Here is a 113,898-nt window from a genome sequence, read left to right as displayed (position 1 = left end):
GGGACACTCCGTGGTATCGGTACCACCAACAAAGGGAGAATGATGAAGGCTGTCGGAGCGGTTCTGGGCGTGATGATTGCCGCATGCGCGCTGCCCATTGGCGCGCAAACAATGGGACAGGTTGCCGCGCCAAGCGTGGACTACTACGGCGATGCGCGGCCGGATGCGCCCGAGCTGGCGGCACGCGGCAACTTCCAGGTGGGCGTGCGCACCCAGGTCATGGAGCATCCCGACCAGCTGGACATCCTGAATGCCACGCCAACCAATCCGAATCCCCGCTACACCCGCAAGCTGACGCTGGAAGTCTGGTACCCTGCCAGCCTCGCCGCCGGGGAAAGGGAACATACCGTTTATACCGATGTCCTGGGATCGGGACCCGGCAATGCGGCACGGCCGAACACCCCGTTCCAGTTCCCCGGCCGCGCCGCCCGCGACGCCGCGCCCCGGCCCGCCGGTACGGCATCGGCCCGTTACCCGCTCGTCATCGTGTCACACGGCTATCCCGGTTCGCGCCTGCAAATGAGCTACCTCACCGAGAACCTGGCATCGAAAGGCTATGTCGTGGTGGCCATCGACCATCCCGAGTCGACGCGCGCCGACAAGGCCGGTTTCCCCAGCACGCTGCTGAACCGCCCGCTGGACGACCTGTTCGTGCTCGCGACCGTGGCGGCGTGGGCGCAACCGGGCAGCGGCCATTTCCTGGCCGGGCAGGTCGACGCGGACCGCACCGCGCTGCTCGGCTACTCGATGGGCGGCTACGGCGCGTTGAACACGATCGGCGCCGGCATCAGCGCCGCGGCCGTGGCCTTCGTGCCCGGCGGCAGCCTGGCCGTGCACCAGCACGGCAATCCCGCATTCGAAGCGCGGCGCGACCGGCGCATCAAGGCGGCCGTCGCCTTCGCGCCATGGGGCGGCGCCAACAAGATGTGGGATGATGCCGGCCTGGCCGGCGTGCGCGCGCCGGTACTGTTCATCGCCGGCGACCAGGACGATATCTCCGGCTACGAGGAAGGCGTGCGGCGCCTGTTCCGGGGCGTCGTCCATGCCGACCGCTACCTGCTCACCTACCGCGGCGCGCGCCACAACGTCGCGCCGAATCCGCCACCCCGGGCGGCGGCGGCGGCGGGGCTGGAAGACTTCATGGCCTATGCGGAACCGGCGTGGGACAGCCGGCGCATCAACAACATCAACCAGCACTTCGTCACCGCCTTCCTCGGCGTCACGCTGAAGGGGCAGCCGCTGCAAGCCTACCTGGACTTGCCGCCCTTGCCCTCCGGCGGCGCGGCGGGAGCCGATGCGGCGCCGTGGAAAGGGTTTCCTAAGCGGTCCGCGGTGGGACTCGATCTCGAGCACCTGCCGGCAAGGTAGGCGCACGCCCGGCCGACCATATGCCCTGCCGGTGCCGGCCCCCTGCATCGCCACGGGTCGAGGTGCGACAGCGTAAGCGTGGCGCTCGGACCGCCATGCGGCCGGCTGCGCGCCGCCGTGCCCCGGCTTACAGGCTGAAACGCAAGCCCACCCGATACATGCGGCCGAGGACGTCGAACAGCGAGGGATTCAGGCCGTAGCCCACGTTCGGGCCAGGCGCCGTCGGCGAATTGCGGTCGGTCAGGTTGTCGATCTTCGCATAGGCCATCACGTTTTCGGACACCTTGTACGTCGCGCCCAGGTCGAAATACAGCGCGCCCTTCATCTGGTTGTTGTCGATGGTCGGATGGATCGTCGTCGCAACCGGACAGTTGGTCTGGCACTCGATGTACTCGTTGCTGTAGACCCCATTGCTGATCCAGCGCTCGGTCAGCGTCACGCTGGCGCGGTCGGTCGACCAGGCTTGCGTGGCCAGCAGTTTCCAGCGTGGCGTGGAGCCCAGGTTGACGCCCGCCGCCTCCGTCGGGATCGTTCCGGGCACGCCCGAGTCGGTGATGTTGTCGATCGTATGCGTGGCCAGCGCACGCAGCGTGAACATGCCGGGCAAGCCCAGATTCGCCATGCTGCCCCGGTACGAGGTTTCGATATCGAAGCCCCGCAGCTTCAGCGACGCCAGGTTGAATTGCTGCAGGCGGACATAATTATTCGACGGCACCGGGCTGTCGAGCAGCATGGCGGCGCACAGTTCCTGGTTGCCGGCAACGCACAGGTCCACTTCCTGCTGCAGGCCCAGCGTCGAGATGACGCCGTCAACCTTGATCGTATAGTAGTCGATCGAGGCGCTGAAGCCCGGCAACCAGCGCGGCTGCGTCAGGACCACGCCGACCTCGGTGCTGCGCGCGGTCTCCGGACGGAGCGCCGTGTTGCCGGTCACCTGCTGCTGCACGGTCAGCGTGGTGCCGCGGTAGTTCACCACGTTATTGGTGGTCACGATCGGCGCAAACAGTTCGCTCAGGTTGGGAGCGCGTACGTCGCGCGAGGTGACGGCGCGCAGGCGCAGTCCGTCGACGGCCGTTTTCCAGGTACTGCCGATCTTCCACGTCTTGGCGTTGCCGGCGGTGCTGTAGACGGTGCCGCGTCCCGCCACGTTCAGGTTGGCCTCGCCCAGCCAATCGGACTTGAACATCGGCAGGTTCAGTTCGAGATATGCCTCGCGCACCGAATACTCGCCCTGGCCGTTGCGGTAGTTGCCCGCAAACCAGTTACCGCCCGTCGTCGCGTTCAGCACCGGATCGGCCGGATACTCGACCGAGTTCGGGCTATCGGGCGTGACGCCGTTCCCGTAGGGGTCGGCGCGCACGACGTACCCTTCCTTGCGGTACTCGAGGCCGGCGGCGACGGCCAGCGGGCCGGCCCATAGCGTCCATGGCTCGCCGCTCACGTTCAGGCTGGCCACGTCCTGCGTCTGGCGGGTGTGCTGCTGCGGGCCGAAGCCGGGCATCACATAGGCCAGCGCGCCGGTGCTCTGCGGCACGTTGCCGATGATGTTGAGCGGCTGGCAGCCCGCGTTGCGCGCCACCACGCTGCGGCAGACGATGCTGCCGTCGGGCAGCCTGACGGCGTCGATGGCGGCGTTATAGCGCGGCGTGAGCGTGATGTTCCTCACATACAGGTCGGTGTGGTTGATGCCGCGCTGGTAGTAGGCGTTGTACGACCAGTTGGTCCCACCCGCGTCGAAGCGGCCATCGGCACCGATCACGTAGCGATTCTGGCGGCGCAGCGGCTCGACACTGATGTTTTTCGGGAAGTTGGCGTTGCCGGTACCGTACTGGAAACTGGTGATGTTGTTGGCCGCGCAGGCCGCCACGATCGACGCGGGCAGGAACGGGTTGTCGCACTGGATCGTCAGGTTGGCGTTTTTCGGTGCGCCGGCATTCGGCGTGTTCGAGGAGTCGACCTGGGCCACGTTGGTCGTGATGAAGATTTCATGGTCCGCGTTGATCGCGTAGCTGAGGCGGGTGTACAGGTTCTCGCGCGTGAGCGCGGAGGCCAGGCTGGTGCTGTTGCCCGAAGTCCCGGACAGGTCGCCGCCCACGCAGTACGGGCTGATGCAACCGCTGACGCCGCCTTTTCCGTCGGGCACGCCGTTGCCGCCGTAGTTGAATTTGTAGGGGACGCCGCCATCGCCGAAGGCGGTTCCTTGCAGCGGTCCGGAGGTGATCAGGCCATAGCGGTTGTACTGGTAGGGCTGGGCGTTGCGGATGTCGTACATCTGCGGCCGGCCATCGGTGGTCTGGGCCAGCGGGCGTGTCTGGAAAGCCGGGGCATTGAAGGCCGTGCGGCCGTTCGGACCGGGCCCGATGCCGAAGCCGTGCGGCGGCACGCCGTCTTCCTTGCTGCGCTCCCCGCTGACCACGAAGTGCAGCTTGTCGTCCAGGAAGCCACGGCCCCAGGCCGCCTGCAGCGTGACGTTCCGGTCGTCGTGATACTTCGTCTGGCCGCCCTGGATGTTGGCCTTGAAGCCGGTGAACTTCTTGTCCGTGATGAAATTGACGACGCCGCCGATCGCGTCCGAGCCATATGAGGCGGAAGCGCCCCCGGTGACGACATCGACACGCTTGACCAGCAGCTGCGGGAACTGGCTGATGTCCGTCACGCCGGTGACGTTGGCCGGCACCACGCGCTGGCCGTCGAGCAGGGTCAGCGTACGGTTCGCCCCCAGGCCGCGCAGGCTGAACGCGCTCAGGCCCTGCAGGCCGCTCGACGTACTGTAAGTGAGCACCGAATTGCCGGTGCTGCCCTGCAGGGCGGGCAACTGGGCGATGGTGGTGAAGACGTTGGGCTGGGCCGATTTTTCGATATCGTCGGAGGTCAGCGTGGTGGTCGGTGTCGGCTGATTGTAGCCGCGCGCCGAGATGCGCGAACCGGTCACTGTCACCACATGATCGCTGGCCTGGGACGTGGCCGCCGGGCTCGGCGCGGCCCCGGCCGCGGGAACTGGCAGGGTCTCCTGCGCGCGCAAGGACGCGGAGCCGATCAGGCCCGCGCCAAGCAACACCGCCGTGGAGAATTTCAGGGGAAATGGTCGTGCGGGCTCGGCCGCGATGCGGCAACCGGTATGCAAGTTCATGTTGTCTCCGTTGTGGTTTTAACAGGCTTCCTGATACTGAAATTCATCTTAGAGATAGCGCTATCACCGATCCAATGACTTTTTTCTCGAATGTGATAACGTTTCCAATATCACGATGCGATCCACGTACCGGCAGGCCTGGCGGCGGGAATCGCCTGCGCGTGGACGAACTGTGCGGAAGGGAATGCCCCAACGACGCCTGGGATGCCGCGGCTGCGGCGAGGCTGCGGCGTGGCTGAGGGATGCAACGGGTAGCCGGCGCGCTATGGAGCTCGGCGGGAAGCCAGCTCGACGGCACGGCAGCGGCCGGGGTCAGCCGACCATTTGGTCCCGGTTGGTGGACTGCGGGCTGCCTGCGTACTTCCTCTCGAATTCCAGTATCGGCATCGGCCTGCCCAGCAGATACCCTTGCAGTGTGTTGCAGCCGCTGTCGATCAGGAAGGCGCGCTGCCCTTCGTGTTCCACGCCCTCGGCCACGATATGGAGCTTGAGCTTCTGGGCCAGCGCGATGATGGCTTCGACGAATGGCGTGGCACCCTCGTCCAGGTGCACGTCGTGGACGAAGGAACGGTCGATCTTCAGGGCCGTCAGCGGAAAGCGCTTCAGGTAGGCGAGCGAGGAATAGCCTGTGCCGAAGTCGTCCAGCGAGAAATGCACGCCAAGGTCGCACAGCGCGTGCATGCGTTCGACGATCGCGGCCACGTTCCCCGCGAACACGCTTTCCGTCAACTCCAGGCACAGCTTGCCCGCGGGTGCGCCCGTCTGCCGCAGGATCGCCGCCACGCTCGCCGGCAGGTCGTCGTCGCGGAACTGGTGCGCGCTGACGTTGACAGCCAGCTCGACGTGCCGGAGGATGCAGTCCCCGCTCCAGCGTGCGAGTGCGCGGCAGCTTTCTTCCAGCACATGGCGGCCGAGCGGCACGATCAGGCCCGAAGCCTCCGCGACGCCGATGAATTCGTTCGGTGAAACGAGCTCGCCATTGCCGCGCTGCCAGCGCAACAGGATTTCGGCACCGACCAGTCGCCCGTTCACGCAGAATTGAGGCTGGCAAAACAGGACGAACTGTTTCGCCGAAATACCTTCGTGCAGCGCGCGCTCGAGCGCGGCCTGACGCTCGGCGGTGGCCTGCATGTGGGCGTCGAAGAAACGTGCGGTATTGCGCCCGTCCGACTTGGCCCGGTACATCGCCAGGTCCGCCTGCTTGAGCAGGGTTTCGATATCGGTCTCGGTGCCATGGAACAGCGTGATGCCCATGCTCGGCGTGCTGAGGAATTGGCGGCCCGCCAGGCAGTACGGCTGCCCCAGCGCGAGCAGCAGTTTTTCCAGCACGTGATGGGCTTCATTGACCGCCGCGGCCGCCTCGTCGCCGAGGTCTTCCAGCACGATGACGAACTCGTCGCCCCCCAGGCGGGCCAGCTGGTCGCAATGGCGCACCGTATGGCGCAGCCGATCGGCAACTTCGCGCAGCAGCTGGTCGCCCAGGTCATGGCCCATCGTGTCGTTGAGCAGCTTGAAATTGTCCAGGTCGAGGAAGATGACGGCGCCGAGGCGCCCGTTGCGCTGGCTGCGGGCCAGCGCGTTCCCCAGTTCCTCGATCAGCAACCGGCGGTTCGGCAAGCCGGTCAGGTGATCGAAGTACGCCAGTTCATGGATACGTTGTTCCGCCGCCTTGCGCTCGGTCAGGTCGGTATTCGTGCCCGAAAGGCGCAAGGCCTTGCCGTCGGCGCCGCGCAGCACGTAACCGCGTGACAGGGTCGGCACATAGTGTCCGTCCCGGTGCCGCAGCCGGAATTCGAAGCTGTAGCCTTCGCGCTGTCCCTGGATCACGTCGGCCAGGAAGCTCGCCACGCGCTGCCGGTCGTCGGGGTGGGCCAGCTCCAGCCACAGGCTCGTCGTGGTTTCCAGTTCGCCCGGCCGGTAGCCAAGCATGCTCCACCAGCGATCGGAATAATAGATCTCGCCCGCCACCAGATCATAGTCCCACGGTGCGTCCGTCGAGCCCTGCAGCACGAGGCGCAGCCGTTCCTCCGATTTCTGCAGGTTCTGTTCCGCCTGTTTCAGCCGGGTGCAGTCGGTGAAGCACACGACTACCCGGCACAGCTTGCCGTCGCTGTCGAATTCCGGATAGGCATTGCAGATGACCCAGCGCACCGATCCCGCTGCATCGGTGGGGATGCCGACAAGGACCTGGGATTGCTGGCGCCCCGTGCGCCGCACCACATTGACGGGGAATTGCTCCTCGTCCATGCGCTTGCCATCAGCGTCCAGCAGATGCCAGGCGCCGTCGCTCGCGGCCGTACCGCGCAACTGCTCGACAGTACGGCCGATCAGGTCGCACGCCAGCGTGTTAACGTTGAGAATCCGGCCGTCGGCATCGTGCACGACGACGCCGGCAGGCATGTGTTCGAGAAGGTCGTCAAGCCGGCGCTGGACCTCCGCGGCGGTGCTGGAAGTCATGGGTTCATGGTCATCGAATTGGCCGAGGTGCGTTCGATGGTATCACGCTGCAAGCGGGTGTCGCGCCCGACGGCAATCGTGTCGGCGCCCGCCACGGTTCGGCTGGCGACCAGATCAGGCGGCCGGACTGAATCCGATGCATCGCCAACGCTGCTTGCTGGGCTGCGGTTTTTACCGCTGCAGCCTTTACAGCCGGTTGCTGAGCCGCCATGTAGATCGCGCGCGCATCAGCCGCATCGCTCTTGTTCCCACCAGCGCAGCCGAACAGCGATTGCCAGCCGATCTCAGCCATAAGGGAAAACCCGCTTCTGCGCACTCCACCGAAGCGCGCCATTGCGCCGAGTGGACAAAGGCTTCCGCTACGTGAGTATCAGGGTCGCTTCAACTGCCCGATAACGCTCGCAACCTTGGTGGTAATGACATCGACCGCCCGTTCGTTCGCGCCGTGCGGCAGGATGACGTCGGCGTGCCGCTTGGTGGGCTCGATGAATTGCTTGTGCATGGGGCGCACGGTGCCCATGTACTGGCTGACGATGCTGTCCATCGACCGGCCGCGCTCGGCGATATCCCGTTGCAGGCGGCGGATGAAGCGCACGTCGGCCGCGGTGTCGACGAAGATCTTCAGCGACATCATGTCGCACAGGTTCGCGTCATACAGGGCGAACAAGCCCTCGATCACGATGACCGGTGCTGGTTTGACGGGAATGGTCTTGCCGGTGCGGGTGCTGACCGTGAAGTCATACTCCGGCATCTGGACGGTTTCGCCGTTGCGCAGGCCCTGGACGTGCTCGACCAGCAGCGGCCAGTCGAACGCATCCGGATGGTCGTAGTTCTGCTTGCGGCGCATTTCCGGTGTCAGGTGGGTCTGGTCGCGGTAGTAATCGTCCTGCATCACCACCGAAACCAGTTCCGTGCCGAACGAAGCCAGGACTTGCTGGGTCACCGTTGACTTGCCACTGCCGCTACCGCCGGCGACCCCGATGACAAACGGTACATAGGAACTCTCATTCATCCCCGAATGATACCGGAGTGGCGGGCGAACCGACAGGTTCGGCAGAAAGTCTGGTCCCCATGAGCGCGCGCCTTCAGGCGCCCATCAATGCCCTCAGGCGCGGCATCACATCGTATGCGCTGGTGGTGGTCGCATCGCGCAAGTCATCATTGGACATACCACGCAACTGCGCCAGCACCGCGCCGATCCCCGGTACCTGATCGGGCGTATTCACGCCGGGATGCACCCACTGCGGCGCGATATCCGGCGCATCCGTCTCCATCACGATGGCCGACAGCGGCAACTGCTCGGCCAGGCGGCGTATCTGCAAGGCCCGCGTAAATGTGAGGTTGCCGCCGAAACCGAGCTTGAACCCCACGTCGATGAACCCCTGTGCCTGCTGGAAGCTGCCATTGAAGGCGTGAGCAATGCCGCCCGCGGGTGGAATCTGCCGCACATGTTTCAGCACCTGGTCCTGCGATTTCCGAACGTGCGTCAGGATCGGCAGCGCGAATTCGCGGGCGATCTTCAATTGCTCGCGGAAGAAGTGCACCTGCTTGTCGCGCATGGCCGGCTCGCGCAGCGCGGGAATGAAGAAATCCAGCCCCACTTCGCCGATCGCAACGAAGTTCGGATCATCGAGCGCCGCGCGTACCGCCTCGCGCATGGCGACCAGGTCGTCATCGGTGGCGCGCGGCACGCAGATCGGATGGATGCCGATGGCGTATGCAGCATTGGCAGCGGCGGCCCCCAACGCGCGCACGGCATCCCAGTTCCCTCGCTCGATCGCCGGAATGACGATCATGCCGACGCCCTTCTCCAGCGCGCGGGCCGCCACGCCCAGCGAATCGCCGCCGAATTCGCGGGCGTCCAGGTGGCAGTGCGTGTCGATCCACATGGCTTACTCCGGTCTCAAGCCTTCTTCCGTCAGCCGCAGCACGCGGTCGCAGCGGCGCGCCAGTTCAGGGTCGTGCGTGACGATCACGAAGGCCGTGCCGAGGGTGCGCGACAGTTCCAGCATCAGGTCGAAAATGTGCTCGGCGGTCGTGTGATCGAGGTTGCCGGTCGGCTCGTCGGCCAGCACGCAGGCCGGTTGCGTGACGAGGGCGCGCGCCAGCGCCACGCGCTGCCGCTCGCCGCCCGACAGTTCGCCCGGCACGTGCGTGACGCGCTTGGCCAGGTTCACGCGCGCGAGCATCTGCAGCGCCGCTTCCTCGGCCTGCGCGCGCTTCACGCGCCGGATCATCAGCGGCATCGCCACGTTGTCCAGCGCGGAGAATTCCGGCAGCAGGTGGTGGAACTGGTAGACGAAGCCCAGCGCCTGGTTGCGCAGATCGCCCCGCGCCGCTTCGGACAGCGTGGCGAAATCCTTGCCCTGCAAGGTCACGCTGCCGGTCGACGGCGTGTCGAGGCCGCCCAGCAGGTGCAGCAGCGTCGACTTGCCGGAACCGGAGGCGCCCACGATGGCCACGCGTTCGCCCCGATGCACGGCGAAGTCGATATTGGCCAGGACCTGCACGGCCTGGCTGCCTTCCTTGAAGGTCTTGCCCAGGTTGCGGCAGGAGAGCACGGCGGTGTCGTTCATTTGCTCATTCATAGCGCAATGCCTCGGCTGGTTTCACACGCGATGCCCAGCGGCTCGGGTAGATGGTGGCCACGAAGGCCAGCAGCACCGAGATCAGGCCGATCGTCGTCACGTCCGGCCAGCGCATGTCGGACGGCACGGTGGTGATGTAATAGATATCCTTCGACAAGAACTGCACTCCCAACAGGTTTTCGATAAACGGCACGATCACGTCGATGTTCTGCGCCACCAGCACGCCGCCGCCCACGCCGATGGCGGTGCCGAGCAGGCCCACCAGCGCGCCCTGGATGACGAAGATCTTCATGATCGAATTCGGCGAGGCGCCCAGCGTGCGCAGGATGGCGATGTCCGGCTGCTTGTCGGTCACCGTCATCACCAGCGTGGACACCAGGTTGAACGCCGCCACGGCCACGATCAGCGTGAGGATGATGAACATCATGCGCTTTTCCACCTGCACGGCGGCGAACCAGTTGGCATTGAGCTTCGACCAGTCGCGCACTTCCAGGTTGGCCGGCATGAGCTGCTTCAGTTCCTCGGCCACCTGTGGCGCGCGGTGCATGTCCGCCAGGCGCAGGCGCAGGCCGGACGGCGCCTCCATGCGCAGCATGCGCTGCGCGTCTTCGAGGTGGATGAAGGCCATGCCGGCATCGAATTCCTGGTGCCCTGCCGCGAAGATGCCCACCACCGTGAACGAGCGCATGCGCGGCACGACACCCGCTGGTGTCACCGTCCCCTGCGGCAGCACCATCGTGATCTTCTCGCCGATGCCGGCGTTCAGGGCCCTGGCCAGGTCGATGCCCAGCACGACATTGAATTCGCCGGGTCGCAGGGCGTCGAAACTGCCGAACTTGACGTGGCCGGCCACGTCGGACACCGCCGGCTCCTGCGCGGGCAGCACGCCGCGCACCATGGCCGGGCGCAGCGCGTCGCTGCCGTGCATCAGGCCCGCCTGCATTTCCGAGAACGGCGCGGCGCCCTTCACTTCCGGGTGGCGCAGCGCGTTCTTCGCCTGCTGCTGCCAGTCGGGCATGCCGCCGGCCTTGTCGAACACTTCCACGTGGGCCAGCACGGAGAGCATGCGGTTCGTCACGTCCTTCTGGAACCCGTTCATTACCGACAGGATGATGATCAGGGCGCCCACGCCGAGCGCGATGCCGGCAGTGGAAATGAGGGAGATGAAGGAAATGAAGCGGTTGCGGCCGCCGCGCTTGCCGGCCCGCGTGTAGCGCAGGCCCACCTGCCATTCGTAAGGGAGATTCTTCAGGAAGCTCATCGCTCGTCATTCCAAGAGGGAGCCGGAGTTTGCCACATTTTCGCCTTACTCATACCGCAATGCCTCCGCGGGCTTCACCCGTGCCGCATACCAGCTGGGGTAAAGCGTGGCCACGAAGGCCAGGCCGACGGCGGTGCCGCCGATGGCCGCCACGTCCGACCAGCGCAGGTCGGAAGGCACGGCGCTGATGAAATAGATGTCCTTCGACAGGAACTTCATGCCCAGCGCCGATTCGATGGCGGGCACGATCACGTCCACGTTCATGGCCAGCAGTACGCCACCGGCCACGCCGAGCGCCGTGCCGATCACGCCCACCAGGGCGCCCTGCACCATGAACACCTTCATGATCGAGCGGGGTGACGCGCCCAGGGTGCGCAGGATGGCGATGTCGGCCTGCTTGTCCGTCACCGTCATCACCAGCGTGGCGACGAGGTTGAAGGCGGCCACCGCGATGATCAGCGTGAGGATGATGAACATCATGCGTTTCTGGGTCTGCACGGCCGCGAACCAGTTGGCGTTGACCTTGGACCAGTCGCGCACCAGCAGGTCGCCGGGCATCGTCTGCTTCAGCTGGAACGCCACTTCGGGCGCCTGCTCCACGTCGGCGATCTTCAGGCGCAGGCCGTAGGGGCCCGGCAGATCGAGCAACTGCTGGCCGTCCGCCAGGTGCACATAGGCCAGCGAGGAATCGAATTCGTTGTGGCCCGCCTCGAAGATGCCGACCACGGTGAACGTGCGCATGGCGGGCGCGCCGCCGGAGATGCCCCCTTCGGACAGCGCCATCGCCACCTTGCCGCCCACCTTTGCTTCCAGCGCCTTGGCCAGCTCCACGCCAAGCACGATGTTCATGGCGCCGGGGCGCAGGGCGGCCAGGCTGCCTTCCTTTACCTGGCGCGGCACGTCGGATACCTTGCCCTCTTCCTCCGGCAGGATGCCGCGCACGATGGCGGGACGCATCACGTCGCCGCCATGGGCCAGCAGCGCCTGGAGCTCCACGAAGGGCGCGGCGGCCTTCACCTCCGGGTTGGCGAAGGCATTGCTGGCGGTCGCGCGCCAGTCGGCCATCGGGCCGCCCAGCTGGTAGACCTCGATATGGCCCAGCACCGACAGCATGCGCGTTGTCACCTCCTTCTGGAAGCCGTTGTAGACGGAGAGGACGATGATCAGCGCGGCCACGCCCAGGCCGATGCCCGCCATCGAGATGGCGGAAATGAAGGAAATGAAGCTGTTGCGGCCGCTGCGGCGCCCGGCGCGCGTGTAGCGCAGGCCGACCTGCCATTCGAACGGCATCTTGTGCGTGAAACTCATGGAGAAGGATGGCTCCTGGTGCAAAGTGCGCAGTTTGCCATATAAACAGCATTGCCGGGCTTACAGCTGAGTAGATTGCGGAGGCGCGACCATTGCCGAAGGCAATGGTCAACCCTCACCATTGCCGAAGGCAATGTTCATCCCTATATAATGTCGCATGGCTTCCACGACCCTCGTAATACCATTCGGCCTGCCGCCGGCCGAAATGGCGCCGGACCTCGTCCGCGCCCTGCAAGCCCCGGCGCTCGCGACCCTGCTCTCCCGCCATTCCGCGCACACGGTGCACGCCTTCGAACCGGCGCGGCTGCTGCCGCACGAAGCCTGGCTGGCGCATGCGCTCGGCGTGGCCGGCGAACCGGGCACCCAGCCGGCCGCGCCGTTCGCGCCGGCCGTGATGCGCGGCCTGGGCCTGGCGCCGGACGCGGGCCACTGGTACCTGTTCCACCCCGTGCACCTGGTGGTGGGCACGCACCTGATGATGCCGGACCTGCGCGGCCTGCGCATCGCGGCCGAGGAGTCGCGCGCCCTGTTCGAGGCCGCGCGCCCGCTGTTCGAGGAACTGGGCAAGACGCTGGTCTATGGCGACGCCCATACCTGGTTCCTGCGCGCCGACGACTGGGCCGGGCTGGCGACGGCCTCGCCGGACGCGGCCAGCGGCGACAACCTGCACCCGTGGCTGCCCGAGGGTGCGGCGGCGCGCGACTTTCGCCGCCTGCTGAACGAAGTGCAGATGCTGTGGCATGCCCACCCGGTCAACGAGGCGCGCAAGCAGCCCGTGAACTCGTTCTGGATCTGGGCGGGCGGGCCGGCGGCGCAGCCGCGGCCCGATACCCCGCTGGCGACCAGCGCCGCGTCCGCCTGGCTGAACGCACTGGCCGCGCCGGAACTGCGCGACACCACGTCGGTCCAATGGCTGGCGACGAAGGATGCGCACCGCACCGCCGTGCTCGGCCACCTCGCCGCGAGCGCCATGGCCGAGGATTGGCCCACCTGGCTACAGGCGATGCGCCAGCTGGAGGACCAGTGGTTCGCCCCGCTGCGCGGCGCGCTGCGCTCGGGCGGCATCGGCGCCCTGCGGCTGGTGCTGACGAACCGGCACGCGTGGACCGAGACGACCGCGACGAAAATGGCGCTGAACAAGTTCTGGCGCCCGGAAAACCTGAATTACCTGATCACCAAGCTGAACTCATGACCCGTATCACCACCCGACCCTGCCCGTTCCGCGAATCGGAAATGCTGCGCCAGGGAGGGATCCACCCCGTGCTGGCGCGCCTGTTCGCGGCGCGCGGGCTGACCGATCCGAAAGACCTGTCGTCCGAGCTGTCGGCGCTGATCCTGCCCTCGGGGCTCCTGCACATCGACGCGGCCGCCGTGTTCCTGGCCGACGCGATCGCCGCGGGCAAGCGCATGGTGATCGTGGCCGACTACGACTGCGACGGCGCCACCGCCTGCGCCACCGCGCTGCGCGGCCTGCGGGCAATGGGGGCCGACGTGGACTTCATCGTGCCGAACCGTTTCGAGTACGGCTACGGCCTCACGCCCGAGATCGTGGCGCTGACGGCCCGGGAAAAGTCGCCGGACATCATCCTCACCGTCGACAACGGCATCGCCAGCATCGACGGCGTGGAGGAAGCGAAGCGGCGCGGCATCGAAGTGGTGGTGACCGACCACCACCTGCCGGGCGACCGGCTGCCCGATGCGCGCGTGATCGTCAACCCAAACCAGCCGGCCTGCGGCTTCCCGTCGAAGAACCTGGCCGGCGTGGGCGTGGTGTTCTACGTGCTGCTGGCGCTGCGCGCCGAACTGCGCCGGCGCGGCGTGTTCGACGCGCAAACGCAGCCCAAGCTCGATTCCCTGCTCGACCTGGTGGCGCTGGGCACGGTGGCGGACGTGGTCAAGCTCGATTCGAACAACCGCATCCTCGTGGCCCAGGGCCTGAAGCGCATGCGGGCCGGGCGCATGCATGCCGGCGTGGCGGCCCTGTTCCGCGTGGCGGGCCGCCAGGCGCGCTGCGCCACGCCGTTTGACCTGGGCTTCGCGCTCGGCCCGCGCCTGAACGCCGCCGGCCGGCTGGAAGACATGTCGCTGGGGATCGAATGCCTGATCACGGACGACGAAGGCCGCGCCTGGGCGCTGGCCCAGCAACTGAACGAGATCAACCTGAAACGCCGCGAGATCGAGGCCGAGATGCAGGATACGGCCCTGTTGCACCTGGACGATTTCCAGCCCTCGCAGAGTTCCACGATCAGCGTGTTCGACGAATCGTGGCACCAGGGCGTGATCGGCATCGTTGCCTCGCGCCTGAAGGAAAAGTTCTACCGGCCCACGATCACGTTCGCCCCGGCAGGCGACGGCTGGATCAAGGGTTCCGGCCGCTCGATCGCCGGCTTCCACATGCGCGACGCGCTGGACCTCGTGTCCAAGCGCGCGCCCAGCCTGATCGACAAGTTCGGCGGCCACGCCATGGCGGCCGGCCTGTCGATCCGCGCCGAAGCCTTCGATGCGTTCGCCCAGGCCTTCGAGACCGTCGGCCAGGCCTGGCTCACGGAACAGCAGCTCGAACGCGTGATCGAAACGGATGGCCCGCTGGAAGATGCCTATTTCACCACGCAATTCATCGAGCTGATGGATGGCATCGTGTGGGGCCAGGGCTTCGCGCCACCCGTGTTCTGCGACGAATTCCGCGTGATCAGCCAGCGCATCCTGAAGGACAAGCACCTCAAGCTGCTGCTGGAACGCAATGGCGCCCGCTACGACGCCATCTGGTTCGGCCGCACGGACGCGCTGGGCGACCGCGCCCGCGTGGCATTCCGGCTCGACGCGAACGAATACAACGGCACCACGCGCGTGCAATTGATGGTGGAGCACGCCGAGCCGGCGTGACGCCCGGCGCTACGGGCGGTTCGCGCCCTCGTCGTTGCACACCGGCTCGCCCGAATCGAACACGATCTTCCACTGCCCGGGCGCTGACAGGCGCCACACCGAATTGAATCGGCCGATGAGCTTGCCTTCTGGGTCGTGCACCGGGCCGCTAGAGTGGGCCAAGGTGCCCGATTGCAGTACGTCCACCCGGTCCGGCGTCCAGGAGAACGGGGCCTTCGCGCCCTGGTAATAGCGTTGCCAGAAGGCGGCCACGGCGGCCTTGCCACGCAGCGGCGCCGGCCCAGTGTAGAACACCGTTTCATCGTCCAGGAAGCGCCCGAAGGCGGCGAAATCGCGGCGCGCCATCGTGTCGGCGAACGCTTTTTCTGTGTCCGTCACCTGTCGCACCAGGGTGGCGTTATCCACTGGCGGCACGGTGGCGCAACCGGACAGCAGCGCGGCGGCAAGCGCCAGGGAAGCGGCGGTGGCATTCATCGGCTCTCCTTTGTCGAAACTGCAAAACCCCATGGTAGTGCCGGGCCTCGCGTTGCGCACGGGTTGCGCCATTGCGCCGTGACAAACGCGCCACGCTTGCAGTAAATCCGGAAACGGAGTATAAGAACTCCAGATACGGAGGCTTTATGCATGCACCCCACGCACAACCGGCGATATTTCCCTACAGTTACCCGAAATCGCGCTATGAACCGGCCCAGCCGGTCGACCTGAATGCCCGCCCGGAACGGGAACGCCTGTCGCAGACGGCGCTGAAAGGCTTCTTCAAGCTGGCCGCCGCGTGGAAGCTGCGCGACGAAGATGCGCGCGAGCTGCTGGGCGGCCCGTCGAGCAGCGCCTTCTACGAGTGGAAGCGCAACCCGGTCCGCGTGCTCGAGGTCGATCGCATCACGCGCATTTCCTACCTCATCGGCATCTATAAATCCCTGCACATCATCTACGGCGACCAGCTCGCCGACGAGTGGATCCACCTACCAAACAAGAACATCATCTTCGGCGGCCGTTCGCCGCTGGCCTACATGCTGGCCGGCGGCCTGCTGGCCATGCAGACGGTGCGCAAGCTCGTCGATGCCCGGCGCGGGGGCCTGTAATTGGCCGGGCCCGACGCGGCACTGCCCGTTCCGCCCCTGCGCCTGCTCCGGCAATTCGACACCTGCCGGCTGATTCCATCACGCTTCGCCGACGTGGAGGATTCCGTGCTGGCGCCGCTGGCCGACAGCGACGCGGAACTGGCGGACCTGTTCGAGCTCGACAATGCCACGAATGCCCGCCTGCTGGCCGAACACGGCGGCGCGCCGGGCATCGGCATCGACGAGCTGCTGTCGCACGTGCCGAACTTCCGCATCATTAATGCCGCGTTTACCTATCCGCGCCCGGAAGGCAGCCGCTTCAACGACGGCGACCGGGGCGCGTGGTACTGCGCCTTCGACAGCGACACGGCGCTGGCCGAGGTGATCTTCCACAAGACGGTCGAGTACGCGGAAATCGGCCGCTTCGACGACAGCGTCAGCTACCAGGCCATGCTGGCCGATTTCACGGCCCAGTTCCACGATATCCGCGGCCTGCCCGAGTTCGACGCCTGCCTGGCGCCGGACAGCTATGTAAGCTCGCAACTGCTGGCCGAACGGCTGCTGGCGGGCGGCTCGACGGGCATCATCTACCCGAGCGTGCGCCGGCCGGGCGGCACCAACCTGGCCTGCTTCCGCCCCGCCCTGGTCGGCAACGTTCGCAAAGGGCAGGCCTATCGGTTAACATGGCGGGGCAACCCGGCGCCCGTCGTCGAACCGAGACATCCTTGAAGAAACTGTCATGCAACTGAATCCCGAAAAAGACACCGAACTGAGCCAGAAAGTCAACCGCGAGACCGCGCGCCTGCCCTGGAGCGAACTGATGCGCCATTTTGCCTCCGGCAACGTGGTGTGGATCGCGGACGAGCTCGATCTCGTCGACGTGGCCGTGCGCATCGCCCACGACGACAAGGCCAGCGTGGGCCAGTGGATGGCAGCCGGCCAGATCGCCAAGGTCTCGGACGCGCAGGCGCGCGACTGGCTGGAGACAGACACGTCGCTGTGGGCCTGCGTGGTGAGCCCGTTCATCCTCGTGCAGCAGCAGAAGATACGCCACTGACCGGCATGCCCCGATGCTGGCCGCGCTCGACGCCCACCTGACGGATCCCCGCCCCCGCACCCTGCGGCCGGCCCACCGGCCAATGATCGAATTCCTCTATTTCGGCATCAAGGAGGCGCGCGCCTGCCTGTTCGCGGGCCTGTTCTTCCTGGCGATCTTCCTGGTCCCGCGCGGCGGCCTGCTCGGCATTCCCCGCTACGACGTGCTGCTGGCCGTGGCGCTGGGCATCCAGGCCTGGATGCTGCTTGCGAAGCTGGAAACGTGGGACGAGGTGAAGGCCATCGGCCTGTTCCACGTGGTCGGCTTTGCGCTGGAAGTGTTCAAGACGCAGATCGGCTCGTGGAGCTACCCGGACTTCGGCTACACGAAAGTGCTCGGCGTGCCGCTGTTTTCCGGCTTCATGTACGCGGCCATCGGCAGCTACATCATCCAGGCCTGGCGCCTGCTGGACCTGCGCGTGCGCCACCATCCGCCGCACCCGCTGGCGGCCGGCATCGCGATCCTGATCTACGTGAATTTCTGGACCCACCATTACATCGGCGATTACCGCTGGTACCTGGCTGCCTGTGCCCTGGGCCTCTATGCCCGCACGACCGTGATCTTCCGACCGCTCGACCGGGAGCGCCGCATGCCGCTGCTGCTGGGCTTCGTGCTGACGGGCTTTTTCATCTGGCTGGCCGAGAACCTGGGCACGCTGATGGGCGTGTGGCGCTATCCGAACCAGCTGGGGGCGTGGTCTGTTGTTCATGTGAGCAAGTGGAGTGCGTGGTCGCTGCTGGTGATCATGACGTTTACCATCGTGGCGAACCTCAAGCATGTGAAGGCGCGGGTGCATGTGCCGGAGTGACATTCCGAGTTGCAATAGATAAATGTTGCTTTAAAAATGGGGACAGACCCCATTTTCAGAGCAACTTCCGGCTGTCATGGCATCGTTACCTTGTGCTTCAGCGCGTGCGCCGATTCCTTCAGCAACGCATTGGCGCGCTGATCGGCACCTTCGTCGTACGACATTTGCGCCAGCTGCTGCAATGCGCCCGGATGCCCCAGTCCGGCGGCATGTTCCAGCCATGCACGCGCGGCTGCCGGATCGGCGTCACCGCCCTCCCCCGCCAGCCTCATGTTCGCCAACACGAACATCGCTTCCGGCACGCCGCCACGCGCGGCCTGCTCCAGCCAGCCGATGGCGGCGGCGCTGTCCGGTGCCGCGCCCTTGCCATTACGGACCATCACGCCAGCCCAGTAGGCGGCGGCCGCGTCGCCATTCCGCGCCGCCGTGGTGAAATCGGCGAGCGCCTGTGGCCAGCCGGCCGGCGGCCCGGCCATGGCCTGCCGCGCCGCCGACAGGTCAGCCGCACTGGACGACACGGCGCCCGCCAGCAGCAGCGCTGTCAACAAAAAGCGGGTCATTGCGCCAGATCGACCGCGTACAGCGCGAACCCCTTGCCGCCGCCATCGTCGCCGCGCAATTCGCGCACGTTCGACAGACCCGCCTCGCGCGCCAAGGCTTCCCTGCCAGGCGCCGAATGGAAGACCACCGGGCCCTTCGTGGCTACTTTCGCGAAGCGCCAGCTGCGGCTCGCACCATGGCTGGCACGCGTGAGTTGCTTCGTTGCGCGGATGTACTCGATCAGCACGTCGCGGTTATTGTCCGGCGCCGCCACCACCGTGCTGCTGCCATCCAGGCCGGGGAACGCCCCGCCGCCGCTGGCACGGTAGTTATTGGTCGCGACGAGGAATTCACCGCTGGCGTCGACCGGCTCGCCGCGGAAGCGCAGGTTTTTCACGCGCTTGCCCGGCGGCTGCGTGATGTCGATCTCGTAGCGCAGCTCATCGCTGGACGGCATGTCGAAGTTATAGCCCGGAAACTGGGTGTTCACCAGTTCCTGCGGTTCCGTGCGGCGCGGGTCGATCGTGTTGAAGCGTTCCGCCGCCTTTTCCAGCCACGCGCGCAGGCCGGCGCCACTCACCTTCACGCCGTACAGCGCATTCGGATACAGGTACAGGTCCGCCGCGTTGTTCAGCGCGATGCAGCCCGCCTCCACGTCCGTGTAGTCGCGCACGCCGGCCGTTCCGGACTTGAACGGAGAGGAGACGGACAGCACGGGCAACTGCGCGTACTGCGGCAGGTTCGCCTTCACATAGTCGCGCAGGTACGCGGCCTGCGCCTGGTTGACGACCTGGATCGCGCTGACGTCGCCCACGTCGGCGAAATACGTCGACATGCGGAAGTCGGTCTTGCCGATCGGCGTCTGCACATAGCGGATTGTGGCCTCGTGTTCTGCCGCGATGAGCGGCGCGATGGCCGGGTCGCCGGCAACGACCTCGCGGCCCGCCGCGATGGGCCGCGCCTCCACAGTTGTGCGCGCCTTGTCGACCACCCAGGCCTTGCCGTTCCAGGCCAGCGACAGGCCGATCACGCCCAGGTGCTTGCCCCACATGCCTGCCATCACGGTCGGCACGCCGTGAACTGTGCCCTTGGCCTTGTCGACGCCCGGCAGGTCGAATTGCGGCACCGTGCTGGCCGCGTTCGGGAACACCTGGTGCGAATGGCCGATCAGCATAGCGTCGATGCCCGTCACCTGGGCCAGGTGCCAGTTGCCGTTCTCCATGGTGGGCGAATACGGCGCGTCATCGAGCCCGCCGTGCGAGATCGCCACCACGATGTCCGCCCCCTTGGCGCGCATTTCCGGCACGTAGCGCTGCGCGGTCTCACGCACGCCTTCCGTGTACACCTTGCCCTCCAGCCAGCGCTTGTCCCACGTGAGGATCGTCGGCGGCGTGAAGCCGATGATGCCCACCCGCAGCGTGGCCGGCACCTTGCTGCCGTCCGGCGCGGTGGCGGTGATGCGCCTGTCGATGATCGCGTACGGCGCGAACAGCGTCTGGCGCGACTTCACGCTGTACACATTGGCCAGCACCTGCGGGAATTTCGGCCCGGCGCAGCGTTCGGTGGCAGTCACCCCTTCGACGTCGAAGCGGCTGCCCGATACCTGGTTCAGGTACGCCAGCCCATAGTTGAATTCGTGGTTGCCGACGCCCGCGCCGTCGTAGCGGAGGGTGTTGAATGCCTTGTAGATGGCCAGGGTCTCGCTGCAATCGAGCGGCTTCACGATCGCCTGGTAATCGGCCAGCGCCGTGCCCTGGATGGTGTCGCCGTTATCGAGCAACAGGTTGTCCGGATACTGCGCGCGCGCCTGCGCGATCAGCGTGGCCGTACGTTCCAGGCCGATCGTCGGCTCCGGCGCCAGCTTGTAGTAATCGTAGCTGACGACATTGGCATGCAGGTCGGTCGTTTCCAGCAGGGCCACGGTGGCGTGGCTGCCGGCGGGCAGTCCGGCCGTGACGGCGGCGGGGATGGTAGTGCATCCCGCCAACAGCAGCGGCAGGCAGAACAGGACGGGACGTTTCATTGTCGAGAGATGGGGTGCAAAGCGGGCATCATACGCATGCGGCCGCCCTGCCGACAATAGCCGCACGCCGCGATGCGCGCGCCGATTGGACACTGTCGGCATTCTTTACATTTTGATCCGCATCAAACATTACTAAAATTTCAAGTCCTTGTTTCTGATAAATATTAATGTTTTGGCATGCATCTTGCTGCTGAGCTTGCGGGTACGCCCGCTCTCACAACGATATTTCCAGACTAGGACCATGACCATGCCATCCACGCTCCGCCGCTGCCTGCAGGCAGTGGCGCTCTCCGCGCTATGCGCGGCCCCCTTGCACGCGGCGACGATCAACCTGTTCACCGCCTCCGGCAGCTACAACGTCGGGCAGAGCTTCAATGTCGACTTTCGCATCGGCGGTTTGTCCGGCGCCCCCGGCCAATCGCTGTCCGGCTTCGACCTGAACGTGCTGTTCGACAGTTCGCTCCTGCAGCTCACCGGCTACGGCTTCACGGATCCGGCGTCGAACCGCAACGAGCTCGATTTGCCCGAACCGGGCTCGTTCGGGTTCTTCGGCGAGGCCAGCGCCAACGCAGGCGTGATCGACGCGTTCGGCATTTCCGGCAACAGCGCGGCTGTCCTCGATGCCGGACAGGCCGACGAGTTCCGCTTCCTCACGCTGACCTTCCAGGCACTGGCCGCCAGCGCCACCACGGCGATCCAGGTGGACCTGAACGATCCGAACCTGCTGTTCCTGAACAGCGACGCGGGCGACCTTGCCACTGGTTTCGGGGCGGCCCGTGTGGCGTTCGCCATCGCGCCGGGCAGCACGCAGGTGCCGGAACCGGGCAGCCTGGCCCTTCTGCTGGCCGGTGCCGCCGGCATGCTGTTGATCGGACGGCGCCGTTCCCACGCCAGCACGGCCGCGCTCGCGATGGCGCTGGCCGCCACCGCGGGCTCCGCGTCGGCGCAGCAACCCGTGGTGAGCAACGAACCGCCGGCTGCGACCGCGCAGGCACCGAAAGCAGTCGATGCCGTGATCGTCGCCGTCAAGGGCCGGCGTGCGCAGATCAAGCTGTCCAACGGCACAGTGCAGTGGGTATCGGTGGCCGGCCCGATCGCGCAAGACCAGGTGGGCAAGCGCATCAGCGGGAAGATCGCCCCGCGCGGCGACGCCATCATGCTGTTCGACCCCGTGATCGCCAACTGAGCCGGAGACCTCCATGCACATTCTCAAGCAAGCGCCGCTGGCCGCGCTGATCGCCGCCGCATGCGCGGCGCCCGCGTCGGCGCAAACCACCTCCCCGTTCGAGCCGCCCGAGGAAAAGCTGGGCGTGTACGTCGTCAACGCCGGTTCCGGCCTCGACACCGGCTGCACCTTCCGCAGCGAGGGGCCATTGCGCATTCGCATCCCCCTGCCGAAGGTCGTCAACGATGCCCAGCTGAACGGCGATGGCACCCTGAAGGACCCGGGCAAGCTGGTGTCGAACGGCGTGCTGTCCGCGCAGGCCACGATCCGCTTCCCCGTCTACGACATCGACGACAAGAACACCACGGCCGGCGTGGCGCCGGAGATGGACCGCGTGACCTTCAACGGCAAGTTCAAGAAGACGCTGGAAGGCTTCAACAATACCTGGACCGACGATTCGATCATCGTGCCGATCGAGGAACTGAAGTTCGGCCAGGACAACGAGCTACTGATCGACATCGACACGGCCAACACCGATGACAGCTGGTGCATGGCGGTGGACTGGGTGGCGGTGGAATTCGAGGCCACGCCGCCATACGTACTGCAGCACGGGATCTCGGCCAACCAGTCGACCTGGGACGAGGACGCGGCCACGGGCGTGCTGCGCGCGCTGGAAGAACGCGGCGTGCTGTTCACCCGCTTCTCGCTGGGCCAGGGTGCGGGCGGCAATGGCGCCGTCGCCACCAACGCGCAGGAGCTGAACACCCTGATCGCCGATTACCTGCGCCCGCTGAAGGCGGACAAGGTGCACGTGATCGCCCACAGCAAGGGCGGACTCGATACCCAGGGCCTGCAAGCCCTCGGGCCGGAGTTCGAGATCGTGTCGCTCTCCACTCTTTCCACGCCGCACCTGGGCAGCGTGGCGGCCGACATGTCGATCATCGCCAAGACCGAGGCGGACGACAAGATCGCCAACGGCCAGGACCCGAACGGTTTCGCCAGCGCCTACATCAATACCTGGACGTTCGGCCAGGGCCCGCAATTGCCCGGCCTGCGCGACCTGACCACGTATGCGGCCACCACGGCACTGACGACGGGATTGCGCGGCAATATCTCCGGCACCTACACGTTCGGCGCCAACGCCGACCTGAATGGCGACAACGACCTGACGACGGACGAGTCGACACCGCTGTTCCCGTTCATCGCGCACTACGGCGCCGAACGCGCCTGGCGCGTGCTGCGCGACTTCCACTCCGCGCCGATGACGCTGGCGACGGTGCCGGGCAGGTTCTGGGGCACGCGCACCGTGCTGACCTACACGCTGAACCAGGCGCCTACTCCGCAGGCCAACGATATCGTAGTGACGGAAAGCTCGGCCAATCCCGGCTACGGCACGCCGCTCGGCAACAGCCCGGCCAACCACAGCACCGTCAAGAACGGAAACAACGTCAACACGATCCTCGACACGACGATCCCCCTCAAATAATGCAGAGAGCCGAGATGAAAACTACGAAACCAATGAAGTGGTCCGCCCGCGCGGCCGCCGGCCGCATGATGGTGGCGGCGGCACTCGGGGCGATCGTACCGCTGGCGGGCATGGCACCGGCCGGCGCGCAAACCGTGCCGGTAGCAGTGAATATGCCGGCCACCGTGTCCGGCGCGGTCGTGCCGGGCGCAACGTCGCTCGACATTCCCTTCTCCGTCGCCGGCGCCGACGGCCTGCGCCTCGAACTGATCGCACCCGTCGACGGTGTGTCGCTGACCTTGCTCGACCCGGCCGGCAACGTCGTCATCGCGCCGGGCGACCCGCGCGCGACGTTCCGGCCGGGCAGCCTCGCCAGCCCGGCCCTGCCCGGCGGGATCTTCGAGATCGCCGAACTGCCCGAACCGCTGGACGGTACCTGGACGATCCGCCTGGCCTTCCCCGCCGCCCCCGGCAAGACCGTGGCACTGGGCACCGTCTTCGCCCGATCCCGCTACCAGGTAGGCGTGGCCGTCGAGCGCGACACGCTGCTCGTCGGCGAGGATGTCTCGCTCGGCCTGTTGGTACTCGAGGACGGACAGCCGATCACGGGCCTGGCGCCGACGATCGCCCTGAACGGCGGTGCGCCGCTGGGCGCGGCCGACGATGGCCAGGGGGCCGATGGAAAGGCGGACGATGGCGTGTACAGCGTCGACCATACGTTCACCGCCGCCGGCGACTACACGATCACCGGCAACGTCGCCATCCCGACCCCGAAGGGCACGATCAACCGCACCGCCACGGCGCGCGTAAAGGCCGTGTCTCCGCAGCTGAACAATGCGACCGTGGGCCTGACCACGCTGCGCGGCGCCAACAACTGCGTCTCGTCGCTCAGGGTCGATTTCGGCTTCAATGTGCTGAAGGCAGCGCGTTATTCGACGCTGGTGCGGCTCACCGCGCCAAACGGCCGATCGATCGACGTGCGCAAGGCCGCCGGCTACGGCACCGGCGCAAGTTCCGTCACGGCCGAATACAAGGCAGCCGATATCCGCACCAGGCTGGGTGCCGACGGGCCCTACGCCGTGGCGCTGATCGACGCGCTCGAACTGGGTAACGAGCAGTTCACGCTGGCTTACCGCCAGCGCGACGCAGGGACGTTCACGACGAGCCTGGCCCAGTTGTGCTCGGGCGCGATCGAGGTGCAGCCGCAGCTGACCGCGACCCCGATCCTGCGCGACGGCCATATCGACCGCTTCCGCCTGGCCTTCCCGATCACGGTGACGAACGGCGGCTTCTACCAGATCTCGTACAAGGTGGTGGGGCCGAACGGCGAGGACATCGAACTGGTGAACGCCTCGCGCTCACTGGTGGCGGGGGCCAACAATGTGGAAGTGGAACTGGCTTCGGACAGGTTCCAGGTGGTCGACGGCCCATACCGGGCGATCTCGCTCGTCGTCCTGCAGGGCAGCAACAGCGCGCGCGTGGCGACGATCGGCAGCACGGCGGCGTACTCGCGCTGGCAGTTCTACCCGAAGAAGGCGGGCGACCTCGATGGCGATGGCCTGGTGGGCGCGAACGACGCAGCGCTGCTGTCGCAGCAACGCGGTGCTCCGGTGTACACTCCGGGTGACCGCCGCGACATCAACCGCGACGGCACGATCGACATCCGCGACGTCCGCGCTCTGCAGCAGTTGCGCTGAGCCGCCTTTCCAGGAGCAGCAGCACGGTGAAGCCGTCAGTGACCGCACGCCGCCACATCCCGGCACTGGCCGCCGCCATCACGGCGGCCTATTTCCTGCTCGCCATCGGCGCGGTCAGGGCGTTCGCGCTCGGCCTGCCGGGGTGGCTGGAACAGTCGCTGTCGGTGCTGGCCGCGCCCGGCATCATCGCGCTGCTGGCGTGGAACCCCGTGTTCGCGCCGCTGGGCATGACGGCGGGTGAGGCTGTCGTAGTGCCGAAGCTGCTGCCTTGCCTGCTGATCATTGCACTGTATGCGGGGTTGGCGTATCTGGTGGCGCGCCTGCTCACCAGGCGCCGATAAACCGGCCGGCCCGTCGCACGGTTCCTTCTATCGCGTCGGAGGCGCGAAGGTCCCCGCCTCGACATCAAGACCATATCGCGGCCTCCGCGGTTCGGGGCCGATCGTTAACATCCGATTCGCCCCAGGCAGACGTCCGGCCGACCGGTATGACTACTGCAATCCAATATAGGCACTTGGCGGGACTCCTGCGTGGCGACTGAACGCAGTACTGAAACTGCTTGCCGATCCATACCCTATTCTTTCAGCAATTTCGGCTAAAGCGAGTTTGTTTTGACGCAGCAGATTCTTCGCGAGCGCCATGCGCCAGGCGAGCAGGTATCCCATTGGCGTCAGGCCCACTCCGCGCGAGAAACGTCCGAAGAACGCCGATCTCGACAGCGCTGCCTTCGCGGCCAGTTCACTGACTGTCCAGGGATGGGCAGGCTCCGCATGCATGTGCCTGATTGCCGTGGACAAGCGAGGGTCCGCAAGTCCGCGGAGCAGACCGGGCGTTGCATCGTGTCCAGACGTCGTGCGTAATGCTTCAACGAGCAGAATTTCGATGAGCCTTCCGAGCACCAGCTCCCGCCCCGATCTCTGTTCGAGCGACTCCTCTCTGACCATCTGGACCCACCGCTTGAGCCGCTCGGCGCCCCGGATATGCAGCAGCGCCGGCAGCAGCGAAACGAGCAGGGCCGCATCTGGTGAATCGAAAGCGAAGTATCCGCCGAGCATACGCATTTCGGCGGCGCCGTCCTGTCGGCCGTGACGGATCTCGCCCTCGCTTGCCTTGGCGGAGGCCGGATCCATGAGGGTCGGTGCAGCCGTGTCCGAGCTCGACAGGGTGAAGCCTGGCGTCGCGGGAAGCAGAACGAAGTCGCCAGCTTGTAATCGGACGGGCTGTTGACCATCGACCGCAAGCATGCATTCGCCGTCCAGCATTGTGCAAAAGCTCGGTTCGCCAAACTTCTCGTACCGCACCGCCCACGAGCCGGCACCGCCGATGAGCTTCGAGAAGACCGCACGGGGTTTCATCAGGCCGATAATTTCGGACAGCGGATCGGCCATGACAGGACTCTCGCAAATGATATCGGGACCCTGGATTATAGCGAATCCACTCGCCGCCTTGTAAAGTCATGCCACACCAATACATGAAAGGCAGGCAATGAAAACGATTCTGATTACCGGTTGTTCTTCCGGCTACGGTCTGGAAACTGCACGTCACTTTCACGCGAAAGGATGGAATGTAGTGGCGGCCATGCGCACCCCGAAACCGGAAATCCTGATGCCGCGCGATCGGCTGCGTGTCCTGCCCTTGGACATCACGCGGAGCGCAAGCATCGAGCAGGCCGTCGCGCTGGCCGGGCCGATCGATGTTCTGGTCAATAACGCGGGGATCGGATTGTTCGGCGCGTTCGAGGCAACCCCGATCGACACTGTCCGCGAGGTCTTCGAAACCAACACGTTCGGCACGATGGCAATGACCCAGGCGGTCTTGCCCCAGTTCAGGGAGCGCAGGTCCGGGCTCGTGATTAATGTTACCTCGACCGCGGCCATGGCGCCCTTTCCCCTTGTCGCGGCTTACACCGCAAGCAAGACCGCAATCGAAGGGTTCACTGAATCGCTGGCGCTCGAGCTCGCGAACTTCGACGTACGGGTCAAGCTGGTCGAGCCCGGCTATGGCCCCAGCACGCGCTTCGCTGCAAATGGCGCGGAGCGCATGCAGGGATTGATATCCGAGCCTTACATGGCCTATGCGCGCTCGATCTTTGCTGCCTTCGGCGCGGCAGCCACCGTGACCACCGAGGCAGCGGTAGCGGCCGCAGTCTGGCACGCGGCGAACGATCCAGCCGCTACCCTGCGCTATCCGGCGGGCGACGACGCCATTGCGCTTGCCCAGGCACGGTGAGGTGACGCGCGAAGAAGAGCGGCGCTTGAATCCTCGGGACGCCGCCTTCACGGTGGCGCTGATCGGGTGCGCTCATCGCGCCAGGACGACGCCGCGCGAACTCGCGGCTCACCGCCTGGATGAAGCGCGCCCCGCCAGGCCAGCCGGGGCACTTGACGGCCCGTGTCCAGTGATCGCATTGCTCGTCGGCGGTGGCGTGCCAGGTGTCGGCTCCGGCTCCGGCGCCGGGCTGGAATGGGCAGCGATCCAGTCGCTCAACTCGCGGCCGAAGACACGCAGGCGGGCCGTCTCGACCTGGCGGCGCTTATAGGCCGCGTGGCTGGAGGGACCGGACATACTGCGCTGATGGCTTTCCTTGTCCATCAACTGCAACTCATAGTCGAAGAAGAAGCCGACGTCATAATCCTGGCCCGCAGTTTCCGGATAGCCTTGTTCTGCTTGCAAATGAATCATCTTGCGCACCGTGACCTGGATGCTGCTGAAATCAGCGCCGCTGTGGGGATTGTCGGCGCGCGTCTGGCGCTTGGCGACGGCCAGGAGCTCTGCGTCCATCCGTTGCAGCAGCTCGGCCGGATAATCGTGACTGCGCTCCAGCATGAGGCGGTACTTCACGAAAATCTCCTTGGCCGCTTCCAGGTCGAGCAAGGTATTGCGGGTGCGGTTAGGCTCGATGTTCGTGATCGAAAGGATGTGCGCGCGCTGCAGGGTCTCCAATGCCAGCAAGCATTCGAAGCGGGTGCCGAAGACGAGGCGCACGCCCAGGTGATCGTAAATATCCTGGGCCAGGTAGGCCGCCTTTTGCAGAAGCTTGAGGAGGATGCTGTTGCGGCCCTTGTTGCGCTTGCGTTCGAGATGGTGCAGCGGGAGGCACAGCTCGCCGTCGGACAGGAAGTAATGACCGTGGTCGTCTTCGTGGATTACCTCGTCCAGCGTCGCGAACACCTGGTCGCGGATCGTATTGAAGTGGCGCAGTTCCAGATTGTTGTCGATGTAAAAAATCGCATGCATCACCTTGAGAACGGCACAGGACCACATGCGCAGTTCGCTATTATGCTGGGCGTGATGGGATGCGTAGACCAGCAGCTGGACCGGATCGTCGGGCGCGTACACGTCGCGTGGAATGAGCCTTCCCTGGGCCGGCTGCAAGAACGTGCCGATGACGAAATCGACTGCCTCGCGGTGGCACTTGCGGATGATGTCGCGGGCGACAGGCTGGTCGAGGTCGTAGCCATATTCGCGCACGAATTCGCGCGCATCATGCAGGTTACGCAGGGCGAGCGCGCCCAGGTCGATTGCCGAGCGGCCACTGGCCATGGCTCCCAGGTAGCCCCAGTTCAACGAGAACTTGCGCTTGCTCTCGAGCGTCGGCCGAAATTCGCTCATGTCTGTTGCCTCGATCTGCTCTCTTCGACCAAGTATCCGACTGTTCGGTATTGAGGTCAATTAATATCCGATGCGTATGTGCATCAGGCCTGCAAGCGGCCCGGCTATCTGCACCGGATTGGCCCGCAGAGGGCACGCCAGCTGCCATTTCAAGTGGTACACGCTCCCCCTGCTCCCGCCAGCCTGCCGCCGGCGCCACGTAAGGTATAATCCAAGGTTTGATCGCCCTCTACAGAGACAAGAAAACCATGGAAGCAGAACGCATCAATTCCCTCGCCGCCCAGCTCGCAGACCTGACGTCCCGCGAAGCCGAACTTCGGAGGTATCTTTGACTTCGATAAGAAGTCGGAGAAACTGGAACAACTGAACGCCGAGCTCGAAGACCCGGCGGTCTGGAACGACCCGAAAAAAGCCCAGGACATGGGCCGCGAAAAGAAGGCTCTCGAAGCCATCGTCGACACGCTCGTCAAGGCGAAGAGCGACCTGGCCGACATGGCCGAGCTCTTCGAGATGGGCAAGGAAGAGAACGACGACGACACGCTGGAATCGGTGATCGCCGACACGGCCGAAATCGCCAAGGTCATCGAAGGCCTGGAGTTCCGCCGGATGTTCAACAACCCGATGGACCCGAACAACTGCTTCATCGACATCCAGGCCGGCGCCGGCGGTACCGAGGCGCAGGATTGGGCGTCGATGCTGCTGCGCCAGTACCTGCGCTATTGCGAACGCAAGGGCTTCAAGGTCGAGGTGATGGAACAGTCCGAGGGCGAGGTTGCCGGCATCAAGACGGCCACCATCAAGGTCGAGGGCGATTACGCCTACGGCCACCTGCGCACGGAAACCGGCGTGCACCGCCTGGTGCGCAAGTCGCCGTTCGACAGCGCCAACGGCCGCCACACCTCGTTCACGTCGCTGTTCGTCTACCCGGAGGTGGATGACTCGATCGAGATCGAGATCAACCCGGCGGACCTGCGCATCGACACCTACCGCGCATCAGGCGCCGGCGGCCAGCACATCAACAAGACCGACTCCGCGGTGCGCCTGACGCACGCGCCGTCCGGCATTGTCGTGCAGTGCCAGAACGACCGCTCGCAGCACCGCAACAAGGCCGAGGCGATGGAAATGCTGAAGGCCAAGCTGTACGAGCAGGAACTGCGCAAGCGCATGAGCGAGCAGCAGAAGCTGGAAGATTCGAAGACCGACGTGGGCTGGGGCCACCAGATCCGTTCCTACGTGCTGGACCAGTCCCGCATCAAGGACCTGCGTACCGGCTTCGAGACCGGCAACACGAAGAACGTGCTGGACGGCGACCTGGACGATTTCATCGCCGCCTCGCTGAAGCAGGGTGTGTAAGCGATGACGACCCACCCTCCCCGCGCGTTCATCTTCGACATGGACGGCACGATCGTCGACAACATGGCGTTCCACACGAAGTCGTGGGTGGCGTTCTTCGAACGGCGCGGCCACGACATCGACCCGGACGACTTCTTCCGCGCCACGGCCGGCCGCCAGGGCCATGAAATCATGCGCACCTACCTGGGCGCCGACCTGACGAAGGAGGCCGCGGCCCTGCTGGACGCCGAGAAGGAAGAGCTGTACCGCGAGCTGTACGCGCCGCACCTGGAAACCGTGGCCGGCTTCGAGCAGTTCATCGCGACGGCGCAGGAGCAGGACGTGCGCCTGGCCGTGGCCACGGCCGCGCCGCCCGCCAACATCGTGTTCACGCTCGACGGGCTGGACCTGCGCCGCCACTTCGACGCCGTGGTCGGCGCCGCCGACGTGGCGCGGGGCAAGCCGAACCCGGACGTGTTCCTGCTGGCGGCCGAGCGCTGCGGCGCCGCGCCCGAGCACTGCATCGTGTTCGAGGATGCGCCGCTGGGCGTGGAAGCGGCCCGCCGCGCCGGCATGCGCGCCGTGGTGCTGACCACCACGCTGCCGGCCGAGGCGTTCGCCGAATTCGACAACGTGATCTGCGTGGCACGCGACTTCACGGAACTCGATATCGCGACCCTGTTCGATACCAACAACATTCAACAAACGACGTAACCATGAACACCGAAACCCAAGCGGAAAACCAAGAGCAGCAGGCGCCAGGCCAGGACGACAACAAGATCATCGCCGAGCGCCGCGCCAAGCTGGCCGCCATCCGCGAAAAGGGCGTGGCCTTCCCGAACGACTTCCGCCCCGAGCACAAGGCGGCCGACCTGCAGGAGCAGTACGCCGGCAAGTCGCGCGAAGACCTGGAAGCGAACCCGGTGCCGGTGGTGCTGGCCGGCCGCATGATGTTGAAGCGCGAAGCGGGCAAGAAGGCCGCCTTCGCGACGCTGCAGGATTCGTCCGGCAAGGCCTGCGACGGCCGCATCCAGATCTACGTGACGCTGGACGTGACGGGCGAAGCGGCGATGGAAGCGTTCCGCGGCTACGACCTGGGCGACATCCTGGGCGTGAAGGGCACGCTGTTCAAGACCAAGACCGACGAGCTGACCGTGAAGGTGACGGAACTGCGCCTGGTGACCAAGTCACTGCGCCCGCTGCCCGATAAATTCCACGGTCTCGCGGACCAGGAAACCAAGTACCGCCAGCGCTACGTGGACCTGATCATGAACGAGGAAACGCGTCGCACGTTCAAGGCGCGCACGGCCGCGATCGCGTCGATCCGCCGCTTCATGCAGGACCATGAGTTCATGGAAGTCGAGACGCCGATGCTGCACCCGATCCCGGGCGGCGCGGCGGCGAAACCGTTCATCACGCACCACAATGCGCTGGACATGCAGATGTACCTGCGCATCGCGCCGGAACTGTACCTGAAGCGCCTGGTCGTGGGCGGCTTCGACCGCGTGTTCGAGATCAACCGCAACTTCCGCAACGAGGGCGTGTCGATCCGTCATAACCCCGAGTTCACGATGATGGAATTCTACGCGGCGTACACGGACTACCAGTGGATCATGAACTTCACGGAAGCCGTGATCCGCCAGGCCGCGGTCGACGCGCACGGTTCCGCGGTGCTCACCTACGGCGGCCGCGAGCTGGACCTGTCCAAGCCCTTCCACCGCCTGACGATCGTGGGCGCGATCAACAAGTTCGCGCCGCACTACACGAACGAGCAGCTGGAAGATGCGGAATTCATCAAGGCCGAACTGAAGAAGTTCGGCGTGAAGCCGCACGCGCACTCGGGCCTGGGCGCGCTGCAACTGGCATTGTTCGAGGAAACCGCCGAGGCGCAGCTGTGGGAACCGACGTTCATCATCGACTACCCGGAAGAAGTGTCGCCGCTGGCGCGCGCGTCCGACACCCGCAAGGGCATCACCGAGCGCTTCGAGCTGTTCATGGTGGGCCGCGAGATCGCGAACGGCTTCTCGGAGCTGAACGACGCGGAAGACCAGTCCGCGCGCTTCCTGTCCCAGGTGGCCGCCAAGGAAGCCGGCGACGACGAGGCGATGTACTACGACGCCGACTACATCCGCGCGCTGGAATACGGCATGCCGCCGGCCGGCGGCTGCGGCATCGGCATCGACCGCCTGATCATGCTGCTGACCGACTCGCCGAACATCCGCGACGTGCTGCTGTTCCCGCATCTGCGCAAGGAAGACTGATTTTCGACGGTGCCCATGAAAACGCGCGGCTTTCGCCGCGCGTTTTTTTTAGGGCCGTAGCCATCTGTGCCTGGTGTCGCACACCATTTCCAGGGGAAATGGTGTGCGACACTGGTTTTCTTCCCCGTCAGTCGCGGCCATCAGGGAACCCGGGTTTTCCCGGATCCGTGGGTGCCTCTGGAGAAAACCGGTGTCGCACACTTTTTCCGGAAAAAGCGCCGGAAAAAGTGTTCGACACCATACGGCGTTCCACACCATACGGCGGATCTACATCACCACCCGGTAGCATGGCACATACGCCTTGCCCGGCAGCTTCATCCGGCTGTGCGCCACGAACGAGGCCAGCAGCCGGTCCATCGGCTCCATGATCGCCACGTCGCCGTGGATCTCGAAGTGGCCATGTTCCTCGATGGCGCGGATGCCGTCGGCCTTCACGTTGCCGGCCACCACGCCGGAGAAGGCGCGCCGCAGGTTGGCGGCCAGCACGTGCACAGGCTGGTTCTTGTGCAGCTTCAGGTTGCGCATGTTTTCATGCGTGGGCGAGAACGGGCGCTGGAATTCCTCGTCGATGCGCAGCGCCCAGTTGAAGTAATAGGCATCGCTGCGGCTCTTGCGGAATTCGCGCACCTGCTTGATCCCCTCGAGCATTTCGCGCGCCACGCTTTCCGGATCGTCCACGATGATCTTGTAGCGCTTCTGCGCCTCTTCGCCCAGGGTCAGGCCGATGAACTCGTTGATCTGCGCGAAGTATTCGCGCGACGATTCCGGGCCAGTGAAGATCAGCGGGAAAGGAATCTCCGCATTGTCCGGATGGAGCAGGATGCCGAGGATGTACAGGATCTCTTCGGCGGTGCCGGCGCCGCCAGGGAACACGATGATGCCGTGGCCGGTGCGCACGAAGGCTTCCAGGCGCTTCTCGATGTCCGGCATGATTACCAGGTCGTTGACGATCGGGTTCGGCGACTCGGCGGCGATGATGCCCGGTTCCGTGATGCCCAGGTAGCGGCCATTCGTGAAACGCTGCTTCGCGTGGCCGATCGTGGCGCCCTTCATCGGGCCCTTCATCGCGCCCGGGCCGCAGCCGGTGCAGATATCGAGGGCGCGCAGGCCCAGCTGGTAGCCCACTTCCTTCGAGTAATTGTATTCGGCGCGGTTGATCGAGTGGCCGCCCCAGCACACGACCAGGTTCGGATTCGTTTGCGGACGCAGCACGTTGGCGTTGCGCAGGATGTGGAAGACGGCGTCCGTGATGCCTTCGGTGCGGCTCAGGTCGAACTTGGGATTGTCGGTGACCTCGTTGCTCACGAAGACGATATCGCGCAGCACGGCGAACAGGTGCTCGTGGATACCCTTGATCATCTTGCCGTCGACGAAAGCGATCGCCGGCGCGCCCTTGATTTCCAGCTTGATGCCGCGCTCGCGCTGCATGATGTTGATGTCGAACGACTGGTAGCGGTCCAGCAGTTCCTTGCCGTCGTCGATGGTGCTGCCGCAATTGAGAACGGCCAGCGCGCATTGGCGGAACGTCTTGTACAGTCCCCCCTTGCCGGTATCGAGCAACTTGACGACTTCCGCTTTCGACAGTACTTCGAGTTTGCCTTCTGGTGAAATCAGTGTATCGACAAAGCCTTGTTCCATGGTGCGTAATTCCTTTATTAAGTAACAGCGGCAAACCTCTTATTCCCTGCCAATATACGACATCGGCAACGTAAAAGGATGGCAATCTTTTCAAACGAACCACGTTGTTGCAACGCACCACATGATTCCGTCGACATCGCAGCAAGGTACATTACAATGGCGACTTTTTTTCCAGGAGATGCCGCATGAGCGGTTCAAGCAAGGCAGTAGACACGGCCATCCCCGAATTCAAACAGATTTTGGGGCATCCCGCTCCACTGTGGATGTTGTTCATGACGGAGTTCTGGGAACGCTTCGCGTTCTACGGCATCCGTTGGGCGCTCGTGCTGTATATCGTCGCCCAATTCCACGGTGGCGCGGCTTCCGGTGAGGCCGACGCAAACCTCACCTATGGCTCGTATCTCGCGCTCGTCTACGCGGCGGCGCTTTTCGGCGGCTATGTAGCCGACCGGGTCCTTGGCTACCAGCGTTCCATCCTGGTCGGCGCAGCCTTCATGGCGGCCGGCCTGTTCATGATCGCCGTGCCCGATCCCACCATCTTCAAGGTCGGCCTGGCCACGATCATCACCGGTAACGGCCTGTTCAAGCCAAACATTTCGACGATGGTCGGCAAGCTGTACGCAACCGCCGATTCCCGCCGCGATTCGGGCTTCACGATCTTCTACATGGGGATCAACGCGGGCGCGTTCATCGCGCCGATCCTGACCCAGCACCTGGCCCAGTATGTCTTCAACACGGGCGACATGCCCGAGTACAAGGTGGTGTTCATCGCTTCCGGTATCGGCATGCTGATCTCGCTGGTCTGGTTCTTCATCGGTCGCGCCGGCCTGAAAGGCATCGGCATGCCCGAGCCGCAGGCGGCCAGCACCGCCCGCATCCTGTACGTGGTGCTGGGTGCCCTGGCCGTGATTCCGGTCGTGTTCGCACTGCTGGCCGTCGGCGCCCAGCAGCTGCAAGGCGTACTGACCGTGCTGTTCATCCTGCTGGCCATCATGCTGCTGGTCGAAGGCTACCGCAACGGCCCCGTGGCGCGCGACAAGGTCTGGGCGATGATGATCATCTTCGCCTTCAACATCCTGTTCTGGATGTTCTTCGAACAGGCCGGCAGCTCGTTCACCTTCCTGGCCGAGAACATCGTCAACCGCGCGTTCGGCGACTGGACCTTCCCGACCGCCTGGTTCCAGAGCGTGAACTCGATCGCCATCATCACCTGCGCGCCGATCATCGCCGCGATCTGGATCTACACCGCCAAGCGCGACGTGGAACCGTCGATCCCCCGCAAGTTCGGCCTGGGCCTGATCTTCAACGGCCTGGCCTTCCTGCTGCTGGTGTTCGCGCTGAAGACGATGGTCGTGGACGGCAAGATCCCCTTCTGGACGCTGTTCATGGTCTACGTGATCCAGTCGATCGGCGAGCTGTGCCTGTCGCCGATCGGCCTGTCGATGGTGACCAAGCTGGCACCGACCCGCCTGGTGGGCCTGGGCATGGGCGGCTGGTTCCTGTCGACCGGCATCGGCAACAACCTGTCCGGCATCTTCGCCTCGCATGTCTCCGGCGAATCGGGCATGTCGGTGCAATCGGCGCTGTCCGGCTACAACTTCGGCTTCTGGTCGCTGGTGATCGGCGGCGCGATCCTGTTCCTGCTGGCACCGCTGATTCAAAAGCTGATGCATGGCGTGAAGTAAGCGTATCTCGCTCCAGTAAAGAACGGCGGCCCGCGGGCCGCCGTTTTTCGTTCTCGCAGAGGTGAAGAGCGGTCTCTTGCAAAGCACCCCAAGTCCTGCATCCGGGGTGAAACGCGCGAATCGGCCATTTGAAGAAGAGCCAGGCCTACCCCTGCACCAAAGGATGCGCACTTAACCAGGCATCCAATATCTCCGCCGCCCCCGCCGGCAAATGCAACCCCAGCTTCGTGCGCCGCCACAGGATATCCTCGGCCGTCGACGCCCACTCGTGCCGCCGCAGGTAGTCCAGCTCCGCCTCGAACAGCCCGGGCAACACCTCCTCCCCCATGTCCGCCATCGAGGCCCGCCCCTGCAGCAGCGCGTGGATGCGCGTGCCGTAGGCGCGGGCGTAACGGGCAATGAGCGGGCAGGCCAGCCAGCCGTAGTGCACCTGCAGGCCCGAGCGCCACCCGTCGAACTCCAGCACCGAGCGGGCTAGCGGCTGGGCGCCGAACAGGTCGCCGCCCGGCAGGCAGGCGCCGGCCGTCCAGGCGCCGGCGCGGTGGCCGAGCGCCTTGCAGACGAGGTCCGCGCCCTCCTCGGCCAGCTTGCGGTAGGTCGTCAGCTTGCCGCCGAAGACCGTCAGCAGCGGTGGCGAAGAGGACTGCGTATCGGCATCCAGTTGCAGCCGGTAGTCGCGCGTGACGGCGCTGGCCTTGGCCGCCGCGTCGTCCAGCAGGGGGCGCACGCCGGCGTAGCTCCACACCACATCGGCCGGCGTGACCGGGGCGCGAAAATACTGGCTGGCCACGCCGCACAGGTAGCGCACCTCGTCGTCGTCGATTGCCACGGCCGACGGGTCGCCGCGGTATTCCACGTCCGTCGTGCCGATCAGGGTGAAGTCCCGTTCGTAGGGAATGGCGAAGATGATGCGGCCATCGTCGTGCTGGAACAGATAGGCGTCCTCGTGTTCGAACATCCGCCGCACGACGATATGGCTGCCCTTCACGAGCCGCAGGTGGGTCGACGAAGGGCGGTGCAGCGCCCCGTCCAGGAACGCCGCCGCCCACGGCCCGGCCGCGTTGACGATACAGCGCACGGTGATGTGCTTGTGCGTACCGTCCGGCTTGCGCAGGGTGACGCGCCACAGGCCATTCTCGCGCCGCGCCTCCGTGCACGCGGTGCGCGGCAGGATGCACGCGCCCTTCTGCTTGGCGTCCAGCGCGTTCAGCACCACCAGGCGGGCATCGTCGACCCACGCGTCCGAATAGATGAACGCCTGCGCGAAGGCCGGCCGCAACGCCCGCCCGGCCGGATGGGTTGCCAGCTGAACGCTCTCCGAACCCGGCAGCAGCTCGCGCCGGGCCAGCCGGTCATACAGGAACAGCCCGGCGCGGATCAGGGCCGCGGGGCGCTGGCCCGTGTGCGGCATCACGAAGCGCAGGGGCCGCACCACGTGGGGCGCCGCGCGCAGCAGCACTTCGCGCTCGGCCAGCGCCTTGCGCACCAGGCCGAATTCATAATGCTCGAGGTAACGCAGCCCGCCGTGGATCAGCTTCGTGGAGGCGGACGAGGTATGTGCCGCCAGGTCGTCACGCTCGCACAGCACCACGCACAGGCCGCGTCCCGCCACGTCGCGGGCGATGCCCGCGCCATTGATGCCGCCTCCTACCACCAACACGTCGCAATCGACGTCCTGCCTTGCCGCAGCCATGTGATCCCCGGACCTCGTAGTTACCAACAGTAGTCACCAACAATCGTCACCAACAATAATTACCATCAAGATACGTCTTTACGCGGCGCCGGGCAAGCCTGCACACTTCGTTCCCTGTTTCGCGGCTACCCATCCTCGCCCTTCCTGTTCCGCTTCCTGATCGTGTCCGACTGCTCCTGCGCGGGCTTGGTCGCGGGCGGCGGCGCGACCGGCAGCGGAAAGCCGAGGAACACCATCACCAGAAATATCGGCAACAGCAGATAGAAGACCGGACGGCGCCAGTTGAGCTTGGACTTGAGCATGCGGCCTAACTCGGCGCTGTGGTCATGATTTCAAGGGAGGCCGAACAAATATGGCTGGCCGGCGTGGCGCACCCGCGACGGAGCGTGGCCGATCAGCCCTGGTCTATAATGATTGGCGTTTTTGTAACCCCGCCAACCGGATAACCACCTCTTGAGCAAGCTCCCTTCCTGGCTGAACCGCCGCACCCTCACGCTGGGCCTGATCGCCGCCACCGTCGCAGGCCTCCTCGCCACCCTGGCCCTTCTCGGCTACCTGTTCCTGATCGTGCGACCCCGCCTGCCCGAGCTCGACGCCGTGATCGACTACAAGCCCAAGATTCCGCTGCGCGTGTACACGGCCGACAAGGTGCTGATCGGCGAATTCGGCGAGGAGCACCGCGACTTCGTGCCGGTCGCCAAGATCCCGGAGATGATGAAGAAGGCGGTGCTGGGCATCGAGGATACCCGCTTCTACGAGCACGGCGGCGTCGACTGGCTGCGCTTCCTGGGCGCCATGAAGGCCAACCTGTCCGGCAGCTTCCGCCAGGGTGCGTCGACGATCTCCATGCAGGTGGCGCGCAACTTCTACCTGACGCGGGAAAAAGTCATCTCGCGCAAGCTCAACGAGATCATGCTCACCTACAAGATCGAGGCAGCCCTGTCCAAGGACGAGATCCTGGAGCTGTACATGAACCAGATCTACCTGGGCCAGCGCTCCTTCGGCTTCGCGGCGGCGGCACAGACCTACTTCGGCAAGCCGCTCGACAAACTGTCGATCGCCGAGATGGCCATGCTGGCCGGCCTGCCGAAGAATCCGGCGCGCCACAATCCCGTCACCAACTTCAAGCGCGCCAAGGCGCGCCAGCAGGTGGTGCTGAACCGGCTGCACGAACTGAACTACATCACCGATGCGCAGTACGAGGCGGCGATGAACGAGACCCTGCAGGTCAACCGCCGCGGCCAGTCGTTCGACACCCATGCCGAGTACGTGGCCGAGCTGGCGCGCCAGGCCGCCTATGCCGAATACAAGGAAGACGCCTACACCCAGGGCATCGTGGTGCGCACCACGATCGTCTCGAGCGACCAGGATGCCGCGTACGAGGCGGTGCGCCGCAACGTGATCGCCTACGACCAGCGCCATGGCTACCGCGGCCCGGAGGCGTTCATCGCCCTGCCGTCGGACGAGGAAGAGCGCGAGGAGGCGATCGACCGTGCCCTGTCGCTGCGCCCCGGCAGCGAGGGGCTGGTCGCCGCGGTCGTGCTATCCGCCAGTACCCGCGAAGTGCGCGCCGAGACGGCCGACGGTCTCGATGTCACGATCACCGGCGATGGCCTGAAGCTGGCCGCCGCCGCGCTGTCCTCGAAAGCCAAGGATGCTTTCCGCATCCGGCCCGGTGCCGTCATCCGCGTGGCCCACGACAGCCGCAAGGGCTGGGCGATCACGCAGGTGCCCGCCGTGGCGGCCGCCTTCGCCGCCATCGATCCGGAAACCGGCGCCTACCGCGCGATGGTGGGCGGCTTCGACTACAACCTGCAGAAGTTCAACCACGTCACGCAGGCATGGCGCCAGCCCGGCTCCGCCATCAAGCCCTTCGTGTATTCGGCCGCGGTGGAAAAGGGTTATGGCCCGGCCACGCTCATCGACGATTCTCCGCTCGAGCTGCCCGGCGGCGCCAACGGCGAACCGTGGCGGCCGCAGAACGACGACTTCGTGTTCGACGGCCCGATCACGATGCGCGTGTCGCTCGCCAAGTCGAAGAACGTGCCCTCGGTGCGCATCCTGCGCGCCGTCGAGGTGCCGTATGCGCACGAATTCCTGGGGCGCTTCGGCCTGGACCTGTCGCGCCACCCGCAGAACCTGACGATGGCGCTGGGCACCGGCGCCGTGACGCCGGAGCAGCTCACCGGCGCCTACGCCGTGTTCGCGAACGGCGGCTACCGCGTGCAGCCCTACCTGATCGCGAGCATCGAGGACGCCAACGGCAAGGTGCTGAAGGCCACTAAACGCGCGCCGCAGCCGGACGAATCGGCCCGCGTGCTCGATCCGCGCAACGCGTTCATCATGGACAGCATGCTGCACGAGGTGGCGCGCACCGGCACGGGCGCGGCGGCGGTTCAGCGCATCGGCCGGCCGGACATCGCCGGCAAGACCGGCACAACCAGCGACGCCATCGACGGCTGGTTCGGCGGCTATGGCGGCGGCATCGTGGCCGTGGCATGGATGGGTTACGACGAACCGAAGTCGCTGGGCAGCCGCGAGTTCGGCTCGACGCTGGCGCTGCCGATCTGGATCGACTACATGCGCTCGGCGCTGAACGGGCGCCCGATCGTCGAGCGGCCGGTGCCCGAGGGCGTGGTGCAGGTGAACGACGACTGGATGCTGGAAGAATATGCGAACGATCCGGCCGTGCGCGCGATCGACCTCGATCCGGGCTTCATCGAGGGCGCCGAGCCCGCGCCGCCGCTCGAGGGGGCCGAGCCGGCGCAGCCCGCCCAGCCGGAGCCGGCGCCCTCTCCCTATATAAACTGAGAGAACCAGACCGCGGCGTTATCGCCTGATGACGGCATCACCCGCGATCGTGACCGCCGCCGGGGCGCCGCCGGCGATCTCGACTTCCACGTGCACGATGCCGTCGCGCCCGAGCGCGCGGCCCTGGTGGCCTTCGAAGACGAGCCGCCTGCCGTCATGGGCGATCAGGCCGTGCCGTACCAGGTAGGCACCGAGCGGACCGTTGGCGTTCCCGGTGACCGGGTCCTCGGCAACACCGATCGCAGGCGCGAACATCCGCCCTTCGGTACGCGCACCCGATCCTTCGATCGCGAACACGAACCAGCCCTTGCTGCCTACTTGCGCACCGAGCGCCGTGAGCGCCTGTGCGTCGGGTGCCAGCCGGTCCAGCAGGGCGCGATCGGCCAGCGGCACCAGCACCTTCGAATGCCCGGTCGACACCACCTGCACGGGTGAGGCAGTGCAGATATCCTCGGGTCGAATGCCGAGTGCCGCGGCGATCGGCGCGTGCAGCGCCCGCGCCACCGGCTCCCCGAACGTGGGCGCGCCCTGCCGGATCGCGATACGCCAGTCGCCGTCGCGGCGCGCCGACGTAATGCGCTGCGGGCCCGCGCCGGTCTGCTGCACGAAGCTCCCCTCGATGCCCTGCACCACGGCGCGCACATAATGCGCCGCCACCGTGGCGTGACCGCACACGGGCACCTCCACGGTCGGGGTGAAGAAGCGCACGCGCACGTCATGGCCGGGGCCATCGGGCGGCAGCACGAATGCCGTCTCCGAATAGCCCAGCCGCGCGGCAATGCGCAGCATGTCCGCGTCCATCAAGCCGGCTGCATCCAGCACCACGCCGGCCGGATTGCCCTTGCCCGGCGTGCGGGTGAATGCGTCAACGTGGTAGATCTTCCGTTCCATCGTCTCTCCTTTGCTGTTCGATGCCGCCAGCATAGACTCTGCCGCCGGTTGTAACAATCTCCGGCAGCGATGATAGACTCTTCCGCCAGATGAGAGAATCGGAGCCATGAACGAACTGGATGACTACCGCGTCTTCGTGACCATCGTCGATGCCGGCTCGCTGACCGCGGCGGCGCGGGCGCACGGGCGCTCGCTGCAGTCGGTCAGCCGGATGCTGGCGCGGCTGGAGGAAGACCTCGGCACGCAACTGATTCGCCGCACCACGCGCAGCCTGCAGTCGACGCCGGCGGGCAGCGCTTTCGCGGAACGGCTGCGCCCGGCCCTGGCCGATATCGATGGCGCACGCGCCGCCGCCCGCCAGGACGCCGAACACGTGGCCGGCAGCTTGCGCATCGCCGCCCCCGCGCTGCTGGCCGCCAGCCACCTGGCGCCCATGGTTGCCCGCTTCATGCACCGCTGGCCGGAATTGCGCGTGGAACTCGTCGCCGGCGACCGCCATGCCGACCTGGTGAAGGAAAAGTTCGATCTCGCGGTCAGAGTCGGCGTGCTGTCCGACTCCAGCTTGCGCGCCCGACCGCTGGCGCGGCTGCGGCGCGTGTTCTTCGCGGCGCCCGAGTGGCTGCAACGGCACGGCACGCCCGCGTCGCCGGAGCAGCTGGCTCACTTGCCGTGCGTGATACGCACGATCGGCCCCGAGCGCGCCCAATGGCCGTACCGGGCCGGCGGCGTGGCGCGGCGGGTCAGGGTCGCGGGCACGTTCCGCGCGAACGACGCGGCGACCTGCAACGAGGCGGTGGCGCAGGGCATCGGTGCCGGCATGGCGGCGCTGTGGCAGGTGCGCCGGCTGCTCGACGAAGGCCGTGTCCAGCTCATCCTGCAGGAGTTCGAACCGCCGCCCCAGCCCGTGCAGGCGGTCTGGCACGGCAACCTGCCGGCCGGTGCCCGGCTGCTGGTCGAGCACCTGGCGCTGCAATTCGGCACGCTCGGCTGGTAAATGCAGCCCTTGCCGCGGGCACCGTAGCTGGTATGCTGTAACCGAAACGATCCTGAGCGGGAGTCATCTTGGCCACCTGGAAGCAGCTATCGCCATCGCACTACCACACGCTGGGCAGCGCAATCGCCTTCGGCGTCACCGACGTGGGCGGGCGCGCCACGAACCAGGACAATTTCATCGTCGCACCGGAATTGAACCTGGTTGCCGTGGCCGACGGCATGGGCGGCCACGAGGGCGGCGAGATCGCCAGCGCCGGTGCGCTGGAACTGCTGTGCAGCCACCTCGGCGGCGGGCCGGGCGGCGCCCCGCATGACCCGGACGCGACGTGGGCGGGAGCGCCGGGCGGCTCGCCGGCACGGCTGCGCAACGCGATCGAGTACGCCAATGCCCAGCTGTACGCCGCCAACGCGGCACGCCACCATACCGATGGGATGGGCATGGGCACCACGCTGACGGGGCTGTGGCAACCGGTGCCCCATGGGCCGCTCCACGTATTCCACGTGGGCGACAGCCGCCTGTACTGCTGGCGCGGCGGCACCTTGCACCAGCTCACCCGCGACCAGACGCTGTACCAGCAGGCCGTCGACCTCGGCGCACCGCCGCCGCTGCCGCCGCGCAACCTGCTGCTGCAGGCGCTCGGGCCGTCGCCGGCGTTGCAGCCGGACGTCGCCACCTGGCTCCCGGCGGCCGGCGACGTCTACTTGCTGTGCAGCGACGGCCTGCATGGCGAATCGGCGCCCGAAGCCATCGGCGCCGTGCTTGCCCAGGCAAGGCCGGACAACCTGGACACCTGTTGCGCGGAACTGGTGGCCATGGCCAAGCGCGACGGCAGCCGGGACAACATCACGGCGGTGCTGCTGCACTATCGCGGCTGACGCAATCCCCGCCCTACCCGGGCGACGCGCCCCTGGCGCATCGACTATAATGTCGCCTTGCCGCGAACGCGGTCTCCGTTACAGTCCGTCAGCCTTCCTGCCGCATGCCTTTCGACTTTACACGAGCACTCCCCAAACCCGGCAACCGCTTCGCGCTTCCCGCGCTGTACGGTTCGGCCGATTCCTATGCGCTGGCACAGGCAGCGCTGCAACTGAAGAGTGAAGGCCGCATGCTGGCCATCTTCGTGGCCCAGGCCAGCGACGGCCAGCGCCTGCTCGACGAGATCCCGTGGTTCGCGCCAGGCCTGCGCTGCCACCTGCTGCCCGACTGGGAAACACTGCCGTACGACGCGTTCTCGCCACACCAGGACCTGGTGTCCGAGCGCCTGGCGACCCTGCACGAGATCCGCAGCGGCCAGTGCGACGTGGTACTGGTGCCGGCTACCACCGCGCTGGTGCGCATGGCGCCGCCATCGTTCCTGGCCGCCTACACGTTCTTCTTCAAGAAAGGCGAGTCGCTCGACGAGGCGGCCCTCAAGGCGCAATTGACGCTGGCCGGCTACACGCACGTGACGCAGGTGATGTCGCCCGGCGAATACTCGGTACGCGGCGGCCTGATCGACCTGTTCCCGATGGGCTCCGCCCTGCCCTACCGGCTCGACCTGTTCGGCGACACCATCGAGACGATCCGCACCTTCGACGCCGACACGCAGCGCTCACTGTACCCGGTGAACGAGGTGCGCCTGCTGCCGGGGCGCGAATTCCCGATGGACGAGGCGGCGCGCACCACGTTCCGCAACCGCTGGCGCGAGACGTTCGAGGGCGATCCCTCGCGCTCGGTGGTCTACAAGGACATCAAGAGCGGCATCGCCTCGGCCGGCATCGAATACTACCTGCCGCTGTTCTTCGACGAGACGGCCACGCTGTTCGACTACCTGCCCGGTGGTGCGGCGCTGGCGCTGGTGGGCGACATCGACGGGGCGATCCGCCGCTTCTGGGGCGACACCGAGAGCCGCTACAAGTTCCTGAAGGCCGACCGCGAGCGCCCGATCCTGCCTCCTGAAGCCATCTTCCTGCGCGACGAAACCTTTTTCACGCTGGCCAAGGCCCACGCGCGCCTCACGATCGGCAAGAGCGTCGACGGCGAACCGTCCGAGCTTTCCGCGCCTATACCGAACGTGGCCGTGAACCGGCACCTGGACGATCCGCTGACGAACCTGCGCGCGTATGCGCTGCGGCCCGACCTGCGCGTGATGATCTGCGCGGATTCGGCCGGCCGCCGCGAGACGCTACAGCAGTACTTCGCCGAGTTCGACCTGCATCCGGCACTGGTGGACGGCTACGCGGGCTTCCTCGCCGCGCACGACCGCCTCGTGCTCGGCGTGGCGCCGCTGCAGGCCGGCTTCGAGCTGCGCGCCGGCGACGACACGCTGGTCTTCATCACGGAAACCGAGCTGTATGCCGGCACCGGCCGCCGCGTGGGCAAGAAGAAGCAGGAAGCCGTCACCCAGGTCGAGTCGATGGTGCGCGACCTGTCGGAGCTGAAGATCGGCGACCCGGTGGTGCACATCAACCACGGCATCGGCCGCTACATGGGCCTGGTGTCCATGGATCTGGGCGAAGGCGAAACGGAATTCCTGCACCTGGAATACGCGAAGGACACGAAGCTCTATGTGCCCGTGTCGCAGCTGCATGTGATTTCGCGCTATTCCGGCGGCGCGCCGGAGGATGCGCCGCTGCACGCGCTGGGTTCCGGCCAGTGGGACAAGGCCAAGCGCAAGGCGGCCGAGCAGGTCCGCGATACCGCGGCCGAGCTCTTGAACCTGTACGCGCGCCGTGCCGCGCGCCAGGGCCATGCGTTCGAATATTCGTCGCACGACTACGAGCGCTTCGCCGAGAGCTTCGGCTTCGACGAAACGCCGGACCAGGCGGCCGCGATCCTGAACGTGATCCGCGACATGACCTCGGGCAAGCCGATGGACCGGCTGGTGTGCGGCGACGTGGGCTTCGGCAAGACCGAGGTGGCGCTGCGCGCCGCCTTCATCGCCGTGATGGGCGGCAAGCAGGTTGCCATCCTGGCCCCCACCACGCTGCTGGCCGAACAGCACGCGCAAACCTTCGCCGACCGCTTCGCCGACTGGCCCGTGAAGATCGCGGAAATGTCGCGCTTCCGCACCGGCAAGGAAATCGCCAACGCGATCAAGGGCATGGCCGACGGCACGCTCGATATCGTCATCGGCACGCACAAGCTGCTGTCGGACGACGTGAAGTTCTCCCGCCTGGGCCTTGTCATCATCGACGAGGAACACCGCTTCGGCGTGCGCCAGAAGGAGGCGCTGAAATCCCTGCGCGCCGAGGTCGACGTGCTGACGCTGACGGCCACGCCGATCCCCCGCACCCTGGGCATGGCGCTGGAAGGCTTGCGCGATTTTTCCGTGATCGCCACCGCGCCGCAGAAGCGCCTGGCCATCAAGACATTCGTGCGCAGCGAGGGGGAATCGATCATCCGCGAGGCCGTGCTGCGCGAGCTGAAGCGCGGCGGCCAGGTGTACTTTCTGCACAACGAGGTGGAGACGATCCAGAACCGCCTCGCCCAACTGACCGAACTGCTGCCCGAGGCGCGCATCGCCGTGGCCCACGGCCAGATGCACGAGCGCGACCTGGAGAAGGTGATGCGCGACTTCGTGGCGCAGCGCTACAACATCCTGCTGTGCACCACGATCATCGAAACGGGCATCGACGTGCCCACCGCGAACACGATCATCATGCACCGGGCCGACAAGTTCGGCCTGGCCCAGCTGCACCAGCTGCGCGGCCGCGTGGGCCGGTCGCACCACCAGGCCTATGCCTACCTGCTGGTGAGCGACGTGCAGTCGCTGTCGAAGCAGGCGCAGCGCCGCCTCGACGCGATCCAGCAGATGGAGGAACTGGGCAGCGGCTTCTACCTCGCCATGCACGACCTGGAAATCCGCGGTGCCGGCGAGGTGCTGGGCGAAAGCCAGTCCGGCGAGATGCTCGAGGTGGGCTTCCAGCTGTACACCGACATGCTGAACGAGGCCGTGCGCGCGCTGAAGGCCGGCAAGGAGCCGGACCTGGCGGCGCCGCTGTCGACGACCACCGAGATCAACCTGCACGTGCCCGCGCTGCTGCCGGCCGATTTCTGCGGCGATGTGCACGAGCGCCTGTCGCTCTACAAGCGCCTGGCGAACTGCGAATCGCAGGAAGCGATCGACGGCCTGCAGGAGGAATTGATCGACCGCTTCGGCAAATTGCCGGAGCCGGCCAAGGCCCTCATCGAAACGCACCGGCTGCGGATCGCCGCGAAGACCGTGGGCATTGTTAAAATCGATGCCCATGGAGAAGCAGCGAACCTGCAATTCATGCCGCAGCCGCCCATCGACCCGATGCGCATCATCACCCTGATCCAGAAGCACCGCCACATCAAGCTGAACGGGCAGGACAAACTGAAGATCACCGCGAGCATGCCCGACCTGGCGGCGCGTGTCGCACAGATCAAGACCGCGATCAAACAACTGACTTCTCCGTGAAGCCAGCTTCGAACTTAGCCCAATGACTCAAGTACAAGACGTAACGATGAACCTCGTCCTGCAAGGCCTGGACGATTGCAAGCCGCGCCTGGAGCGCATCGCCGCGCTGACCGCACCGCAGCGCATCGTGTCCATTTCCGCCAACGCGCTGCGCTGCGAAGGCATCGCCTTCTCGCCGGCGCTGCGCCAGACCATCGAAGTGGCCGCCCACGCGGCAGAGCTGGACGCCACCTACATGATGGGCGCGCAGAAGCTCACCGACTACAAGCTGGTGGCCATGGACATGGATTCCACGCTGATCACGATCGAGTGCATCGACGAAATCGCCGACATGCAGGGCCTGAAGCCGCAGGTGGCGGCCATCACGGAAGCGGCCATGCGCGGCGAGCTCGATTTCTCCGAAAGCCTGCGCCGCCGCGTGGCGCTGCTCGAAGGCCTCGACGCTTCCGCGCTGGAGCGCGTGTTCGAGGAGCGCCTGCGCCTGTCGCCGGGCGCCGACCGCATGCTGAAGGCCGTGCAGGCCGCCGGCCTGAAGACGCTGCTGGTCTCCGGCGGCTTCACGTATTTCACCGACCGCCTGAAGCCCCTGCTGGGCCTGGACTTCACGCGCGCCAACCAGCTTGAAATCGTCGGCGGCAAGCTGACCGGCAAGGTGCTGGGCGATATCGTCGACGCCGAAGCCAAGCGCGCCACCGTCGAACAGGTCTGCGCCCAGCTGGGTATCACGCCGGACCAGGCCATCGTGATGGGCGACGGCGCCAACGACCTGAAAATGATGGGCATCGCCGGCATGTCGGTGGCGTTTCGCGCCAAGCCGGTCGTGCGCGAGCAGGCCACCGTGGCGCTGAACTTCGTCGGGCTGGACGGGATTCTCAACCTGTTCGACTGAGCCGCCGACGCCTCTGGTGTCAGACATGTTTTCCGGGTGCCGTCTCCGGAAAACGTGTGTGACACCGGTTTGCGCTAGAGCTGGTGGCAAGCGCCCAGGAAAACCGGTCGGTCCGCCGCAGCGGTCGCACACTTTTTCGCTGCGCGAAAAAATGTGCGACACCAAACGCCGGACGCCAGGCGCAAGACACCGAGCCCAAGCCGGTGGCTGCCGCGACACGGCTTGCCATCTGCAAGCAGCCATTCCATGCACATGACGACGCCACCCGGCGTAAAATATCCTTTTCATCACCGAGGTCATCCCATGCGCACCTTGTCGATCGGCGGCAACCAGCTCGACGCGTACCATGTCTGCGCGTTCTTCGACAGCCGCCAGCAGGAATACGCCGTGCTCACTCCCTTCTACCAGGAAGCCGTGGCGCAGCGCGAGAAAAACCTGCACATCGTCGCCGACGAGCTGCGGGACGATCACATGGCCCGCCTGCGCGACGCGGGCGTGGACACCCACCACTGCGCGGCGTGCGGCCAGCTCGAGGTGCTGACCTGGCGCCAGGCATACCTGAACGAGGATGGCGCGTTCGACAAGGACCGCATGTTGGCCACCGTCGAGGCACTGACGCGCAACGCCGCCGCCGGCGAGTTCACGGGCCTGCGCATCATGGGCAATATGGCCTGGGTATTCGCCGGCCTTCCCGGCGCCGAGGACATCATCGAATACGAGGCGGAAGTCAACGAGGTGCTGGCACGCAATCGCCAGCCGGCGATCTGCGTCTACGACACGGCCCAGCTCACGGGTTCGATGATGATGGACCTGCTGCGCACCCATCCCCTCACGCTGATCAACGGCGTCATCCAGGAAAACCCCTACTTCACGCCGCCGCGCGAAATGCTCGACGAATTGCGCCGCCGCGGCGCCGCTTCGTCCGCCTCGGCGACCTGAGCGGATGCACGACGGAGCACAGGACCCGGACGTTCCCGCCGGCGCGCGCGCGCTGACGCGCGAGGCGCGCGACCTCATGGGACTTGTTGCGCTGCCCGCGCTGTGGGCCGGGCGCGACGAGGAATCGGTACTGCGCATCATGGCCGAAGCCGTCGAGCACCTGGTGCCGATGCGCTTCATGTACGCGAACGTGGGCATGCGGGACGGCCCGCGCCTGCGCGTCGACGGCCGCTACGTGGACCTCGCGGCCGCGCCGGCCTGGGAACCGTCCCTGGCCGACTGGCCGCAGGTGGCCACGCAACGCGTTCGCCTGTGCGACACGCCGCTCGGGCCCATGCGCGTGATGCTGCTCAGCCTGGGCCTGTCCGACGCTTCCGGCGGCATCTGGTTCGGGTCCGCCGACCCCGCCTTTCCCACGACCGCCCAGGTGGCGCTGCTGCGCGCGGCCACGTCGCTGGCCGCCAGCGGCCTGCAGACGGCGCGCCTGAACGCCGAGCGGGAAAAGGCCAGCCGCGCGATGGACGAATTCCTGGCCATGCTCGGCCACGAGCTGCGCAATCCGCTGGCGCCGATCGGCGCGGCGGCCGACCTGCTGCGCTATGGCCGGCTCGACGATGCGCAGATCCGCCGCACCAGCGAGATCGTGGCGCGCCAGGTCGTGCACATGACGGGGCTCGTGAACGACTTGCTGGACGTATCCCGCGTCAAGCGCGGCCTGGTGACCATCGAGCGCACGCGGCTCGACCTGGGCCGCGTGGTGGCCGACGCCGTCGAGCAGGTGCGGCCGCTGATCGTCAACCGCCGCCATCACCTGGCGCTGCGCCTGCCGGCGCGCCGCGTGACGGTATCGGGCGACCACAAGCGCCTGGTGCAGGTACTGGCCAACCTGCTGTCGAATGCGGCCAAGTACACGCCGCAGGCGGGACGCATCACGCTGGCCGCCGAACACACGGGTGCCGAGGTGACGGTGTCGGTGACGGACAACGGCATCGGCATGGAAGCGAGTCTGCTGCCGGCCGTTTTCGACCTGTTTACCCAGGCGCACCGCACGCCGGACCGTTCGCAGGGCGGCCTGGGGCTCGGGCTGGCGCTCGTCAAGGCGCTGGTGGAACAGCATGGCGGCACGGTGGCCGTGCACAGCGACGGCCCGGGCATGGGAGCGTGCTTCACCGTGCGCCTGCCGGCCCTGGACGAGGAGCACGCGGGGCCGGAGGGACCGCTCGCCGACGTGGTGACGCATGCAGGCAGCCTGCGCGCGCTCGTGGTGGATGACAACGTGGATGCGGCGCACATGCTGGCGCTGCTGCTCGAATCGCTGGGCCACGAGGTGGCGACCGCCCACGACGGACCCCAGGGCCTGGCGCTGGCCGAGCAGGCCCCCTTCGACGTGTGCCTGCTCGACATCGGCTTGCCGGGCATGGACGGCAATACATTGGCCCGGCGCCTGCGAGCGCTGCCCGCCATGGCCGGCGCGATGCTGATCGCCATCACGGGCTACGGCCAGGAAAACGACCGGCGCACCTCGCTCGAAGCGGGCTTCGACCATCACTTCGTGAAACCTGTCGATACCCATGCGCTGACCCGCCTGCTGAGCGAGTTGACGGCCGCTTCGGCGGCAGCGCCATTGCCGGGCCTCCCCCATCACTAGGGAAGCACTGATTTATTCATGGCGGCGATCTTGGCCCTGAAAAACGTGCCCAGCTGCGGCACAAAAGGCCCGCCATACCCCGGTATGACGAGCCTTTGCGTCTTGCTGGACTCGTTTTTCAGGACCAATCTCATCCACCAGCAATAAATCAGTGCTTCCCTAGGGTCCGTTGTTTTCTGCCAGCCGTGATGGAAAAACACGGGTTAGCCATGCAATTGCCGCGTAATATTCAGTTGGGTCAACGGCCAATTCGCGAAAATCCCCTTCTTAATTCCTCTCGGGAACTTTTCGTTCGTGCAGTGATATTTCTAAAGGGAAAAAATATCATGTATGACGCTCGGTATTTCAAGCGCCTCCTGATGCTTGCGGCATTCAAGGCGGCACTCGGTCTAGGCGCCGTTCAGGCAAGTCCGGTCAATGCGGCGGCGATACCGCCACAGGCAGCGCCGATACACGAACTCAGGGTGGAAACCACGGATATCCTGAATTACGACGAGCGTGGCTCGACGACGAATGTCATCCTGGATTTCTATATAGGAGCCGGGGCATCGGTCACGAGTTTCGCGTGGGACGTCAATGTGACGAGTTATGCCGGAAGTTATCTTTCCGAGATGCAGGTGACATTCAGCGATACCGTGGGGCGCGGAGTGACCTTCACGCCGGGCGACGGTGATGATTTCGACGGCACGGCCGACTACGCCGGCTACCAGGACCTGAGCGAGCTCGGGCTGGTTTTCCAGGTGGGCAGCGACGGCATCCTGCGCCTCGAATTCCATGACGGCTTCAAGGATCTCGGCTTCGACGAGCCGGAGGGCCAATGGAATACCGGTACGCTGACCTTCGGTATCAGCCCGGTACCCGAGCCATCGACAGCGGCCATGGTGCTGGGGGGCTTGCTGCTGATCTCCCGTGCCGCCGGCAGGCGCCGGCCCGGCAAACCCACCGGCCGTATGCCCGCCCAATGACTCGATCGTTACCGGAGCCCGAAAAATGTACACGCGATTCCCTTCCCCGTTGTTCGCCCGGCTGTTCCCGGCCCTCCGCGCAGGCATGCTCTCCTTCGCGGCGCTTCTTTGCTTCGGCCACGCAGCCGCGGCACCGAAATTCGAAGCCGCGCAGCCGATCCCGCTGTATTCCTATTTTGCGACCGGCGATGTCGATGCCGAGGTAACGGCGCCGTCGAGCCTGCCGACACCGTCGTACGTCCTGATGGGTGGCGGGCCCGACGTCGATTCCGCCTTTCGCTGGCTGATCCAGCGCGCCGGCATCAGGCCGGGAACCGGCGGCCGGTTCGTTGTCATCCGGGCCACTGGAACGGAGGCGTACAACCCCTATATCTATTACAGCGACGAGGCATTGACCACCTCCACCAACATCGCCGACATGTGGGTGGGCGGCGCCTCCCTTGGCCTGACGTCCGTGGAAACCCTGGTTATCCCCAGCATCAAGGCGGCCAATAACGCCGCCGTCAATGCGATCGTGGCCCGCGCCAACGTAGTATTCATCGCGGGCGGCGACCAGAGCGATTACATCCGTTTCTGGAAAGGCACCGCGCTCGAACAGACCCTGAAAACCTTGATGGCAAAGAACGTCCCCCTCGGCGGCACGAGCGCCGGGCTGGCAGTGCTCGGGCAATTCGATTACTCGGCCCTCTACAAATCCGCCACGTCGGAGCTGGCAATGCTCGACCCTTATTACAAGGACATTACCTTCGACCCGAATCCATTGAGCCTGCAAGGCGGCTTCATCGCCCCGCCGGCGCTCGCCTCGATGATTTTCGACTCGCATTTCGACAGCCGCGACCGGATGGGCCGCTTCATCACCTTCATCTCGCGGATCGTGGCGCCGTCGACAACGCCGGGTGGCAGCTTCGGCTGCGCGGGCGGCGTATTGCCGGCATCGGCCAGCGGCAATTCGACCGCGCGGGGGATCGGCATCAGCGTCGAGACCGCATTGCTGGTGCAGGGAAATGGCAGCGGCAAGCCTGTCACCGCAAAACGGGTCACCAACGATACGACCAGCACCGAAAGCGCGGTCTATTTCGTCCGCCCATCCGTGCCGCCCAGCGTATGCAGCCCGAAAACACCGCTGACAATCTCCAACGTCGAGGTGCGCAAGCTGGCCGATTCGAATACCGTCTTCAATCTCACCGACTGGACCGGTGTGCCTTTATACCAGCATATGGACGTCACCTCGGGCTTGTTATATCCCGCCGACTGGTACTGAAAGGCCGGCGGCGCGGCGATAGCGCGCCCCGTCCGCGGGGCGCCTGCTTATTGCGGGAGTGTGTTATTTTTTACACATTCCTGCTGCGAAGACAAAATATTCCCAAAACAATTGATTAATTGCCCCGGCCCGGCTAGTGTAAAAGCGAGACCAAGCTCATCGGCTGCGACGATGTGCTGGCGGGTTTAATTGGCAACTCCGCCGGGGAAGCGCTGGTTTATTGCTGGTTGATGAGATTGGCCCCAAGCCAGGATCGCCGCCATGAGTAAGAGCGCCTAACAAAACCCGCAGGGCAAGGCGCGGCGTCGAAGACAGTACACTTGTACGGCGAGACGCTGCAACGCAGCCATGGGGGTTTTGTTAGGCGCTCTAAATCAGCGCTCCCTGGATCCAGGGATTAATCAATTGGGGGAATGAATGTCATACCAGCACGGCAAACACCCGGTTCCAAAGCGTATCGTCATCGGCATATTGCAGGCGTTGAGCACCATGGGGGCTGCCGGCTGGCTGGCAACGCCTGCCACTGCGCAGGATACCCAGCCGATACAGCGGGTGGAAATCACCGGCTCGTCGATCAAGCGCCTGGCCGCCGAAACCGCCTTGCCGGTGCAAACGATCACCCGTGCCGACATCGAAAAGAGCAGCGTCACCACGGCGGCCGAATTGCTCTCGAAAGTATCCGCCAATACGGCCGCGCTGACCGATGGCGCGAGTTTCAGCGATATCGCCGGGCAGCGCGGTTTCAATGGCGCCAACCTGCGCGGCATCGGCGTGTCGTCGACGCTGGTGCTGCTCAATGGCCGGCGGCTGGCCAACTTTGCTTCCCCGGGCGGCAATGCCGGCGTCGACCTGAACGCGATCCCGTCGGCGGCCATCGACCGGGTCGAGGTGCTCAAGGACGGCGCCTCGGCCATCTACGGCACCGACGCGATCGGCGGCGTGATCAATTTCATCACGCGCCGCAACTACGAAGGCGGCGAAGCCAATGTCTACTATGCCGACACCGAGCATGGCGGCGCGCGCAAGGCGACGGCGACCCTGTCGGGCGGCATCGGCAACCTGGAGACCGACCGGTACAACGTCCTTGCCGTGTTCGATTACCAGGACACGACCAGCCTGCGCTCGTCGCAGCGCAAGTGGATCGGTTCGGCCTACCAGCCCGACATCAACCTCGATTCCGGCAGTTCGAACACCTTCCCCGCCAATGTGCGCCGTACGCGCGCCGACGGCACGACCGCCACCGGCCCGCGGCTGAACCCCAGCGCGCCGACGTGCAACCCGCCGGCGACCGTCTACGCGCCGGACAGCTTCGTCGGCCCCACCGCCTGCATGTACGACTACATGCAGGATACGGAACTGTTCCCGGAGTCGCGGCGCGTATCGCTGCTCACCCGCGGCCAGTTCGCGCTCGACAAGGACACCACGCTCTACGGGGAATTCCTCGTCAACGAAACGAAGACCACGTACCGCATCAGCGCGTTGACGGTCTCCGGCGAGATCTACCCGCTGAACGGCCAGTACTATCCGCACCAGCTCATCACGACCAATAAAACGCCGCTCGTCGTGAACATGCGCCTGACCGAAGGCGGTCCGCGCACCAACGAGATCGACGCCACGGCGACGCGCCTGGTGGTGGGCGCCAAGGGCATTGCGCTCGGCTGGGATTACGACGCGGCGCTCAATCACAGCGTGAACAAGGTCGACGACCACTATATCGACGGCTACGTCAGGACCTCGCTGTTCGATGCGGCGTTCGCAAGGGGCGTGATCAATCCATTCGGGCCATCGGGCCCCGAAGGCCAGGCCCTGCTGGCCGAAGCCAAGATCAACGACCCGTCGCGCCGCTCGCGCGGCACCACGGACTCGTTCGACATCAAGGCCACCCGCGACCTGTTCGCCATGGCCGGCGGCAATGCCGCCATCGCGCTGGGCGCCGAGTACCGGCGCGAGAAGATGCGGTTCACGCCATCCGCGCTGCTGGCGGCCGGGGAAATCCGCGGCGAGGGCGAGGCCACGCCGTTTTCGGGCGGCCGCAACGTGAAGGCCGTGTATGCGGAACTGAACCTGCCCTTGCTGGCCAGCGTGGAAGCGCAACTGGCGCTGCGCCACGACCGCTACAACGACGTGGGCTCGACGACCAACCCGAAGGTCGGCGTGCGCTGGAATCCGATGAAACAGGTGGTGGTGCGCGGCTCCTATGGCACGGGCTTCCGCGCGCCGTCGCTGGCCGACCTGTACGGGCCGGTGCGCCTGGGCCAGGCGAACGGCATCTACAACGATCCGCTCGGCTGCATCGTCGTCGGCGGCATCGACAATACCGAGAACCCGGATTATTGCGGCCTGCAACCGGACAAGCTGCGGGGCGGCTCGGCGTCGCTGCGGCCGGAAGAATCGAAGCAGTTCTCGCTGGGCGTCGTGCTCGAACCGCATCGCGACATCACGCTGTCGCTGGACTACTGGCGCATCAAGAAGACCGATGTGATCGTGTCGCCGGAAGGCTCCTACTTCACCGACCCGGTGTCGAACGCCGCCTACATCATCCGCGACGTTCCCGATCCGGCCCTGCCGGGCATCCCGGGCAAGATCCTCTCGATCGATTCGCGGCTGCGCAATATCGGCGCGCTGGAAACCTCGGGCGCCGACCTGGGCATCAGCTGGCGCCCGCGGCCGACGCCGTTCGGCAAGTTCGGCGTCTCGCTCAACGGCACCTACGTCAATGAATACAAGACGCGGGAGGCGGCGGACGGTCCCGAGGTCAGCGCGCTGGGCGTGTACACGAACGACCAGATCGTCCAGCGCTGGCGCCATACGCTGAGCCTGGACTACGACCGCGGTCCCGTCAGCGTCACGCTGCAGCAAACCTACCTGAGCGGCTACCGCGACCAGAACCTGCTGGCCGACGGCTCGGTGCATCGCGTGGATTCGTATTCGCTGCTCGACCTCTCCGGCGGATACCAGATCACCAGGGCCTTGAAGCTGCGGGCCGGCATCAAGAACCTGCTGGACAAGAATCCGCCGCGCTCGAACCAGTTGTTCAGTTTCGCGGTCGGCTTCGACCCGAGCTATACCGATCCGCGCGGACGCCAGTTCTACGGCTCGCTGGCCTACGCGTTCCGGTAGCGGGATCAGCCAGAAACATCGCGCGGCGCTACTGCACCGCGCCACTCTCGCGCAGGCGGGCGATCTCGGCCGCCGTCATGCCCAGCTGAGCCAGCACGGCATCGGTGTGTTCGCCCAGGGCCGGGCCCTGCCAGCGCACGGCACCCGGCGTGTCCGACAGCTTCGGCACGATGCCCGGCATCGCCACCTCCACGCCGTCCGGCAGGCGCTGGCGCAGGATCATGTCGCGCGCCTGGTAGTGCGGATCGGCCACGATGTCGGCCACCGAGTAGATGCGCCCGGCCGGCACGTCGGCCGCCTCGAGTTCGGCAAGCACGTGTTCGATCGGGTGGCGCGACGTCCAGCCGGCGATCGCCGCGTCGATCAGCGCCGCCTGCGCGGCGCGGCCATCGTTCTGCGCCAATTGCGGATCGTCCGCCAGGTCCTGCCGGCCGATCACGCCCATCAGCCGCTTGTAGATCGGATTGCTGTTGCCGGCGATGACGACGTAGGCGCCGTCGCGCGTCGGGTACGTGTTCGAGGGCGCGATGCCCGGCAGCGCGCCGCCGCTGCGCTCGCGCACGTGGCCCAGCAGGTCGTATTCCGGCACCAGGCTTTCCATCAGGTTGAACACGCTCTCGACGAGCGACACGTCGACCACCTGGCCATCGCCCTGCCCCGTCTTCACGCGCAGTACCGCCATCAGCGCGCCCATCACCGCGTGCAGCGAGGCCAGCGAATCGCCCAGGCTCACGCCCACGCGGGCCGGCACGCCGCCCGGCTCGCCGGTGGTGTAGCGGATGCCGCCCATCGCCTCGCCGATGGCGCCGAAGCCCGGGCGGTCCTTGTACGGGCCGGTCTGGCCGTAGCCGGAGATGCGCACCATCGTCAGCTTCGGGTTCAGCGCGTGCAGCACGTCCCAGCCCAGGCCCAGCTTTTCCAGGGCGCCCGGCTTCATGTTCTCGATGAGGATGTCGGCGTCCGCCGCCAGGCGCTTGACGATGTCGATGCCCTCAAGGCTCTTCAGGTTCAGCGCGATGGAGCGCTTGTTGCGGGACTGGAGGTGCCACCACAGCGAGGTCCCGTTGTGCAGCTTGCGCCATTTGCGGATCGGGTCGCCGTCGCCCGGCGCCTCGATCTTCACCACGTCGGCGCCGAACTCCGCCAGCAGCCGCGCCGCGAACGGCGCCGCGATCAGCGCGCCGATTTCAATCACCTTGATTCCAGCCAGGGGTCCGCTCATCATCTCCTCGTGCTTTGCATATGTGAAGCACGGGAGCATAGACAACGGCGGCGCATCCGTCCAGCGCCCCCGCCTCGGGTCTGACGTTACCCCAGCAGTTGCGGATTGCGCTGCCAGCAGGCGAACGTGAGGGCGCTGGCGAACGTCACCCAGGCCAGGTAAGGCAGCAGCATCACGCCGGCGACGCGGCGCACTTTCCAGAACGCGACCGTGGTAGCGAGGATCAGCGCCCACAGCACCAGCACCTCGGCAAATGCGGCGGCGCCCAGGTGCCAGCCGAAGAACAGCCAGCTCCACAGGGCGTTGGCGGCCAGCTGGACGAGGTAGAGGCCCAGCGTGCGCGGCGCCGTCGAGAACCCGCGCGTCCGCCACACCAGGAAGGCGGCAAGCGCCATCAGCAGGTAAATCACCGTCCACACGGGGCCGAACACGCCGGCGGGGGGCGCCCACTCCGGCTTGTCCAGCTGGGCATAGAACTGCGGCGCATCCTGCGATGCCCAGGCGCCCAGCGCGGCGGCGGCGAACGTGACCAGCAGCCAGCCGGCGAGGTGCTTGATGTTGTCGGCAAGGCGGTGCGTATCCATGATCCGGGCGCATTGTTGGAGGAATGCCAACTGTAGCAGCGCCGCCGCGGCCGTGGCGCACGGGCTGGTCGGCCGAGACTATAATCATCGCATGTTCCGATCCAGCCTTGCCCTCGCCGTGACACTTTTCGCCATGTTGCCGCCCCTGCAAGCCAATGCGGCCGATGCCGCGGACCCGAAGGCCGGTGCCGCCGCGTTCCGGGTTTGCGCCTCCTGTCACCAGGTGGGCCCAGGCGCCCGCAACGCCTTCGGGCCGCACCTGAACGGGCTGTGGGGCCGCCGCGCCGGCACCCTGCAATACGGCTACTCAGCGGCCATGAAGAAATCGGCCGTCGTCTGGAACGACAAGACGCTCGCCGCATTCCTGCGCGATCCGGACGAGGTTGTGCCGGGCACCAAGATGCGGCTGTGGGGCTTCTCGGACGAACGCAAGATCGCCAACCTGCTTGCCTACCTGCGCCAGTACCAGTAACCGGAGCCAATATCATGTCCACCACGATCACCCACCGCGGCACGCGCATCGTCACCCTCGACAGCGGCGAGGAACCCGGTACCCACTGCCGCCCGAACGACATCGCCATCCAGGAAGTCGAAGGCGGCTGGACGCTGTGGTTCGTGGCGGACGACGGCAGCATCGAGGGCTATGACGAACCTTACCCGTCGCAGAAGGAAGCGATGTGGTCCGCCAAGGCTGCCGCCGAATACGCCGGCAGCGACCAGCGTTAATGACAGGAGGAGCCATGCTGTACAAGGGGAGCTGCCACTGCGGCAACGTGGCATTCGAAGTGGAAGGCACGATCGAGGGCGCGCTGTCGTGCAACTGCTCGATCTGCCGGCGCAAGGGCGCGCTCATGTGGTTCGTGCCGCGCGCACAGCTGAAGGTGACCACGCCGGACGAGAACGCGGCCACCTACCTGTTCAACAAGCACGTGATCAGGCACCGCTTCTGCCCGACCTGCGGCATCCACCCGTATGGCGAGGGAACGGACCCGAAAGGCAATGCGATGGCGGCCATCAACCTGCGCTGTGTCGAAGGGATCGATCTCGAGGCGATTCCGGTGCAGCACTACGATGGACGCAGCCGCTGAAACGCGCCCGGCTTGGCAGATTTGCTATAGACTGTGCCTTCTTCCCAACAGATGGAGTGCAAGATGGCTCAGGACCTGGTTCTCGATTCCCGCACCGACTCGGCCAAGAGCTGGGCGCAGGGGCTGTATATCGCGCACGGCGTGTGCCTGCTGTTCACCCTTGGCGCCCTGTCGTTCATTCCGCTGATCTTCAACTACGTCAAGCGGCCGGAATCGGATGGCACCTTCGTGCACAGCCACCACGGCTGGCAGATCCGCTCGTTCTGGTGGTACGTGGTGTGGATGGTTGTCGGCTGGGTGCTGGTCGCCACCATCATCGGCATGCTGGTCGCCTGGATCGTGTTCCTCGGCGCGTGGGTGTGGAAGGCATACCGGATCATCCGGGGCTTCATCGCGTTGAACAACAACGAGGCGATCGGGTAAGACAACCCGCGGCAGCCGCCCGGTGTCGGACATGTTTTCCGAGCGCCTTTTCCGGAAAACGTGTGCGACACCGGTTTTCTCCGACCGGGGGCGAGCACGTGGGAAAACCGGTGTCGCACACTTTTCGCTGCGCGAAAAATGTCCGACACCAGGCGAGATCACAGCACCCGCAGGAACGCAACGAGGTCCGCCTTCTCCGTATCCGTCAGCTTCGTCTCCAGCACGAGGTTGAAGAACTCCACCGTATCCTCCAGCGTGATGAGCCGGCCGTCGTGCAGGTAGGGCGGCGATTCCTTGATGCCGCGCAGCGGGAAGGTCTTGATCTTGCCGTCGCCGACCGCCTTCATGCCGTTCACCATCTGCACCTTGTAGAAGCGTTCCGTCTTCAGGTCGTGCATCAGGTTGTCCGTGTAGTACGGCGCCGCGTGGCAGGTCACGCACTGGCCCTTGCCGTTGAAGATCGCTTCCCCGCGCAACTCCTGCTCGGTGGCCTTCTTCGGATCGAGCTTGCCGAGCACGTTCAGCTTCGGTGCCGGCGGGAAGTCCAGCATTGCCTGGAACTCGCCCATGAAGTGCACCTGGCTGCCTCGCTCCAGGATGTTGAGCCCTTTCTTCGTCGCCATCACCGGATCGCCATCGAAATACGCCGCGCGCTGTTCGAACTCGGTGAAGTCTTCTACCGTCTTCAGCGCCCTCTGCGAGCCGAACAGGCGCTGCACGTTCACGCCGCGCAGCGTGGGCGTATCGATGCGGTGGCGCAGTTCCTGCGGCCGGATGTCGCCCGCCAGGTGCGTGGCGCCATTCGTGTGGCCGTTCGCATGGCAGTCGAAGCACGTGGTGCCCCGGCTGGGCCGAACCGAACGGCGGTCCTCGGTCGCGTTGAATTGCTGCTGCGCGAACGGCGTGAGCAGCAGGCGCAGGCCTTCGAGCTGCTTGGGATTGACCAGGCCATTGAACATCTCGTGGAAATTGTCGATGGTCAGCAGCCGGCCTTTCGACACGTCGCCCAGCTCGGGGTGCGAGACCAGGAAGATCGGCGCGGGAAACTCTGGGAGGATATGGTCCGGCAAGTCGAACGACAGGTCGAAGCGGTTCAGGTCGCGCCCTTCCTGGCGCAGCACTTCATCGATGTGAAACTTGGGGAACAACATGCCACCCTCGGGGTGGTTCGGGTGCGACAGCGGCAGGAAGCCTGCCGGGAACAGCCCTTTCGCCTTGATATCCTCGGGACTCATGGCCGCCAGCTGTTGCCAGGTGACGCCTTTCGGCAGCTTGACCCGCACCCCCTCCTGCACCGGCTTGCCGCGGAACATCGTCACGCCGCTGGCTGGCCGGTTCGAGAGATCGTAGCGCTGTGCCAGCAATTCCTGCTGGCGCCTTTCGATGGCGGGCCGCGCCGCCTTCATGCGCTCCATCGTCACGTTGAACGGCTCGGTGATGTCGACCTTCATGTAGCTGGTCGGCGTTTGCGGCGGCTTGGGCTTGCTGTCCTGCGTCCACACCAGGGCCGGCACCAGGGCAACCGCGGCAGCCATCGCGGTCCTGGCTAGCACTCTCGAAGCTTTCATGACTCCTCCTTGTCGTTATTGATGAAGGGCGTGGCAGACTTCTTCCTTCATTAAAGCATTCGGAGGGGTGGTTTTGCGTGCTGAGCTCGATTGTATTGATTGATCGGCGGGATAGGCAGGAACTAATGGCGGGAACCAAATGGCCTTTACAGCAGCGCCAGCGCGGCTTCGATGTCGGCGATCAGGTCCTGCGGGTCTTCCAGGCCAATATTGAAGCGCACGAGAATGCCCTTGTCCGGCCAGTTACGGCGCATGGCCTGGATGCGGTACGGCACGCACAGGCTGTTCGGTCCGCCCCAGCTGTAGCCGATCTTGAACAGTTTCAGGGAATCGACGAAGCGGTCCGTCTGTTCTTCCGTATAGCGGGGATCGAAGATCACCGAGAACAGGCCGCCGGCGCCCGTGAAGTCGCGTTTCCATACCTCGTGGCCGGGACAATCCTCGAAGGCGGGGTGCAGCACCCTGGCGATTTCCGGCCGCGCCTTCAGCCAGGCGGCGACCTTGCGCGCGCCGGCGTCGTGCGCGTCGAAGCGCAGCTTCATCGTCGGCAGGCCGCGCATGACGAGGTACGCGTCGTCCGCGCCCACGCCATAGCCGAGCCGCATGTGCGACAGCGACAGCTTGTCGTGCAGCGCGCAGTCAGTCCCATTCCTGCGGGTGATGACGGCGCCCATCAGCACGTCCGCCCCGCCCGACTGGTATTTGGTAAGGGCCTGGACGACGATATCCACGCCGAGGTCGAAAGCGCGCAGCGCAATGCCGGCGGACCACGTGTTGTCCAGGGCGACGATCACGCCCTTTGCCCGGGCGGCCACGCAGATGGCCGGCAGATCGGGGACTTCCATCGACACGGAGCCGGGCGCCTCGGTCCAGATCAGGCGCGTGTTCGGGCGGATCAGTTCCGTAATGCCGGCGCCGATCAAGGGGTCGTAGTAGCGGGCCGTGATGCCGAACGTCTCGTGCAGCCAGTTGCCCAGCACGCGGTTCGGGTTGTAGATATTGTCGGGAAGGAGGATGTCATCGCCCGTCTTCAGCAGCGCGAAGTCGACCATCGAGATGGCGGCCAGGCCGGAAGGCGCCAGCAGGCAGTCGGTGCCGCCCTCGATCTCGGCCAGGCGGGCTTCCAGCGTGAACGTCGTGGGCGTGCCGTGCAAGCCGTAGGTGTAGGCGTTCTTTTCCTTCCAGTCGCCCGAGCGCAGCGCGGCCACGTTCGGGAACAGCACCGTCGATGCGTGGTGGATGGCCGGCGGGAAGGCGCCGAAGCCGGCGGGCGGCTGGTAGTCGGAGTGGATCAGCGAGGTCTGCGGGGATTTTTTCGTCGTCATGGTCGGTCGCGGCTGCGCGGGCATAAAAAAGGCGGACCTCGATGGTCCGCCTTGCATTGTAACTACTCCGGCCGGATCCCGTGCATCGCGGCCAGTCGGAAGCCTGAGCCCACTGGGCTCAGGCTTCCCCCCAGAGATCATGAGCATCCGCCCGCGTGATGTCGACATCGAAGAACTGCCCGACCGCCAGCTTCTTGTGCGGCTCGAACGGCTTCTTCACGTGCACCACGCCGTCGATCTCCGGCGCATCGGCGGCCGAGCGGCCGATCGCACCGGACGGCGTGAGCTCGTCGATCAGCACCTTGATCGTCTTGCCGACCTTGGCCTTCAGGCGGGCGCGCGAGATCTCTTCCTGCAGCAGCATCACGCGGCCGCGGCGCTCTTCGCGCACTTCTTCCGGCACCGGGTTGGCGATGTCGTTGGCGGTGGCGCCTTCCACCGGGGAGTAGGCGAAGCAGCCCAGGCGGTCGATCTGCGCTTCCTTCAGGAAGTCCAGCAGGTATTCGAACTCGGCTTCCGTCTCGCCGGGGAAGCCGGCAATGAAGGTGGAGCGGATCGTCAGGTCCGGGTTCATCTGGCGCCACTTCAGGATGCGTTCCAGGTTCTTCTCGCCGGACGCCGGTCGCTTCATGCGCTTCAACACTTCCGGGTGGGCGTGCTGCATCGGGATGTCGAGGTAAGGCAGCACGTGACCGCCGCTCATCATCGGGATGATCTCGTCGACGTGCGGGTACGGGTACACATAGTGCAGGCGCACCCAGGCGCCGTACTGCTTGGCCAGCTGGCCCAGCGCTTCCGTCAGCTGCGTCATGTGCGTCTTGACGGGGCGGCCGTTCCAGAAGCCGGAGCGGAATTTCACGTCGATGCCGTAGGCCGACGTGTCCTGCGAAATCACCAGCAATTCCTTCACGCCGGCCTTGAACAGGTTCTCCGCCTCGATCATCAGCTCGCCGATCGGGCGCGACACGAGGTCGCCGCGCATCGACGGGATGATGCAGAACGAGCAGCGGTGGTTGCAGCCTTCCGAGATCTTCAGGTAGGCGTAGTGCTTCGGGGTCAGCTTCACGCCCTGTGGCGGCACCAGGTCGATGAACGGCTCGTGCGGTTTCGGCAGGTGCGTGTGCACCTGCGACATCACCTCGCCGACCGCGTGCGGGCCGGTCACGGCCAGCACCTTCGGGTGCACCTTCTGGATCAGGTCGCTGCCATCGGCGTCCTTCTTGGCGCCCAGGCAGCCGGTCACGATGACCTTGCCGTTCTCGGCCAGCGCCTCGCCGATCGCGTCGAGCGACTCCTGCACGGCGGCATCGATGAAGCCGCACGTGTTGACGATGACGAGGTCGGCGCCGTCATACGACTTGGCGGTCTCGTACCCTTCCGCGCGCAGCTGCGTGAGGATCTGTTCGGAATCGACCAGCGCCTTCGGGCAGCCGAGCGAGACGAACCCCACCTTGGGCGCTGGCGTTCCATCGGCGGGCTTGGGAAGACGGGAAAGTGGCTGAGATTGCATGTTCAAGTGACAACGAATATTCGGACCAATCCGCTATTTTACCTGAACACCGAAGTCCGCGAAACAGGCGGCGCCGCACAGCCTGGTGTCGGACATTTTTTCGCGCAGCGAAAAAGTGTGCGACACCGGTTTTCCTGTGCGCTTGCCACGAGCTCAAGGGAAAACCGGTGTCACACACATTTTCCGGAAAGGCACCCGGAAAATATGTCCGACACCAGAGCGCCACGTCCGCGACCGTTGCGCCACACCGGTTTTCCTGGGCGCTTGCCACGAGCTCAAGGGAAAACCGGTGTCACACACATTTTCCGGAAAGGCGCCCGGAAAATATGTCTGACACCAGGGCGCTGGCGGTAGCTGCTACAACCGCTCGGTGGTGGCCTCGTCGAACAGCGAGATGTTGTCGGGGCGCAGGGCAAAGGCGCCGCCGGGGCGGGTGTCGGGGACGATGGCGGCCACGTCGCGGTCGTGGAAGCGGTGCCACAGCACGCGGTGGGCGCCCATGGCTTCGACCAGCGTGACGGGAGCGCGGCACGCGCCGTCGGCCCGCACGTCGACGTCTTCCGGCCGCACGCCCAGCACCACGGGCTGGCCGTGCACGGGTTGCTGGCGGAACGGGTAGCGCGACAGGTCCAGTGCGATGTGCGCGCTGCGGAAATGCACGCCGCCGACGGTGTCGATCCGGCCATGGAACAGGTTCATGCCGGGCGAGCCGAGGAAGCCGGCCACGAACAGGTTCGCCGGCGCGCGGTAGATCGCGTCCGGCGTGTCGAACTGCTGGATCGCGCCGCCTTTCATGACGGCCATGCGGTCCGCCAGGGTCATCGCCTCGACCTGGTCGTGCGTCACGTAGATCATCGTGGCGCCCAGCCGCGCGTGGAGTTGCTTGAGTTCGCGCCGCAGCTCGGTGCGCAGCTTGGCGTCCAGGTTCGACAGCGGTTCGTCGAACAGGAACACGCCCGCCTCGCGCACGATCGCGCGGCCGATCGCCACGCGCTGCCGCTGGCCGCCGGACAGTTCTCCCGGCTTGCGCTTGAGCAGCGGCCCCAGTTGCAGCATCTCGGCCGCGCGCGCCACGCGCCGCGCGATCTCCGCCTTCGGGGTGCCGTTGACGCGCAAGCCGAACGACATGTTCGCTTCCACGTTCATCGTCGGGTACAGCGCATACGACTGGAACACGAGTGCGATGCCGCGGTCCTTGGGATCGGCATGCGTCATGTCGCGGTTGCCGATGCGGATACTGCCGGCGGCCGCGTCGTTCAGCCCCGCGATGCTGTGCAGCAGCGTCGACTTGCCGCAGCCGGATGGCCCCAGCAGCACGATGAATTCGCCCGCCGCGACGTCGAGGTCGAGCGCGTCGATGACGGTATGGGCGCCCAGCACGATGCGCAGGTCGCGGATGGAGACATTGGCCATGCTTACCCTTTCACTGCGCCATTGGCGATGCCGCGCACGAACCAGCGGCCGGAGATGAAATACAGCGCCAGCGGCACGAGCGAGGTGAGCAGCGTGGCCGCCATGTTCACGTTGTATTGCCGCTCGCCCGTCGTGGTGTTGATGATGTTGTTCAGCTGGACCGTCATCGGCAGGTTGTCCGATCCCGCGAAGACGAGCCCCAGCAGGAAGTCGTTCCAGATGTTCGTCACCTGCATGATGGCTGCCACCACGATCACCGGCAGCGACATCGGCAGCATCAACTCGAAGAAAATGCGCCAGAAGCCGCCGCCGTCGATGCGCGCGGCCATGAACAGTTCGCGCGGCAGCGCGGCATAGTAGTTCCGGAACAGCAGCGTCATCATCGGCATGCCGAAGATCAGGTGCACGATCACGATGCCCGGCAATGAGCTGTACAGCTCCACGGCGGCCAGCGCGCGCACCAGCGGATACAGCATGACCTGGCCGGGAATGAAGGCGCCGACCATCAGCACGGCGAACAGCAGGTTCGCGCCGCGCGGGCGCCAGAACGACAGCGCATAGCCGTTCACGGCGCCCAGCGCGATCGACAGCAGCACGCTGGGCACGGTGATCTTCACGGAGTTGACGAAGCCGCCGCGGATGCCCTCGCATTCGAGCCCCGTGCAGGCGGCCTGCCAGGCGCTGTGCCATGGCGCCAGCGTGGGCGCGGCCGGCAGCGCGAAGATATTCCCGAGCCGGATCTCGTCCATCGGCTTCACCGAAGTCACGAGCATCACGTACAGCGGCACCAGGAAGAACAGCGCCGCCGTGAACAGGAAGACGTAGATGCCGAGCCGGCCGGGCGTGAACAACGGCTTGCGCGGCCGGGCGCTCACGGGTGGCGGCAGTACCGCGATCGGCGCATCACGCTTCATTCCCGGCCCCTTTGCAGCGCCCTGCCGCGCGCGTAATACAGCGGTGCCACGATGCCCAGCACCGTCAGCAGCAGCACGATCGACGCGGCCGACGCCAGCCCGACATTGGCGCGCCCGAACAGGTAATCCATGATGAACTTGGCCGGCACCTCGCTGGCCGTGCCGGGACCGCCCTGGGTCATCGCCACCACGGCGTCGAACAGTTTCACCACCATCACGAACAGCAGGATCAGCGCGGTCGACACCGAAGGCCACAGCATCGGCAGCACGATTGACACGTAGACGCGCCATTTGGGAATGCCGTCGATGCGCGCCGCCTTCCACAGTTCCCCGTCGATGCCGCGCAGGCCCGACAGCAGCAGCGCCATCACCAGGCCGGAAGCCTGCCACACGGTGGCGATGACGATCGTGTACAGCACCATGTCCTGCCGCACGATCCAGTCGAACGCGAAGTGCGCGAGGCCCAGGCGCCGCGCCACCTGCTGGATGCCCAGCTCCGGGTTCAGCATCCACTGCCAGACGAGCCCAGTGGCGACGAACGACATCGCGTACGGGTACAGGAACACGGTCCGCAGCACGCCCTCCCCGCTCACCTGCTGGTCGATGAACACGGCCAGCAGGAAGCCGACGACGAGGCAGGCGGCAATGAACAGGGCGCCGTAGATGGCGAGGTTTTCCAGCGAGAGCAGCCAGCGGGCGTTGCGGAACAGCCGCTCGTACTGGCCCAGGCCCACGAAGTCGCCATTCGGGAAGATGCGGCTCGAGGACAGCGACACGCGCGCCGTCCACAGCAGCGTCAGTACGTACGCGCCGAGCGCCGTGGCGGCCATCGGCAGCAAGGCGAGATAAGCGGAGAAGCAGGCGGCGCGGCCGCTCGGGCCTACCACGTGTTGTCCTTCATCGCCTGCGCGAATGCCTGCTGGGCGCGCTCCGGCGTTTCGTTACGGTTCCAGTAATTGGTCAGCACATCCTGCAGCGCGCCGTTCAGGTCGGGGTCGAGCAGCATTTCCGTGTTCGGCAGCTGGCGCGACTTGTCGGCCATGATGGCGATGCCCATGCGCGCGCACAGGTCGAGCTTCGACACGTCCACGTCCGGCCGGATCGGGATCGACCCCTTGCGGGCGCTGAACTCCACCTGCGGCCCCGGCGCCGTCATCACGGTGGCGAGCAGCTTCTGCGCCCGCACCACGTGCGGCTTGCCCGTCTTCGGGAACACGAAGGCGTCCCCCGCCACCATGTACGGCGCCTTGGGACCGAAGCCGGGGAAGCAGCCGAAATCCCTGCCCGCCACCTGCCCCGCCGACGTGAATTCGCCCTTCGCCCAGTCGCCCATGATCTGCACGCCGGCCCGGCCGGAGACGACGAGGGCCGTGGCGTCGTTCCAGTTGCGGCCCGGCGCGCCGGGATCGGTATAGGCGCGCAACTGCTTGAATTTCACGAGGACGTCGCGAAACGCCGGCGATTGCACGGCCTTCAGGTCGCGGTCGCGGTAGATCCTCAGGTACAGTTCCGGTCCACCGACCAGCACGAACACGGCATCGAACAGGATTTTTTCCTGCCAGACCTGCCCACCGAATGCCAGCGGTATCAGGCCGGCGCGCTTCAGGCGGTCTAGCTGGCTCATGAACTCGTTGAACGACGCGGGCTCGGCCGCGATCCCCGCTTTCGCGTACGCGGACTTGGAATAGAAGAACCACGCGGGCATGTGGATGTCCACCGGCGCGGCGTAGTAATGGCCGTTGATCTTGATGGCGTCGATGATCGTCTGCGGCAGGATCCTGTCCCAGTTGCCGCGCGCAGCCACGTCGTCGAGGTTGTTCAGCAAGCCCTGGTCGACGATGTCGCGGAACTGCTTCGACGTGTTGAACTGCGCCGCCACGGGCGCGTTGCCGCCGACGATGCGGTTGATTGTCGAGGCACGCGACTGGTCGGCGCCCGCCACCGCCTGGTCGATCCACTGCCCGCCCGCGCGGGTGAAGGCGTCGGCGAACTGGCGGATCGCGGCCGATTCGCCGCCCGAGGTCCACCAGTGCGAGACCGTGGCCTTCAGCGGCGGCGCGACGGCCGGCGCCGGCGCACCGGCGCGCGCCGCCGGTGCCGCGGCCAGCGCCAGCGCGCAGGTCACGGCCGCGCCGCGCGTGCGTATCCTACCCTTGCCCATCTTGTCTCCGTGGCACCTGGGGTGCCTTATTGGTATGTGGTAATGATAATGAAACTGGCGGGACAGCAGAAGAGCTTGCTGTCGGTCGCGGCAGTGGAATCGATTCCACTGTCATGTCGGCGATACTAGCAGCGGGGTTGAAGCGGAGTCAACATCAATTCGCCGGGACGAGGGGTGTGGGGAGTGTTGCCGACTCCGGTGGGGAAAACCGGTGTCGCACACTTTTTCGCGCAGCGAAAAAATGTGCGACACCAGGCGTGGGGCGGCGACGCTGGTCCGCAGCGTGGCGGATGTGCCAGCCCATGGACGCGACCGCCACGGGCTACTCGGCGGCGAGGTGGATGCGCAGGCCCGTTTGTGCAGGCGCGATGTCCTCGCGCAGCGTCAGCGCGGGAATGTCGTAATCGCCGCCGTTCTGGCGCCGGAACGGGATGGGCGCCGTCGACTCGAGGCTATCGAGCCGTTGGGTGAACGCTTCGCGCACGCCGGCGTAGCGCGCCTCGCCCATCTTGCCGGCCCGGTAGACGACAAACGGCGGCAGCACGTCGAAGCCGGGGTAATACAGGATGCCGTGCTGGATCGGGAACAGGAGGTCGTCGATCGGGCCGTTGACGCCCCGCCCCGCGTAGTGCGTTTCCCATCCGCCGGCCGTGGTCACCAGCATGGCGCGCTTGCCGGCCAGCCGGCCCTCGCCGTAGCGGTCGCCCCAGTGCCGGTCGGAGTGCTCGCCCACGCCATAGGCGAAACCGTAGGCATAGACCCGTTCGAACCAGCCTTTCAGGATGGCCGGCATGGAAAACCACCACAGCGGAAACTGCACGATCAGCGTGTCGGCCCACAGCAGCTTGCGCTGTTCGGCGGCGATGTCCGCACTCTGGTGGCCGTTGGCATAGGCGAGTTGCGATTCCCGCGCGGGATCGAAGCGGCCGGAGGCGGGCGGAACGGTGCTGTCGTCCGCGTCGACCTGCGCCTTCCAGCCCATCGCATACAGGTCGCTGACTTCCACCGCATGGCCGCGCGAGCGCAGGTGGGCGACAGCATGGTCCTTCAGGGCGCCGTTCAGCGAGCGCGGTTCCGGGTGGGCAAATACGTACAACACATTCATGGCAGGGCTCCGTTGTTGAAAGAGCCCAGCGTAGCGTTCGGCGCGGTATAGTTGAAATGAATGCTCACAATACGTGCCATTGAACATACGCATACCATGGACGACCTGCGCCGCCTCGACCTGAACCTGCTGTTCACGCTGGACGTGCTGCTCGCCGAGCAGAACGTCACGCGGGCGGCCGCCCGGCTGCACCTTTCGCAACCTTCGGTCAGCGTGCAGCTGGCCCGGCTGCGCGAACTGTTCGACGACCCGCTGCTGCTGCCCGGCCCGCGCGGCATGCGCCCCACCGCGCGGGCGGAAAGCCTGCGCGAGCCCCTGCGCCACGCGCTCGAAGCGTTGCAGCGGGCGGTGACGCCGGCCGCGCCGTTCGATCCGCTCGCCGCGCAGGCGACGTGGCGCGTGGCCGCTTCGGACTATGGCGAGTCGACCGTCATCCTGCCGGCGCTGGCGGCGCTGCGCACGGCGGCGCCGGCAGCCCGGCTGGCGATCGTGGAGATGAACCCGGCGCGCATCGCCGGCCAGGCGGAACGGGGCGAGATCGACATCGCGTTCCATACGGCGGCCGGCTCGCCGCCCGGGCTGCGCCGGCGCACGCTGTTCGCCGAGCGCTACGTGCTGGCCGGGCGCAAGGGGCACCCGCGGCTGGGGCGCAGGCCGACCCTGGCGCAGTTCTGCACGCTGGATTTCGTGATCGTCTCGCCCGACGGCGGCGGCTTCGAAGGTGCGACCGACGCCGCGCTGGCGGCGCTGGGCGCGCGGCGCAGCGTGGTGCTGTCCGTGCCCCATTTCCTGTTCGTGCCGGCCGTGCTGGCGCGCACGGACCTGGTGGCGATGCTGCCGGAGCGGCTGGCACGGCAGGTGCCGGAGGTGGAGCTGGTTGAAGCGCCCGTGGAGGTGCCGGGCTACGAGATGGCGATGCTATGGCATGAACGCCTGCACCGCGACCCGGCGCACCGCTGGCTGCGCGACCAGTTCGCCGCGGCGGTGCGCCCGTGAGGGGGTCTATTTCTTGTCGGTCGGCGGGGTGACCGGCGGCACGGCGAACGGGAAGGCGCCGAACAGGTTCTTGCTCTGGTTTTGCATCTGTTCCTGCATCTGCACGAACAGGCTCTTGCTCTGGTCGATGTAGTTGTTCATCATGCCCTGCATGATCGGCGCCTGAACGTTCATGAACTGGGTCCACATCTCCGGGCTGAACGTCTTGCCGTCGAAATTCATCGTGCTGGCGGTAAGACGGCGCTGGATATCGGTAAAGGCCTGGATATTCTTTTCCAGGTAGGTGCCCATCATGCCCTGCATCGCGTGGCCGTAGTAACGGATGATCTGGGACAGCATGTCGGTCGAGAACATCGGCGCGCCGCTCGCCTCTTCCTCGAGAATGATCTGCAGCAGGATGCTGCGCGTCAGGTCTTCGTTCGACTTGGCGTCGACCACCGTGAAGGGCTCACTGTCCAGCACGAGCTGTTTCACGTCGGTCAGCGTGATGTAGGAGCTGGTCTGCGTATCGTAGAGACGGCGGTTGGGATACTTCTTGATCAGGCGTTCGGCAGTTTTCTTTACACTACTCATCACAAGTCCGATTGGATATTCCGCGTTGGTCGCAGCGGATATTGCGCCGCAACGCAAACGCGGCACGTCAAGGGAGGCCGCGAAAAAAAAGCGAACATAGAGTTCGCTTTCACTAGCCCTGCTCATGACATTATAGAGTGAAATTTTCACCGAATGTACTGGCGGACATAGGAAATTGGCGCCGAGAAGCGTCTATTTCGACAGTCCGGCGTCGCTGCGGCACCGCAACACAGCTATCCGGGTCGAAACCGGCGCAAGTCGCCGAGTGCGGATCAGTCCGCCTTTTCCCTGACATAGCGGCCTGGCGCCGGTTCGATCGGCCGGTACTGCGCATTGCCGAGCATGACGCGCGCCTTCACGTCCTTGCCGCCATGCTCGGCCAGGAACGCGGCCCACAGCGGCCACCAGCTGCCGGGATGCTCGACGGCGCCCTCGAACCACGCCTGCGCTTCTTCCGGCCGGCCATCGTTGACCCAGTAACTGCGCTTGTTCTTGGAGGGCGGGTTGATCACGCCGGCGATATGGCCTGAGGCGCCCAGCACGAAGCGGTTCGCCTCGCGCTGTTCAGGATTGAGGATGTTCATCGAGGCGTAGGCGGAGGTCCACGGCACGATATGGTCTTCCCGCGAGCCGTAGATGAACGCCGGCGCGTCGATCGTGGTCAGGTCCACCTTTTCGCCCGCCACCGTCAGCCGGCCCGGATCCTTCAGCTTGTTCTCCAGGTAGGTGTTGCGCAGGTACCAGCAGAACATGGGGCCCGGCAGGTTCGTGGAATCGGAGTTCCAGTACAGCAGGTCGAACGCGGCCGGGTCGTTGCCCTTCAGGTAATTCGACTGCACATAGTTCCACACCAGGTCGTTCGGGCGCAGGCTGGAGAACGTGCTGGCCAGGTCGCGGCCCGGCATCAGGCCGCCCTGGGCCAGCGTCTGTTCGCGGATCTGCACCTGCGCCTCGTCCACGAACACGTTCAGCACGCCCGTGTCGGAAAAGTCCAGGAACGTCGTCAGCAGCGTCAGGCTGGCCGCCGGCTGTTCGCCGCGCGCCGCGAGCACGGCCAGCGCCGTCGACAGCAAGGTGCCACCCACGCAGAAGCCCAGCAGGTTCAGCTGCTCTTCCTCCGTGATGTCCTGCACGGCGCGGATCGCGCGGATCACGCCCTGTTCCGTGTAATCGTCCCATGAAGTTTTCGCCAGCGAGGCGTCGGGATTACGCCAGGAAACGAGGAACACGGTATTGCCCTGCTCGACCGCGTAGCGCACCAGCGAATTGGCGGGCTGCAAGTCGAGGATGTAGTACTTGTTGATGCACGGCGGCACCATCAGCAGGGGGCGCTGCTTCACCGTGTCCGTCAGCGGCTTGTACTGGATCAGTTGGAACAGCGGCGTTTCCAGCACCACCTCGCCTTCGGTCGTGGCCAGGTTGCGGCCCACCTCGAAGGCTTTGTCATCGGACAGCGAGATATAGCCCTTCTGCATGTCGGCCAGCATGTTCTTCAAGCCGCGCGTGAGGCTTTCGCCCTTCGACTCGAGCAGCGCCTGCTGCGCTTCCGGATTCGTCGCCAGGAAGTTCGCGGGCGACATCGCATCGACGACCTGCTGCACGGCGAAGCGGATTTTCTGCTTCTGCTGGAGCGACGCTTCCACGGCGTCGGCCATCGCCAGCATGAATTTGGCGTTCAACAGGTAGGCGGCGGCGTTGAATGCCGTCACCGGGTTCGCGGTCCACGCGGGGTTCGAGAAGCGGCGGTCGCGGATCGTGGGGGTCTTGCCTTCCAGGAGCTGCTGCCACAGCGCTCCGAATTCGGCCATGTATTCGTTCTTCAGGGTTTCCAGCACATCGGGCCTCACCGTCGCGCCGGCTTCGCGCAACAGCGCGGCACCGGGCAAGGGAATGTTGGCCAACGCATCGGGGGTCGGCATCCAGGATTTCCACTGGTTCGGGTCCATCCAGCTGGCCAGTGTCTGCGCGTCGGGCATATTCATGTATATTCCATTGAAAATTGTCAATCGAAACTACCGATGCTGATCGTTGCTCTTGCCTGGATCTACGTCGTGCTGCTGATGTCGTTCACCGAGCCGACGGTCGTCGCAGGCATCATGACTTTCCTGCTGTACTGCGTTCTACCTCTCGGAATTCTACTCTATGTGACTGGCGGGAAGCGGCGAATGGAGAAGCGCCGGCGGCGGGAGCGCGAGCGCACTCCGGAGCCATGATTCACTTCAGCCAGATGAGGCTTGCCTGGCGGCCGGTGACGCCGTCGCGGCGGTAGGAATAGAAACGGCCGGAATTGGAGACGGTGCAGAAATCGCCGCCCCACACGCGCCGCACGCCCACCTCGGCCAGCGCCAGCCGGGCCAGCGCATACAGGTCGGCGAAATACTTGCCGGGCTTGCCGCCGATCGGCGTAAACGCGGCCTGGATATCGGCCGCGGCAACACCGGGGCGGCGCACGAAGGCTTCGAGCACGTCCGCCCCCACTTCGAAGCGGTTCGGGCCGATCGCGGCCCCCAGCCAGGCCATCAGCTCGCCCGCGCCGGCGTCGCGCATCGCTGCCACCGTTTCGTGGAGCACGCCGTCGGCCAGGCCGCGCCAGCCGGCGTGCACGGCGCCGATCGTGCGCCCTTGTGCGTCGCACAGCAGCACGGGCAGGCAATCGGCCGTCAGGACCGTGCAGATGACGCCACGCTCGCGGGTAAAACTCGCGTCGGCGACCGGCGGTTCCCCCTCCATGTCGACGGTGCCCGCGTCCAGCACCCGGGTACCGTGCACCTGCGTGAGCCATACCGGCTCGGCCGGCAGTTCGGCGCGCAGGATGTCGCGGTTGCGCTCCACGCACTTGGGCGCGTCGCCCACGTGCAGGCCCAGGTTCAGGCCACCCTTGCCCTGGCCATCGTCATAGGGCGCCGGGCTCACGCCGCCGCGGCGGGTGGTGCACAGCACGCCCACGTTTTCCGGCAGGTCGGGCCAGTCGGGGAACAACCATTGGGTGGCGGTTTTGTCTGTCATGCGTCGTCGTAGTCGTCGTCCTCGAATTCCCCGTCAGGGTCCCGGTGCAGCGCTTCTTCATCAATGCCGCATTCCTCCAGCAGCGCGCGGAAGTCATCGGCCAGCATGATTTCCCACTCGCAGTGCTCGCCGGTGGCCGGGTGCACGAGGCCGAGGCGGCGCGCCTGCAAGGCCTGGCGGTGGAACACACCCGTGAGGTGCGGCTTGCCATACACATAGTCGCCCACCAGCGGGTAGCCCAGGTGCGCCATGTGGACGCGGATCTGGTGGGTGCGGCCCGTCTCCAGGCGGCATTGCACGAGGCTCACGGGGCGGCGATCCAGCTCGCCGGAGGCCAGGCGCTCGTAGTGGGTAATGGCGGGCTTCGCACCCAGGCCCGTCGACACGGCCATCTTCACGCGGTCGCGCTGGTGGCGGCCCATCGGCGCGTCGATGGTGCCGGACAGCCGCGGCGTGCCCCAGGCCAGCGCCCAGTATTCGCGCTTGACGCTGCGCGCCTGCAACTGGCGCACGAGGTCCGTCTGCGTTGCCAGGTCCTTGCCGATGACCATCAGGCCGCTGGTATCCTTGTCCAGCCGGTGCACGATGCCGGCGCGCGGCACGCCGCCCAGCTGCGGCCAGCGGTGCAGCAGGCCGTTGAGCAGGGTGCCGGACCAGTTGCCCGCGCCCGGGTGCACGACCAGGCCGGCCGGCTTGTTGATGACGATCAGGTGGTCATCCTCGTACACCACGTCGATATCGATCGGCTCCGGCGCGAATGCCACGTCCTCGGGCGCGGCCTGCGGCAGCACCACGATCTTCTCGTCGCCATACACCGTGGCGCGCACCTTGGCCGGCTTGCCGTCGACGGTCACGAAGCCATCCTCGATCCAGCTTTGCAGGCGGCCGCGCGAGAATTGCGGCACCAGCTTCGCCACGACCTTGTCGAGGCGTTCGCCGCACACGTCGGGCGTCAGGTTCAGTTCGATCGGGGCCAGCGGGTCGGCAGGGCCAACGTCTTCATCGAGGACATCGCCCTCGAAATCGGCCTCCGCATCGTCGTCGATCGCGTGGTCGAGTGCGTTGTCTTGTGCTTGTTCTGCCGGCTTCGGCTCAGGATTCAATATCACAGCATTCCCATCGGCTATAATCAGCCAGGTCGTATCTTGTTTAAACGTCTTCTTGCACGAAAACATGCAAAAAAAATTGAAGGTAGTCGCGGCAACCGTTTTGTTCGCCAGCCTGTCGGCTTGCAGCCTGTTACCGGAACAGGCGGATGAAACCAAAGGCTGGTCCGCTTCGAAATTATACTCGGAGGCCAAGGAAGAATTGGCTGGACAGCATTATGAGCGGGCAATCCAGTTGTTCAACAAGCTGGAAGCGAGCTACCCGTTCGGCGTGTATGCGCAACAGGCCCAGCTCGAAGTGGCTTACGCCTACTACAAGGCGCAGGACCAGGCCCAGGCGCTGGCCGCCGTGGAGCGTTTCATCAAGCTGCACCCGAATCACCCGAACGTCGATTACATGTATTACCTGCGCGGGCTGATCAATTTCAACGACCAGATCGGCCTGCTGAACTTCGTGTACGAGCAGGATCCCGCCGAGCGGGATCCAAAGGCGACGCGCGAAGCCTTCGCCGCGTTCAGGGCGCTGGTCGACAAATTCCCGGAAAGCAAATACACGCCGGATGCGATCGATCGCATGAAGTACCTGATCAACGCGATGGCGACGTATGAAGTCTATGTGGCGCGCTACTACTACCGCCGCGGCGCCTACCTGGCGGCTGCGAACCGCGCGATGGACGCGCTGCGCGACTACAAGGATTCGCCGGCCATCGAGGAAGCGCTGTGGATCATGATCCGCAGCTACGACAAGCTGGGCAATGTCGCACTGCGCGACGACGCGATGCGGGTGTTCAAGATGAACTTCCCGAACAGCAAGTTCTTCGACGAAGGCGCGCCGAAGCCCGAACGCAAGTGGTGGAAGTTCTGGGGGTGAAGCAGGGGTTTCGGCGAGCACTGCTCGCCGCCTGCGGAACGGCGCTGGCCTGCCAGCCAGCGACTGGATGAAGCAGGGGTTTCGGCGAGCACTGCTCGCCGCCTGCGGAACGGCGCTGGCTTGCAAGCCAGCGACTGGATGAAGCAGGGGTTTCGGCGAGCATGCTCGCCGCCTGCGGAACGGCGCTGGCTTGCCAGCCAGCGACTGGATGAAGCAGGGGTTTCGGCGAGCACTGCTCGCCGCCTGCTGGACTGGTCCGATCCCGAGCTCGCGTCGACTGAATGCGCTGCCGGCCCCGTGACCAGCAGTCCTGCTGCACCGCCTCAGGCCGCGTTCCGCCGGAACACCCACTTCTCGTCGTTCGACGCTTCCGGCGCGAACGCATACCCGTCCACGTCGAAATTCTTCAGCTCCTCCGGATCGGTTATGCCGTTCACCGCCGCATAGCGGGCCAGCATGCCCCGCGCGCGCTTGGCGTAGAATGAGATGATCTTGTATTTCCCGTTCTTGTATTCCTCGAACACGGGCGTGATGACCGGCACGGCCAGCTTGGCCGGCCGCACCGACTTGAAGTATTCCTCGGACGCGCAATTGACCAGCCAGCGCGCGCCCTGCTCCTGCGCAGCACCGTTCAATTCCTGCGTGATCAGGTCGCCCCAGAACGCATACAAGTCCTTGCCGCGGGCATTCTTCAGGCGCGTGCCCATTTCCAGCCGATGCGGGTGGATCAGGTCCAGCGGGCGCAGCAGGCCGTACAGGCCCGACAGGATGCGCACGCGGCCCTGCGTGTAGTCGAGCTGGGCCGGCGTCAACGTGCGCGCGTCAAGGCCGTCGTACACGTCGCCGTTGAAGGTCATCACGGCCTGCCGCGCGTGCGCCGTATCCATCGTCCACGAAGCATAGCGGCCCACGTTCAGGGTGGACAGCGCGTCGGACAGGTCCATCAGCTCGGCCAGTTCGTGCGGCGAGAATTCGCGCATGCGCTCGATCAGCTGCGCGGAGTGATCCAGGAAGCTTGGCCGGGTGGCGATATCGGTGGTGGGCGGGGTGTCGAGGTCAAGACTCTTTGCGGGGGAAAGCACTATCAGCATATGATTCGAAACTAATCTACTCAGAAACAATTTCCTGCATGATACCTGTTTTACCCGAAACGAACCCGGCGGTACCCGCCACGCCCCAGCGCATCGTCATCGACACCAATGTGTGCCTCGACCTGTTTGTGTTCCGCGACCAGCGCTGGGCCGGCCTGCTGGCGGCCATCGAAAGCGGCGCCGTGGAAGCGATCACGCGCGCCGACTGCCGCGACGAATACCACGTGGTGCTGCACTACCCGCACCTGCCGCTGGATGACACCACCCGCCCCGCGAGCGCGGCGCGCTTCGACCAGCTAATCAAGGTGGTGGCGCCGCCCGTGTCCGGCGTGCGGCTGCCCGTGTGCACCGACCGCGACGACCAGAAGTTCCTGGAACTGGCGCGCGACGCCGGCGCGGAGGTGCTCATCACGAAGGACAAGGCCCTGCTGAAGCTCGCGCGGCGGCTGCGCAACGCGGGCATGTTCGCCGTGATCCCGCCGGAACAGTGGCGCCTCCCCGCAGGGCCGGGCGGTGCGCTAGAATGATCCGACACCAACGGCCTACCCCATCATGAACAGCCCGCACCCGACGACCGCCACGCCCCTGCCCGCGACGCCGATCCCCGCGACGCCCGTCCTCGCGACGCGGCTGCCCGCCGTCGGCACCACCGTCTTCACCCGCATGTCGGCGCTGGCCGTGGAACATGGCGCCGTCAACCTGGGCCAGGGCTTCCCCGATTTCGCCTGCGATCCGAAGCTGGTCGACCTGGTGACCGAAGCGATGCGCGCCGGTCACAACCAGTATCCGCCGATGACGGGCGCGCCGGTCCTGCGCCAGGCCATCGCCGACAAGGTCGCCGCCCTGTACGGCCACGCCTACGACGTGAACGCGGAGATCACGGTGACGGCGGGCGCCACCCAGGCGCTCACCACAGCCATCCTGTGCGCAGTGCACCCGGGCGACGAAGTGATCGTCATCGAGCCGGCCTACGACGCCTACATGCCGGCCGTCGAACTGGCCGGCGGCACCGTCATCCCCGTGCAGATGGCGCTGGGCGACGCCGGCTACCACGTGCCGTGGGACCGGGTGCAGGCCGCCGTGGGCGCGAAGACGCGCCTCATCGTCGTCAACACGCCGCACAACCCCACCGGCAGCATCCTGCGCGCGGCCGACCTCGATGCGCTGGCGGCCATCGTGCAGGGCACCGACATCCTGGTGCTGTCCGACGAAGTCTATGAACACATGGTGTACGACGGCCAGCCGCACGCGTCGGTGAGCCGGCACCCCGTGCTGGCCGCGCGCAGCTTCGTGGTCTCCAGCTTCGGCAAGACCTACCATACGACCGGCTGGAAGATCGGCTACGTGGCCGCGCCGGCGCCCTTGATGGTGGAATTTCGCAAGGTGCACCAGTACAACGTGTTCAGCGTGAATGCGCCCATGCAGCACGGCATCGCGGCCTACATGGCCGATCCGGCGCCTTACCGCGACCTGCCGGCCTTCTACCAGAAGAAGCGCGACCTGTTCCGGGCCGGGCTGGCGGGCAGCCGCTTCGAACTGCTGCCGGCCGACGGCACCTACTTCCAGTGCGTGCGCTACGGCGCGATATCCGACATGCCGGAAGCGGCATTCGCCGAATGGCTCACGAGCGAGATCAAGGTCGCGGCCATTCCCGTGTCGGCGTTCTACCGCCAGGCGACGGAATCGGGCATCGTGCGCTTCTGCTTCGCCAAGCGCGACGACACCCTGGGCCAGGCGCTGGAACGGCTGGCCCGCATCTGACGGGCCAGGCGCGATGGCCTCCTCCGCCCTGCACGACCTGCCGCCACCGGAAGGCGACGCCCGCCCGGCGGCGCCGCCGTCGGTGCTGCGCGCGCTTAATCTGGTGCAGCGCCGGCTCGAAGAGGGCGCTCACCTCGCGCCCCACGAGGAACCCGACGCGCCGGAGGATCTGCGCGCCACCGCGCGCGAGCTGCTGCATGCCGTCGACCTGTCGGCCGACGTGGCACTGGCCTGCGTGCTGCGCAACCAGGTCGGCGGCAGCTACGCGGTGCGCCACAGCATCGAGACCGCGGTCGTCGCCGCGCTGGTGGCGCGCCGCCTGCACATGCGGCCGGTCCACCTGCTGTCCGTCGTCACCGCCGCGCTGGCGCTGCATGCGACCGGGCGCCATGAAGAACCGGCTGGCCAAGCCCTGCATGGCTCCCACCCCCGCGACCCGGACCTGTTCGCGAGCCTGCTGCTCGACCATTCATCGCCCCATGCATCGGCGCCCTCCTCCGCCGCCGACATGGCCGCCGCCCACCTGCTGCGCATGGCGGACCGCTATTGCGCCGGCGTATCGCCGCGCAATTACCGCCGCGCCCTGCTGCCGAACGACGCGCTGGCGCGCGTGCTCGAACAGGCGCCCGATGCCGAGCTGGCAGCGGCTTTCAGGGAGGAACTCGGCCCGTTTCCGCCGGGATCGGCCGTCCGGCTGGCCGGCGGCGAGCTTGCCGTGGTTGCCCACCGTGACGCCGGCGGCGTGGAAGTGTTGTGCCTGCGCGATGCCGCTGGGCGCGCGTGCAGCGTGCCGCTGCCCCGCCGCGTCGGCGAGGGCGGTTGTGCGATCGTCGCGGCGCTGGGTGAGGAGGATGGTGAACTGCGCGTGTCGATGAAGCAGGTGTGGGGGCCGCTGGCCAGCCTGTGAGCCGGGCACTATTGCTTGCGCTGAGCTTTCCTGGACTTGCCACGATGTGACGGATGCTCGCCGCAGCAGGAAATGCGAAGGCTGATGACCGCCGCAGCGGATTGCTGTGGCCCAGTGTACCGCAGCTTCCGGCCCAGAGCCGCCCTTCAACCCACAGCATGTGCGCTTGGGAAAACCGCAGGATGCGGGGCAGCAGTGCCGTCTGGTCGAGCAGGCTGAGACCGCTTAACAAAACCTCGGGCTTTTTCTCAGAGCAACGCCCACATACACTTTGGCAATGCGACCGGCTGCCTTCGGCCAAGAGCGGACATTCAGTCGATAGCGAAAATGGTCCGCAGACGCATGTCCGGGACCAATCTAACGCGGTAAGCGCCGCTTAAAGTTTCAGAACTTCGCCATCTTCTGGGATGCGTACGCGATCTTGAATGCCATGTTGCTTCACATGTTCTTTCAATTCCTTACGGGTCAGCGTCATATGGTTGATCGCATCCATATGCGTCGCAACGATAGTCGCGTTCGGGACGCCTTGGTAGGCGTGAAGCACATCGTCCTTACCCATGATGATGGAACCGGTATAGCCGACCATGCGGGCGTCGCCGGCATTCAGAACAATCACGTCGGGCTTGAACTTTGCCAGTGCCTGGTCGACATCGCTACGCCAGATAGTATCGCCGACGAAATATATGGTTTTCGCTCCGGGCGCCTGAAACACGATGCCCATCGCCTTGCCCAACGCTTCGGCTAACGGCTGGTTGGAATACATCTCATCTGTGCCGTGCTGGCCGCCAGTCTTGCTCAGTTGTACACCTTCGAAGGAGGTATTCTCATCCAAGATCTGGACATTGGTATAACCCTGCCCGCGAATAAGTTTGGCATCGGTTTCATCCTGTACGAACAAAGGAATTGCCTTTGGAATTAAGCGATGGTCGCCGCCGTCCCAATGGTCTAGGTGGGTATGACTCACGATTACCGCGTCCACGCCCTTCAGTACCTCGTTCGCCGGCATTGGCAGCTCGATGAGCGGATTGCGCAGTTTGCTGTTGAAAGTCCCTTCAAAGCCTGGATACTTGCCTTTTTTCGCCAGGAAGGGGTCGAGTAGGAAGGTCTTTCCTGCATAGTGAATCTTCGCGGTAGCATTCCGGATTTGTTGGATCTGCACCACCTGCTTGGTCGCCGTTGGACCGACATCTTCAGCCGCATGGGCCGGCAGGCTTGCCGCGCCAAAGGTCAAACTCAGGACGAGGGCCAAGGCTGTTGATCGTTGCATTTTGCTGCTCCATAGATGTGGTAATTGGTAGCAGCATTGTGAATGCGCCGCGCCCGGCGTAATATTGACCCGCATGCCAATTACCGATGCTTTCGGGCCACCAGAGAGTTCGCAGCCATGAATCTGAAACCACCCATGGTCGCCTTGATCATGTATCCCGATTTCAGTCCCTTCCACTTCTCCGTCCCGTACCTGGTGTTCAGCGCGCAAGTGGCCGACCATCCCTCGTTCGATCTGAAGATCGTGACGCCAGGCGGCCAGCCCTTGAAGGCCGAGCGCGCCATGACCGTGCAGCCGGACGGCGGGCTGGAAATGGCGGACATGGCGGACATCCTAGTCGTGCCGGGATGGCATGACCTGGACGCACGTCCGGCCCCCGAGCTGGTAGCAGCGCTGGTGCGCGCGTATGCAAGAGGAGCCCATGTCGTGGGGCTTTGCTACGGTGCGTATGTACTTGCCTATGCGGGGCTACTCGACGGCAAGCGTGCCTCGACCCACTGGATGGCCGAAAAGGGTTTCTGCCTACGTTTTCCGCGTGTGAGGCTCGACATGAATGCGCTGTATGTCGACGAGGACCGCTTGATCACCTCGGCGGGGACAGGTGCGGGACTCGATTGCTGCCTGTATCTCGTGCGAGGGTACTACGGGCCGAAAATCGCCAACAAGGTGGCGCGCACGATGGTCATCCCGCCCATCGCGAGGGGGGACAGGCGCAATTCATTGAGCAGCCCATGGCCGCCTCGACACAGGATTCACAGATCAACCGGCTGCTCGACTACTTGCGGGAAAATCTCGACAAGCAGCACAGTATTGATGACCTGGCGGCACGGGCGGCCACGAGCCGCCGCACGTTTACGCGTCATTTTCTCAAAGCGACGGGCATGACGCTGGTAGATTGGCTGGTCAATGAGCGCCTTCGGCAAACCCGTGAGCTTCTCGAAACGACATCGATACCGGTTGAAAGAATCTCGGAACTCACTGGGTTTCAAACGCCGCTATCACTGCGGCAGCACTTCAAAAAGCGTTTTCAGGTGAGCCCGAGAGATTGGCGCAAAACCTTTGGACAGAAACCGGCCACTGAGCTCGAGTAGCTCTACCTTGAATGTGTCTGGGCCAGCGCACAACTGGCGCCGCCATTTGAACACCATATTCGAATTCAACTGATGCTGCAAAGCCAGTTGCGCCACGGACACGCCGGGTTCGAACGCCTGCTGCGCCAACTTCCGTTTGAACTCCAGCGGGTAGTTCGTACTGCGTCGGCGCCTGCTTGTTCAACTCATTTTCCAAGATAGTCCCCACCAAATGTTAATGGAGACTATCTTGGCCACTGGAGCTATTCAGCGTCTAGACGGTGCGGGCTGGACGCTTACAATGAACTCTTCAGTAAACGACCTTCTTTGACGTGCCATGAAGAACCTCCGATAGTGACACGGTACCTATCGAAGGTGTCCGCCGATACCGGGGAAGCCCACGTCTAGCACCGGGACCGAAGACACTGTGACTCCGCACATCGCTAAAGGAGTGCTTCTGGCGGTCACGCGGTTCAGCGCGAAGAGCCGCGCGTAGGCGGCGTCGCATCCCGCAAAGTCAAGCTAGAATTCACCGGCCCTTGACTACTTTGCAAAAGATAAGTCGTCCTTTGAGCAGGTCATGAGCTCAACACTATCGAAACTGTCCAGGAAGAGCGAGCATTCTACAAGCTAATGAACTTATGTTCTCACGGCTGTTCACATATCGAAAGACAAGTTACGGCTCCGATCATCCAACGCATGTGGCAAAGAGGTTATACGGGTACTGTGGCGCGATCTGCACTGCGAGCGTACCCCCGACACGCCTGTCTTTGAAATGTTGCGCAATCGGCCAAATAATCATTCACACAGATGAGCATTCACACTTCACCTCGAGCGCCCATGGTCGAACCTTCGAAGAATTTGCATGAACGACTTCTATTGTTGCGCGATAGAGTGTTCGCATCATGGCTGAAATCCGTTCAGAAGCAAGTAAAGTGTGCACATGGCCTGCCAGCAGCGTTGCTGCTTGATACGCTTCCGATATTTTATGAGCAGCTCTGCTCGGTTGCCTCTGGGGAGACATTCAATTATCGTCAATCGACCTTGGCTTCGGAGCACGGAGGAGAGCGTGCACGCTTAACGAACTATAATGTTGAGACGGTAGCGCATGAAGTACAGCTTTTTAGGAGCGTGCTATTTGCGACGTGGGGAGATGCCGGATTCGCAATTTCGCGAGAGCAGGCGGCGAGACTTAATTCCTTGATTGACGAGGCAATTCGAGAATCCATCACGGGATTCATTTTAAGCAAAGCCGCCATGCGTGAGCAGTTCAGTACCGCTGTCGTGCACGATCTGCGTACTCAACTCTCCGTCGCGTCGATGGCTGTCGACCATATCCGCGAAGCTCAGCAAATCGACAGATCTCGCGAGCTCGCCACGTTCGCAGCAGAACATCTTGCCCGGATCGCATCGATGTTGACTGAGATGCTCGACATGTCAATGGTGACACCTCCCGCCAGCGAAATGCTGGAGCTTCAGTGGCTTGATCTTCGCGAAGTCATCATGAATGTTATCGAACGAACCCCCGCGGCTGCGAGAACTGACATCATCGGTGTCGCTGTCCAGGGATTCTGGCATCGCGATTCCATCTCGAAGGCGATTGAGCATATTGTTTCCAACGCTATCGCGTACAGCAATCCAGGCTCTCCTATCACAGCAAAGTTGCAATGCTACGGCGGGCGAGTAGCTGTGTCGATCATCAACGAAGGCCCCCCTATCCCACCGAACAGGATTGAAGCGATTTTTCAACTCTATAAAAGAACCGCCTTGAAGGGTGAAGGTGCGTGGGAGATAGGGCTCCCGTTCGCACGGAGCATTGCCGAGCAACACGCGGGGAGCATTGCCGTCGAATGTCGGCACGGATACACCACGTTCATCCTGGATGTGCCTATTGATCCGCGTCCGATTCTGATGCTTCGGATGCGAAAGTAATCAGACCTGTGCACATTTTACAGCTTAAGCCACAGCAATCTTCACTCGGCAAACCCATTCCGATCGCAATGTGTTTTACTCGGCATGACGCCTTCCAATACGGACTTAGCGGGCTATTCTGACGGAACTCGCAGCCTATGTATTTTAAATGTCTAGCGCGGTGAGTCGTTATCGATGATTCGGTGCCTCTTGGTGAATCGCCACCATAAACGCGTAAGCAAAGTCCCACATGGTCTTGGGCGATGGGCTGTAGCTAAGGCCTATGAGAACAAGCTAGCATGACCGAAGTTGACACGGTTTGTCGAGGATAACGATGATGGATCAATCAAGAAGAGCAGTTGATAACCCGGAGGAAAATACTGTAGAGGCTAGAGCCGATCGTCTCCGTGCTGAGCAGGTTGAAGTTGGCTTAGTAATGCAGGAAATGCTCGGGACGTCAGTTGCCGCGCATTACCTGTGCCAAAACGATATTCGCACCGAAGTCGCACTCCGCGTGTTGACGCGACCATGGCAGCGCAGGTGGCGAGCTTTGGCTAACATCTCAGCTGCCGAGAGCGCTGAGGTGATTGCTGGCAAGCTCTAGCGTCAAAGTCATCATACGTTACACCGTATGGCACCTGGCGCCCTATGCTGACGCATATCGCCAATCACCCTAGCTATTACGTCGACGGCTTTCTGCGCTAGATCTGTGTCGCCAAGCCAGCCGGCTGATAGGCCGCTTTCGCTCATTCCAGTTGCTTTTTGACTGATTGCTCTCCGTTAACGAGCTTTCCTGTCAATTCGAAGGTTGCACTCATGTGAGGTCTCATCACCTGATCAAGGAGGTAACATGTCCAGCTACAAGCCACAGGGCCACAGCGACGTTTCACCCTATCTGGTGGTCAACGGCGCGGCGGCCGTCATCGACTTCATGAAGACGGTATTCGATGCCGAGGAGCTGTACCGCCACCCAGGGGAGAACGGTTCGATCCTCCACGCGGAGATGCGCATTGGCGACACAGTCATCATGTTGTCGGACCCGAATGCCGGTTGGGAACCGAGGCCGACCCACGTGCATGTCTACGTGCCCGACGTGGACGCCACGTATGCCAAGGCCCTCTCCGCAGGGGCCCAACCGCTCCAGGCCCCGACGCGAAAGGAAGACCCGGACAAGCGGGGCGGCGTGATCGATGCAGGTGGAACATCGTGGTGGATAAGTACGCGGCAGGCCTGATTAACCGAGCTTGAACGGCCAGCGCACGGCGGCAGGCCGCACGTCCGCGTACCTCATTCACCTGTTGGCTCGGCCCGCACTGTCGATCTGCGCCTCGGGGATCGACGGGTCAAGGCGGCGCGCTACCAGCCGGCTCGGCAATGTCAGACGCTCCGCAACTACTGCAACTGCCCCAGCCGCCGCTCGACAAACGCTTGCAGTTCGGGCGTGAGCCCCCCTTCCCTGGCCTTGAGGTAAGCCTCACGCGCATTGCTGCGCTGGTTGTCAGCCTGCCGCGCCATGCCAAGCCCCATCCACCACACCCCATTCGCGGGGCGCAGCCGCAGCGCGGCTTCGTACTGCTGCGCCGCCTCCCGGTAGCGGCCCTGCTTCTGCAGCACGCCGGCCAGGAAGGCCAGGTAGTCGGGGTTGTTGCCGGCATGCGGCAGCGAGCGCAGCAGCGTTTCGTCGGCCGCGCCGCCGTGTTCCAGTTGCAGGCGCGCCAGCAGCATGGCCAGCTGCGGCTGGTTGGCATCGAGCGACAGGCCGAGCTGGGCGTGGCGCATCGCCTCGTCAGCGCGGCCGTTCTCGACCAGCAGGCCCACCAGGGTCTGGCGCGCGGCCTCGTGGCGGGGATAAGCCTGCACGGTCCCTTCCAGCAGCGCGATGCCTTCCGTGACCCGGCCTTCCTGCAGCGCGGCCAGCGCGCGGCGGTACCCGTTCTCGGCCTGCTGGCTGGCAGTAAGGCCGGCGCCCTGCCCGGTCGGCACGGGTGGCGATGGTGCCGCCGGCGCCCCAGCTGACGGGCTGGCGGCGCGGTCGGGACGCTGCGGCCGGGGACGCGGCTTCGTGGCCGGCGCGGGCGCTTGCGCCACTGGCGCTTGTGCTCGCACCAATTCGGCCGGCGGCAGCTCGGCTGGCGGCACTCCGCCTTGCGGAGCCACCGCTGGTGCTGCTGCGGATCGCGACGGCGCCGCCTGCGGCGCCCCGGCTGGCGGTGTTGCGGTTTGCAACGACGCACCCTGCGGTGCTGGCGCCGCAATCGGTGCCGCCGTCGTCGGATCGGCCGCCGCGGCGGTGTCGAGCGCCGGCGCCGCCACGGCCGGCGCGGCCGCGGGTACCGCAGGCGGCGTTGGCGCCGCGGGAGCGGACATCGAGGCCACCGTCGGCGCCACCGGGGCGACGGGGGCAGCCGCCCGCCCGTTCAGCCAGTACCACCCGCCGCCGCCGATGGCGACGATGAGCGCGCCGACGCCCGCGCCGATGGCGATCGCCTTGCGCGACGAACGATCGGCCGCCACCGGGCGCACGTCGCCGGTGGCGTTGCGCGCCGCGCCGCCGCCGCGCGCATCCAGGTCCTGCAGCATTTTATTGATCAAGCTCATCTGTCAGGCTCATCTCGTCAACGCAAGGGTGATGCCGCCCGCGGCGGCGGCCAGGGCGGCCGCGCTGGCCAGCCACGACCAGCGCGGCCAGCCGCGCGCCGTGCCGATCGTGTCGCGCGCGGCCAGGCCGACCTGCCGCCCCTCCACGAGGTGCCGCCCCTCGCCGTACGCCAGCATCAGCGCCTTGTGCGCGACGATGTTGACGAGGCGCGGAATGCCGCCGGTGGCGCGGTACAGGCGCCGCACCGCGCCCTTCGAAAACAGCCGAGCGCCGGTGAAGCCGGCCACCCGCAGCCGGTGCGCCACGTAATAGTCCAGGTCGTCGCGCCCCAGGGCCCCCAGGTGGTAATGGAAGGTGATGCGTTGCGCCAGCTGCCTGATCTTGGGGCTGGCCAGGTGGGCATTGAGTTCCGGCTGGCCGAACAGCACGATCTGCAGCAGCTTGCGTTTTTCCGTTTCCAGGTTCGTCAGCAGACGCAGCGCCTCCAGGCTTTCCAGCGGCAGCGCCTGCGCCTCGTCCAGGCACAGCACCACATGCTTGCCGCGCGCCGCCAGCTCGAGCAGCCGCACGGTCAGCGATTTCACCAGCTGGTGCTGGTCGACGTCCTTCGGCAGCACGATTTCCAGCTCGTCGGCCAGCGCCATCATCAGCGCGCGCGGCTCCAGGTAAGGGTTCGGCACATACGCCGTGACGAATCCCTCGCCCAAGGTGGCCATGAACTTGCGGCACAACAGCGTCTTGCCGGTGCCCACTTCACCGGTGATCTTGATGAAGCCTTCGCCGCTGCGCGCCGCCACCAGCAGCGTGTTCAGCGCCTCCTGCGAGTGCGGGCTGCCGAAGAAGAAACTGGTATCCGGGGTGATCGAGAACGGCACCTCGGCCAGGCCAAAGTGGGCTTCGTACATCAGCGGCCCCGTTGCGGGTCGAGCCGCTCGATGCGCCGCATCGTATCCTGCATCTCGTTCGACATGCTGCTGGCATCGTCGACGATCGTGGGCTTGATCAGCACCACCAGCTCGCGCTTCTGGGTCAGGCTGTCCTTGTTGCGGAACAGGGTGCCCAGTACCGGCACGCTGCCCACGCCGGGCAGCTGCGACTGGTCGCTGGACGTGGCCTGGCGCATCAGGCCGCCGATGGCCACGATCTCGCCGTTGCGGCCACGCACCATGCTGTCCATCTCGGAAGTGGACGAAGCCGCCAGCGGAAGATTCAGCGACCCGGCCTCGCCCAGGCTAACGGTCTTGTTGACGGTGGTGACGGAGCTCACCGACGGGTGCACGTGCAGCATGATATTGCCGTCCTCGTCGATCTGCGGCGTCACGTCCAGCAGCACGCCGGAAAAGAACGGCTGCACGATCACGTTCGGCGTCACCGTGTTGCCCGAGACGTTCGAGTTCGTCGTGGTGCTGATGCCGGTCACGTAGAACTCGTCGGTGCCGATCTTCAGCACGGCCTTCTGGTTGTTCAGCGTGGCAATGCGCGGGCTGGACAGCACGTGCACGGTGCCCTGCGATTCCAGGAACGAGATCATCGCCGAGAAATTGCTGGTCTGGATCGCCAGGCCGAACATCGTGCCCAGCGCGTCGGCCGCGTTACCGAGCGAGGCGCCCGGGGTGCTGACGAAGCCGGTGCCGGTCCCCTGGCCGACGGCGGACCCCGCCAGGCTTCGCCGCACCAGGTTGGTGCCCGGCGAGACGATGCCGAGTCCGCCGGCGCTGTTGCCGCCCTGCCGGAACGCGGCCCAGTTCACGCCGGACTGGAACCCGCTGTTCAGTTGCACTTCGAGGATCTTGGCTTCCAAAATCACCTGCCGCTCGACGGCCAGGCGGGTCGCCTTCAGGTACTCGTCCACCGCGCGCAGCTGGGCCGGGAAGGCGCGCACCAGCACCACGCCCGACTGCGGCGTGATGATCACGTTGCGGCCATCGTCGCCGCTGCCCACGATGGCCTCCAGGGCACCGCGCAGCTCGCCCCAGAAATCGGCGTCGGACGTCATCTTGACGTTGCTGGCGTCCTCCTGCGCCGACTGGCCGCCGTTCGGCAAGCCCGTCTGCGTCTGGTTCTGGCCCTGCGCCGTGTTCTGCTGGGCCGCGTTCTGGTTCTGGTTCGCCGTGCCGACCGTGTTGATGGACGTCGACGACACGCGCACGTTCGAACTGCCGCGGCGGCTGCCGGTCAGGTAGTTCACCTTGAACATGCGCGTCTGCATCGTCAGCGGCCGGATGTAGATGCGGTTGCCTTCCACCTTGTAGTCGTAGCCGTACAGCTCGCGCACCGCGTCGAGCGCCTCGAAGATCGTCACATCCTTCAGGTTGGCCGACAGCGTGCCGGTGACCTCGGGCGAGACCAGCATGTTGTAGCGGGTGCCGCTGGCGATCGAGGCGAAGAACTGCTGCGCCGGCACATTGTTCAGCGCCACGTTGAACCGCTCGTCCAGCACGGCGCGTGCCTTCGGCAGCGTGGCGGCCAGCGCGGGGGCCGGCGGCAGCAGCGCGGCCTCGACCGCGTCGGGCGCCGTGTTCTGGGCCGCCTTCGCCTTGGCGGCCGCGTTGCGCATCTCGCCGCTGATCGCGTCGTAGGTGTCGCGGCGGCCCGCCGTGTCGCAGCCGGCCAGCAGGACCAGGGAAGCCATGGCGGCCAGCGCGGCCAGGTGGGCGGCGGCGCGGGTCGCCGGGAGTCGCTTCGTATGCATCGTCGTATTCTTCGTCTTCATCGTTGTTCCGCCTGCGTTGCCGGGGCAACCGGGGTGTGCGGCGGCTTCGTGTACAGCCGCAGCGTCTCGCGCGCCTTGCCGCGCCGCAGTACCACGCGGTCGGTGCCGATCTGTTCCACCGTGGCGCCGCCGACACGACCGCCCTGCCTTACCATTTCGCCACTAATCACGGCAATACGGCGCCCGCCTGGCTCGCGCGAGACGAGGATCGATTGCAGTTCCGGCCCCGGTGGCGGGGCCGGCGGCGCGGCGCCGGCGGCCGCCGCGGCCAGTCCGGGCGGCGGTTGCGTGGGATCGGCGATCTGGGCGCCGGCGCCCGCGCACCAGGCCAGCGCCAGCACGACGCCGAGCCACAGCGCCGGCCGGTTGCCGCGGTGCGCATTCTTCATTGTTACAAGGCGATCCATGTGTTGTCCAGGCTCAGGGTGTACAGCGTGAGGGTCAGCGTGGCCTTGTCGTGCTCCGTCGCGTCCAGCGTGGCCTGGCCCCAGTACAGCCGGGCGGGCAGGCGTTCCAGCGCCGTCATGTACGCCACCATGTCGGCATAGGCGCCTTGCAGCACGATGCGCACGCCATGGCGGTACAGCAGGGGCTGTTCCGCCATGGCCGGGGCGGCGGCGGGCTCGGGCGCCACGCCCGGCGGCGTGGTCGACAGGCCGCCTGCGGGCAGTACCGGAGCGCTGGCGGCCGGCGTGCCGGCGGCCGGCGCGTCGCTGAAGTTCCCGTCCATTGTCCCGGCTGGCGGCAGCGTGCGCAGCGAAACCAGCTTCAGCCGGCCATTCTGCTGCACCATCTGCTGCAACAGCGCGGTCATCCGTTCCGGCGCCACCAGCGCCTGCTGGGTGGTACGCAGGCTGGCCCGCAATTGTTCGTTTTCGGCGCGCACGGCGGCCAGGCGCTTGCGCAGGTCCGCATCAGGGTCGGCTTGCGCGGCCGCCTGCTTTTCGGCCATTTCCAGCTCGATCCCGGCCAGTTGTGCGCGCTGTTGCAGGATACTCGCCCGCAGCGTGCGTTCGCGCACGCCGGCCGGTTCGATGAACCCCATGTAGGCGATGAAGATCACCGCTGCCACCGTCGCCAGGCAAGCCATGGCCCGTTCGCGCACCGACAGCGCGTCGATGCGCGCCGCCCATTTCAGCCACAAGGCCTTCATGGCGCCACCCCGGCGCGCGCCTGCAAGGTGAATTCGACCCACGGCGGCGGCGCGGGCGCGGCACCGGTGCCCTCGGCGGGCGGCTCCTTCGTGGCGGCGGACGCCGGGCGGCCGGGCCGGCCCTCCTCGGCATCCGGCCGTGCGATCTCGACCCGTTCGAAGGCCTTGCCGCGCAGCGCCGGTTCACGCGCCAGTCCGTTCAGGTAACCCGGCAGCAGCTCGGCCCGCAAGGCCCGGCCGGACAGGCCGACATCCGCATTCGCACCGCCGATATCGATGCCGGTCAGCCACAAGCCGTTCACGCGCGCGCGTGCCAGGGCCTGGAAATAGGCCGAGTACCCGCGCGGATCGCCGACCCGGTTCTGTTCCAGGATTTCCGTCACGCCGCGCAAGGCACGCTGCTCCCGTTCCGCGCTCGCCACGTCGCGCTCCACGGCGGCATCCTTCTGCCGCGGCACGAGCCCCGCCAGCACGGTGGCCTTGCGCGCTTCCGCCTCCTTCAGCTCCACCGCCAGCGCCGCCGCTTCGTCTTCCAGCGCCGCGACGCGCCCGGTGGCGGTCACCGCGACCGCCACCGAACCGGCCAGCGCCACGCCGACCGCGATCGCCAGCGCGGGCGCTGTCAGATAGCGCTTTTCCTTGCGAAAGCGCGGATTGAACAGGTTGATCTGCTGGCTCATGCCACCGCGCCTTCGTCGCGCAGGCCGCCGCCCAGCACCGTCAGGAAACGGGCTTGCTGGGCCGCGTCACGCAGTTGCGGCACCTTGTCCAGGTCGAACACGGCATCGAGGTCGAGCAGGTCGACCGGCAGGTACAGGTTGGCGGACAGGTAATCGTGCAGGCTGGCGCTGCCGGTCGGCGCCAGGACCAGCTTGGACACGGCCACGTACTGGAACTGCCGCTCGAAGTTGTCGAGCGAACGCTGCAGTTCCAGGGCGATGCGGTCGAACAGGCTCTGCCGCGCTTCCGGCGCGCCCTCGACCTGGGCCAGCCCGATGTCCATGCGCCGCGCCAGGTACAGCTCGCCCCGGAACGTCACCGTCAGCAAGCCGCCGTGCGCGTCGAACGCCAGCATCGCCAGGCCGCGCCCTTCCGGCTCGAGCAGCGCGGAGATATTGCGCTGGGCAATTTCCGGGATGTCGATCGCGCCGAGCTCCACCTTGGCCTCCGTGTACAGGTTCTGCAGCGCCTCGATGATGCCGTTGCGCGCCGCTACCGCGAACACCTGGTGGTTGTGCGCCGGTCCATTCGGCGCGACGGGAATGTCGAGCACGTCGATGGTGGCCTCGGGCACGGGGAAATCGATCAGGTCCTTCAGGCGCCAGCCCACGGCGGTCTTCAATTCGTCGGCAGGCACGTTCGGCGCCTCCACGGCCAGCAGCTGGTATTCACCCGGCACGAGGATGCTCGAGCACAGGTGGGCGGGCGCATCGAGCTCGCGGCCCACGCGCGCGATCAGTCCGGCCGCCTCCGCCCGGCCGCCGGGGTGGAAGGCGGCGGCCAGCACGGCCGGCTTCGCGTCGGCGCGCCGGCGCACGACGGCCGCCGTCACCCCTTCCGCAGCGGCGCTTACCGCCAGCCAGCCATCTTTTTTTTTCGCCTTGTGCCAGAAAGCCATGAGCCTGTCCCGATATCAGGTAATGCTTGCAATACGCCATGCAGTCTCTTGATTATATTCAAGAGTCCGGCGTGTTCCGGTAGCAAATCGCCATGTTTGCCGTCTTTTTTCAACCGCGCTAGTACATTTCACGCAGATACGTATAGGGCCGCGTCGTTACTGTGCCATAGGTGAGCACGCCCCGTACGCTCGGCAGCCACGGCGGGCTGGCCAGCCACATGGACACGTGGCCGCTGCTGCCGCTGCCCGGCGCGTTCAGCTTGATGGTCGCGATGCCATCGTCAAACGCGCCCGACGTCGTGCTGTCCACGGTCAGGTTGACCTTGCACGATGACGCACCCGTCAAGTTCGTGCACGCCGAGAAACGCACATTGCTGAGCGAGAAAGTCGACGTCGAGTCCGTCGTGGCCGGGTACCAGCCGGGCACGCCGTTCAAGGTGCCGAAGAACTCGGCGGTGACGGGAACGCTCATCGCCGACAGCGCCGTGCCCTTCTGGTTGGGCACGTTGACACGGCCGGCCACCACCCGCACGCCGCCTTCCACGGCGGCGGCGCGCTTCGACGTGGTCCCGTCCACGCCGGTCGACTCCACGGCACGCACATAGACCGATACCGGCTGGGGCCAGTTGTTCGCGGTGGGCGCGCCCGACGTGTACGCCAGCGCGGTCGGGAATGTGTAGGTCGGCGCCGTGACCGTGGCGATACCGCCGGCAAAGGCGCTGGCCGCGACCGTGGTGTTCGCCAGTGTGGAGTTCGTGGTGCCGGCGGACGGCGCGCGCTGCGCGGTGTCGCCATTCGGCGCGGTCCACGGGCTCAGCGTGATGTCGCGGGCCAGCTCCAGCCGGTAATTGGGCAGTGCGCCGCCCTGGCTGTTTTTCGCCCTCACCGTGACCTTGAACGGCTGGCCCGAATACACCATGGTGTCGATGCCAACAAGGGGTTGCACCGGAGGGACCGGATCCTGCGGGCAGCGGGCCGCGTCCACGCAGGCCATGGTGCCCTCGACCACCGTCTCCAGCCAGGCCGGATAGAAGCGCCCGACGTTGATGTAGTTGGCCACCACGTCGCCCGTGCCCAGGTAGGAGCCGGTCTTCGCGTTCAGCCGTACTTCTTCGGGCGAACGGGCCAGGCTGGCCTGGATGCGAATGACGCCCACGTCGTCGTAGACGAAGCCGGTGCCGTTGGCGACGCCGGCGGAAAACGCCCCGAAGCTGCCGCCGAGCTCGATGTCGCCGGCCGGCTGTTCGCCCGCGTTGCGCGTGACCATGGCGGCGATCGGCGAGCCGTCCGCCGTCGTGGCGGGCGTCACCGTGAGGGCGATCTTTTCCGGCTCGGTCTCGTTGCCGAAATTCGGCGCCGGCGTGGTCAGGTCATACATCAACGCCTGCACCGTCATCGCGAAGGTGGAGCCGGCCGCCATGAAGCGCCCATCGGCGGCGCTGGCCGGGTCGCCTGCCTTGTTGTTGACCGGCGGCAGGAGCAACAACCGCTCGGGCCGCGACACGAAGGCGCCGGTGGAGCCCAGCCGCCCCTGGTTGTCGGTCACGAAGAACTCGATGCGCCCCACGTCCTGGTAGCGCAGCAGGAAGTCGGTCAGGTCCTCGGCATTCTTGGCCGTGGTCGCGCGGCTCGACGGCGAGCCCCCCGGATACAGGATATTGCTGACCGCGCTCCACGCCGCCGAGGTCTGCGCGGGGATGGCGCCGCCTGGTTCGCAGGTGGGAATCGTCAGCGTGCCGCTGCGCAGGAAATAGCTGGCCTTCACGCCCGCCGTGCGCACCGGATCGTGGCAGCTTAAGGCAAAGCGCATCGGTATCGTCGTGTTCGTGCTGGCAAGCGCTGTCGGCACGCCCTTCACCGTATAGGTGATCCACGTGCTGATGTCGGTGTTGGCCAGCTTGAAATCGAGCTGCAGCGGCTCGCAGGTCTGCTCGGGGTCGCCGAACGGCTTGTTGTGCACGCACTCGGCCGTGGTGAACAGGAACACGGGCGCGAAGGTCTGGGCGCCCACGCGGGCGCTGACGGTCGACGTGTCGTTGCCGTCGTAATAGTCGAACAGCTTGCCGGCGACCGTGGTGCCGAACGTGATGAGCCCCGTCGCCGAGGCCGCGGGCGTGACGGTCAGCGTGATCGGCGGCAGCGTCGTGCCCACCTTGAACAGCCCCGTGTACGTACAGGTGAGCAGCTGCCCCTGCGCCGAGCAGGTCCAGCCGGTGCCGCTGGCCCCGCCGTAGATCAGCGAGGCGGGCAGCGTGCCGGTCACCGTGACCGGGCCGCCCTCGTCCATCGGGCCGTTGTTGACGACGCTGATCGTGTACGTGGTGGGCGAGGACGGCACGAGGCTGCCGTTCAGTGTCATCGTCACGCCCCGGTCGGTGGCCGGCACGTTCGGCGCGGCGACCACCTCGGCATTGAGCAGCACCAGGTCCTGGCCCGACGTGTAGGTGGTCTTGGCCGACCGTTGCCCGGCGTCGATGACGGGATACTTCACCGTATAGGCGTCGAAATCGAGCCCGTAGGACGCGACATCGCCGTTCACGCTGCTCACCGAGTTGAACTGGTTGCCGACCGGGTTCAGGTAATCGGCCTGCTCGACGCCGTTGTAGCGCAGCGTTTCGCCGCCGCCGGACAGCGACGAGTCGCCCTCCCACGTGATGTGGCCGACGCGCGCGGTCAGGTTGCCGATCGGGTTCGGGGTCTGGAAGTTCGCCAGCGTCAGCTCGACCGAGGAACTGCGGATGTACTGGAAGCCTTCGTAGACATTCAATACCCGGAAGGTTTCCTGGCTCTGCGAATAGATCACCAGCAGCTGGAAACCGCCGAGCACGCCCTGCACCGAGCAGAACAGGTTCTTGTCGATGTCCAGCCCGCTGGCCGTGAAGTTGCCGTTGCCCTTGACGATGTCCGACACGTCGGCCGCGCCGCTGAAGTAGTCGTAGCCCACGGTCGACGAAGCATAGCGCCGCGTGGCCGGGGCGCTCACCGTCCGGCCCGCGAAGGTCACCGTGTAGTCGCCGGTCGAGCCGGAACCGGCCCAGTACAGGTAGGCGGCCAGCACGGTGGAGCCGCTGGGGACGGTCGTCAGGGCCAGCGTCACGGACTGAGCGGTGGCGCACGCATCGCTGCTGTTGGACTTCGTGCGCAGCGATTTTTCCGTGCCCGTCAGGTTGATGTTGCCGGCGAAGGTCTTAAACAGCTTGATGGGGGTGTCGGCCAGCGCCGCGCGGCCGCACAGCAGCGACAGCAGCAAGGCCACGACCAGCTTTGCGGCGAAACGGCGCATCAGATCACCACCTGCACGACGCGCTGCACGTAGTCGGCGCCGGGCGCCGCGTTCGGACACACGCCATTGGACGGTTCGTTGCATGCGGTGGCCGTGATCCGGGTCTGCGGCTGGACGGAGGGCACCCCGCTCGCCGTCTGCGTGCAGGTCACCGACACCGTCATCGGCGCCAGCGTGCCGGGCGCCGTGAAGTTCACGCTGGCGCAAGTGCCGTTATTGCGCAGGAGCTGATAAAGGCCGTATTCGACGCCGGTGCGCGCCGCCTCGTACGCCCGCGTGCCCAGCAGGTCGATGGCGGCGGCCTGGCGCTGGGCGGTGGCGAACGTGACGATCGCCACGCCGAGGCCGGAAAGCACGACGAGCAGGAAGATCGCGGTGACGATGCTGATGCCGCGGCTGCGGCGCAGGCGATGAATGGCGTCCATGGTCTAGGGATTGTCGAGTTGGGTCTGGCGGATCAGCTGCGCGCGCTCGCCGTTGGCGTGCTGCAGGAACAGCGACAGGGTCATCAGCGTGCCGGCATCCTGCTGGCGCGGCAGCGGGGTGTTCCTGAACTGGCAGCCGCTGACCATGGTGCTCAGCACCGGCGCGGTGGCGGTGTCGGACAGGGCCGCGAGGTTGCCCACGCCTTGCACGATATTGCGAGTGAAGTGGCGCCGCAGCACGCCGGCGCCGTTCGCGGCCGGGGTGCAGATATACGTCACGGTGCCGGTCACCACCTGGAAGGTGTTGAGCGGCGTTTGCGCACCGGCGAAATGGTTCGTGGCGAGCGTGATGCGGTTGCCGTTGACGCCGGCCACGCGCGAGATATTGTTGGCGCCCTTGGCGAAGTCGTAGGCGTTGTTTGGCGCCACCCCGAGATTGTAGATGGCGATGTAGTCGCCGGCCACGATGGCCTGCTTGCCCGTCGGCGCGGTGCCGACCACGTTGAACTGCGTGGCGCCGTTGACGAAATCGAGCGGCAGCAGCGTGGCGGGCGGATTGTCGCCGACCGAGAAGAAGCGCCCGCCCGTCTTGGTCAGCAGGAACTGGATGGCCGTGTCGCCGTTGTAGGTCGCGACCGTGAACGGCAAGGCCAGGCGCAGCTCGCGCGTCATCCGCCGCAGCGCCAGGTCGGCGGCGTCGGCCATGTCGGCCCTCGCCTGCGTATCGAGCTGGCTCTGCACCGGCACGCGCACGAACAGGGCCACGATACCGGCGATGATGCCGGTGATGACGATGACGACGATCGCCTCGACCAGCGTGAAGCCGCGCTGGCGGCGCAGCGTGGGCGGGCCCGGATCAGTTGTTCGGTGCATGGCGGGTCCGGTAGGTTTCCAGGGTCACCGCCTCGCCACCGTAGGCCACGGTGACGACGACGCGCAGCGATTCCGTGGCCGGCACGGCGCTCGCCGCCGGGCCGATCGACGTCGGCGTGATCGTCACCGTGGCGGCGTAGCCAGCTGGAAATGGCGTGCCGATGACGTCGCTTGCGTAGGGTGCCGCGACGCCCCAGTTCGTCACATAATCGTTCACGTTGTCGAAGGGACGCTGCATCGCGCGCCCGTCCAGGCCCGGCTTCTCCTCGCCGTTCGCGCAGTCGGCGCCCGAGGTGGCGGTCACGTAGTTGGGATCGGCCGCGTCGCACCATGAAAAACGCGCGGCGCGAATTTCGTCGACGAGGCTCTCGGCGATCGCCATCGCCTGCTTCTGGCGGATCGGATCGGCGCTGGCGCGGGTGTTCAGGCTGATGACGGAGAGTACGCCGACGACGGCAATGCCGACGATGACGATGAACATGACCAGCTCGACCATCGTCAGGCCACGCTGACGGGCGCTCGTCATCGGGTGAAACCCGTTTCCGGTTCGATCACGATGGCGCGGCTCTGCGCGCCGCCCGTCACGCGCACGGTCAAGGGGGCGGTGAAGGTGCTGTTCACCGCAGTGGCGCCGTCGGTGGCATGGAACGGCCGGCCGGCCGGATCGAAATAAAACATCGGAGCCACGCTGATCGTCAAACCGTTCGGCACGCCTTCACAAGCCCAGTCGTTGAAATTGCCGCAGCGCGCCAGGGTGGTGGCCGTGCCGCTGTTGGCACGCGCGGCCGGGACGACCCGGCCGGCGCAGGCGGCATCGTAGCACAGGGCCACGCTCGCACCGTCCAGCCGCACGAACACGTTGCGGTTCTGGGCGATGGCCTGTTTCTGCGCGTAACGGATCAAGGCGGTCACCTGCTGCGAATAGCCGGCCACGTCGAAGACCTGCCGGTCGAAGAAGCGCGGCGCGGCGATGGCGCCGAGCACGCCGACGAGCACGAGAACGAGGATCAGTTCGACCAGCGTAAACCCAAACTGCCCCGTACGAAGACGGGGCAGCCGGGAGTATGGTCGGATGGCAATGGCGGTCGTCACGAGGACGAGTATGCCACTATCCGGAATTAGCAGGAGCCGGCGGTGGAAGCGACGGGGGTCACCGTACCATTCGTCGAGTCATAGTTGAACGTGCAGGTCGTCTTCTTCACGTCGGCGATGGCCAGGGTCGTGCCGTTTTCGGTGAACGCGTAATCGGTGGCGTCCAGGCCGGCGGCGGTGCGGATGCCGGCGACGGTCGGCAGGCCGGTGGTCGGGCTGACGGCGATGGAGCTGCCATCCAGGGTCACCGTGGCGCCCGAGCTGCCGTTGACCAGCCACTGCGCCTTCGACATCGCCACGGCGCTCGACACAGCGCCACGGGCGCCTTGCATCTTGGCGCGGCGGGCGTCGCTGCCCAGGTCGGCGAACTTCGGCAGCGCAGTCGCGGCGAGAATGCCCAGGATGACGATGACAACGATCAGTTCGATAAGGGTGAAACCGCCTTGGCCGCGAGTGGATGCTTGATTGAATTGCATGAGAATCTCCAACGTAACAATAAGAATGTGATTTGTGACGGAAGCGACACGAAAATGGTTTTACATTCTGTTCAACCGTCTACCTGATGAAGGGCGACGCACAGTGTTGTTGACTCAGCTGGCGTTCCTGGCGGCTTGGCGTTGTTCGTGGGCAAGCAAAGAGATGATACCTGGAAACTCCAACGTGAAAAGCCTTTCCCGGAAAAATCTTTGTTGCCGCTGAACAAATATACAAGGAAGCGTTGTTTTCTGTCGAAAAACCAGCTGCCGCGTGGGATTTTTCCAACGTCGGCTTGATCCAGCTCACCCCGGTATCCCGGCGGGATGTGTTCGAGCAGCTCCACGGGATTCATTCCCGCCAGCCGGTTCAGCGAGCCCAGGTCGCCTGCCGCATGGGCGTGCATGACGCGACCGGCCAGCGCCGTGCGCATGCTGGCCACCTGGTACCGCACGCCGGCCAGCTCGGCCTCGGCGCGGTAGCGCAGCAGGTAATGCAGCAGGACGCCCGCGAGCAGTGCGAACACGACCGCACAGACGGCGAATTCGAAGCGCGTCGCGCCGCGGCATCGAGCCGGCCTGATCCCCATGTTCAATGCAGGGCCGCCCGGCCCAGGTTCCAGATCGGCAAGAAGATGCCCAGCGCCAGGATCAGCACCATGATTCCCAGGAAGGTAATCAGGATGGGCTCGATCTGCGCCGCCAGCGTCTTCAGCTCGTAGTCGACCTCGCGCTCGTACAGCAGGGCGATCTCGTCCATCAGATCGTCCAGCGAGCCCGATTCCTCGCCGACGGCGATCATCTGCAGGACCACCGGCGTGAAGATGCCCGCCGCCACCGACGTGCGCAGGATGCTGTCGCCCCGCTCCACGCTGTCGCGCATCTGGTCCACGCGCTGGCTCAGGTAGGCGTTGTCCACCGTCTGCGACACGACGGTCAAGGCTTGCACGATCGGCACGCCGCTCTTCGACGACAGCGCGAAGCTGCGCGCGAAGCGGGCCATCGTGGCCTTGTGCACGATCTTGCCGGCGATGGGAACCTTCAGCTTCCAGCGGTCCCAGCGCAGGCGGCCTTCCGGCGTGCGCACCCAGCCCCGCAGCGCGATGCCGGCGACGGCGGCGCCGCCAAACAGCACATACCAATATTGCTTCGTGAACGTGGACGTGGCGATCAGGATCCGCGTCATCAGCGGCAGCTCGGCATTGAAACTCTGGAAGACCTGCTGGAACTGCGGAATGACGAACATATTGACGATGAACATCGCGATCACCATCGCGATCACGACGAACATCGGGTAGCGCAGCGCGCTTTTCACGCGCCCGCGCATGTCGCGGTCGAATTCCAGGTGGTCGAACAGGCGCAGCATGACTTCGTCGAGGCGGCCCGTCATTTCCCCCACGCGCACCATGGAGAGATAAAAATTATTGAATACGGCCGGGTGGCGGCGCATCGCCACCGACAGTTCCCGGCCGGCGTCCAGCGATTCGCGCAGGTCGCGGATCACCTTGGCGAAGGCGGGGGAAATCGCCGATTCCTGCAGGCCGGCCAGCCCGCGCATGATGGGCACGCCGGATTTGAGCAGCGTATACATCTGCCGGGAAAACAGTTGCACGTCGAGCGACGTGACCTTTTTCTCGCGCAGGCGCGCCCAGGTGCCCTGCCCGCCGCCCTTGGCCGGCGCCCGCGTGGGGGTGATCTCGACGGGCGTGGCGCCGCCGCCCATCAGCTGGTCGGCCACGGCCGCCGAATCGACGGCTTCGAGCACTCCCTGCAACAGCTGGCCCTGCAGGCCGCGCGCCTTGTACGCGTAATAAGGCATCAATCCTCTTGCTGGTTACTGATCCGCATCGCTTCGGCCACCGTCGTGCGGCCCTGCACCACGAGCTGCACGGCGTGGCGGCGCAAGGTCTGCCCCGCCATTTCCTTGTGCGCGACCTTCAGGAAGTGCGAGGGGTCCGGGTCGTTGGCGGCATCGACCACGGCGCTGGTCATCTCCAGCAGCTCGTAGACGCCGGTCCGGCCCCGGTAGCCCATGCCGTTGCAGTGCGAGCAACCCTTGCCGTGGAAGTAGCGTGCCATGTCGACCTTGTCGTTCAGTTCCAGGCTCAGCCATTCGCGCTCGGTCGGCGTGGGCGTGTACGGTTCCGTGCAGCTTTCGCAGATCACGCGCACCAGCCGCTGCGCCAGCACGGCCTGCAGCGAGCTGGCCACCATGTAGCGGGGCACGCCCATGTCCATCAGCCGCAGCGGCGTGCTGGCCGCGTCGTTCGTGTGCAGGGTCGACAGTACCAGGTGGCCGGTCATGGCGGCGCGCAGGCCGATCTGTGCCGTTTCCTGGTCGCGCATCTCGCCGACCAGCACGATGTCCGGGTCTTGCCGCAGCGCCGAGCGCAGCACGCGCGCGAAGTCCAGTTCGATCTTCTCGTTCACCTGCACCTGATTGATGCCCGGCAACCGGTATTCGACCGGGTCTTCCACCGTGATGAGCTTCTTTTCCACCGAGTTCAGTTCCGCCAGCGCGCTGTACAGCGTGGTGGTCTTGCCCGAACCGGTCGGCCCCGTTACGAGCACGAGCCCGTTGGGGCGCTGCACGATCGCGCGGAATTTCTCCGTCAGGGGGCGCGGCATGCCGATGGCGTCCAGCCGCAGGTTCGCATTGCCCTGCGACAGCAAACGCATGACGATCGATTCGCCATACTGCGTGGGCATGGTCGAGATACGCACGTCGATCCGGGTATTCTTCACGCGCACGGCGAAGCGCCCGTCCTGCGGCAGGCGCTTTTCGGAAATGTCCAGCTCGGACATCAGCTTCAGCCGCAGCGCCAGCGCGGCGGCGATCTTGATGTCGGCCTGCGTCTGCAGGTGCAGCACGCCGTCGATGCGGAAACGGATGTGCAGCCGGCTTTCCTGCGGCTCGATGTGAATGTCCGACGCGCGCACCTGGGCGGCATCGTCGAACACCGATTGCAGCAGTTTCACGACCGGCGCTTCTTCCAGTCCCGGATTGGCCGCCAGCGCGCCGAAGTCCACGGAGGCGTCGCCCATCTCCTGCTCCAGCTCGCGGGCGAGATCGGTGATGTCCTCGGTGCGGCGGTAGATGCGGTCGATCGCCGCCAGCACCTCGGTTTCGTTGACGACGGCCAGCTCGACGTTCTGCTTGACGATGCGGGCGATCTCGTCATACGCGAACAGGTCGGTCGGATCGGAAATGCCGACCAGCATGCCCCCGTCGCGCTGCTCCAGGACCAGCGCGCGGAAACGCCGCGCCTGGGTTTCCGGCAGCATGCGCACCAGGTCGGGATTGATGTTGTAAAACTTCAGGTTGATGTACGGAATGTTCAGCTGGCGCGCCAGCGCGCCGGCGATCTGCTCTTCCGTTACATAGCCGCTGTCGATGAACACGCGGCCGAGCTTGCGCCCGCTGCGCTTCTGTTCGGCCAGCGCCAGGCCGAGCTGCTCCTCCGACAGCAGCTTTTGCTGAACCAGGATTTCCCCCAGCCTTACCTTTTCCGGCCTTGCCATAGTGCTCTTTCCCCTGTCTTGCGATTCGTCACAGCCAACGGGCCATTGTAGAACGAAATATTGCCCATGGGCTAGAAACCACCAATCGGCACCGGGCCGCACTGGCGCTCGGCGTCGGTTCTTTGCTACAGTGCTGGACTGTCAATATCGAAACGTCATCGAATGCCCGAACCGGCCCTGCGCTGCAGCCAAGTCACCCGACGCCAGGGTGGCCACACCGTGCTCGACGGCGTCGACCTCGAACTGGCACCCGGCGAGATCCTCGGCCTGGCCGGCGTCAACGGCGCCGGCAAGACCACGCTGCTGCGCTGCCTGCTCGACTTTTGCGCGCTGGACGGCGGCGCCATCGCGCTGTTCGGCGTGCCCCACGCGCGCCCCGCCGCGCGCCGCGCGCTGGCCTACCTGCCGGAGCGGTTCAACCCGCCCGCTTACCTGAGCGGTGGCGAATTCGTCGCGCACGTCGCCGCCCTGCACGGCCAGCGCAACGACCCCGCCGCCGTTGCCGCGATGGTGGAAGCACTCGAACTGGACGCCGCCGCGCTGCGCCGCACCGCGCGCCACTACTCGAAAGGCATGACGCAGAAGCTCGGCCTGGCCGCCACGCTGCTGCTCGACAAACGCCTGTACGTGCTGGACGAGCCGGCAAGCGGCCTCGACCCCAAGGCGCGCGCCCTGTTCAAGCGCGCCGTGCTGGCGCGCCGCGCGCAGGGCGCGGCCGTGCTGCTCACCTCGCATGCGCTCGCCGACGTGGAGGAGCTGTGCGACCGCATCGCGATCCTGCATGCCGGGTGCATCCGCTTCGCCGGCACGCCGGCCGCCTGCATCGCGCATTATGGCGCCGCCGGGCTCGAAGGAGCTTTCCTGAGCGCGGTGACCTGACATGTACTTTACCCACTTCGGCCTGTCCAGGGCGCCATTCTCGATCACGCCGGACCCGGCGTTCTTCTATGGCGGCAACACGCGCGGCGACATGCTGGCGGCGCTGCTGTATGCCGTCACCCAGGGCGAAGGCATCGTCAAGGTCACGGGCGAGGTCGGCAGCGGCAAGACGATGCTGTGCCGCATGCTCGAGCGGCGCCTGCCGGGGCACGTGGACGTGCTGTGGCTCGTGAACCCCAACCTGGCGCCCGCCGAGGTCCCGTACGCCATCGCCGCCGAACTGGGCCTCGATGCCTCCGGCCGGCGCGGCGACCAGGTGCTGCGGCAATTGAACGACGAGCTGATCGCGCGCCACGCGGCCGGGCGGCAGGTCGTGCTGCTGGTGGAGGAAGCGCAGGCGATGCCGCTCGAATCGCTGGAAGCGGTGCGGCTGCTGACGAACCTGGAAACCACCCGTCACAAGCTGCTGCAGATCGTGCTGTTCGGCCAGCCCGAGCTGGACGAGCACCTGGCGCTGCCGCGCATGCGCCAGCTGGCCGAGCGCATCACGCACAGCTTCTTCGTGCCGGCCCTGCCGCCGGCGCAGGTGGGCGAGTTCCTCGCCTTCCGGCTGCGCGCGGCCGGCCATCCAGACGGTGGCTTGTTCACCGACGCGGCAACGCGGCGCGTCGCGCGCGCATCACGCGGTATCATTCGTCGTATCAACATCCTGGCGGACAAGGCCCTGCTGGCCGCGTACGCCGACGATGCGAACCTCGTGCAGGACCGCCACGTGCGCCTGGCGGAGCAGGAATGCGGTTTCACTTATGCGCACATCCGGCGCCATGGCGCCATCGCGCGGCTGCGGCCCTGGCTGCCGGCCGCGCTGGCGGCGCTGGCGCTGGCGCTGTGGCTGGCGTGGCTGGCGTGGCCCGTGCTGTCGGCCAGGCTGTCCGCCGCGTCTTCTCCGGAAGCCGTGGCGCAGGCGCCGGACATCGGCCACGGCCGGGACAGGCATGGATGAGGCTATTTGCACAACTGACGAATTTGTAAGATTATTAGCCCCCCTGTGAATATGTTTCCGGCATTGACAAGAATGAGAAAAATCGCGGCCACCATGCTTTGTTCCCTGCTCGGCGCCTGCGCCGCGCCGAAGCTGCCCGTCTCGCCGGCCCATGTGACCGAGGCGCCGCGCCCGGCCGGGGCGATCCCCGAGCCGGTACAGCAAAGCGCCGTGCTGCCGCCGCCGCAGCCGGCGGCCAGGGCCGAGACGTTCAGCGTTACGGTGCACCGCGCGCCGGTGGAATCGGTGCTGTTCGCGCTGGCCCGCGACGCGGGCATGAATGTCGACGTGCACCCGGCCATCGGCGGCGTGGTCACGCTGAACGCGCTCGACCAGACCTTGCAGCAGTTACTGGAGCGGATCGCGCGGCAGGTCGACATGCGCTACGAAATCGACGGCAGCACGCTGCTGGTGCTGCCGGACGAACCGCACTGGCGCAACTACCGCATCGATTACGTGAACATCGCGCGCACGACCAACAGCAACGTCAATATCGCCACGCAGATTTCGACCACCGGCGGCGGCGGTGCCGGTACCAGCTACACGGGCTCGAACACGGGCACCGGCACGGTGCAGGGGGCCGGTGCCTCCCCTGCCTCCGGCAATAACAATTCGACGACGGCGGTGGCGAACCGCGCCGACAATAATTTCTGGTACAACCTGGAAAAGAATATCCGCGACATGTTGCGGCCCACGAACCTGAACGACGCGCTCACCGATCCCCTGGCGCAGTTGCGCGAACAGACCGCCGCGCTGTCGCAGCAGGGCCAGGCCGGCCAGCAGCCGGGGCAGCAAGCCGGCCAGCAAGGAGGCGCGGCGCAGAACCAGCAGCCCGGGCAGTCCGGCGCGCTGCAAGCGGGCGGTTTCCAGAGCGCCTTCACGCCGGCGGCCGGCGCCACCCAGCCGACGGACGCGAACTATCCGGGCGTGCAGGCCGCCACCGCGCAAGGCCGCGCGGCCGCGCAGCGCAACGCGCCTTCCGTCATCGTCAACCCGGAGGGCGGCATCGTTACCGTGCGCGCCACCAGCCGCCAGCACGACAAGGTGCGCGAGTTCCTCGACTCGCTGCAGGCCGCCGCCAAGCGGCAGGTGATGATCGAAGCGACCATCCTGGAAGTGCGCCTGTCCGACCAGTACCAGCAAGGCATCAACTGGCAGCGCCTCGCCAGTGGCGGCGCCGTTTTCGGGCAAGGCAACATGACGACGACCGGCAACATGCCCTTGACGGGGACGCAGGTCAACGAGAACGGCATGTTCAGCCTGACCTATGCCAATCCGATGAGCGCGATCGGCAATATCCGCACGGCCATCCAGCTGCTCGAATCGTTCGGCAAGGTGCAGGTGCTGTCGAGCCCGAAACTGTCGGTGCTGAACAACCAGACCGCCCTGCTGAAGGTCGTGGACAACAGCATCTTCTTCACCCTGAAGGTGACGCCGGCGGTCACCAACTCCTCCGGCGGCGTGTCGGCGCCGGCCACCTACGAATCGCGCGTGGAAACCGTGCCGGTCGGCTTCGTGATGAGCGTGACGCCGCAGATCTCCGACGAGGGCGAGGTGACGCTGAACGTGCGCCCCACCATCACCCGCATCGTCGGCCAGGTGCGGGACCCGAACCCCGAACTGACGCGCCTCGGGGTAACGAGCAACGTGCCGGTCATCCAGGCGCGCGAGCTCGAGTCCGTGATGAAGCTGCACAGCGGCCAGATGGCCGTGATGGGCGGGCTGATGCAGGACTCGATCGACAATACAAAGAACGGGTTGCCGGTACTGTCGCGCATTCCCGTGCTGGGCGATTTGCTGGCCCATCGTGACGAGTTGGTATCGAAGACCGAACTGGTGATCTTCCTGCGCGCCGTGGTGGTCAAGGATGCCAGCATGGAAGGCGACTACAAGGACCTGCGCTACCTCATTCCAGGTACCGCTCCCCTCGGCCGGGAGCCGTATGGTGTTTCGACGCCGAAAGGGTCGCCATGAGCCTGTTGATGCAAGCGCTGAAAAAGGCCGAGCGGGCGCGCCAGAGCGGCCTGCAGGAAGAAGAAGTGCCCGATGCCACGCACGACCGCGAGGCGCCGGCCTCCGCCATGGGCCTGCACGATGCTGACCTGCACGATGCTGACCTGCACGATCCGGAGCTGCCGCCGGCCAGGGCGGCCGGGGGGCTGGAACTGAGCCTCGAGCCGCTCGACGAGCGTTCGGTGCCCCCGGCGCGCATGGAACCATCCATGGAGCCGGCACCGCCGCCGGCCGCGATCGAGCCTGCGCTGGAAGCGGCCCACAACCCCGTGCCGCGGCAGGCCCGCCATGAAGGCGGCCGCGCACGGCCCGATCCCGAGGCCATCCCCGTGGCCGACGCGCGCGCCGCGCCGCGCCCCGACAGCGAGGCCCCGCGGCGTGCGCCGGGCGCGCCGGAGCGGCGCGCCGTGCCGCGCCCCACGGTGGAGCGCGATGCGAAGGCGGCAGGTATCGACGTGGCGCGGCTGCGCGTCGCCGGCTTGTCCGGCTTGCTGGTCATCGTGGCGGCAACCTTCGGTTACCTGTACTGGCAGGCGCTGAACGGTCCCGGTCCCGGTGCCAGCCTGCCCATGGTGCCGATGCCGCCACCGAGCGCCACCGGCGCCACCGGTGCCACCAACGCGGCGGGTGCTGGCGGCGATGGCGGCATCGTCGTGGCGCCCGCGGGCCCGCCTTTCGGGCCGCTCGGTCCGGCCGCGCCGGCTGCGCCCGCCGCGCCGGCTGCCCCGGCCGCGCCCGCCGTGGCCGCGCAGGAAGTGGCCGTCGCGACGCCGGCCCCGGTCGAAACGCGGCCGCGGCCTGCCCCGCGGGCGCGCGCCAATCTGGCGCCCGTCGGCCCCACGGCGGAGCAGCTGGCGGCCATCCCGGATCCGGCCATGCGGGCTGAAGCCATGCGCGACGCGGGGGAATGGGCCGAGCGCGCCGTGCGCACGCAGGGCCTGCCTTCCACGCTGCCGCCGGGTGCCGACGCCGAGCCGGGCCCGACCGTGCAGCCGTCGCCGGCCGCCGCCGCGCCGGGGGCGGCCCCAGCGGACGTGCAGGTTGCCCGCAACGATGCCGCGCCGGCCGTCGCGCCCGCGGTCCAGGCGGGCTATGCCGCGTTCAACGCCGGCGACCTGGCGACCGCCCGTCAGCAATACGCGGCAGCCCTGCGCAGCAACCCGAACAACCGCGACGCCCTGCTCGGCAGCGCCGCCGTGGCGCTGCGCGAGCGGCGCGACGACGAGGCGGCCGGCTACTACAGCCGTTTGCTGGCCCTCAACCCGCGCGACGTCGAAGCGATCGCCGGCCTGACCGCGTTGCGGCCCGGTGACGGCGACCGTGCCGAGGTACGGCTGCGCGGCGTGCTGCGCAATCATCCCGAATCGGCCCCCGTGCTGTTCGCGCTCGGCAACCTGTACGCCCGCCAGGGCCGCTGGCAGGAGGCGCAGCAGGCCTATTTCCGCGCCTGGAGCGCGGCACCGGCCAACGCCGATTATGCGTTCAACCTGGCGATCGGCCTCGACCGGCTGAACCAGGGCCGGCTGGCACGTGATTATTACCAGCGAGCGCTGGCGCTCGCGGCCGCCGGTGGCGCCACGTTCGACCGCGCCGCGGTCCAGCGACGGCTGCAGGAGCTGGCTCCCGCCGGCGATGGGGTGCCCGCCGCACCGCCCGCCTCCGCCCCCGCGCCGGCGCCGGGGAATTGAACGCGATGGCAGAACGCATCAAGAAGCCTATCGGCAAGCTGCTGATCGACAAGGGTGTGATCAGCGAGGACCAGCTGCGCATCGCCCTGATCGAGCAGAAGCGCGAGCGCGAGCCGCTGGGCAAGCTGCTGGTCGGCATGGGCTTCGTCACGGAAGCCACGATCCGCCAGGCGCTGTCGGAAAACCTCAACACGCAATCGGCCGACCTGAACAGCCTGGTGGTCGATGCGATCGCGCTCAAGCTGATCCCGAAGGACGTCGCCAAGCGCTACAGCGTGTTCCCGATCGTCTACGAGCGCGACAGGGACAACCTGGTGCTGGCCATGTCCAATACCAGCAATATCGTGGCGCTGGACCAGATCCACGCGATGCTGGTCAAGGGCATCACGATCACGCCGCTACTCGTCAACGATTCCGACATCGCCCGCGCCATCGACCAGTACTACGGCTTCGAGCTGTCGATCGACGGCATCCTGCAGGAGATCGAAACGGGCGACGCGAGCTACCAGGGCACGACCGACGAATACAGCCATCCGATGGTGCGCCTGATCGACGCGCTGCTGGCCGACGCCGTGCAGAACGGCGCCTCCGACGTGCACTTCGAGCCCGAACAGAGTTTCCTGCGCATCCGCTACCGCATCGACGGCATCCTGCGCCAGATCCGCAGCCTGCACAAGTCGTACTGGCCGGCGATGGCCGTGCGGCTGAAGGTGATCAGCAACATGAACATCGCCGAGACCCGCGCCCCGCAGGATGGACGCATCTCGATCAAGTTCTCCGGCCGGCAGATCGACTTTCGCGCCAGCGCGCAACCGACTACGCACGGCGAGAACTTCGTGCTGCGCGTGCTGGACCGCCAGAAAGGCATCGTGCCGCTCGACGGCCTGGGCCTGGCCGAGCACGAGCTCGACCTGCTGAAGCTGATGATCGCCCGCCCCGACGGCCTGATCCTCGTGACCGGGCCGACGGGCAGCGGCAAGACCACCACGCTGTACTCGATCCTCAATCACATCAACACCGAGGGCGTCAACATCATGACGCTGGAAGACCCGGTCGAATACCCGATGAACATGATCCGCCAGACCTCGGTGAACGAGGCGGCCAAGCTGGGGTTCGCCGACGGCATCCGCTCCATCCTGCGCCAGGATCCGGACGTGATCTTGGTCGGCGAGATCCGCGACAAGGAAACGGCCGACATGGCGCTGGCGGCCGCGATGACGGGCCACCAGGTCTATTCCACATTGCACACGAATTCGGCGGTGGGCGCGATCCCGCGGCTGCTGGACATCGGCGTGATCGCCGACGTACTGGCCGGGAACATCATCGGCATCATCGCCCAGCGGCTCGTTCGGCGCCTGTGCATGCACTGCCGCGAGGGCTTCCAGGCCGACGACCTGGAGCGCCGGCTGCTGGGCCTCGGCGCGGAAGATCCGCCGGCCACCATCTACCGTGCCGTGGGCTGCGAGCGCTGCGGCCACCAGGGCTACAAGGGCCGCGTGGCGATCATGGAACTGCTGAAGATGAACGCCGAGCTCGACGAGATGGTGGCGCGCCGCGCCGCCGTGCGCGAGCTGCGCGCCGCCGCCCGCGCCGCCGGCTTCCGCTCGCTGGTCGACGACGGCATGCGCCGGGTGCTGCAAGGGGTGACGACGATCGACGAGATCTCGCGCGTCGTCGACCTGACCGACAGGCTGGCCTGACATGCCGCAGTACATCTACCGCGCGATGGATGCGTCCGGCCAGATCGTGCCGGGCAATATGGATGCGCTGAACGTGCCCGACCTGGAGCTGCGCCTGTCCAGGATGGACCTCGACCTGATCGAGTACCGGCAGTCGCGCCAGAAGGTCATCGCGCTGGGGCGCCGCCGCATCGACCGGCGCGACCTGATCAACTTCTGCTTCCACATGGAGCAGATGGCCAGCGCCGGCGTGCCGATCCTCGATGCGCTGAACGACTTGCGCGAATCGATGGACCATCCGCGCTTTCGCGAGATCATAACCGACCTGATCGAGAACATCGAGGGCGGCGTGCCGCTGTCCGCGGCGCTGGCCAACTACCCGGAGGCGTTCGACCAGACGTTCACGAGCCTGGTGAAGGCCGGCGAGGAAAGCGGCAAGGTCAACGAAGTGTTCCGCAACCTGGCCGACAGCCTGAAATGGCAGGACGAGCTGGCGGCCCAGGCGAAGAAGATCGTCACCTACCCGGCCATCGTGCTGGTGGTGGTCACCGCGGTGACGTTCTTCCTGATGATCTACCTGGTGCCGCAGTTGACGAGCTTCATCCGCAACATGGGCCAGGACCTGCCGCTGCACACGCGCGCGCTGATCGCGGTATCGAATGTCTTCATCCACTACTGGTACGTGCTGCTCGCCGCGCCGGTGGCGCTGTTCCTGGGCGGGCGCTGGTGGCTGCGCCGCAACGAGCGCAGCGCGTTCGCCTTCGACCGGTTCAAGCTGCGCGTCTGGCCGGTGGGCCCGGTGCTGCAAAAGATCATCCTGGCCCGCTTCGCCACGTTCTTCGCGATGATGTACGGCTCGGGCATCACGATCCTGGAATGCATCCGGCTCTCCGAAGGCATCGCCGGCAACCGGGCGGTCGCGGCCGCGCTGCGCCATGCCGCGCAGCTGATCTCGCAAGGCCACAGCGTCAGCGGCGCGTTCGGCCTCACCGGCATCTTCCCGCCGCTGGTGGTGCGCATGCTGAAGGTCGGCGAGGCCACCGGCGCCCTGGATGGCGCGCTGCGCAACGTGGCCTACTTCTACAATCGCGAGGTGCGCGAACAGATCGAGCGGGTCCAGGCAATGATCGAACCGACCATGACGGTCGTGCTGGGCCTGTTGCTGGGCTGGATCATGCTCTCGGTGCTGGGGCCGATCTACGACACGATCAGCGCGATCAGGATCTGACATGGCGGACAAGCAGCTCTTCTATCTCACCAGCGACCAGTTGCACGCGTGGCAGTGGCGGCGCAACACCTTGTCGGGGCCGGACGTGTTCCCCGCCACGCGGGCCGGACTGGACGATTTCCTCGCCTACCTGGACCAGCACGGCAACCGGCCGGCCTGGCTGCTCACCGACCTCATCGAGGAAGACTTCACGCGCCTGCTGCTGCCGCACGTGCGCGGCCGCGCCGGGCGCAAGCTGCGCCAGCGCCGCCTGGCGCAGCACTACCGCGATACGCCGTACCGCGCCGCCGTGGTGCAGGGGCGCAGCGAGGAGGGGCGGCGCGACGACGAGGTCCTGTTTACCGCGCTGACCAATCCGCTGCTGCTGACACCCTGGGTGGACGCGATGGAACTGATGCAGACGCCGCTGGCGGGCATCTATTCCTGCGCCATCCTGGGACGGGACGTCCTGCAGCGGCTTGCGATGCGCCATCCGCACGTGCTGCTGGTCAGCTGGCAGACTGCCGGCCTGCGCCAGACCTATTTCCGCAGCGGCACCGTGAAGTTCTCGCGCCTGGTGCAGGCAACACAGGAAGACGAACCGGTGTCCTCGCTGGCCCGGCAGACGGAGCGCACCCGGCAGTTCCTCCACAGCATCCACCTGCTGAACAGGGGCGACGTGCTGCACGTCGTCGTGCTCGCTCCCGCCGACCAGGTCGGGCCTTTGCCGGCCGACAGTGAAAACAGCCCGGAAACGATCTTTCACTTCGTGCCGCTGGAAACGGCGGCCGCCGCGCTCGGCGTGCACGCCGCCGCCGGCGGCGCCGCCACGCACGTGGCCGAACCGACGCTGCTCGCGATGCTGGGCCGGCATGCGCCCGCTAGCCACTATCCGACCGGCGACGCCGGCAACTACTACCGCCTGCTGCGCATCCGCCTGTCGCTGTACGCGTCCAGCGCGGTGCTCGCCACCGCCTCCGTGGTCTGGTCGGTGCTCAACCTGGCCAGTTTCGCGATCGCCAACGAGAACGCCAGTGCCCTGCGTTCCGAAACGGCGCACTACCGCGCCAACTACGCGCGCAGCATGTCGAACATGCCGCCGGCGGCCGACAAGACCGTGAACATGCGCGCCGCGGTATCGATCGAACGCACCGTCGCCCGGCAGGGGCCGTGGCCTGCCGCGATGATGCGCATGGTCAGCACCGCATTGGAGCGGTCGCCGCAGATCCGTATCGTGCAGATCGACTGGCGCGCCGAGGTACCCGACGCGCCGAACGTGCGCGCGCACGAAGGCGGGGCAGCCGGCCCGGCGCTCGCCGCGCCCGTTTCCTCCACGGCGCTGGGCATTCCAAAGGCACCACCGCAAACCCTGCGCCTGCAGGCTGAAGTGCTGGCAGGCCCGAACGACTACCGCCACGTGCTCGGCCAGATGAATGCCTTCGCGCAGCGCCTGGCGGGGATGCCGAACATCTCGGTGGAAATCATGGACTTGCCGATCGACATCCGGCCCACCGCCAAGCTGAGCGGCAAGGTGGGCGCGCCGGCTGGCGGGCAGGAGCAGAACAAGTTTACACTGGACGTGAAATGGAAGCCCTGAGTTCCCGCCCGACCGCCACGCCCGTGCGGCTGCCGCTGCCCTACTGGCTGCGCGACTTCGCCCTGATCCGGGCAGCCGTCACCACGTTCGTGATCACCGGCGCCATCGGCTGCGCGTGTGTCGCGGCCAGCTACCTCGAACTCGACCAGTCGCGGCGCGACGAGCAGCAGGCGCGCGGGCAGCGCGATGCGGCGCGCGCCCGCTTCCTGTACGCCGAGTCGGAAAAGCAGGAGATCCGGGTCTACCAGCCGCTGTTCGTGGAACTGCGGCAACGGCACTTCGTCGGCGCCGAAAACCGCCTGGACTGGGTCGACGCGATCCGCCAGATCCAGGAACGCCGGCGCCTGCTGCCGCTGACCTACGAGGTCGAGCCCCAGCAGCCCTACCGCATCGAAGGCCGGCTGGCCACCGGCGACTACCAGTTGCGCGGCAGCCGGATGAGCATCCACATGGACCTGCTGCACGAACTCGACCTGTTCAATTTCCTCGGCGACCTGCGGCAGCACGGCGTCTTCACCGTCCAGGAATGCAGCATCCGGCGCGTGGCCAGCGGCGCCGGCGCGCCCGGTGCGAACCTGTCGGCCGACTGCGTGCTGAACTGGCTGACGCTGACGCCGGACCCGCGGCGCGGCAGGGTGGCACGATGATGCGCCCGCTGTTCGCCGCGCTGTTCGCCGCCCATGCGGCGCTGGCGGCGCCGCCGGCTGCGGCGCAATACATGGAGCCGGGCCTCGGCCGCCTGTTCACGACGCCGGACGAGCGGGTGAACTATGAACGCCACCGCACCAGCGCGCCGGCCGCCGCGGCGATGCCGCAGCAGCCGGAGGCCACGTCCGTCACGCCGGTGCTTCCCGCGCCCCCGCCCGCGGCCACGCGCTTCACCGGCATGGTACGCCGCAGCGACGGCCGCGCCACCATCTGGATCGACGGCGAGCCGCGCGAAACGACATTGGCCAGGCTGCCACCCGGCAGCGCGATTCCGCTCGACACGCCGGCCGGCCGCATCCTCGTCAAGCCCGGCCAACGCTACGACCCGACCAATGGCACGATCCAGGACGCACGCTGACCCCCGGCGGCAGCGCGGCAGCGCCCTTCTCGTGCTGCTGGCGATCGGCAGCCTCGGCTTCGCGGCAGTGCTCATCGGCGCCTTCGGACGCAGCGACGTGGAACGCCAGCGCGAGCGCCGCACGCAAGCCATCCTCGCGCAGGCCAGCGATGCGCTGGTGGGCTTCGCGAGCACGCACGGCCGGCTGCCGCGCCCGGCCATCTCCGCGACGGATGGCCGCGAACGCCCCGAGCGCTGCGCCGGCGAGGCCGACTGCAGCGGCTTCCTGCCGTGGGTCACCCTGGGCGTCGAGGGGGCCGACAGCTGGGGCAAGCGGCTGCGCTACAGCGTGACGCCGGCTTACACGGTGACGCCGGTGCTCCGGCTGTCGGCCGTGGCCACCAAGCGCATCCTCACGCGCGACGGCGCCGGCAACTTGCGCTACGAGGCAGGCCAGGACCAGTGCCTGATCTATGCCCAGTGCCTGCCCGCCGTCGTGTACTCACAAGGCCGCGCCAACCTGGGCACCAGCACGGCCGGGCTGCCCCAGGCCAATGCCGCGCGCAACAACGTCGATGAAATCGCCAACGACATCGGCGTCGCCGAATTCGTGCGCCGCCCCGCCAGCGCCGATCCGGGGACGCCGGGCGGTCCGTTCGACGACCTGCTGATCGGGATTCCCCTCACCCCCCTGTATGAAAGGATGGCGGCCGCCCGGGCGCTGCCATGACCACCCCGATGCGACAGCGCACACGTTCCCCACATGGCTTCACCCTGGTCGAGATCGCGATCGTGCTCGTCGTCGTCGGCTTCCTGATCGGCGGCCTGATCACGCCGCTGTCCACCCAGCTGGAACAGCGCCGTGCCGCCGATACGCAGCGCGCCCTCGAGGAGGCGCGCGAGGCGCTGCTGGGATTCGCCGTGCGCAACGGCTACCTGCCCTGCCCCGCCATTTCCGCCACCAACGGCCTCGAGGCGCGCGACGGCGACCGCTGCGCCGGCGAGCGCCGCGCCGGCATGCTGCCCTGGGCCACGCTCGGCATGCCCAAGCTCGACAGCTGGGGCCATGTGTTCATGTACAGCGTGACGCCGGACTTCGCCGATAGCGCCTTGCGGTTCCGCCTGGCGACCGCGCGCGACATCACGGTCGCCACGCGCGACGCGGCGGGCAACCTGGTGGCCGCCACCGCGCCGAACGACATCCCGGCCGTGATCCTGTCGGCCGGCAAGAACGGCTATGGCGGCTACTCCGACCTGGGCGTGCGGGCGGCGGACGCGGGCACCGGCAACGTGGATGAAAAAGCCAATATGAATCCCGCGGGTACCGCCTACATCGCACGCGGCGCCAGCGACAACGCCGCCCTGCCGGGCGGCGCCTACGACGACCTGGTCGTGTGGGTGTCGCCGAACATCCTGTTCAACCGCATGGTGGCCGCCGGCCGCCTGCCATGAGGATGTGCCGATGAATGCGGCGATCCGGGCGATCGCCGCTGCCACGCTGAAGGAAGCGCTGCGCGGCCGCCTGCTGTGGCTGCTCGCGGCGCTGGCGCTGGGCGCCGTCGCGCTGGCCGGCTTCCTGCAGGAAGTGGTGCCGGCCGAGGGCCGCGCCACCGGCATTGCGCTGCTGGCCGCGCTGCTGCGCCTGGCCGCCGCCGGGGTGGTCGGCATCTTCGCCGTGACCGCCATCGTGCGCGAATACGGCGACCGGCAGGTGGAGCTGGCGATGGCGCTGCCCTGGCCGCGCGCCGCCTGGCTGCTGGGCCGCCTGGCCGGCTGCGCCCTGCTGGCGCTGCTGCCGGCGGGCCTGGCCGGAGCCCTGCTCGCCCTGGCCGCGCCGCCGGCGCAGGTGGCGCTGTGGACCTTCGCGCTGCTGGGCGAGCTGTGGATCGTGGCCGCGTTCGGCGTGTTCTGCACCCTCAGCTTGCAGCATGCGCTGCCCTCGCTTTCCGCCACTGCGGGTTTCTACCTGCTCGCGCGCAGCGTGACGGCATTGCAGCAGGCCGGGCACGGCGCGGCGCAGGACGCCGGCCAGCGGGTGATCGCGGCCGGCACCGACCTGCTCGCCTTCGTGCTGCCCCGGCTCGACGCTTTCGCGCGCACCGAGTGGCTGCTC

Annotated in this window: 101 protein-coding genes and 1 pseudogene (1 of these 102 only partly in view); 52 read left to right on the top strand and 50 right to left on the bottom strand. The window is 66.2% G+C overall.

What is annotated here, in order from left to right:
* Positions 1-39: 39 nt before the first annotated feature.
* A complete protein-coding gene (locus V6Z91_RS22525) occupies positions 40-1,368 on the top strand; it encodes an alpha/beta fold hydrolase (RefSeq protein ID WP_338761441.1) in 1,329 nt (442 codons plus the stop codon).
* 127 nt (positions 1,369-1,495) lie between these two features.
* Here V6Z91_RS22525 and V6Z91_RS22520 read toward each other — a convergent pair whose 3' ends face one another.
* The 8 genes and pseudogenes from V6Z91_RS22520 to V6Z91_RS22485 all read right to left on the bottom strand — a co-directional run bounded on the left by V6Z91_RS22520 (position 1,496) and on the right by V6Z91_RS22485 (position 12,112).
* Complete coding sequence (locus V6Z91_RS22520; protein ID WP_338761438.1) at positions 1,496-4,498, bottom strand: TonB-dependent receptor; 3,003 nt, start codon at positions 4,496-4,498, stop codon at positions 1,496-1,498.
* 312 nt (positions 4,499-4,810) lie between these two features.
* Positions 4,811-6,955, bottom strand: a complete 2,145-nt coding sequence (locus tag V6Z91_RS22515; protein WP_338761435.1) for an EAL domain-containing protein — start codon at positions 6,953-6,955, stop codon at positions 4,811-4,813.
* A gap of 127 nt (positions 6,956-7,082) precedes the next feature.
* Positions 7,083-7,202, bottom strand: a pseudogene (locus tag V6Z91_RS22510) (IS110 family transposase); the annotation flags it as partial.
* 123 nt (positions 7,203-7,325) lie between these two features.
* A complete protein-coding gene (gene udk, locus V6Z91_RS22505; RefSeq protein WP_338761432.1) occupies positions 7,326-7,967 on the bottom strand; it encodes a uridine kinase in 642 nt (213 codons plus the stop codon).
* 73 nt (positions 7,968-8,040) lie between these two features.
* Positions 8,041-8,844, bottom strand: a complete 804-nt coding sequence (locus V6Z91_RS22500; protein ID WP_338761429.1) for a TatD family hydrolase — start codon at positions 8,842-8,844, stop codon at positions 8,041-8,043.
* A 3-nt stretch (positions 8,845-8,847) separates the two neighbouring features.
* Positions 8,848-9,531, bottom strand: a complete 684-nt coding sequence (gene lolD / locus V6Z91_RS22495; protein WP_338761427.1) for a lipoprotein-releasing ABC transporter ATP-binding protein LolD — start codon at positions 9,529-9,531, stop codon at positions 8,848-8,850.
* A gap of 4 nt (positions 9,532-9,535) precedes the next feature.
* Positions 9,536-10,804 (bottom strand): lipoprotein-releasing ABC transporter permease subunit, encoded by a 1,269-nt coding sequence (locus V6Z91_RS22490; protein WP_338761423.1) that lies wholly within the window; start codon positions 10,802-10,804, stop codon positions 9,536-9,538.
* Between the two features lie 45 nt (positions 10,805-10,849).
* Entirely contained in the window at positions 10,850-12,112 is a 1,263-nt protein-coding gene (locus V6Z91_RS22485) for a lipoprotein-releasing ABC transporter permease subunit (protein ID WP_338761421.1), read from the bottom strand.
* A 157-nt stretch (positions 12,113-12,269) separates the two neighbouring features.
* Here V6Z91_RS22485 and V6Z91_RS22480 point away from each other — a divergent pair, with 157 nt between their 5' ends.
* Together V6Z91_RS22480 and recJ are read left to right on the top strand one after the other, a co-directional pair.
* Positions 12,270-13,304, top strand: a complete 1,035-nt coding sequence (locus V6Z91_RS22480) for a hypothetical protein (protein WP_338761420.1) — start codon at positions 12,270-12,272, stop codon at positions 13,302-13,304.
* Positions 13,301-14,995 carry a single-stranded-DNA-specific exonuclease RecJ gene (gene recJ / locus V6Z91_RS22475; RefSeq protein ID WP_338761418.1) on the top strand — a complete coding sequence of 565 codons (1,695 nt, stop codon included), beginning with the start codon at positions 13,301-13,303 and terminating at the stop codon, positions 14,993-14,995. The genes V6Z91_RS22480 and recJ overlap by 4 nt, the downstream gene beginning before the upstream one ends.
* Positions 14,996-15,004: 9 nt before the next feature.
* Here the strand turns inward: recJ and V6Z91_RS22470 are convergent, their stop codons facing one another.
* Positions 15,005-15,469, bottom strand: coding sequence for a nuclear transport factor 2 family protein (locus tag V6Z91_RS22470; RefSeq protein WP_338761416.1), 465 nt, complete (start codon positions 15,467-15,469; stop codon positions 15,005-15,007).
* 146 nt (positions 15,470-15,615) lie between these two features.
* On the opposite strand from V6Z91_RS22470, the gene V6Z91_RS22465 reads away from it, so the two are divergent.
* Genes V6Z91_RS22465 through V6Z91_RS22450 form a run of 4 tightly spaced genes read left to right on the top strand, consistent with a single transcriptional unit; the run spans position 15,616 to position 17,960 of the window.
* The gene (locus V6Z91_RS22465; protein WP_338761413.1) at positions 15,616-16,077 is read left to right on the top strand and encodes an antitoxin Xre/MbcA/ParS toxin-binding domain-containing protein; all 462 of its coding nucleotides are present in this window, start codon (positions 15,616-15,618) and stop codon (positions 16,075-16,077) included.
* Between the two features lie 21 nt (positions 16,078-16,098).
* Positions 16,099-16,785, top strand: coding sequence for an RES family NAD+ phosphorylase (locus V6Z91_RS22460; protein ID WP_338772014.1), 687 nt, complete (start codon positions 16,099-16,101; stop codon positions 16,783-16,785).
* Positions 16,786-16,795: 10 nt separating this feature from the next.
* Positions 16,796-17,113: a DUF2288 domain-containing protein gene (locus tag V6Z91_RS22455; RefSeq protein ID WP_338761410.1), complete on the top strand. Its 318-nt coding sequence runs from the start codon at positions 16,796-16,798 to the stop codon at positions 17,111-17,113.
* A 13-nt stretch (positions 17,114-17,126) separates the two neighbouring features.
* Complete coding sequence (locus V6Z91_RS22450; RefSeq protein ID WP_338761407.1) at positions 17,127-17,960, top strand: DUF817 domain-containing protein; 834 nt, start codon at positions 17,127-17,129, stop codon at positions 17,958-17,960.
* A gap of 74 nt (positions 17,961-18,034) precedes the next feature.
* Here the strand turns inward: V6Z91_RS22450 and V6Z91_RS22445 are convergent, their stop codons facing one another.
* Entirely contained in the window at positions 18,035-18,520 is a 486-nt protein-coding gene (locus V6Z91_RS22445) for a sel1 repeat family protein (RefSeq protein ID WP_338761404.1), read from the bottom strand.
* Entirely contained in the window at positions 18,517-20,523 is a 2,007-nt protein-coding gene (locus tag V6Z91_RS22440; RefSeq protein ID WP_338761401.1) for a bifunctional 2',3'-cyclic-nucleotide 2'-phosphodiesterase/3'-nucleotidase, read from the bottom strand. The genes V6Z91_RS22445 and V6Z91_RS22440 overlap by 4 nt, the downstream gene beginning before the upstream one ends.
* Before the next feature lie 247 nt (positions 20,524-20,770).
* Between V6Z91_RS22440 and V6Z91_RS22435 the strand changes: the two genes are divergently transcribed.
* The 4 genes from V6Z91_RS22435 to V6Z91_RS22420 are packed head-to-tail and all read left to right on the top strand — an operon-like array spanning position 20,771 to position 25,191.
* Positions 20,771-21,709, top strand: coding sequence for a cohesin domain-containing protein (locus V6Z91_RS22435; RefSeq protein ID WP_338761398.1), 939 nt, complete (start codon positions 20,771-20,773; stop codon positions 21,707-21,709).
* A 13-nt stretch (positions 21,710-21,722) separates the two neighbouring features.
* Positions 21,723-23,174: an alpha/beta hydrolase gene (locus V6Z91_RS22430; RefSeq protein ID WP_338761395.1), complete on the top strand. Its 1,452-nt coding sequence runs from the start codon at positions 21,723-21,725 to the stop codon at positions 23,172-23,174.
* A 32-nt stretch (positions 23,175-23,206) separates the two neighbouring features.
* Positions 23,207-24,850 (top strand): choice-of-anchor X domain-containing protein, encoded by a 1,644-nt coding sequence (locus tag V6Z91_RS22425; protein WP_338761392.1) that lies wholly within the window; start codon positions 23,207-23,209, stop codon positions 24,848-24,850.
* 38 nt (positions 24,851-24,888) lie between these two features.
* A complete protein-coding gene (locus V6Z91_RS22420) occupies positions 24,889-25,191 on the top strand; it encodes a hypothetical protein (RefSeq protein ID WP_338761390.1) in 303 nt (100 codons plus the stop codon).
* A gap of 150 nt (positions 25,192-25,341) precedes the next feature.
* Here the strand turns inward: V6Z91_RS22420 and V6Z91_RS22415 are convergent, their stop codons facing one another.
* Positions 25,342-26,238 (bottom strand): AraC family transcriptional regulator, encoded by an 897-nt coding sequence (locus V6Z91_RS22415; RefSeq protein ID WP_338761387.1) that lies wholly within the window; start codon positions 26,236-26,238, stop codon positions 25,342-25,344.
* Between the two features lie 97 nt (positions 26,239-26,335).
* On the opposite strand from V6Z91_RS22415, the gene V6Z91_RS22410 reads away from it, so the two are divergent.
* Entirely contained in the window at positions 26,336-27,079 is a 744-nt protein-coding gene (locus V6Z91_RS22410; RefSeq protein WP_338761384.1) for an SDR family oxidoreductase, read from the top strand.
* A 108-nt stretch (positions 27,080-27,187) separates the two neighbouring features.
* On the opposite strand, the gene V6Z91_RS22405 is transcribed toward V6Z91_RS22410, so the two are convergent.
* Entirely contained in the window at positions 27,188-28,462 is a 1,275-nt protein-coding gene (locus V6Z91_RS22405) for a TIGR04552 family protein (RefSeq protein WP_338761382.1), read from the bottom strand.
* Positions 28,463-28,710: 248 nt separating this feature from the next.
* On the opposite strand from V6Z91_RS22405, the gene prfB reads away from it, so the two are divergent.
* The 3 genes from prfB (at position 28,711) to lysS (ending at position 32,055) form a co-directional block, all read left to right on the top strand.
* A protein-coding gene (prfB, locus tag V6Z91_RS22400; protein WP_338761380.1) for a peptide chain release factor 2 occupies positions 28,711-29,815 on the top strand; the annotation gives its coding sequence in 2 pieces (ribosomal slippage) (positions 28,711-28,791 and positions 28,793-29,815; 1,104 coding nt in all).
* A 3-nt stretch (positions 29,816-29,818) separates the two neighbouring features.
* Positions 29,819-30,508, top strand: coding sequence for an HAD family phosphatase (locus V6Z91_RS22395; RefSeq protein ID WP_338761378.1), 690 nt, complete (start codon positions 29,819-29,821; stop codon positions 30,506-30,508).
* Positions 30,509-30,510: 2 nt separating this feature from the next.
* Complete coding sequence (gene lysS / locus V6Z91_RS22390; protein WP_338761375.1) at positions 30,511-32,055, top strand: lysine--tRNA ligase; 1,545 nt, start codon at positions 30,511-30,513, stop codon at positions 32,053-32,055.
* 267 nt (positions 32,056-32,322) lie between these two features.
* Here lysS and ppnN read toward each other — a convergent pair whose 3' ends face one another.
* Positions 32,323-33,693 (bottom strand): nucleotide 5'-monophosphate nucleosidase PpnN, encoded by a 1,371-nt coding sequence (gene ppnN / locus V6Z91_RS22385; RefSeq protein ID WP_338761373.1) that lies wholly within the window; start codon positions 33,691-33,693, stop codon positions 32,323-32,325.
* 185 nt (positions 33,694-33,878) lie between these two features.
* On the opposite strand from ppnN, the gene V6Z91_RS22380 reads away from it, so the two are divergent.
* Complete coding sequence (locus tag V6Z91_RS22380) at positions 33,879-35,378, top strand: oligopeptide:H+ symporter (protein WP_338761370.1); 1,500 nt, start codon at positions 33,879-33,881, stop codon at positions 35,376-35,378.
* Between the two features lie 145 nt (positions 35,379-35,523).
* Here the strand turns inward: V6Z91_RS22380 and glpD are convergent, their stop codons facing one another.
* A complete protein-coding gene (glpD, locus tag V6Z91_RS22375; protein WP_338761367.1) occupies positions 35,524-37,071 on the bottom strand; it encodes a glycerol-3-phosphate dehydrogenase in 1,548 nt (515 codons plus the stop codon).
* A gap of 125 nt (positions 37,072-37,196) precedes the next feature.
* On the bottom strand, positions 37,197-37,373 hold the full coding sequence (locus V6Z91_RS22370; RefSeq protein ID WP_338761365.1) for a hypothetical protein: 177 nt from the start codon (positions 37,371-37,373) through the stop codon (positions 37,197-37,199).
* A gap of 193 nt (positions 37,374-37,566) precedes the next feature.
* On the opposite strand from V6Z91_RS22370, the gene V6Z91_RS22365 reads away from it, so the two are divergent.
* Entirely contained in the window at positions 37,567-39,882 is a 2,316-nt protein-coding gene (locus V6Z91_RS22365) for a PBP1A family penicillin-binding protein (RefSeq protein WP_338772012.1), read from the top strand.
* A gap of 18 nt (positions 39,883-39,900) precedes the next feature.
* Here V6Z91_RS22365 and V6Z91_RS22360 read toward each other — a convergent pair whose 3' ends face one another.
* Positions 39,901-40,773, bottom strand: coding sequence for a PhzF family phenazine biosynthesis isomerase (locus tag V6Z91_RS22360; protein WP_338761363.1), 873 nt, complete (start codon positions 40,771-40,773; stop codon positions 39,901-39,903).
* 106 nt (positions 40,774-40,879) lie between these two features.
* On the opposite strand from V6Z91_RS22360, the gene V6Z91_RS22355 reads away from it, so the two are divergent.
* The 9 genes from V6Z91_RS22355 to V6Z91_RS22315 all read left to right on the top strand — a co-directional run bounded on the left by V6Z91_RS22355 (position 40,880) and on the right by V6Z91_RS22315 (position 55,012).
* Entirely contained in the window at positions 40,880-41,767 is an 888-nt protein-coding gene (locus V6Z91_RS22355) for a LysR family transcriptional regulator (protein ID WP_338761360.1), read from the top strand.
* Positions 41,768-41,835: 68 nt separating this feature from the next.
* A complete protein-coding gene (locus V6Z91_RS22350) occupies positions 41,836-42,642 on the top strand; it encodes a protein phosphatase 2C domain-containing protein (protein ID WP_338761357.1) in 807 nt (268 codons plus the stop codon).
* A gap of 104 nt (positions 42,643-42,746) precedes the next feature.
* Positions 42,747-46,190 carry a transcription-repair coupling factor gene (mfd, locus tag V6Z91_RS22345; protein ID WP_338761355.1) on the top strand — a complete coding sequence of 1,148 codons (3,444 nt, stop codon included), beginning with the start codon at positions 42,747-42,749 and terminating at the stop codon, positions 46,188-46,190.
* Positions 46,191-46,236: 46 nt separating this feature from the next.
* Positions 46,237-47,079 carry a phosphoserine phosphatase SerB gene (serB, locus tag V6Z91_RS22340; RefSeq protein WP_338772009.1) on the top strand — a complete coding sequence of 281 codons (843 nt, stop codon included), beginning with the start codon at positions 46,237-46,239 and terminating at the stop codon, positions 47,077-47,079.
* A 303-nt stretch (positions 47,080-47,382) separates the two neighbouring features.
* Positions 47,383-48,018, top strand: coding sequence for an MEDS domain-containing protein (locus V6Z91_RS22335; RefSeq protein WP_338761353.1), 636 nt, complete (start codon positions 47,383-47,385; stop codon positions 48,016-48,018).
* Positions 48,019-48,022: 4 nt separating this feature from the next.
* The gene (locus V6Z91_RS22330; RefSeq protein ID WP_338761350.1) at positions 48,023-49,666 is read left to right on the top strand and encodes an ATP-binding protein; all 1,644 of its coding nucleotides are present in this window, start codon (positions 48,023-48,025) and stop codon (positions 49,664-49,666) included.
* Between the two features lie 209 nt (positions 49,667-49,875).
* Complete coding sequence (locus V6Z91_RS22325; protein WP_338761347.1) at positions 49,876-50,631, top strand: PEP-CTERM sorting domain-containing protein; 756 nt, start codon at positions 49,876-49,878, stop codon at positions 50,629-50,631.
* A gap of 25 nt (positions 50,632-50,656) precedes the next feature.
* On the top strand, positions 50,657-51,892 hold the full coding sequence (locus tag V6Z91_RS22320; RefSeq protein ID WP_338761344.1) for a cyanophycinase: 1,236 nt from the start codon (positions 50,657-50,659) through the stop codon (positions 51,890-51,892).
* 417 nt (positions 51,893-52,309) lie between these two features.
* Positions 52,310-55,012, top strand: a complete 2,703-nt coding sequence (locus V6Z91_RS22315; protein WP_338761342.1) for a TonB-dependent receptor — start codon at positions 52,310-52,312, stop codon at positions 55,010-55,012.
* A gap of 28 nt (positions 55,013-55,040) precedes the next feature.
* On the opposite strand, the gene V6Z91_RS22310 is transcribed toward V6Z91_RS22315, so the two are convergent.
* Together V6Z91_RS22310 and V6Z91_RS22305 are read right to left on the bottom strand one after the other, a co-directional pair.
* Entirely contained in the window at positions 55,041-56,234 is a 1,194-nt protein-coding gene (locus V6Z91_RS22310; protein ID WP_338772007.1) for a CaiB/BaiF CoA-transferase family protein, read from the bottom strand.
* Positions 56,235-56,320: 86 nt separating this feature from the next.
* Entirely contained in the window at positions 56,321-56,818 is a 498-nt protein-coding gene (locus V6Z91_RS22305) for a TspO/MBR family protein (RefSeq protein ID WP_338761340.1), read from the bottom strand.
* A 91-nt stretch (positions 56,819-56,909) separates the two neighbouring features.
* Here V6Z91_RS22305 and V6Z91_RS22300 point away from each other — a divergent pair, with 91 nt between their 5' ends.
* From V6Z91_RS22300 to V6Z91_RS22285, 4 genes are all read left to right on the top strand, one after another.
* Positions 56,910-57,290 (top strand): c-type cytochrome, encoded by a 381-nt coding sequence (locus tag V6Z91_RS22300; RefSeq protein ID WP_338761338.1) that lies wholly within the window; start codon positions 56,910-56,912, stop codon positions 57,288-57,290.
* Positions 57,291-57,304: 14 nt separating this feature from the next.
* Positions 57,305-57,544: a hypothetical protein gene (locus V6Z91_RS22295; RefSeq protein WP_338761336.1), complete on the top strand. Its 240-nt coding sequence runs from the start codon at positions 57,305-57,307 to the stop codon at positions 57,542-57,544.
* A 14-nt stretch (positions 57,545-57,558) separates the two neighbouring features.
* Positions 57,559-57,906: a GFA family protein gene (locus V6Z91_RS22290; protein WP_338761334.1), complete on the top strand. Its 348-nt coding sequence runs from the start codon at positions 57,559-57,561 to the stop codon at positions 57,904-57,906.
* Positions 57,907-57,969: 63 nt separating this feature from the next.
* On the top strand, positions 57,970-58,329 hold the full coding sequence (locus V6Z91_RS22285) for a hypothetical protein (protein WP_338761332.1): 360 nt from the start codon (positions 57,970-57,972) through the stop codon (positions 58,327-58,329).
* Between the two features lie 158 nt (positions 58,330-58,487).
* On the opposite strand, the gene V6Z91_RS22280 is transcribed toward V6Z91_RS22285, so the two are convergent.
* The 8 genes from V6Z91_RS22280 to V6Z91_RS22245 all read right to left on the bottom strand — a co-directional run bounded on the left by V6Z91_RS22280 (position 58,488) and on the right by V6Z91_RS22245 (position 68,325).
* Positions 58,488-59,897 (bottom strand): hypothetical protein, encoded by a 1,410-nt coding sequence (locus V6Z91_RS22280; protein WP_338761330.1) that lies wholly within the window; start codon positions 59,895-59,897, stop codon positions 58,488-58,490.
* A 146-nt stretch (positions 59,898-60,043) separates the two neighbouring features.
* Positions 60,044-61,222 carry a cystathionine beta-lyase gene (locus tag V6Z91_RS22275; protein WP_338761328.1) on the bottom strand — a complete coding sequence of 393 codons (1,179 nt, stop codon included), beginning with the start codon at positions 61,220-61,222 and terminating at the stop codon, positions 60,044-60,046.
* Between the two features lie 118 nt (positions 61,223-61,340).
* Positions 61,341-62,732 carry a 30S ribosomal protein S12 methylthiotransferase RimO gene (gene rimO, locus V6Z91_RS22270; protein ID WP_338761325.1) on the bottom strand — a complete coding sequence of 464 codons (1,392 nt, stop codon included), beginning with the start codon at positions 62,730-62,732 and terminating at the stop codon, positions 61,341-61,343.
* A 357-nt stretch (positions 62,733-63,089) separates the two neighbouring features.
* A complete protein-coding gene (locus tag V6Z91_RS22265) occupies positions 63,090-64,145 on the bottom strand; it encodes an ABC transporter ATP-binding protein (RefSeq protein WP_338761322.1) in 1,056 nt (351 codons plus the stop codon).
* A gap of 2 nt (positions 64,146-64,147) precedes the next feature.
* Complete coding sequence (locus tag V6Z91_RS22260; RefSeq protein ID WP_338761319.1) at positions 64,148-65,059, bottom strand: carbohydrate ABC transporter permease; 912 nt, start codon at positions 65,057-65,059, stop codon at positions 64,148-64,150.
* Positions 65,056-65,889 (bottom strand): sugar ABC transporter permease, encoded by an 834-nt coding sequence (locus V6Z91_RS22255; protein ID WP_338772005.1) that lies wholly within the window; start codon positions 65,887-65,889, stop codon positions 65,056-65,058. Before V6Z91_RS22255 ends, V6Z91_RS22260 begins: the two co-directional genes overlap by 4 nt.
* 50 nt (positions 65,890-65,939) lie before the next feature.
* Positions 65,940-67,220 (bottom strand): ABC transporter substrate-binding protein, encoded by a 1,281-nt coding sequence (locus tag V6Z91_RS22250; RefSeq protein WP_338761316.1) that lies wholly within the window; start codon positions 67,218-67,220, stop codon positions 65,940-65,942.
* 322 nt (positions 67,221-67,542) lie between these two features.
* Positions 67,543-68,325 carry an NAD(P)H-dependent oxidoreductase gene (locus V6Z91_RS22245; RefSeq protein ID WP_338761313.1) on the bottom strand — a complete coding sequence of 261 codons (783 nt, stop codon included), beginning with the start codon at positions 68,323-68,325 and terminating at the stop codon, positions 67,543-67,545.
* A 96-nt stretch (positions 68,326-68,421) separates the two neighbouring features.
* Between V6Z91_RS22245 and V6Z91_RS22240 the strand changes: the two genes are divergently transcribed.
* Positions 68,422-69,321 carry a LysR family transcriptional regulator gene (locus V6Z91_RS22240; RefSeq protein WP_338761310.1) on the top strand — a complete coding sequence of 300 codons (900 nt, stop codon included), beginning with the start codon at positions 68,422-68,424 and terminating at the stop codon, positions 69,319-69,321.
* A 6-nt stretch (positions 69,322-69,327) separates the two neighbouring features.
* Here the strand turns inward: V6Z91_RS22240 and phaR are convergent, their stop codons facing one another.
* Both phaR and phaC read right to left on the bottom strand, forming a co-directional pair.
* On the bottom strand, positions 69,328-69,894 hold the full coding sequence (gene phaR, locus V6Z91_RS22235) for a polyhydroxyalkanoate synthesis repressor PhaR (protein WP_338761307.1): 567 nt from the start codon (positions 69,892-69,894) through the stop codon (positions 69,328-69,330).
* Positions 69,895-70,166: 272 nt separating this feature from the next.
* Positions 70,167-71,876 (bottom strand): class I poly(R)-hydroxyalkanoic acid synthase, encoded by a 1,710-nt coding sequence (phaC, locus tag V6Z91_RS22230; protein ID WP_338761304.1) that lies wholly within the window; start codon positions 71,874-71,876, stop codon positions 70,167-70,169.
* Between the two features lie 36 nt (positions 71,877-71,912).
* On the opposite strand from phaC, the gene V6Z91_RS22225 reads away from it, so the two are divergent.
* Positions 71,913-72,107, top strand: a complete 195-nt coding sequence (locus V6Z91_RS22225; protein ID WP_338761301.1) for a hypothetical protein — start codon at positions 71,913-71,915, stop codon at positions 72,105-72,107.
* Position 72,108: 1 nt separating this feature from the next.
* Here the strand turns inward: V6Z91_RS22225 and pgeF are convergent, their stop codons facing one another.
* Together pgeF and V6Z91_RS22215 are read right to left on the bottom strand one after the other, a co-directional pair.
* Positions 72,109-72,900 (bottom strand): peptidoglycan editing factor PgeF, encoded by a 792-nt coding sequence (gene pgeF, locus V6Z91_RS22220; RefSeq protein ID WP_338761298.1) that lies wholly within the window; start codon positions 72,898-72,900, stop codon positions 72,109-72,111.
* Positions 72,897-74,009 carry an RluA family pseudouridine synthase gene (locus V6Z91_RS22215; RefSeq protein ID WP_338761295.1) on the bottom strand — a complete coding sequence of 371 codons (1,113 nt, stop codon included), beginning with the start codon at positions 74,007-74,009 and terminating at the stop codon, positions 72,897-72,899. Before V6Z91_RS22215 ends, pgeF begins: the two co-directional genes overlap by 4 nt.
* A 64-nt stretch (positions 74,010-74,073) precedes the next feature.
* Here V6Z91_RS22215 and V6Z91_RS22210 point away from each other — a divergent pair, with 64 nt between their 5' ends.
* Positions 74,074-74,877: an outer membrane protein assembly factor BamD gene (locus V6Z91_RS22210; protein ID WP_338761292.1), complete on the top strand. Its 804-nt coding sequence runs from the start codon at positions 74,074-74,076 to the stop codon at positions 74,875-74,877.
* Between the two features lie 323 nt (positions 74,878-75,200).
* Here V6Z91_RS22210 and yaaA read toward each other — a convergent pair whose 3' ends face one another.
* A complete protein-coding gene (gene yaaA, locus V6Z91_RS22205) occupies positions 75,201-75,968 on the bottom strand; it encodes a peroxide stress protein YaaA (RefSeq protein ID WP_338761290.1) in 768 nt (255 codons plus the stop codon).
* Between the two features lie 38 nt (positions 75,969-76,006).
* Between yaaA and V6Z91_RS22200 the strand changes: the two genes are divergently transcribed.
* Genes V6Z91_RS22200 through V6Z91_RS22190 form a run of 3 tightly spaced genes read left to right on the top strand, consistent with a single transcriptional unit; the run spans position 76,007 to position 78,636 of the window.
* Positions 76,007-76,495 (top strand): putative toxin-antitoxin system toxin component, PIN family, encoded by a 489-nt coding sequence (locus V6Z91_RS22200; RefSeq protein WP_338761287.1) that lies wholly within the window; start codon positions 76,007-76,009, stop codon positions 76,493-76,495.
* Positions 76,496-76,520: 25 nt separating this feature from the next.
* Complete coding sequence (locus V6Z91_RS22195; protein ID WP_338761285.1) at positions 76,521-77,729, top strand: pyridoxal phosphate-dependent aminotransferase; 1,209 nt, start codon at positions 76,521-76,523, stop codon at positions 77,727-77,729.
* Between the two features lie 13 nt (positions 77,730-77,742).
* On the top strand, positions 77,743-78,636 hold the full coding sequence (locus V6Z91_RS22190) for a metal-dependent phosphohydrolase (protein ID WP_338761283.1): 894 nt from the start codon (positions 77,743-77,745) through the stop codon (positions 78,634-78,636).
* A 376-nt stretch (positions 78,637-79,012) separates the two neighbouring features.
* Here V6Z91_RS22190 and V6Z91_RS22185 read toward each other — a convergent pair whose 3' ends face one another.
* Entirely contained in the window at positions 79,013-79,903 is an 891-nt protein-coding gene (locus tag V6Z91_RS22185) for an MBL fold metallo-hydrolase (protein WP_338761281.1), read from the bottom strand.
* Positions 79,904-80,020: 117 nt separating this feature from the next.
* Here V6Z91_RS22185 and V6Z91_RS22180 point away from each other — a divergent pair, with 117 nt between their 5' ends.
* Positions 80,021-80,788, top strand: a complete 768-nt coding sequence (locus tag V6Z91_RS22180; protein ID WP_338761278.1) for an AraC family transcriptional regulator — start codon at positions 80,021-80,023, stop codon at positions 80,786-80,788.
* Between the two features lie 113 nt (positions 80,789-80,901).
* Here V6Z91_RS22180 and V6Z91_RS22175 read toward each other — a convergent pair whose 3' ends face one another.
* Entirely contained in the window at positions 80,902-81,123 is a 222-nt protein-coding gene (locus tag V6Z91_RS22175; RefSeq protein ID WP_338761275.1) for a transposase, read from the bottom strand.
* A gap of 690 nt (positions 81,124-81,813) precedes the next feature.
* On the opposite strand from V6Z91_RS22175, the gene V6Z91_RS22170 reads away from it, so the two are divergent.
* From V6Z91_RS22170 to V6Z91_RS22160, 3 genes are all read left to right on the top strand, one after another.
* Positions 81,814-82,905: a HAMP domain-containing sensor histidine kinase gene (locus tag V6Z91_RS22170; RefSeq protein ID WP_338761273.1), complete on the top strand. Its 1,092-nt coding sequence runs from the start codon at positions 81,814-81,816 to the stop codon at positions 82,903-82,905.
* 313 nt (positions 82,906-83,218) lie between these two features.
* Positions 83,219-83,488, top strand: a complete 270-nt coding sequence (locus V6Z91_RS22165; protein ID WP_338761271.1) for a hypothetical protein — start codon at positions 83,219-83,221, stop codon at positions 83,486-83,488.
* A gap of 246 nt (positions 83,489-83,734) precedes the next feature.
* Positions 83,735-84,118 carry a VOC family protein gene (locus V6Z91_RS22160; protein WP_338761269.1) on the top strand — a complete coding sequence of 128 codons (384 nt, stop codon included), beginning with the start codon at positions 83,735-83,737 and terminating at the stop codon, positions 84,116-84,118.
* A gap of 158 nt (positions 84,119-84,276) precedes the next feature.
* On the opposite strand, the gene V6Z91_RS22155 is transcribed toward V6Z91_RS22160, so the two are convergent.
* The 16 genes from V6Z91_RS22155 to V6Z91_RS22080 form a co-directional block, all read right to left on the bottom strand.
* Positions 84,277-85,482 carry a tetratricopeptide repeat protein gene (locus V6Z91_RS22155; RefSeq protein ID WP_338761267.1) on the bottom strand — a complete coding sequence of 402 codons (1,206 nt, stop codon included), beginning with the start codon at positions 85,480-85,482 and terminating at the stop codon, positions 84,277-84,279.
* Between the two features lie 9 nt (positions 85,483-85,491).
* Positions 85,492-86,388 (bottom strand): AAA family ATPase, encoded by an 897-nt coding sequence (locus tag V6Z91_RS22150; protein ID WP_338761265.1) that lies wholly within the window; start codon positions 86,386-86,388, stop codon positions 85,492-85,494.
* Positions 86,388-88,115, bottom strand: coding sequence for a pilus (MSHA type) biogenesis protein MshL (gene mshL, locus V6Z91_RS22145; protein WP_338772003.1), 1,728 nt, complete (start codon positions 88,113-88,115; stop codon positions 86,388-86,390). The genes V6Z91_RS22150 and mshL (V6Z91_RS22145) overlap by 1 nt, the downstream gene beginning before the upstream one ends.
* Before the next feature lie 77 nt (positions 88,116-88,192).
* Entirely contained in the window at positions 88,193-88,603 is a 411-nt protein-coding gene (locus tag V6Z91_RS22140; protein ID WP_338761263.1) for an MSHA biogenesis protein MshK, read from the bottom strand.
* Positions 88,588-89,349: a type II secretion system protein GspM gene (gene gspM, locus V6Z91_RS22135; protein WP_338761260.1), complete on the bottom strand. Its 762-nt coding sequence runs from the start codon at positions 89,347-89,349 to the stop codon at positions 88,588-88,590. Before gspM ends, V6Z91_RS22140 begins: the two co-directional genes overlap by 16 nt.
* The gene (locus tag V6Z91_RS22130; protein WP_338761257.1) at positions 89,346-90,029 is read right to left on the bottom strand and encodes an MSHA biogenesis protein MshA; all 684 of its coding nucleotides are present in this window, start codon (positions 90,027-90,029) and stop codon (positions 89,346-89,348) included. Before V6Z91_RS22130 ends, gspM begins: the two co-directional genes overlap by 4 nt.
* On the bottom strand, positions 90,026-90,967 hold the full coding sequence (locus V6Z91_RS22125) for an agglutinin biogenesis protein MshI (protein WP_338761254.1): 942 nt from the start codon (positions 90,965-90,967) through the stop codon (positions 90,026-90,028). Before V6Z91_RS22125 ends, V6Z91_RS22130 begins: the two co-directional genes overlap by 4 nt.
* 118 nt (positions 90,968-91,085) lie before the next feature.
* Positions 91,086-94,250 carry a DUF6701 domain-containing protein gene (locus V6Z91_RS22120; protein WP_338761252.1) on the bottom strand — a complete coding sequence of 1,055 codons (3,165 nt, stop codon included), beginning with the start codon at positions 94,248-94,250 and terminating at the stop codon, positions 91,086-91,088.
* Entirely contained in the window at positions 94,250-94,675 is a 426-nt protein-coding gene (locus tag V6Z91_RS22115; protein WP_338761250.1) for an agglutinin biogenesis protein MshP, read from the bottom strand. Before V6Z91_RS22115 ends, V6Z91_RS22120 begins: the two co-directional genes overlap by 1 nt.
* A 3-nt stretch (positions 94,676-94,678) precedes the next feature.
* Entirely contained in the window at positions 94,679-95,548 is an 870-nt protein-coding gene (locus tag V6Z91_RS22110; RefSeq protein ID WP_338761248.1) for a prepilin-type N-terminal cleavage/methylation domain-containing protein, read from the bottom strand.
* Positions 95,532-96,074 carry a type II secretion system protein gene (locus V6Z91_RS22105; RefSeq protein WP_338761245.1) on the bottom strand — a complete coding sequence of 181 codons (543 nt, stop codon included), beginning with the start codon at positions 96,072-96,074 and terminating at the stop codon, positions 95,532-95,534. The genes V6Z91_RS22110 and V6Z91_RS22105 overlap by 17 nt, the downstream gene beginning before the upstream one ends.
* A complete protein-coding gene (locus V6Z91_RS22100) occupies positions 96,071-96,640 on the bottom strand; it encodes a prepilin-type N-terminal cleavage/methylation domain-containing protein (protein WP_338761243.1) in 570 nt (189 codons plus the stop codon). Before V6Z91_RS22100 ends, V6Z91_RS22105 begins: the two co-directional genes overlap by 4 nt.
* Positions 96,641-96,666: 26 nt before the next feature.
* Positions 96,667-97,116, bottom strand: a complete 450-nt coding sequence (locus V6Z91_RS22095) for a type II secretion system protein (RefSeq protein WP_338761241.1) — start codon at positions 97,114-97,116, stop codon at positions 96,667-96,669.
* Positions 97,117-97,187: 71 nt separating this feature from the next.
* Positions 97,188-97,703, bottom strand: coding sequence for a hypothetical protein (locus V6Z91_RS22090; RefSeq protein ID WP_338761239.1), 516 nt, complete (start codon positions 97,701-97,703; stop codon positions 97,188-97,190).
* A 2-nt stretch (positions 97,704-97,705) separates the two neighbouring features.
* Entirely contained in the window at positions 97,706-98,932 is a 1,227-nt protein-coding gene (locus V6Z91_RS22085) for a type II secretion system F family protein (RefSeq protein WP_338761236.1), read from the bottom strand.
* A complete protein-coding gene (locus tag V6Z91_RS22080) occupies positions 98,932-100,635 on the bottom strand; it encodes a GspE/PulE family protein (RefSeq protein ID WP_338761233.1) in 1,704 nt (567 codons plus the stop codon). Before V6Z91_RS22080 ends, V6Z91_RS22085 begins: the two co-directional genes overlap by 1 nt.
* A 162-nt stretch (positions 100,636-100,797) precedes the next feature.
* On the opposite strand from V6Z91_RS22080, the gene V6Z91_RS22075 reads away from it, so the two are divergent.
* The 12 genes from V6Z91_RS22075 to V6Z91_RS22020 all read left to right on the top strand — a co-directional run.
* Entirely contained in the window at positions 100,798-101,514 is a 717-nt protein-coding gene (locus tag V6Z91_RS22075; protein WP_338761230.1) for an ABC transporter ATP-binding protein, read from the top strand.
* A 1-nt stretch (position 101,515) separates the two neighbouring features.
* A complete protein-coding gene (locus V6Z91_RS22070) occupies positions 101,516-102,517 on the top strand; it encodes an AAA family ATPase (RefSeq protein ID WP_338761228.1) in 1,002 nt (333 codons plus the stop codon).
* Positions 102,518-102,610: 93 nt separating this feature from the next.
* Positions 102,611-104,530, top strand: a complete 1,920-nt coding sequence (gene mshL / locus V6Z91_RS22065) for a pilus (MSHA type) biogenesis protein MshL (RefSeq protein WP_338761225.1) — start codon at positions 102,611-102,613, stop codon at positions 104,528-104,530.
* Between the two features lie 8 nt (positions 104,531-104,538).
* Complete coding sequence (locus tag V6Z91_RS22060) at positions 104,539-106,257, top strand: tetratricopeptide repeat protein (RefSeq protein ID WP_338761222.1); 1,719 nt, start codon at positions 104,539-104,541, stop codon at positions 106,255-106,257.
* Positions 106,258-106,262: 5 nt separating this feature from the next.
* Positions 106,263-107,957 (top strand): ATPase, T2SS/T4P/T4SS family, encoded by a 1,695-nt coding sequence (locus V6Z91_RS22055; RefSeq protein WP_338761220.1) that lies wholly within the window; start codon positions 106,263-106,265, stop codon positions 107,955-107,957.
* 1 nt (position 107,958) lies between these two features.
* Positions 107,959-109,164, top strand: a complete 1,206-nt coding sequence (locus V6Z91_RS22050; RefSeq protein WP_338761217.1) for a type II secretion system F family protein — start codon at positions 107,959-107,961, stop codon at positions 109,162-109,164.
* A gap of 1 nt (position 109,165) precedes the next feature.
* Positions 109,166-110,740, top strand: coding sequence for a hypothetical protein (locus V6Z91_RS22045; protein ID WP_338761215.1), 1,575 nt, complete (start codon positions 109,166-109,168; stop codon positions 110,738-110,740).
* Complete coding sequence (locus V6Z91_RS22040; protein WP_338761214.1) at positions 110,728-111,387, top strand: hypothetical protein; 660 nt, start codon at positions 110,728-110,730, stop codon at positions 111,385-111,387. The genes V6Z91_RS22045 and V6Z91_RS22040 overlap by 13 nt, the downstream gene beginning before the upstream one ends.
* Positions 111,384-111,806: a hypothetical protein gene (locus V6Z91_RS22035; RefSeq protein ID WP_338761212.1), complete on the top strand. Its 423-nt coding sequence runs from the start codon at positions 111,384-111,386 to the stop codon at positions 111,804-111,806. The genes V6Z91_RS22040 and V6Z91_RS22035 overlap by 4 nt, the downstream gene beginning before the upstream one ends.
* A complete protein-coding gene (locus V6Z91_RS22030; RefSeq protein ID WP_338761209.1) occupies positions 111,781-112,515 on the top strand; it encodes a hypothetical protein in 735 nt (244 codons plus the stop codon). The genes V6Z91_RS22035 and V6Z91_RS22030 overlap by 26 nt, the downstream gene beginning before the upstream one ends.
* Complete coding sequence (locus V6Z91_RS22025) at positions 112,512-113,237, top strand: type II secretion system protein (protein ID WP_338761206.1); 726 nt, start codon at positions 112,512-112,514, stop codon at positions 113,235-113,237. Before V6Z91_RS22030 ends, V6Z91_RS22025 begins: the two co-directional genes overlap by 4 nt.
* A 10-nt stretch (positions 113,238-113,247) precedes the next feature.
* Positions 113,248-113,898, top strand: the 5' portion of a protein-coding gene (locus V6Z91_RS22020) for an ABC transporter permease (RefSeq protein ID WP_338761203.1). It continues 111 nt past the right edge of the window; 651 of the gene's 762 nt are visible here — the first part of the coding sequence; it begins with the start codon at positions 113,248-113,250; the stop codon falls past the right edge of the window.

This window comes from Massilia sp. METH4 (assembly GCF_037094685.1).
Lineage (GTDB): Bacteria > Pseudomonadota > Gammaproteobacteria > Burkholderiales > Burkholderiaceae_D > Rugamonas.
The sequence above is the reverse complement of the archived record's forward strand: the minus strand, read 5'-3'. Positions and strand labels throughout refer to the sequence as shown.

Coding starts and splice junctions, on each gene's coding strand:
- V6Z91_RS22125 (WP_338761254.1), bottom strand. CDS start 90,967: ATGGCTTTCTGGCACAAGGCGAAAAAAAAAGATGGCTGGCTGGCGGTA.
- V6Z91_RS22290 (WP_338761334.1), top strand. CDS start 57,559: ATGCTGTACAAGGGGAGCTGCCACTGCGGCAACGTGGCATTCGAAGTG.
- V6Z91_RS22250 (WP_338761316.1), bottom strand. CDS start 67,220: ATGGGCAAGGGTAGGATACGCACGCGCGGCGCGGCCGTGACCTGCGCG.
- lysS (WP_338761375.1), top strand. CDS start 30,511: ATGAACACCGAAACCCAAGCGGAAAACCAAGAGCAGCAGGCGCCAGGC.
- V6Z91_RS22480 (WP_338761420.1), top strand. CDS start 12,270: ATGGCTTCCACGACCCTCGTAATACCATTCGGCCTGCCGCCGGCCGAA.
- V6Z91_RS22130 (WP_338761257.1), bottom strand. CDS start 90,029: ATGAGCCAGCAGATCAACCTGTTCAATCCGCGCTTTCGCAAGGAAAAG.
- phaR (WP_338761307.1), bottom strand. CDS start 69,894: ATGAGTAGTGTAAAGAAAACTGCCGAACGCCTGATCAAGAAGTATCCC.
- V6Z91_RS22190 (WP_338761283.1), top strand. CDS start 77,743: ATGGCCTCCTCCGCCCTGCACGACCTGCCGCCACCGGAAGGCGACGCC.
- V6Z91_RS22330 (WP_338761350.1), top strand. CDS start 48,023: ATGCACGACGGAGCACAGGACCCGGACGTTCCCGCCGGCGCGCGCGCG.
- lolD (WP_338761427.1), bottom strand. CDS start 9,531: ATGAACGACACCGCCGTGCTCTCCTGCCGCAACCTGGGCAAGACCTTC.
- V6Z91_RS22440 (WP_338761401.1), bottom strand. CDS start 20,523: ATGAAACGTCCCGTCCTGTTCTGCCTGCCGCTGCTGTTGGCGGGATGC.
- V6Z91_RS22435 (WP_338761398.1), top strand. CDS start 20,771: ATGCCATCCACGCTCCGCCGCTGCCTGCAGGCAGTGGCGCTCTCCGCG.
- V6Z91_RS22380 (WP_338761370.1), top strand. CDS start 33,879: ATGAGCGGTTCAAGCAAGGCAGTAGACACGGCCATCCCCGAATTCAAA.
- V6Z91_RS22115 (WP_338761250.1), bottom strand. CDS start 94,675: ATGGACGCCATTCATCGCCTGCGCCGCAGCCGCGGCATCAGCATCGTC.
- V6Z91_RS22245 (WP_338761313.1), bottom strand. CDS start 68,325: ATGAATGTGTTGTACGTATTTGCCCACCCGGAACCGCGCTCGCTGAAC.
- V6Z91_RS22085 (WP_338761236.1), bottom strand. CDS start 98,932: ATGCCTTATTACGCGTACAAGGCGCGCGGCCTGCAGGGCCAGCTGTTG.
- V6Z91_RS22090 (WP_338761239.1), bottom strand. CDS start 97,703: ATGGGGATCAGGCCGGCTCGATGCCGCGGCGCGACGCGCTTCGAATTC.
- V6Z91_RS22315 (WP_338761342.1), top strand. CDS start 52,310: ATGTCATACCAGCACGGCAAACACCCGGTTCCAAAGCGTATCGTCATC.
- udk (WP_338761432.1), bottom strand. CDS start 7,967: ATGAATGAGAGTTCCTATGTACCGTTTGTCATCGGGGTCGCCGGCGGT.
- V6Z91_RS22445 (WP_338761404.1), bottom strand. CDS start 18,520: ATGACCCGCTTTTTGTTGACAGCGCTGCTGCTGGCGGGCGCCGTGTCG.
- serB (WP_338772009.1), top strand. CDS start 46,237: ATGAACCTCGTCCTGCAAGGCCTGGACGATTGCAAGCCGCGCCTGGAG.
- V6Z91_RS22405 (WP_338761382.1), bottom strand. CDS start 28,462: ATGAGCGAATTTCGGCCGACGCTCGAGAGCAAGCGCAAGTTCTCGTTG.
- V6Z91_RS22525 (WP_338761441.1), top strand. CDS start 40: ATGATGAAGGCTGTCGGAGCGGTTCTGGGCGTGATGATTGCCGCATGC.
- V6Z91_RS22500 (WP_338761429.1), bottom strand. CDS start 8,844: ATGTGGATCGACACGCACTGCCACCTGGACGCCCGCGAATTCGGCGGC.
- V6Z91_RS22180 (WP_338761278.1), top strand. CDS start 80,021: ATGAATCTGAAACCACCCATGGTCGCCTTGATCATGTATCCCGATTTC.
- recJ (WP_338761418.1), top strand. CDS start 13,301: ATGACCCGTATCACCACCCGACCCTGCCCGTTCCGCGAATCGGAAATG.
- mshL (WP_338761225.1), top strand. CDS start 102,611: ATGCTTTGTTCCCTGCTCGGCGCCTGCGCCGCGCCGAAGCTGCCCGTC.
- V6Z91_RS22275 (WP_338761328.1), bottom strand. CDS start 61,222: ATGACGACGAAAAAATCCCCGCAGACCTCGCTGATCCACTCCGACTAC.
- V6Z91_RS22030 (WP_338761209.1), top strand. CDS start 111,781: ATGGCACGATCCAGGACGCACGCTGACCCCCGGCGGCAGCGCGGCAGC.
- V6Z91_RS22515 (WP_338761435.1), bottom strand. CDS start 6,955: ATGACTTCCAGCACCGCCGCGGAGGTCCAGCGCCGGCTTGACGACCTT.
- V6Z91_RS22025 (WP_338761206.1), top strand. CDS start 112,512: ATGACCACCCCGATGCGACAGCGCACACGTTCCCCACATGGCTTCACC.
- V6Z91_RS22255 (WP_338772005.1), bottom strand. CDS start 65,889: ATGGCCGCCACGGCGCTCGGCGCGTACGTACTGACGCTGCTGTGGACG.
- V6Z91_RS22300 (WP_338761338.1), top strand. CDS start 56,910: ATGTTCCGATCCAGCCTTGCCCTCGCCGTGACACTTTTCGCCATGTTG.
- V6Z91_RS22070 (WP_338761228.1), top strand. CDS start 101,516: ATGTACTTTACCCACTTCGGCCTGTCCAGGGCGCCATTCTCGATCACG.
- V6Z91_RS22335 (WP_338761353.1), top strand. CDS start 47,383: ATGCGCACCTTGTCGATCGGCGGCAACCAGCTCGACGCGTACCATGTC.
- rimO (WP_338761325.1), bottom strand. CDS start 62,732: ATGCAATCTCAGCCACTTTCCCGTCTTCCCAAGCCCGCCGATGGAACG.
- V6Z91_RS22425 (WP_338761392.1), top strand. CDS start 23,207: ATGAAGTGGTCCGCCCGCGCGGCCGCCGGCCGCATGATGGTGGCGGCG.
- V6Z91_RS22415 (WP_338761387.1), bottom strand. CDS start 26,238: ATGGCCGATCCGCTGTCCGAAATTATCGGCCTGATGAAACCCCGTGCG.
- ppnN (WP_338761373.1), bottom strand. CDS start 33,693: ATGGAACAAGGCTTTGTCGATACACTGATTTCACCAGAAGGCAAACTC.
- V6Z91_RS22450 (WP_338761407.1), top strand. CDS start 17,127: ATGCTGGCCGCGCTCGACGCCCACCTGACGGATCCCCGCCCCCGCACC.
- V6Z91_RS22310 (WP_338772007.1), bottom strand. CDS start 56,234: ATGAGCGGACCCCTGGCTGGAATCAAGGTGATTGAAATCGGCGCGCTG.
- V6Z91_RS22455 (WP_338761410.1), top strand. CDS start 16,796: ATGCAACTGAATCCCGAAAAAGACACCGAACTGAGCCAGAAAGTCAAC.
- V6Z91_RS22120 (WP_338761252.1), bottom strand. CDS start 94,250: ATGCGCCGTTTCGCCGCAAAGCTGGTCGTGGCCTTGCTGCTGTCGCTG.
- V6Z91_RS22295 (WP_338761336.1), top strand. CDS start 57,305: ATGTCCACCACGATCACCCACCGCGGCACGCGCATCGTCACCCTCGAC.
- V6Z91_RS22105 (WP_338761245.1), bottom strand. CDS start 96,074: ATGACGAGCGCCCGTCAGCGTGGCCTGACGATGGTCGAGCTGGTCATG.
- V6Z91_RS22095 (WP_338761241.1), bottom strand. CDS start 97,116: ATGCAATTCAATCAAGCATCCACTCGCGGCCAAGGCGGTTTCACCCTT.
- yaaA (WP_338761290.1), bottom strand. CDS start 75,968: ATGCTGATAGTGCTTTCCCCCGCAAAGAGTCTTGACCTCGACACCCCG.
- V6Z91_RS22520 (WP_338761438.1), bottom strand. CDS start 4,498: ATGAACTTGCATACCGGTTGCCGCATCGCGGCCGAGCCCGCACGACCA.
- V6Z91_RS22045 (WP_338761215.1), top strand. CDS start 109,166: ATGGCGGACAAGCAGCTCTTCTATCTCACCAGCGACCAGTTGCACGCG.
- V6Z91_RS22080 (WP_338761233.1), bottom strand. CDS start 100,635: ATGGCAAGGCCGGAAAAGGTAAGGCTGGGGGAAATCCTGGTTCAGCAA.
- V6Z91_RS22395 (WP_338761378.1), top strand. CDS start 29,819: ATGACGACCCACCCTCCCCGCGCGTTCATCTTCGACATGGACGGCACG.
- V6Z91_RS22355 (WP_338761360.1), top strand. CDS start 40,880: ATGAACGAACTGGATGACTACCGCGTCTTCGTGACCATCGTCGATGCC.
- mshL (WP_338772003.1), bottom strand. CDS start 88,115: ATGGCTTCCCTGGTCCTGCTGGCCGGCTGCGACACGGCGGGCCGCCGC.
- V6Z91_RS22370 (WP_338761365.1), bottom strand. CDS start 37,373: ATGCTCAAGTCCAAGCTCAACTGGCGCCGTCCGGTCTTCTATCTGCTG.
- V6Z91_RS22185 (WP_338761281.1), bottom strand. CDS start 79,903: ATGCAACGATCAACAGCCTTGGCCCTCGTCCTGAGTTTGACCTTTGGC.
- V6Z91_RS22360 (WP_338761363.1), bottom strand. CDS start 40,773: ATGGAACGGAAGATCTACCACGTTGACGCATTCACCCGCACGCCGGGC.
- V6Z91_RS22210 (WP_338761292.1), top strand. CDS start 74,074: ATGCAAAAAAAATTGAAGGTAGTCGCGGCAACCGTTTTGTTCGCCAGC.
- V6Z91_RS22165 (WP_338761271.1), top strand. CDS start 83,219: ATGATGGATCAATCAAGAAGAGCAGTTGATAACCCGGAGGAAAATACT.
- mfd (WP_338761355.1), top strand. CDS start 42,747: ATGCCTTTCGACTTTACACGAGCACTCCCCAAACCCGGCAACCGCTTC.
- V6Z91_RS22170 (WP_338761273.1), top strand. CDS start 81,814: ATGGTCGAACCTTCGAAGAATTTGCATGAACGACTTCTATTGTTGCGC.
- V6Z91_RS22110 (WP_338761248.1), bottom strand. CDS start 95,548: ATGCACCGAACAACTGATCCGGGCCCGCCCACGCTGCGCCGCCAGCGC.
- V6Z91_RS22075 (WP_338761230.1), top strand. CDS start 100,798: ATGCCCGAACCGGCCCTGCGCTGCAGCCAAGTCACCCGACGCCAGGGT.
- V6Z91_RS22410 (WP_338761384.1), top strand. CDS start 26,336: ATGAAAACGATTCTGATTACCGGTTGTTCTTCCGGCTACGGTCTGGAA.
- gspM (WP_338761260.1), bottom strand. CDS start 89,349: ATGAAGGCCTTGTGGCTGAAATGGGCGGCGCGCATCGACGCGCTGTCG.
- V6Z91_RS22055 (WP_338761220.1), top strand. CDS start 106,263: ATGGCAGAACGCATCAAGAAGCCTATCGGCAAGCTGCTGATCGACAAG.
- V6Z91_RS22240 (WP_338761310.1), top strand. CDS start 68,422: ATGGACGACCTGCGCCGCCTCGACCTGAACCTGCTGTTCACGCTGGAC.
- V6Z91_RS22265 (WP_338761322.1), bottom strand. CDS start 64,145: ATGGCCAATGTCTCCATCCGCGACCTGCGCATCGTGCTGGGCGCCCAT.
- V6Z91_RS22225 (WP_338761301.1), top strand. CDS start 71,913: ATGCTGATCGTTGCTCTTGCCTGGATCTACGTCGTGCTGCTGATGTCG.
- V6Z91_RS22035 (WP_338761212.1), top strand. CDS start 111,384: ATGATGCGCCCGCTGTTCGCCGCGCTGTTCGCCGCCCATGCGGCGCTG.
- pgeF (WP_338761298.1), bottom strand. CDS start 72,900: ATGACAGACAAAACCGCCACCCAATGGTTGTTCCCCGACTGGCCCGAC.
- V6Z91_RS22490 (WP_338761423.1), bottom strand. CDS start 10,804: ATGAGCTTCCTGAAGAATCTCCCTTACGAATGGCAGGTGGGCCTGCGC.
- V6Z91_RS22200 (WP_338761287.1), top strand. CDS start 76,007: ATGATACCTGTTTTACCCGAAACGAACCCGGCGGTACCCGCCACGCCC.
- V6Z91_RS22470 (WP_338761416.1), bottom strand. CDS start 15,469: ATGAATGCCACCGCCGCTTCCCTGGCGCTTGCCGCCGCGCTGCTGTCC.
- V6Z91_RS22050 (WP_338761217.1), top strand. CDS start 107,959: ATGCCGCAGTACATCTACCGCGCGATGGATGCGTCCGGCCAGATCGTG.
- V6Z91_RS22155 (WP_338761267.1), bottom strand. CDS start 85,482: ATGAGCTTGATCAATAAAATGCTGCAGGACCTGGATGCGCGCGGCGGC.
- V6Z91_RS22465 (WP_338761413.1), top strand. CDS start 15,616: ATGCATGCACCCCACGCACAACCGGCGATATTTCCCTACAGTTACCCG.
- V6Z91_RS22260 (WP_338761319.1), bottom strand. CDS start 65,059: ATGAAGCGTGATGCGCCGATCGCGGTACTGCCGCCACCCGTGAGCGCC.
- V6Z91_RS22060 (WP_338761222.1), top strand. CDS start 104,539: ATGCAAGCGCTGAAAAAGGCCGAGCGGGCGCGCCAGAGCGGCCTGCAG.
- phaC (WP_338761304.1), bottom strand. CDS start 71,876: ATGAATATGCCCGACGCGCAGACACTGGCCAGCTGGATGGACCCGAAC.
- V6Z91_RS22160 (WP_338761269.1), top strand. CDS start 83,735: ATGTCCAGCTACAAGCCACAGGGCCACAGCGACGTTTCACCCTATCTG.
- V6Z91_RS22325 (WP_338761347.1), top strand. CDS start 49,876: ATGCAATTGCCGCGTAATATTCAGTTGGGTCAACGGCCAATTCGCGAA.
- V6Z91_RS22485 (WP_338761421.1), bottom strand. CDS start 12,112: ATGAGTTTCACGCACAAGATGCCGTTCGAATGGCAGGTCGGCCTGCGC.
- V6Z91_RS22430 (WP_338761395.1), top strand. CDS start 21,723: ATGCACATTCTCAAGCAAGCGCCGCTGGCCGCGCTGATCGCCGCCGCA.
- V6Z91_RS22150 (WP_338761265.1), bottom strand. CDS start 86,388: ATGTACGAAGCCCACTTTGGCCTGGCCGAGGTGCCGTTCTCGATCACC.
- glpD (WP_338761367.1), bottom strand. CDS start 37,071: ATGGCTGCGGCAAGGCAGGACGTCGATTGCGACGTGTTGGTGGTAGGA.
- V6Z91_RS22320 (WP_338761344.1), top strand. CDS start 50,657: ATGTACACGCGATTCCCTTCCCCGTTGTTCGCCCGGCTGTTCCCGGCC.
- V6Z91_RS22140 (WP_338761263.1), bottom strand. CDS start 88,603: ATGGATCGCCTTGTAACAATGAAGAATGCGCACCGCGGCAACCGGCCG.
- V6Z91_RS22195 (WP_338761285.1), top strand. CDS start 76,521: ATGAACAGCCCGCACCCGACGACCGCCACGCCCCTGCCCGCGACGCCG.
- V6Z91_RS22040 (WP_338761214.1), top strand. CDS start 110,728: ATGGAAGCCCTGAGTTCCCGCCCGACCGCCACGCCCGTGCGGCTGCCG.
- V6Z91_RS22285 (WP_338761332.1), top strand. CDS start 57,970: ATGGCTCAGGACCTGGTTCTCGATTCCCGCACCGACTCGGCCAAGAGC.
- V6Z91_RS22305 (WP_338761340.1), bottom strand. CDS start 56,818: ATGGATACGCACCGCCTTGCCGACAACATCAAGCACCTCGCCGGCTGG.
- V6Z91_RS22280 (WP_338761330.1), bottom strand. CDS start 59,897: ATGAAAGCTTCGAGAGTGCTAGCCAGGACCGCGATGGCTGCCGCGGTT.